General features: G+C 65.7%; 97 protein-coding genes, 1 tRNA gene, 1 pseudogene and 1 riboswitch (1 of these 100 running past the window's edge). Of the genes and pseudogenes, 52 read left to right on the top strand and 47 right to left on the bottom strand.

The features are described 5' to 3' along the window. Window positions 1-360 carry the 3' end of a transporter gene (locus ASF45_RS11475; protein ID WP_056661737.1) on the top strand. The gene continues 732 nt to the left of window position 1, outside the view, so only the last 360 of its 1092 coding nucleotides appear in the window; its start codon lies off the left edge, out of view; it ends in the stop codon at window positions 358-360. Between the two features lie 12 nt (window positions 361-372). Here the strand turns inward: ASF45_RS11475 and ASF45_RS11470 are convergent, their stop codons facing one another. From ASF45_RS11470 to ASF45_RS11450, 5 genes are all read right to left on the bottom strand, one after another. Next, on the bottom strand, window positions 373-1002 hold the full coding sequence (locus ASF45_RS11470; protein ID WP_056661943.1) for a class I SAM-dependent methyltransferase: 630 nt from the start codon (window positions 1000-1002) through the stop codon (window positions 373-375). A gap of 39 nt (window positions 1003-1041) precedes the next feature. Further along, window positions 1042-2085 (bottom strand): ABC transporter ATP-binding protein, encoded by a 1044-nt coding sequence (locus ASF45_RS11465; protein WP_056661734.1) that lies wholly within the window; start codon window positions 2083-2085, stop codon window positions 1042-1044. Continuing rightward, on the bottom strand, window positions 2082-4295 hold the full coding sequence (locus ASF45_RS11460) for an iron ABC transporter permease (protein ID WP_056661731.1): 2214 nt from the start codon (window positions 4293-4295) through the stop codon (window positions 2082-2084). The genes ASF45_RS11465 and ASF45_RS11460 overlap by 4 nt, the downstream gene beginning before the upstream one ends. A 4-nt stretch (window positions 4296-4299) precedes the next feature. Next, window positions 4300-5319 (bottom strand): ABC transporter substrate-binding protein, encoded by a 1020-nt coding sequence (locus tag ASF45_RS11455; RefSeq protein ID WP_056661728.1) that lies wholly within the window; start codon window positions 5317-5319, stop codon window positions 4300-4302. A 112-nt stretch (window positions 5320-5431) separates the two neighbouring features. After that, a complete protein-coding gene (locus ASF45_RS11450) occupies window positions 5432-5659 on the bottom strand; it encodes a hypothetical protein (RefSeq protein ID WP_056661726.1) in 228 nt (75 codons plus the stop codon). A gap of 151 nt (window positions 5660-5810) precedes the next feature. Between ASF45_RS11450 and glgB the strand changes: the two genes are divergently transcribed. The 6 genes from glgB to treY all read left to right on the top strand — a co-directional run bounded on the left by glgB (window position 5811) and on the right by treY (window position 18750). After that, entirely contained in the window at window positions 5811-7715 is a 1905-nt protein-coding gene (gene glgB / locus ASF45_RS11445; protein WP_056661725.1) for a 1,4-alpha-glucan branching protein GlgB, read from the top strand. Then, entirely contained in the window at window positions 7699-9798 is a 2100-nt protein-coding gene (locus ASF45_RS11440; protein WP_369802116.1) for an alpha-1,4-glucan--maltose-1-phosphate maltosyltransferase, read from the top strand. Before glgB ends, ASF45_RS11440 begins: the two co-directional genes overlap by 17 nt. Beyond that, window positions 9795-13154, top strand: a complete 3360-nt coding sequence (gene treS / locus ASF45_RS11435) for a maltose alpha-D-glucosyltransferase (protein ID WP_056661716.1) — start codon at window positions 9795-9797, stop codon at window positions 13152-13154. The genes ASF45_RS11440 and treS overlap by 4 nt, the downstream gene beginning before the upstream one ends. Window positions 13155-13169: 15 nt before the next feature. Beyond that, window positions 13170-13868, top strand: a complete 699-nt coding sequence (locus ASF45_RS11430; protein WP_056661713.1) for a hypothetical protein — start codon at window positions 13170-13172, stop codon at window positions 13866-13868. Between the two features lie 191 nt (window positions 13869-14059). Beyond that, window positions 14060-15823, top strand: a complete 1764-nt coding sequence (gene treZ, locus ASF45_RS11425) for a malto-oligosyltrehalose trehalohydrolase (RefSeq protein ID WP_056661708.1) — start codon at window positions 14060-14062, stop codon at window positions 15821-15823. Beyond that, entirely contained in the window at window positions 15820-18750 is a 2931-nt protein-coding gene (gene treY, locus ASF45_RS11420; RefSeq protein WP_056661706.1) for a malto-oligosyltrehalose synthase, read from the top strand. Before treZ ends, treY begins: the two co-directional genes overlap by 4 nt. Here treY and ASF45_RS11415 read toward each other — a convergent pair. The 5 genes from ASF45_RS11415 to clsB all read right to left on the bottom strand — a co-directional run bounded on the left by ASF45_RS11415 (window position 18740) and on the right by clsB (window position 25280). Continuing rightward, complete coding sequence (locus tag ASF45_RS11415; RefSeq protein ID WP_082550956.1) at window positions 18740-20755, bottom strand: diguanylate cyclase domain-containing protein; 2016 nt, start codon at window positions 20753-20755, stop codon at window positions 18740-18742. The genes treY and ASF45_RS11415 overlap by 11 nt on opposite strands. Window positions 20756-20838: 83 nt before the next feature. Beyond that, window positions 20839-22263: a trehalose-6-phosphate synthase gene (locus ASF45_RS11410; RefSeq protein ID WP_056661694.1), complete on the bottom strand. Its 1425-nt coding sequence runs from the start codon at window positions 22261-22263 to the stop codon at window positions 20839-20841. Between the two features lie 43 nt (window positions 22264-22306). Further along, on the bottom strand, window positions 22307-23050 hold the full coding sequence (gene otsB / locus ASF45_RS11405; protein ID WP_056661692.1) for a trehalose-phosphatase: 744 nt from the start codon (window positions 23048-23050) through the stop codon (window positions 22307-22309). Further along, window positions 23047-24027 (bottom strand): lysylphosphatidylglycerol synthase domain-containing protein, encoded by a 981-nt coding sequence (locus tag ASF45_RS11400; protein WP_056661687.1) that lies wholly within the window; start codon window positions 24025-24027, stop codon window positions 23047-23049. The genes otsB and ASF45_RS11400 overlap by 4 nt, the downstream gene beginning before the upstream one ends. Further along, a complete protein-coding gene (gene clsB / locus ASF45_RS11395; RefSeq protein WP_056661686.1) occupies window positions 24024-25280 on the bottom strand; it encodes a cardiolipin synthase ClsB in 1257 nt (418 codons plus the stop codon). The genes ASF45_RS11400 and clsB overlap by 4 nt, the downstream gene beginning before the upstream one ends. 222 nt (window positions 25281-25502) lie before the next feature. On the opposite strand from clsB, the gene ASF45_RS11390 reads away from it, so the two are divergent. Further along, a complete protein-coding gene (locus ASF45_RS11390; RefSeq protein ID WP_369802115.1) occupies window positions 25503-25820 on the top strand; it encodes a helix-turn-helix transcriptional regulator in 318 nt (105 codons plus the stop codon). After that, window positions 25817-27118, top strand: a complete 1302-nt coding sequence (locus ASF45_RS11385) for a type II toxin-antitoxin system HipA family toxin (protein WP_056661685.1) — start codon at window positions 25817-25819, stop codon at window positions 27116-27118. The genes ASF45_RS11390 and ASF45_RS11385 overlap by 4 nt, the downstream gene beginning before the upstream one ends. Here the strand turns inward: ASF45_RS11385 and ASF45_RS11380 are convergent. Next, entirely contained in the window at window positions 27078-27764 is a 687-nt protein-coding gene (locus ASF45_RS11380; protein ID WP_056661682.1) for a TetR/AcrR family transcriptional regulator, read from the bottom strand. The two genes, ASF45_RS11385 and ASF45_RS11380, sit on opposite strands and share 41 nt — an antisense overlap. Before the next feature lie 89 nt (window positions 27765-27853). Between ASF45_RS11380 and ASF45_RS11375 the strand changes: the two genes are divergently transcribed. Then, window positions 27854-29788, top strand: a complete 1935-nt coding sequence (locus ASF45_RS11375) for an alpha/beta hydrolase domain-containing protein (RefSeq protein WP_056661681.1) — start codon at window positions 27854-27856, stop codon at window positions 29786-29788. On the opposite strand, the gene ASF45_RS11370 is transcribed toward ASF45_RS11375, so the two are convergent. Then, entirely contained in the window at window positions 29789-31090 is a 1302-nt protein-coding gene (locus ASF45_RS11370) for an aminotransferase class V-fold PLP-dependent enzyme (protein WP_056661679.1), read from the bottom strand. A 112-nt stretch (window positions 31091-31202) separates the two neighbouring features. Between ASF45_RS11370 and ASF45_RS11365 the strand changes: the two genes are divergently transcribed. Then, entirely contained in the window at window positions 31203-32102 is a 900-nt protein-coding gene (locus ASF45_RS11365; protein ID WP_056661934.1) for a LysR family transcriptional regulator, read from the top strand. Here ASF45_RS11365 and ASF45_RS11360 read toward each other — a convergent pair whose 3' ends face one another. The 3 genes from ASF45_RS11360 to ASF45_RS36385 form a co-directional block, all read right to left on the bottom strand. Next, entirely contained in the window at window positions 32103-32996 is an 894-nt protein-coding gene (locus ASF45_RS11360) for an amino acid ABC transporter substrate-binding protein (RefSeq protein ID WP_056661678.1), read from the bottom strand. A 117-nt stretch (window positions 32997-33113) separates the two neighbouring features. Continuing rightward, complete coding sequence (locus ASF45_RS11355) at window positions 33114-33713, bottom strand: AraC family transcriptional regulator (protein ID WP_235580880.1); 600 nt, start codon at window positions 33711-33713, stop codon at window positions 33114-33116. Window positions 33714-33725: 12 nt separating this feature from the next. Then, the gene (locus tag ASF45_RS36385) at window positions 33726-33932 is read right to left on the bottom strand and encodes a hypothetical protein (protein ID WP_235580879.1); all 207 of its coding nucleotides are present in this window, start codon (window positions 33930-33932) and stop codon (window positions 33726-33728) included. A 71-nt stretch (window positions 33933-34003) separates the two neighbouring features. Here ASF45_RS36385 and ASF45_RS11350 point away from each other — a divergent pair, with 71 nt between their 5' ends. Together ASF45_RS11350 and ASF45_RS11345 are read left to right on the top strand one after the other, a co-directional pair. After that, the gene (locus tag ASF45_RS11350; RefSeq protein ID WP_056661665.1) at window positions 34004-35242 is read left to right on the top strand and encodes an MFS transporter; all 1239 of its coding nucleotides are present in this window, start codon (window positions 34004-34006) and stop codon (window positions 35240-35242) included. After that, window positions 35243-35992 (top strand): sulfite exporter TauE/SafE family protein, encoded by a 750-nt coding sequence (locus tag ASF45_RS11345; protein WP_156472965.1) that lies wholly within the window; start codon window positions 35243-35245, stop codon window positions 35990-35992. It abuts the gene before it with no gap. On the opposite strand, the gene ASF45_RS11340 is transcribed toward ASF45_RS11345, so the two are convergent. The 12 genes from ASF45_RS11340 to ASF45_RS11285 all read right to left on the bottom strand — a co-directional run bounded on the left by ASF45_RS11340 (window position 35989) and on the right by ASF45_RS11285 (window position 47042). Next, window positions 35989-36492, bottom strand: coding sequence for a 6,7-dimethyl-8-ribityllumazine synthase (locus ASF45_RS11340; protein ID WP_056661663.1), 504 nt, complete (start codon window positions 36490-36492; stop codon window positions 35989-35991). The genes ASF45_RS11345 and ASF45_RS11340 overlap by 4 nt on opposite strands. Before the next feature lie 91 nt (window positions 36493-36583). After that, window positions 36584-36738: riboswitch (FMN riboswitch) on the bottom strand. Window positions 36739-36801: 63 nt separating this feature from the next. Beyond that, window positions 36802-37887, bottom strand: coding sequence for a PHB depolymerase family esterase (locus tag ASF45_RS11335; RefSeq protein WP_056661660.1), 1086 nt, complete (start codon window positions 37885-37887; stop codon window positions 36802-36804). A 12-nt stretch (window positions 37888-37899) separates the two neighbouring features. Next, window positions 37900-38313, bottom strand: a complete 414-nt coding sequence (locus ASF45_RS11330; protein WP_056661657.1) for a hypothetical protein — start codon at window positions 38311-38313, stop codon at window positions 37900-37902. Window positions 38314-38372: 59 nt separating this feature from the next. Next, a complete protein-coding gene (locus ASF45_RS11325) occupies window positions 38373-39290 on the bottom strand; it encodes a DMT family transporter (RefSeq protein WP_056661654.1) in 918 nt (305 codons plus the stop codon). Between the two features lie 8 nt (window positions 39291-39298). Then, window positions 39299-40174 carry a sugar phosphate isomerase/epimerase gene (locus tag ASF45_RS11320; RefSeq protein ID WP_056661649.1) on the bottom strand — a complete coding sequence of 292 codons (876 nt, stop codon included), beginning with the start codon at window positions 40172-40174 and terminating at the stop codon, window positions 39299-39301. A gap of 195 nt (window positions 40175-40369) precedes the next feature. Then, window positions 40370-41251, bottom strand: a complete 882-nt coding sequence (locus ASF45_RS11315; protein ID WP_056661645.1) for an NAD(P)-dependent oxidoreductase — start codon at window positions 41249-41251, stop codon at window positions 40370-40372. Next, the gene (locus tag ASF45_RS11310; protein ID WP_056661642.1) at window positions 41248-41949 is read right to left on the bottom strand and encodes an SDR family NAD(P)-dependent oxidoreductase; all 702 of its coding nucleotides are present in this window, start codon (window positions 41947-41949) and stop codon (window positions 41248-41250) included. Before ASF45_RS11310 ends, ASF45_RS11315 begins: the two co-directional genes overlap by 4 nt. Continuing rightward, complete coding sequence (locus ASF45_RS11305) at window positions 41927-42889, bottom strand: tripartite tricarboxylate transporter substrate binding protein (RefSeq protein WP_056661639.1); 963 nt, start codon at window positions 42887-42889, stop codon at window positions 41927-41929. The genes ASF45_RS11310 and ASF45_RS11305 overlap by 23 nt, the downstream gene beginning before the upstream one ends. 45 nt (window positions 42890-42934) lie before the next feature. Then, the gene (locus tag ASF45_RS11300) at window positions 42935-44116 is read right to left on the bottom strand and encodes a dihydrodipicolinate synthase family protein (RefSeq protein ID WP_056661636.1); all 1182 of its coding nucleotides are present in this window, start codon (window positions 44114-44116) and stop codon (window positions 42935-42937) included. A gap of 4 nt (window positions 44117-44120) precedes the next feature. Then, on the bottom strand, window positions 44121-45284 hold the full coding sequence (locus ASF45_RS11295; protein WP_056661633.1) for a Gfo/Idh/MocA family protein: 1164 nt from the start codon (window positions 45282-45284) through the stop codon (window positions 44121-44123). Window positions 45285-45333: 49 nt separating this feature from the next. Beyond that, window positions 45334-46302, bottom strand: coding sequence for a tripartite tricarboxylate transporter substrate binding protein (locus tag ASF45_RS11290; protein ID WP_056661630.1), 969 nt, complete (start codon window positions 46300-46302; stop codon window positions 45334-45336). Between the two features lie 92 nt (window positions 46303-46394). Further along, the gene (locus tag ASF45_RS11285; RefSeq protein ID WP_056661627.1) at window positions 46395-47042 is read right to left on the bottom strand and encodes a TetR/AcrR family transcriptional regulator; all 648 of its coding nucleotides are present in this window, start codon (window positions 47040-47042) and stop codon (window positions 46395-46397) included. Between the two features lie 100 nt (window positions 47043-47142). On the opposite strand from ASF45_RS11285, the gene ASF45_RS11280 reads away from it, so the two are divergent. Further along, on the top strand, window positions 47143-48843 hold the full coding sequence (locus ASF45_RS11280) for a thiamine pyrophosphate-binding protein (protein ID WP_056661624.1): 1701 nt from the start codon (window positions 47143-47145) through the stop codon (window positions 48841-48843). Window positions 48844-48896: 53 nt separating this feature from the next. Here the strand turns inward: ASF45_RS11280 and ASF45_RS11275 are convergent, their stop codons facing one another. Together ASF45_RS11275 and ASF45_RS35215 are read right to left on the bottom strand one after the other, a co-directional pair. Beyond that, a complete protein-coding gene (locus ASF45_RS11275; RefSeq protein ID WP_056661622.1) occupies window positions 48897-49340 on the bottom strand; it encodes an SWIB/MDM2 domain-containing protein in 444 nt (147 codons plus the stop codon). A gap of 69 nt (window positions 49341-49409) precedes the next feature. Then, a complete protein-coding gene (locus ASF45_RS35215) occupies window positions 49410-49685 on the bottom strand; it encodes a hypothetical protein (RefSeq protein ID WP_156472964.1) in 276 nt (91 codons plus the stop codon). 11 nt (window positions 49686-49696) lie between these two features. On the opposite strand from ASF45_RS35215, the gene ASF45_RS11270 reads away from it, so the two are divergent. Further along, window positions 49697-50191, top strand: coding sequence for an Lrp/AsnC family transcriptional regulator (locus ASF45_RS11270; protein WP_056661619.1), 495 nt, complete (start codon window positions 49697-49699; stop codon window positions 50189-50191). Here the strand turns inward: ASF45_RS11270 and ASF45_RS11265 are convergent. Further along, a complete protein-coding gene (locus ASF45_RS11265) occupies window positions 50178-51107 on the bottom strand; it encodes a DMT family transporter (RefSeq protein WP_082550954.1) in 930 nt (309 codons plus the stop codon). The genes ASF45_RS11270 and ASF45_RS11265 overlap by 14 nt on opposite strands. A gap of 355 nt (window positions 51108-51462) precedes the next feature. On the opposite strand from ASF45_RS11265, the gene aceA reads away from it, so the two are divergent. From aceA to ASF45_RS11215, 10 genes are all read left to right on the top strand, one after another. Further along, on the top strand, window positions 51463-52794 hold the full coding sequence (gene aceA, locus ASF45_RS11260) for an isocitrate lyase (protein ID WP_056661616.1): 1332 nt from the start codon (window positions 51463-51465) through the stop codon (window positions 52792-52794). Between the two features lie 277 nt (window positions 52795-53071). After that, window positions 53072-54979, top strand: coding sequence for a threonine--tRNA ligase (thrS, locus tag ASF45_RS11255; RefSeq protein ID WP_056661613.1), 1908 nt, complete (start codon window positions 53072-53074; stop codon window positions 54977-54979). A 98-nt stretch (window positions 54980-55077) separates the two neighbouring features. Then, the gene (infC, locus tag ASF45_RS11250) at window positions 55078-55674 is read left to right on the top strand and encodes a translation initiation factor IF-3 (protein ID WP_082550953.1); all 597 of its coding nucleotides are present in this window, start codon (window positions 55078-55080) and stop codon (window positions 55672-55674) included. Window positions 55675-55833: 159 nt separating this feature from the next. Beyond that, complete coding sequence (gene rpmI / locus ASF45_RS11245) at window positions 55834-56037, top strand: 50S ribosomal protein L35 (RefSeq protein WP_056661607.1); 204 nt, start codon at window positions 55834-55836, stop codon at window positions 56035-56037. Between the two features lie 26 nt (window positions 56038-56063). Next, window positions 56064-56423 carry a 50S ribosomal protein L20 gene (gene rplT, locus ASF45_RS11240; RefSeq protein ID WP_056661604.1) on the top strand — a complete coding sequence of 120 codons (360 nt, stop codon included), beginning with the start codon at window positions 56064-56066 and terminating at the stop codon, window positions 56421-56423. Window positions 56424-56540: 117 nt separating this feature from the next. Next, window positions 56541-57617: a phenylalanine--tRNA ligase subunit alpha gene (pheS, locus tag ASF45_RS11235; RefSeq protein ID WP_056661599.1), complete on the top strand. Its 1077-nt coding sequence runs from the start codon at window positions 56541-56543 to the stop codon at window positions 57615-57617. A 32-nt stretch (window positions 57618-57649) separates the two neighbouring features. Beyond that, window positions 57650-60076 carry a phenylalanine--tRNA ligase subunit beta gene (pheT, locus tag ASF45_RS11230; RefSeq protein WP_056661594.1) on the top strand — a complete coding sequence of 809 codons (2427 nt, stop codon included), beginning with the start codon at window positions 57650-57652 and terminating at the stop codon, window positions 60074-60076. 10 nt (window positions 60077-60086) lie between these two features. Further along, entirely contained in the window at window positions 60087-60449 is a 363-nt protein-coding gene (locus ASF45_RS11225; protein WP_162243992.1) for an integration host factor subunit alpha, read from the top strand. 108 nt (window positions 60450-60557) lie between these two features. After that, window positions 60558-61016: a MerR family transcriptional regulator gene (locus tag ASF45_RS11220; RefSeq protein WP_056661591.1), complete on the top strand. Its 459-nt coding sequence runs from the start codon at window positions 60558-60560 to the stop codon at window positions 61014-61016. A gap of 24 nt (window positions 61017-61040) precedes the next feature. Beyond that, window positions 61041-61117: transfer RNA gene (locus tag ASF45_RS11215), tRNA-Pro, on the top strand. Window positions 61118-61317: 200 nt separating this feature from the next. Here the strand turns inward: ASF45_RS11215 and ASF45_RS11210 are convergent. The 5 genes from ASF45_RS11210 to ASF45_RS35205 all read right to left on the bottom strand — a co-directional run bounded on the left by ASF45_RS11210 (window position 61318) and on the right by ASF45_RS35205 (window position 67691). Further along, window positions 61318-62769 (bottom strand): TniQ family protein, encoded by a 1452-nt coding sequence (locus ASF45_RS11210; RefSeq protein ID WP_056661588.1) that lies wholly within the window; start codon window positions 62767-62769, stop codon window positions 61318-61320. Window position 62770: 1 nt separating this feature from the next. Beyond that, window positions 62771-63916, bottom strand: coding sequence for a TniB family NTP-binding protein (locus ASF45_RS11205; protein ID WP_082550952.1), 1146 nt, complete (start codon window positions 63914-63916; stop codon window positions 62771-62773). A 17-nt stretch (window positions 63917-63933) separates the two neighbouring features. Beyond that, window positions 63934-66774 carry a DDE-type integrase/transposase/recombinase gene (locus ASF45_RS11200; protein ID WP_162243991.1) on the bottom strand — a complete coding sequence of 947 codons (2841 nt, stop codon included), beginning with the start codon at window positions 66772-66774 and terminating at the stop codon, window positions 63934-63936. Window positions 66775-67005: 231 nt separating this feature from the next. Then, a complete protein-coding gene (locus tag ASF45_RS35210) occupies window positions 67006-67176 on the bottom strand; it encodes a hypothetical protein (RefSeq protein WP_156472963.1) in 171 nt (56 codons plus the stop codon). Between the two features lie 146 nt (window positions 67177-67322). Beyond that, on the bottom strand, window positions 67323-67691 hold the full coding sequence (locus ASF45_RS35205; RefSeq protein ID WP_156472962.1) for a hypothetical protein: 369 nt from the start codon (window positions 67689-67691) through the stop codon (window positions 67323-67325). A 1502-nt stretch (window positions 67692-69193) separates the two neighbouring features. Here ASF45_RS35205 and ASF45_RS11195 point away from each other — a divergent pair. After that, window positions 69194-72445, top strand: coding sequence for a DUF4365 domain-containing protein (locus ASF45_RS11195; protein ID WP_056661578.1), 3252 nt, complete (start codon window positions 69194-69196; stop codon window positions 72443-72445). Next, on the top strand, window positions 72426-73136 hold the full coding sequence (locus tag ASF45_RS11190) for a hypothetical protein (protein WP_156472961.1): 711 nt from the start codon (window positions 72426-72428) through the stop codon (window positions 73134-73136). Before ASF45_RS11195 ends, ASF45_RS11190 begins: the two co-directional genes overlap by 20 nt. Before the next feature lie 66 nt (window positions 73137-73202). Here the strand turns inward: ASF45_RS11190 and ASF45_RS35200 are convergent, their stop codons facing one another. Together ASF45_RS35200 and ASF45_RS11185 are read right to left on the bottom strand one after the other, a co-directional pair. Beyond that, a complete protein-coding gene (locus tag ASF45_RS35200) occupies window positions 73203-73343 on the bottom strand; it encodes a hypothetical protein (RefSeq protein WP_156472960.1) in 141 nt (46 codons plus the stop codon). A gap of 57 nt (window positions 73344-73400) precedes the next feature. Further along, entirely contained in the window at window positions 73401-74441 is a 1041-nt protein-coding gene (locus tag ASF45_RS11185; RefSeq protein WP_235580884.1) for a DUF6216 family protein, read from the bottom strand. Window positions 74442-74651: 210 nt separating this feature from the next. Between ASF45_RS11185 and ASF45_RS34440 the strand changes: the two genes are divergently transcribed. Further along, on the top strand, window positions 74652-75062 hold the full coding sequence (locus ASF45_RS34440; protein ID WP_235580878.1) for an H-NS family nucleoid-associated regulatory protein: 411 nt from the start codon (window positions 74652-74654) through the stop codon (window positions 75060-75062). Between the two features lie 66 nt (window positions 75063-75128). Next, window positions 75129-75413: an H-NS family nucleoid-associated regulatory protein gene (locus ASF45_RS34435; RefSeq protein WP_082550949.1), complete on the top strand. Its 285-nt coding sequence runs from the start codon at window positions 75129-75131 to the stop codon at window positions 75411-75413. A 959-nt stretch (window positions 75414-76372) separates the two neighbouring features. On the opposite strand, the pseudogene ASF45_RS34430 reads toward ASF45_RS34435, so the two are convergent. Continuing rightward, window positions 76373-77113 (bottom strand): annotated as a pseudogene (locus tag ASF45_RS34430) (substrate binding domain-containing protein). Window positions 77114-77329: 216 nt separating this feature from the next. Here ASF45_RS34430 and ASF45_RS11160 point away from each other — a divergent pair. Next, the gene (locus ASF45_RS11160; RefSeq protein WP_162243988.1) at window positions 77330-78535 is read left to right on the top strand and encodes a hypothetical protein; all 1206 of its coding nucleotides are present in this window, start codon (window positions 77330-77332) and stop codon (window positions 78533-78535) included. A gap of 404 nt (window positions 78536-78939) precedes the next feature. On the opposite strand, the gene ASF45_RS34425 is transcribed toward ASF45_RS11160, so the two are convergent. The 3 genes from ASF45_RS34425 to ASF45_RS11145 all read right to left on the bottom strand — a co-directional run bounded on the left by ASF45_RS34425 (window position 78940) and on the right by ASF45_RS11145 (window position 81898). Beyond that, window positions 78940-79677, bottom strand: coding sequence for a metallophosphoesterase (locus ASF45_RS34425; RefSeq protein WP_235580877.1), 738 nt, complete (start codon window positions 79675-79677; stop codon window positions 78940-78942). Between the two features lie 459 nt (window positions 79678-80136). Then, on the bottom strand, window positions 80137-81057 hold the full coding sequence (locus tag ASF45_RS11155; protein WP_056661554.1) for a hypothetical protein: 921 nt from the start codon (window positions 81055-81057) through the stop codon (window positions 80137-80139). A gap of 373 nt (window positions 81058-81430) precedes the next feature. Continuing rightward, on the bottom strand, window positions 81431-81898 hold the full coding sequence (locus ASF45_RS11145; protein WP_056661548.1) for a hypothetical protein: 468 nt from the start codon (window positions 81896-81898) through the stop codon (window positions 81431-81433). Between the two features lie 257 nt (window positions 81899-82155). On the opposite strand from ASF45_RS11145, the gene ASF45_RS11140 reads away from it, so the two are divergent. Continuing rightward, window positions 82156-82401 carry a helix-turn-helix domain-containing protein gene (locus ASF45_RS11140; RefSeq protein ID WP_235580876.1) on the top strand — a complete coding sequence of 82 codons (246 nt, stop codon included), beginning with the start codon at window positions 82156-82158 and terminating at the stop codon, window positions 82399-82401. Window positions 82402-82491: 90 nt separating this feature from the next. Here the strand turns inward: ASF45_RS11140 and ASF45_RS11135 are convergent, their stop codons facing one another. Continuing rightward, the gene (locus ASF45_RS11135; RefSeq protein WP_162243987.1) at window positions 82492-83631 is read right to left on the bottom strand and encodes an SOS response-associated peptidase family protein; all 1140 of its coding nucleotides are present in this window, start codon (window positions 83629-83631) and stop codon (window positions 82492-82494) included. A gap of 615 nt (window positions 83632-84246) precedes the next feature. On the opposite strand from ASF45_RS11135, the gene ASF45_RS35195 reads away from it, so the two are divergent. From ASF45_RS35195 to ASF45_RS35185, 4 genes are all read left to right on the top strand, one after another. Further along, window positions 84247-85353, top strand: coding sequence for a hypothetical protein (locus tag ASF45_RS35195; RefSeq protein ID WP_156472959.1), 1107 nt, complete (start codon window positions 84247-84249; stop codon window positions 85351-85353). 8 nt (window positions 85354-85361) lie between these two features. After that, window positions 85362-86147: a carboxypeptidase-like regulatory domain-containing protein gene (locus ASF45_RS35190; RefSeq protein WP_156472958.1), complete on the top strand. Its 786-nt coding sequence runs from the start codon at window positions 85362-85364 to the stop codon at window positions 86145-86147. Between the two features lie 718 nt (window positions 86148-86865). Further along, entirely contained in the window at window positions 86866-87213 is a 348-nt protein-coding gene (locus ASF45_RS11130; protein WP_156472957.1) for a hypothetical protein, read from the top strand. Then, a complete protein-coding gene (locus tag ASF45_RS35185; protein WP_156472956.1) occupies window positions 87210-87392 on the top strand; it encodes a hypothetical protein in 183 nt (60 codons plus the stop codon). The genes ASF45_RS11130 and ASF45_RS35185 overlap by 4 nt, the downstream gene beginning before the upstream one ends. A gap of 77 nt (window positions 87393-87469) precedes the next feature. Here ASF45_RS35185 and ASF45_RS11125 read toward each other — a convergent pair whose 3' ends face one another. Then, window positions 87470-90226 carry an endonuclease gene (locus ASF45_RS11125; RefSeq protein WP_056661536.1) on the bottom strand — a complete coding sequence of 919 codons (2757 nt, stop codon included), beginning with the start codon at window positions 90224-90226 and terminating at the stop codon, window positions 87470-87472. Window positions 90227-90711: 485 nt separating this feature from the next. Between ASF45_RS11125 and ASF45_RS11120 the strand changes: the two genes are divergently transcribed. Beyond that, the gene (locus tag ASF45_RS11120; protein WP_056661533.1) at window positions 90712-91137 is read left to right on the top strand and encodes a hypothetical protein; all 426 of its coding nucleotides are present in this window, start codon (window positions 90712-90714) and stop codon (window positions 91135-91137) included. Between the two features lie 174 nt (window positions 91138-91311). Here the strand turns inward: ASF45_RS11120 and ASF45_RS11115 are convergent, their stop codons facing one another. The 4 genes from ASF45_RS11115 to ASF45_RS35180 all read right to left on the bottom strand — a co-directional run bounded on the left by ASF45_RS11115 (window position 91312) and on the right by ASF45_RS35180 (window position 96858). Continuing rightward, the gene (locus tag ASF45_RS11115) at window positions 91312-92457 is read right to left on the bottom strand and encodes a hypothetical protein (protein ID WP_156472955.1); all 1146 of its coding nucleotides are present in this window, start codon (window positions 92455-92457) and stop codon (window positions 91312-91314) included. Between the two features lie 167 nt (window positions 92458-92624). Further along, the gene (locus ASF45_RS11110; RefSeq protein ID WP_156472954.1) at window positions 92625-95021 is read right to left on the bottom strand and encodes a hypothetical protein; all 2397 of its coding nucleotides are present in this window, start codon (window positions 95019-95021) and stop codon (window positions 92625-92627) included. Beyond that, on the bottom strand, window positions 95018-95860 hold the full coding sequence (locus tag ASF45_RS11105; RefSeq protein WP_056661525.1) for a hypothetical protein: 843 nt from the start codon (window positions 95858-95860) through the stop codon (window positions 95018-95020). Before ASF45_RS11105 ends, ASF45_RS11110 begins: the two co-directional genes overlap by 4 nt. Beyond that, entirely contained in the window at window positions 95860-96858 is a 999-nt protein-coding gene (locus tag ASF45_RS35180) for a hypothetical protein (RefSeq protein WP_156472953.1), read from the bottom strand. The genes ASF45_RS11105 and ASF45_RS35180 overlap by 1 nt, the downstream gene beginning before the upstream one ends. Before the next feature lie 336 nt (window positions 96859-97194). On the opposite strand from ASF45_RS35180, the gene ASF45_RS11100 reads away from it, so the two are divergent. The 16 genes from ASF45_RS11100 to ASF45_RS36830 all read left to right on the top strand — a co-directional run bounded on the left by ASF45_RS11100 (window position 97195) and on the right by ASF45_RS36830 (window position 114334). Further along, entirely contained in the window at window positions 97195-97788 is a 594-nt protein-coding gene (locus ASF45_RS11100; RefSeq protein ID WP_056661522.1) for a hypothetical protein, read from the top strand. Window positions 97789-98225: 437 nt separating this feature from the next. Continuing rightward, complete coding sequence (gspG, locus tag ASF45_RS11095) at window positions 98226-98666, top strand: type II secretion system major pseudopilin GspG (RefSeq protein ID WP_235580875.1); 441 nt, start codon at window positions 98226-98228, stop codon at window positions 98664-98666. Window positions 98667-98690: 24 nt separating this feature from the next. Then, window positions 98691-99881, top strand: a complete 1191-nt coding sequence (locus tag ASF45_RS11090; protein WP_056661519.1) for a type II secretion system F family protein — start codon at window positions 98691-98693, stop codon at window positions 99879-99881. After that, on the top strand, window positions 99878-101563 hold the full coding sequence (locus tag ASF45_RS11085) for a GspE/PulE family protein (RefSeq protein ID WP_056661516.1): 1686 nt from the start codon (window positions 99878-99880) through the stop codon (window positions 101561-101563). The genes ASF45_RS11090 and ASF45_RS11085 overlap by 4 nt, the downstream gene beginning before the upstream one ends. A 4-nt stretch (window positions 101564-101567) precedes the next feature. Then, complete coding sequence (locus ASF45_RS11080) at window positions 101568-102332, top strand: hypothetical protein (protein WP_056661513.1); 765 nt, start codon at window positions 101568-101570, stop codon at window positions 102330-102332. After that, the gene (locus tag ASF45_RS35175) at window positions 102329-102889 is read left to right on the top strand and encodes a hypothetical protein (protein WP_156472952.1); all 561 of its coding nucleotides are present in this window, start codon (window positions 102329-102331) and stop codon (window positions 102887-102889) included. Before ASF45_RS11080 ends, ASF45_RS35175 begins: the two co-directional genes overlap by 4 nt. A gap of 89 nt (window positions 102890-102978) precedes the next feature. Then, entirely contained in the window at window positions 102979-103452 is a 474-nt protein-coding gene (locus ASF45_RS11070; protein WP_156472951.1) for a hypothetical protein, read from the top strand. Continuing rightward, a complete protein-coding gene (locus tag ASF45_RS35170; RefSeq protein ID WP_156472950.1) occupies window positions 103449-104000 on the top strand; it encodes a hypothetical protein in 552 nt (183 codons plus the stop codon). Before ASF45_RS11070 ends, ASF45_RS35170 begins: the two co-directional genes overlap by 4 nt. Beyond that, window positions 103997-105793, top strand: coding sequence for a secretin N-terminal domain-containing protein (locus ASF45_RS11060; RefSeq protein ID WP_056661501.1), 1797 nt, complete (start codon window positions 103997-103999; stop codon window positions 105791-105793). Before ASF45_RS35170 ends, ASF45_RS11060 begins: the two co-directional genes overlap by 4 nt. Further along, on the top strand, window positions 105790-106284 hold the full coding sequence (locus ASF45_RS11055; protein WP_056661498.1) for a type II secretion system protein: 495 nt from the start codon (window positions 105790-105792) through the stop codon (window positions 106282-106284). The genes ASF45_RS11060 and ASF45_RS11055 overlap by 4 nt, the downstream gene beginning before the upstream one ends. Continuing rightward, a complete protein-coding gene (locus ASF45_RS11050) occupies window positions 106284-106670 on the top strand; it encodes a type II secretion system protein (protein ID WP_063887645.1) in 387 nt (128 codons plus the stop codon). The genes ASF45_RS11055 and ASF45_RS11050 overlap by 1 nt, the downstream gene beginning before the upstream one ends. Continuing rightward, the gene (locus ASF45_RS11045; RefSeq protein ID WP_056661495.1) at window positions 106645-107184 is read left to right on the top strand and encodes a hypothetical protein; all 540 of its coding nucleotides are present in this window, start codon (window positions 106645-106647) and stop codon (window positions 107182-107184) included. The genes ASF45_RS11050 and ASF45_RS11045 overlap by 26 nt, the downstream gene beginning before the upstream one ends. A gap of 146 nt (window positions 107185-107330) precedes the next feature. Continuing rightward, window positions 107331-107558 carry an RHS repeat domain-containing protein gene (locus ASF45_RS11040; RefSeq protein ID WP_056661492.1) on the top strand — a complete coding sequence of 76 codons (228 nt, stop codon included), beginning with the start codon at window positions 107331-107333 and terminating at the stop codon, window positions 107556-107558. 88 nt (window positions 107559-107646) lie between these two features. Continuing rightward, entirely contained in the window at window positions 107647-113631 is a 5985-nt protein-coding gene (locus tag ASF45_RS11035) for an RHS repeat-associated core domain-containing protein (protein ID WP_056661489.1), read from the top strand. Continuing rightward, the gene (locus ASF45_RS34415; protein ID WP_082550946.1) at window positions 113631-113900 is read left to right on the top strand and encodes a DUF5076 domain-containing protein; all 270 of its coding nucleotides are present in this window, start codon (window positions 113631-113633) and stop codon (window positions 113898-113900) included. Before ASF45_RS11035 ends, ASF45_RS34415 begins: the two co-directional genes overlap by 1 nt. A 305-nt stretch (window positions 113901-114205) precedes the next feature. Beyond that, window positions 114206-114334: a hypothetical protein gene (locus ASF45_RS36830; RefSeq protein WP_255357786.1), complete on the top strand. Its 129-nt coding sequence runs from the start codon at window positions 114206-114208 to the stop codon at window positions 114332-114334. Window positions 114335-115343: the final 1009 nt, after the last annotated feature.

Below are 115343 nucleotides of genomic sequence, written 5' to 3'. Positions count from 1 at the left end.
CTGGTCTACCTGCCGCGGCCCGACATCGCGCTGGCGGGCCGCGTCACCGTGGGCCTGAACACGCGCAACCGCGACAACGACCTGCGCAGCGGCAACTGGGCCAGTCTGGAGGGCGCGGCCGGCTATCTGACGCGCCTGGGGCCCGTGGGCGTGCACGTGGTCCATGCGCAGCAGTACCAGGACGACAGCAACAACCGCTGGGGCCCGAGCCGCTACCGCTCCACCAACGCCGGCCTGTTCTGGACCACCCGCGTCCCGGTGCTGGACGTGGTGCTCACGCTGCAGCACATGGCCACCGTGCAGTCGCGCAACGCCAAGAACGGCACCTACTCGCAGGTGCGGGTCAGCAAGAGCTTCTGAGCGGTCGCGCTGCTAGCGCAGCGTGTACTCCAGCGCCCAGAAGAAGCGCCACTGGTGGTAACTGGCCTGGGCCGCAAAGGGTTCGGCGGCGGCCAGCAAAGCCTCGGCGGACGGGAAGTTCTTGAGCACGCGGTGCACCGAGCCGTCGTCCAGCGTGCGCAGCTGGAAGCTGTCGCCATCCGCATCGCGCTCGGCGACCGGGGTGCTGCTGCCCGGCACGAAGCGGTTGTCCATGAACACGACCCTGGCGCCGGGTTGCAGCGCGGCATGCAGACCGTGCAGGAAACCCGCGATGCGCCGCTGCGGGATGTGCGACCACCAGAAGCCGGCGAAGGCCGCGTCGAACGTGGCATCCAGGCGGGGCAGGCGGTAGGCATCGCCCTGCAGCAGCTGGACGCTGGGCGGCAGGCGCGCACGGGCGATGTCCAGCGTCTGCTGCGCGCTGTCGATGCCCAGCACGCCCTGCGCGGCGGCGGCATAGAACTGCGTCCAGTACCCCGTGCCGCATGCCAGCTCCAGCACGCGGCGCCCGGCCAGCACGCCGGGCAGCCAGGACTCGATGCGGCGCAGGTCGTCCTGGCGCTCCGGCTTGGCATAGATGCGGTCGTATTCCCGCGCGCGGGCGGCGTAGTAGTCCTGCATGGCGGTGTCCTCCACTCGGGTGCGCATCGCGACCGCGCCTCAGCCCGGCTGCTGCACCACCGACACTCCGTGCCGGCCCAGGCCCAGCGCGGTTTCGGCTCCAGGCGCGAGCACGTGCTCCAGGTCCGAGGACACCACGAACACCGGCCCCAGCGGCGTCTCGAAGCCGTACTCGTAGAAGCCGCCCAGGTAGGCCGCCTTGCGCAGCGTGGCAGGCAGCCCACCCGCCGTGCCGATCTGCCAGGCCTCGGGCCGCACGGCCACCTTGACGGGGCCTGCCGCGACCGGGTGCCTGGGCGTGAGCCGCAGCGGCCCCAGCGCGACCTGGCCATCGGCCTGGGCCTGGCCCGGGAACACCATGGCCTCGCCCATGAAACCGGCCACGAATTCGCTCTGCGGCCGGCTGTACAGCGCCTCGGGCGTGCCGCGCTGGGCGATCACGCCGTGGTCCATCACGATGATCTGGTCCGACACCGCGAGCGCCTCGCTCTGGTCGTGCGTGACATAGGCCACCGTGAGCTGCAGGCGCTGCTGGATCGCGCGGATCTCCTCGCGCATCTCGCGGCGCAGCCGCGCGTCCAGGTTCGAGAGCGGCTCGTCGAACAGCAGCACGGCAGGCTCCAGCACCAGCGCGCGCGCCAGTGCCACGCGCTGCTGCTGGCCGCCCGACAGTTCGCTGGGCAGGCGCTCGTTGAAGCCGACCAGGCCCACGCCCTTGAGCGCGTCGCTGGCGCGCGCCGCAGCCTCGGCCTTGGCCACGCCGCTCATGCGCAAGCCATAGGCCACGTTCTCCACCACGTTCATGTGCGGGAACAGTGCGTAGCTCTGGAACATCATGGAGACGTTGCGCTCGCCCGGGCCCAGCGTGGTCACGTCGCGCCCACCCATGAGGATCTGGCCGCCGGTGGGCGATTCCAGCCCCGCGATCATGCGCAGCGTGGTGGTCTTGCCGCAGCCCGAGGGGCCCAGGATGGTGGTCAGCGTGCCCTGCGGCACCTCGAAGCTGATGCCCTTGACGGCCAGCGGTGCGCTGGCGTCGGTGCCGTAGCGCTTGGTGACGTTGCGAAACTCGATTCCGTTCATACAGCTTCCATCTTGTGGTGCCCCTGGTGCGCCGGCGTCTTGCGCCGGCCCAGCTTGCGTTCGCCAACCAGCAACTGGATCAGCGCGATGGCCAGCGACATCAGCACGATCAGCACCGTGCAGTAGGCCAGCGCCACGCCGTAGTCGCCGTTGCCCACGCGGCCGATGATGTAGGTGGTGGCCAGCTCGTTCTCGGCCGTGACCAGGAAGATCACCGCGCTCACGGTGGTCATGGCCCGCACGAAGCTGTAGACCAGGGCCGCCACCAGCGCCGGCTTGAGCAAGGGCAGCACCACGCGGAACAGCGTCTGCGCGGTGGAGGCGCGCAGCATCAGCGAGGCCTCGTCGAGCGAGCGGTCCAGCTGCTTGAAGGCGGCCGTGCCGGCCCGCACGCCCACCGGCAGGTTGCGGAACATGAAGCACAGGATGATCACGAGCCCGGTTCCCGTGAGTTCCAGCGGCGGCACGTTGAAGGCCAGGATGTAGCTCACCCCCAGCACCGTGCCCGGAATCGCGAAGGCCAGCAGCGCCGCGAACTCGAAGGCGCCCTGGCCCTTGAACTCGTTGCGCGCCAGCAGCCAGGCGATGAGCAGGCCCAGCGCCGCGGTGATCGGCGCCGAGATGCCCGCCAGCTTCACGGTGGTGATCAGCGAGTTCCAGGCCGTGCCGGCCCAGACCAAGCCGAACTGCCCCCATTCGAGCGCGAAGGCCGTGTGGAAGTGCTTGAGCGTGGGCGTGTAGTCGCGCCCCCAGGTCTGCACGAAGCCGCCCGCGAACGCGAACAGGTAGACCACCACGGTGAACGCGATCCAGGGCAGGGCCACGCCCTGGCAGGCGCGGCGCACGCCGTCCGGCAGGGGCATGGCGATGCCGGCATCGCCCTTGCCGCTGACCGTGGTGTAGTTCTGCTTGCCCAGCACGCCACGCTGCAGCGCGAACACCGCCAGCGCGAAGAGCGTCAGCACCCAGGCCAGCGAGGCCGCGCGGCCCGCGTCGTACTGCGCGCCGACAATGGCGAAGAAGATGTCGGTGGACAGCACGCTGTACTGCCCGCCCACGACGACCGGGTTGCCGAAGTCCGCGATGCTCTCGATGAAGCCGACCAGGAAGGCGTTGGCCAGCCCGGGCTTGAGCAGCGGCAGCGTAACCGTGAAGAAGGCGCGGCGCCGGTCGGCGCGCAGCATCTGCGCGGCCTCCTCCAGGCTGGGCGCGATGCCCTGCACCACGCCGCGCATGATCATGAAGGCGATGGGCGTGAACGCGAACAGCTGCGCCGTCAGGATGCCGGGCAGGCCGTAGAACCAGCGCGTGGGGGCGATGCCGAACCAGCTTTCGAGCAACTGGTTGACCACACCGGCGCGGCCGAACAGCAGGATCAGGCCCAGGCCCACGACGAAGGGCGGCGTGATGATGGGCAGCAGCGCGATCACACGCAGCGGCCCCTGCAGGCGGCTGCTGCCGCGCTCGGCCATCAGCGCGATCATGGTGCCCAGCACGGTCGTGCCCGTGGCCGTCAGCAGCGCCAGCAGCAAGGTGTTCCAGGCCACGCCGCAAGAGGTGGCGCCGGCCAGGCAACCCAGGCCCCAGATGCGCTCGGTGAACACGCGCTCGAAGAAGGCCATCAGCGACCAGCCGCCGTCCTCGGTCAGGAAGGCGCCGGCCAGCGCCTTGCCGACCGGGTAGGCGATGAACAGCGCCAGCAGCACGCCGCAGCCGACCACGGCGCCCGAGACGAACAGGTCGCCGCGGAAGAAGCCCAGCCGCGCCAGGCCGAACGCGGCCAGCAGCACCAGCATGGTCAGCGCCACGAAGCCGCCTGCGCCGATGCCGAACTGGTTGGTTGCGAGTTCGCCGAAGGCGGTGTTCAGTGCCGCGACGCTCCAGCCGCGCGCGCCGATCGTGAAGCCGCTGACGGCCAGACCCAGCGCGCCGAGCAGGCCGCCGGCCAGCAAGCAGCGGCCCTGGCCGCGGCCCGGTGCCTGCAGCGCGCCCACGGCGCACAGTGCGAGGCCGGCCAGGCCGAGCAGCAGCCAGGGCCGGTGTTGCGCCAGCGCCTGCAACAGGCCGTTGGCGGCATCGCCTTCGGAGAAGATGCCCGGCAGGGCCTGGTACCAGCTGGTGTCCTGGATGGCGTACCAGGGCAGTAGCAGGTACGCGAGCAAGCCGGCTGCGGTGCATGCCCACACCGCGCCATTGGGACGCTTGACCACGTGCCTACCGTGGGAGCGAGTTGACTTCCTTCTCCCAGCGCGCGATGAGCCGCCGCCGCTCCGCGCTCGCGCCGTACTTCTTGTAGTCGTAGTCGATCATCTTGATCTTCTTGAAGTCGGGCACGTTCGGGTCGACCACCGTGGCCTTGTTCGAGGGCAGCTGGTACTGCTTGGCGGCTGCGCCGAAGGCCTGGGCACCGGGCGTCAAGGCCCATTCGTAGAACTTCTTGGCCTGCTCGATGTTGCGCGCGCCCTTGATGATGCTCATGGAGCCGATCTCGGCGCCCGTGCCTTCGCTGGGCGTGGCCGTCTCGACCGGGAACCCTTGCATGCGCTCCTGCGGCGCGTCGTGCACGAAGCTGATGGACACGGCCGTCTCGCCGCGCGCCACGGCCTTGATCGGGCCCGTGCCCGAGCGCGTGTACTGGCCCACGTTCCTGTGCAGGGCCTTGAGGTAGTCGAAGGCCTTGTCCTCGCCCATCAGCTGCACCAGCGTGGCGATCATGGTGTAGGCCGTGCCGCTCGATGCCGGGTTGGCGACCTGGATGTCGCCCTTGTACTCGGGCTTGAGCAGGTCGGCCCAGCTCTTCGGCGCGGCCAGCTTCTTCTTGGCCAGCAACTCGGTGTTGTAGCCGAAGCCCAGCGGGCCGGAGTAGATGCCCACGGTCTTGAAGCCCGACTGCTGGGCCTGCTGCTGCGCCCAGGGGTAGAGCTGCGCCAGCGAGGGCGACTTGTACTCCAGCGTCAGGCCTTGCTCGGCGGCCTGCAGGTGCGGGTCGCCGGTGCCGCCGAACCACACGTCGGTCTTGGGGTTGTCCTTCTCGGCGATGAGCTGGGCCAGGGCCTCACCCGAGCCCTTGAGCGCCAGGTTGATCTTCACGCCCGTGGTCTTGGCATAGACCGTGGCGATCATGTTGCACCAGTCGGCCTGCACCGAGCAGATGACGTTGACCTGTTGGGCCGAAGCGCCCGCGGATGCGGCCAGCAAGGCGCCGGCGACGAGGATGTTGTGGATGGTTTTCATGGCGCTGCGCCTGGTACGGAACAAGTGAAACGGCCCTCGGAACCGGGTCCGAGGGCCGCTGCAGAGCCTAGCAATGTGTCAGCGGTGTGACATTGGTGGCAACCCGGGCGGCTCAGCGGCCCGATGGGTCATGGTCTTCGTCGCGACTGAGGGGCTGCACGCCGCTGTTGCGCAGCCAGGCCCGGTACTCGCGCCGGCGCTTGCGGCGCTCCTCGTGCCGGGCGCGCCGCTTCATGCGCAGACGCCGGACGAACAGCGCCAACGTGATCGCCGCCAGCCCGGCCAGGATCAGCAGAAAGGACCAGTCGACAACGAACACCTGGCCGATTTCTTCGTTCATGTTGGCGGCTGAGGCAAAGGGGATCGGAGCCCCGGTTGTACCACTGCCGCGCGACAGATCGGGGTCTCGGCCTACACGTGCTGCGGCCGCTGTCCGCTCGCCGCGGCCTCCCGTGTCCCGGACAGTGCGTCAGATGCAGCACACCCCAGCCATGCCTTCCGTCAACGCCGCGTTGGCGGACCAGGATCTGCACTACTTCCGCGAGGGCACCCACACCGCGCTGGCCGGCCGGCTTGGCGCCGCGCTGCGGCCAGGCGGGCAGGGCGCGCACTTCGCGGTCTGGGCGCCCAATGCCAACGCCGTCAGCGTGATCGGCGAGTGGAACGGCTGGCTGGCCGATGCCGAGCCGCTGGCGCGGCGCGCAGACGGCAGCGGCGTCTGGGAGGGCGAAGCCCCGGCCGCGCGGCACGGCCAGAGCTACAAGTACCGCATCGTGACCGCCGATGGCCAGGCGCTGGACAAGGCCGACCCCTATGCGCTGGCCACCGAGCCGCCGCCGGCCACGGCGTCGCGCCTGTGGTCGCTGGCGTTCGACTGGAGCGACGCGGGCTGGCTGGGTTCCCGCGCCGCGCGCCAGGCCGGCGACGCGCCCATGTCGGTCTACGAGGTGCACCCCGGCTCCTGGCGTCGCCACGACGGCCAGTTCCTGGGCTGGCGCGCGCTGGCCCTGGCGCTCGGCGAGCATGTGCAGGCCATGGGCTTCACGCATGTGGAGCTCATGCCCGTGACCGAGCACCCGTTCTACGGTTCCTGGGGCTACCAGACGACCGGCTACTTCGCGCCCACGGCGCGCTACGGTTCGCCGCAGGATCTCAAGTTCTTCATCGACCACTTGCACGGCCTGGGCATCGCCGTGATCCTGGACTGGGTGCCCTCGCACTTCCCGACCGACGCGCACGGCCTGCAGGCATTCGACGGCACGCATCTGTACGAGCATGCCGACCCGCGCCAGGGCTTCCACCCCGAATGGAATTCCAGCATCTTCAACTATGGCCGCAACGAGGTACGCAGCTTCCTGCTGTCCTCGGCGCTGTTCTGGCTGCGCGAATACCACTTCGATGCGCTGCGCGTGGACGCGGTGGCCTCCATGCTCTACCTGGACTATGCGCGCAAGCCCGGCGAGTGGATCCCGAACCAGTTCGGCGGCCGCGAGAACCTGGAGGCCGTGCACTTCCTGCGCACGCTCAACGCGGCCGTGGCGCGCGAGCAGCCCGGCGCGCTCGTGATCGCCGAGGAGTCCACGGCCTGGCCGGGTGTGTCGCACCCGCAAGAGGAAGGCGGGCTGGGCTTCTCGATGAAGTGGAACATGGGCTGGATGCACGACACGCTCCAGTACTTCGGCCTGGACCCGGTCTACCGCCGGCACCACCAGGGCCAGCTCAGCTTCTCGCTGGTCTATGCCTTCCACGAGCGCTTCGTGCTGCCGCTCTCGCACGACGAGGTGGTCTACGGCAAGGGCTCTCTGCTGGGCCGCATGCCCGGCGATGCCTGGCAGAAATTCGCCAACCTGCGTGCGCTGTTCGGCTTCATGTGGGGCCACCCGGGCAAGAAGCTGCTGTTCATGGGCGGCGAGTTCGGCCAGGGCCGCGAGTGGGCGCACGAGGGTGAACTGGATTGGGCGCAGTCGCGCGAGCCGCTGCATGCAGGCGTCGCGCGGCTGGTCGGCGACCTGAACCGGCTGTACCGCAGCGAGCCGGCGCTGCACCAGCAGGATTTCGCCCCCGAAGGTTTCGCCTGGGTCGCGCACGACGACAGCCAAGCCAGCGTCTTTGCCTTCCTGCGCCAGGGCGCTGAGGGCGTGCCGCCCGTGTTCGTCGTCAGCAACCTCACACCCGTGCCGCGCCACGGTTACCGGCTCGGCGTGCCGCTGCCCGGCCTGTGGCGCGAACTGCTCAACACCGACGCGCGCGACTACGGCGGCGCCGGCCTCGGGAACCATGGCGGCGTGCGGACCTCGGACGAAGGCGCGCACGGCCATGCCCACTCGCTGGTGCTGACCCTGCCGCCCCTGTCCACCCTGATGTTCCGCCTGGAACCGGATGCCCATGCCGACTGAACCCCAAGCCGACAAGAAGCCCAAGCGCACGCGCGCCAAACTCGCCGTGGTGCCCGCACCCGAGCCCGTGCTGCCGGAGCACGGCCAGGCCCGCGCCGTCATCGATGCCGTGCTGCCCCAGGTCGATGCCGGCCGCTTCGCGGTCAAGCGCGTGGTCGGCGAGCCGCTGGCCGTCACGGCCCATGTGTTCACCGACGGCCACGACAAGGTGCGCGCGCGCCTGTGCTGGCGCAAGGAGGGCACGGACAGCTGGCACGAAACGGAGATGCAGGCCGAAGGCAACGATGTCTGGTCCGCCAGCTGCACGCCCGACGCGCAAGGCCGCTGGCGCTACACGGTCTGCGCCTGGGTCGACCACTTCCAGTCCTGGCGTGCCGAACTGCTGCGCCGCGTGGACCTGGCCGACATCCTGATCGCCGCGCGCGTGGGTGCCGAACTCGTGCGCCAGGCCTCCGAGCGTGCCGAGGGCGAGGACCGCACGAAGCTGGCCAGCCTGGCCGAGAACCTGCGCAGCCGCGCCGAGACTGCCGGCCGCGCCACCATCGCCGAGATGGACTCGGTCTCGCTGGAGGTGGCGTCCATCAAAGACGCCGCGCTCAGCGACGACCTCGCCGCCCTGGCCGACCGCTGGCCCGACCGCAGCCACGCCGTCTGGTGGAGCGCAGAGGGCCTGCCGCTGGTGGTGGACCGCGAGCGCGCCGCCTTCAGCAGCTGGTACGAAATGTTCCCGCGCTCGGCCGCGCTCGAGCAGGGCCGCCATGGCACGTTCAAGGACGTGCAGGCACGCCTGCCCTACGTGGCCGAGATGGGCTTCGATGTGCTGTACCTGCCGCCCATCCACCCGATCGGCCGGGCGCGCCGCAAGGGCCGCAACAACACGCTGGTGGCGCTCGAAGGCGATGTCGGCAGCCCCTGGGCCATCGGCGCCGACGAGGGCGGCCACAAGGACGTGCTGCCCGCGCTCGGCACGCCGGAGGACTTCCGTGAACTCGTGCGCGCGGCGAATGCGCTGGGCATCGAACTCGCGCTGGACATCGCCTTCCAGTGCGCGCCCGACCACCCGTATGTGAAGGCCCATCCGGACTGGTTCCGCAAGCGGCCGGACGGCAGCGTGCAGTACGCCGAGAACCCGCCCAAGAAGTACCAGGACATCTACCCGTTCGACTTCGAGACGCCCGATTGGCGCGCGATGTGGCTGGAACTCAAGAGCGTGTTCGACCATTGGATCGCGCAAGGCGTGCGCATCTTCCGCGTCGACAACCCGCACACCAAGGCCTTCGCGTTCTGGGAATGGGTGATCGGTGCGGTGAAGGCAGAGCACCCCGACGTGCTGTTCCTGGCGGAGGCCTTCACGCGGCCCAAGGTCATGCACTGCCTGGCCAAGCTGGGCTTCTCGCAGAGCTACACCTACTTCACCTGGCGCAACAACCGCCACGAACTCATGGAGTACTTCGAGGAGCTGGCGCACGGCCCGGGCGCCGACTACTACCGCCCCAACGCCTGGCCCAACACGCCCGACATCCTCAACGAGCACCTGCACCACGGCCCGCGCTCCGTCTTCATGGCGCGGCTGGTGCTGGCGGCCACGCTGTCGGCCAGCTACGGCATCTACGGTCCGCCGTATGAGCTGCTGCAGGGCGAGCCGGTCAAGCCGGGCAGCGAGGAATACATGAACTCCGAGAAGTACCAGATCCGCCATTGGGGCGAGCTCACGCTGGACCGACCGGACAGTATTGCCGGCTTCATCGCCACCGTGAACCGCATCCGCAAGGAGCATGTGGCGCTGCACTCCAACGCCTCGCTGCGCTTCTTCGACACCAGCAACCCCTACCTCATTGCCTACGCCAAGCGCGATCCGCAGGGGAAGAACGCCGTGCTCACGGTGGTCAACATCGACGCCACCTTCACCCAGAGCGGCTGGGTGCATGTGGACGCGGCCTGGCTGGGTGTGTCGGGCGGCAGTTTCGTCGCACATGACCTGCTCACGGATCGGTCATTCGACTGGCAGGACGGCGGCAACTTCGTGATACTGGTCCCATCCGAGATGCCCGCCCATGTGATCGAGATCAGAGGGAACGCATGAAGAATCCAGAACAGGCGGCAGCAGCCGACAGCATCCCGCACCTGCCCGAGGCCGTGCAGGGCCCGGTCACCCCGGTCACCGACGAAGCCCTGTGGTACCAGGACGCGGTGATCTACCAGCTCAACGTCAAGGCCTTCGTCGATTCGAACGCCGACGGCGTGGGCGACTTCAAGGGCGTGACGAGCAAGCTCGACTACGTCAAGGACCTGGGCGTCAACACCATCTGGCTGATGCCGTTCTACCCTTCGCCGCTGCGCGACGACGGTTACGACATCTCCAGCTACATGGACGTGCACCCGCAGTACGGCACGCTGGACGACTTCAAGGAGATGCTGGCCGAGGCGCACAAGCGCGACCTCAAGGTCATCACCGAGCTCGTCATCAACCACACCTCGGACCAGCACCCCTGGTTCCAGCGCGCGCGCCAGGCGCCGCCTGGCTCGCCCGAGCGCGACTTCTACGTCTGGAGCGACAGCGACCAGAAGTACCAGGGCACGCGCATCATCTTCACCGACACGGAAACGTCCAACTGGACCTGGGATCCCGTTGCCAAGGCCTATTTCTGGCACCGCTTCTTCAGCCACCAGCCCGACCTCAACTTCGACAACCCGGCCGTGCTGGAAGCCGTGTTCGAGGTCATGCGCTTCTGGCTGGACCTGGGCGTGGACGGCTTCCGGCTCGACGCGATTCCCTACCTGATCGAGCGCGAGGGCACGAACAACGAGAACCTGCCCGAGACGCACGCCATCCTCAAGCAGCTGCGCGCGGCCATCGACGCCAAGTACACCAACCGCTTCGTGCTGGCCGAGGCCAACCAGTGGCCCGAGGACGTGCGCGAGTACTTCGGCGATGGCGACGAGTGCCACATGGCCTACCACTTCCCGCTGATGCCGCGCATGTACATGGCCATCGCGCAGGAGGACCGTTTCCCGCTCATCGAGATCATGCAGCAGACGCCGGACATCCCGCAGAGCTGCCAGTGGGCCATCTTCCTGCGCAACCACGACGAGCTCACGCTGGAGATGGTCACCAGCAGGGAGCGCGACTACATGTACAGCACGTACGCGGCCGACCCGCGTGCGCGCATCAACGTGGGCATCCGCCGGCGCCTGGCGCCGCTCATGGACAACGACAGCGACCGCATCAAGCTCATGAACAGCATGCTGTTGTCCATGCGCGGCTCGCCCATCGTCTACTACGGCGACGAGATCGGCATGGGCGACAACGTGTTCGTGGGCGACCGCAACGGCGTGCGCACGCCCATGCAGTGGAGCCCCGACCGCAACGCCGGCTTCTCGCGCGCCGACCCGCAGCGCCTGTACCTGCCGCCCATCATGGACGCCATCTACGGCTACGAGGCGCTCAATGTCGAGCAGCAGCAGCGCGAGCCGGCCTCACTGCTGAACTGGATGCGCCGCATGCTGGCCGTGCGCGGCACCAGCAAGGCGTTCGGCCGCGGCGACATGGTGTTTCTGAAGCCCGGCAACCGCAAGATCCTGGCCTACCTGCGCGCCTACGGCGACGAGGTCATCCTGTGCGTGGTCAACCTGTCGCGTTCGGCCCAGCCGGCCGAGCTCGACCTCTCGCTGTTCAAGGGCCGCGTGCCGGTGGAGATGCTGGGCCGCACGGCCTTCCCGCCGATCGGCGATCTGCCCTACCTCATGACCATTGCCGCGCACGGTTTCTATTGGCTGCGCCTGGCGACCGACGTGGCCGTGCCGAGTTGGCACCAGGAGCTGCTGCCGGCCGAGGACCGGCCCGTGCTGGTGCTGTTCGACGGCTGGAACAGCCTGTTCCGCGACCAGGTCGTGCCCTGGCGCATCGGCATGGCCGTCAAGACGCGCCAACAGTTCGAGAACGAAATCCTGCCGCGCCACATCGAAACCCAGCGCTGGTACGCCAGCAAGGGCACACCCGTGCAGCGCGCGCGCATGGTGCAGCACGCCCTGTGGGAGCAGGGCGACGACGGTTGGTTGCTGCCGCTCGTGGAGCTCGACGGCCCGGCCGATTCCGTCTACTTCGCGCCGCTCGCGCTGGCCTGGGAAGAGCGCGAGGAAGAGCGTTACCGCGCCTTCGGCCCCGCGGCCGTGGCCCGCGTGCGCCAGCAGGCCGAGGTCGGCTACATGGCCGATGCCTTTGCCGATGAACGCTTCTGCCGCGCCGTGATCGCCGCCATCGGCGCAGGCCGGGCACTCGCCACCAACACCGGCAGCATCCGCTTCGTGGCCACCCGCGCCTTCGCCGAGCTGGCCGGTGCCGACGTCGCGCAGCTGCCGGTGGCGCGGCCGCAGGCGCAGAGCAGCAACACCATCGTGATGGTGGACGAGCGCCTGTTCCTCAAGGGCTACCGGCGCATCCGCAAGGGCGTGAACCCGGAGTTCGAGGTCGGCCGCTTCCTGACCGAGGTCGCCAAGTTCGCCCAGTGCGCGCCGGTGGCCGGGGCCGTGGAATTCGTCGCGGCCGACGGCAGCGTCAGCACGCTGGCGCTGCTGCAGGCTCACATCGAGAACCAGGGCGACGGCTGGGCCTACCTGGTGGGCTACCTGGAACGCCACCTGGAAGAGCTGCGCACCCCTGTCGCTGCCGCCATGCCGGACGACGTGCACGGCGCTCACCTCGCGCTCATGCAGACGCTGGGCCGGCGCACGGCCGAACTGCACCTGGCGCTGGGCACGCACAGCGGCGACGCCGCCTTCGACCCCGAACCCTTGGCCACGGCCGATGTGGTCGCCTGGCGCGAACAGACCCAGGCCGACCTGCAGCAAAGCCTCACGCTGCTGCAATCCGCGCTGGGACGCTTGCCCGCAGGCGTGCAGGACGATGGACGCGCCGTGCTGGCCTCCAGCACGGCGCTCGCGCAGCGCATCGCCGCGGGCGGGGTGCTGGAGAACGAGGGCCGCAAGATCCGCATCCATGGCGACTACCACCTGGGCCAGGTGTTGCTCACGCGCAACGACTTCGTGATCGTGGACTTCGAGGGCGAGCCCGGCCGCGAATTCTCCGAGCGCCGCGCCAAGCAGTCGCCGCTGCGCGACGTGGCCGGCATGCTGCGTTCCTTCGACTACGCACGTGCCGTGGCGCTGCGCCAGGCCGCCCACACGCCCGAGGAGGCCGGGCCCATGGCCGAGCCCGCGCGCGCCTGGGAAGCCGCCTCGCGCGCCGCTTTCCTGCAGAGCTACCGCGACACGCTGGCCGGCACCCCGTTGGCCGTCTCCGACCAGGCGCTGAGCCTGCTCGCGCTGTTCGAACTCCAAAAGGCTTTGTACGAACTGCGCTACGAACTCGAGAACCGACCGGACTGGGTCGGCATCCCGCTTGCGGGCATCCTGGCCCTGGCGCAAACGCCCGCGGCCTGACGCGAAAGGAAGCACATGGAACAAATCAACGTGATGCTGGAGCCCGTGCGGGCCTTTCTGATCCAGACCGGCGCTTTCCTGCCTCGCCTGGCGATCGCACTGCTCGTGCTGGTGGCCGGTTTCCTCGTCGCCAAGGCCGTGCGCTTCGCGGTGGAGAAAGGCCTGCGCGCCGTCAACTTCCACATCGTGACCAAGCGCGCGGGCCTGGACGGTTTCCTGCAGCAGGGCGGCACGCACATCGACACCATCGGCGTGCTGGGCGTGCTGGCCTACTGGGTGGTGATCCTCGCGGCGCTGATCGTGGCCTTCAACGGCCTGGGCCTCACGCACGTGACGGAGCTGCTGAGCCGTGTGATGCTGTTCGTGCCGCAGTTGATCGTGGCGCTGCTGGTGCTGGCCTTCGGCGCGTACTTCGCGCGCTTCCTGTCCAACGCCGTCGCCACCTACTGCAAGGGCGTGGGCATGCGCGACGGCCAGGCCCTGGGCCGCATCGCCTACTACGCCATCCTGGCCTTCGTGGTCATGATCGCGCTGGACCAGATGGGCGTGGGCGGCAGCATCGTGCGCGATGCGTTCCTGCTGATCCTGGGCGGCGTGGTGCTCGCGCTCGCACTGGCCTTCGGGCTGGGCGGCAAGGACTGGGCCGCGGCCCAGCTGGAGCGCTGGTGGCCGTCCAAGGACGAGCCGCGCGACCCACCCAGCCGTCTGCGCTGAAATGGAACCGCCCCGTTTGGCTGGCTCACTTCGTGTAGCCATCCCATCCCCCTCGAGGGGCGCCGCCAGCGGCCTGGCAGAGCCAGTTCCGCGCCGGCCGCTGGCATGGCCTGCTCCGCGGCCTTCCGAACCGCTGCATGCGAGCCGGTGTCGTGCCGTGCGGGTGGCGCGCGTGGCTGTGGAGAGCTGAGATGGACTTCGGTGCACAGGTCCTGGCCGCGGGCGGGGTGCGATTCCGGGTCTGGGCGCCCGGTGCGCGCCAGGCCGAGGTGCTGCTGGAGCCCGGTGGCGCGCATGCCATGCAGGCGCTGGCCGATGGCTGGCACGAAGCCGTGGTCGGACAGGCTGGTGTGGGCACGCGCTACCGCTACCGCTTCGATGGCGGCACCCCGGTGCCGGATGCGGCCTCGCGCTGCAACCCCGACGACGTGCATGGCGCGAGCGCCGTGGTCGACCCGGGCACCTACGCCTGGCGCGACGCCGCCTGGCGCGGCCGGCCCTGGCACGAGGCGGTCGTCTACGAGCTGCATGTCGGCGCCTTCACGCCGGCGGGCACGTTCGCCGCCGCCGCCGAGCGCCTGGCCGAACTCGCGGCGCTGGGCATCACGGCCATTGAACTCATGCCGCTGGCGGACACGCCGGGCGGGCGCAACTGGGGCTACGACGGCGTGCTGCTGTTCGCGCCCGAGAGCAGCTACGGCACGCCCGACGAACTGCGCGCACTGGTCGACCGCGCCCACGCACTGGGCCTCATGGTGCTCGTCGACGTGGTCTACAACCACTTCGGCCCCGACGGCAACTACCTGCACGGCTACTGCCCGCAGTTCTTCAACGCCGCGCACCAGACACCCTGGGGCGCGGCCATCAACTACGACGGCGAACACAACGCGGCCGTGCGCGCCTTCTTCGTCGCCAACGCGCTGTACTGGGTCGAGGAATTTCATTGCGACGGTCTGCGGCTGGACGCCGTGCACCAGATCCGCGACGACTCCACGCTGCCCATCGTCGAGGAGATCGCCCAGGCGCTCGCCCGGGGGCCGGGGCGGCAGCGCCAGGTGCACCTGGTGCTGGAGAACGAGCGCAACCAGGCGCAGCGGCTGCGACCTGCGGGCGCCGCCACGGCGCAGTGGAACGACGACCTGCACAACGCCGCCCACGTGCTGCTGACCGGCGAGACCGATGGCTACTATGCCGACTACGCGCAGGCCCCGGCCGCGCTGTTCGGGCGCGCGCTGGCCGAAGGCTATGTCTACCAGGGCCAGGTCTCGCCGCACCTGGGCGTGCCGCGCGGCGAGTCCAGCGGCGCGCTGCCGCCCACGGCCTTCATCTCCTTCCTGCAGAACCACGACCAGGTCGGCAACCGCGCACTGGGCGAGCGGCTGGACCGGCTCGCCGATGCCCGCAAGCTGGAGGCGCTTTACGCCTGCCTGCTGCTCGCGCCGCACATCCCCATGCTGTTCATGGGCGAGGAGTTCGCGGCATCCACGCCCTTCCTGTTCTTCTGCGACTTCCAGGGCGAACTGGCCGAGGCCGTGCGCCAGGGCCGGCGTGCCGAGTTCCAGCGCTTCGCGGCCTTCGCCGACGAGGCCGCGCGGGCGCGCATCCCCGACCCCAATGCCGCGGCCACCTTCGCCGCGTCCAAGCTGCGCTGGGCCGAGCGCGAGACCTCGCCGCACCGCGAGCGCCTGGCGCTGGTGGGCCGCCTGCTCGCGCTGCGCCACGCGCACCTGGTGCCGCGGCTGGCCGGTGCGCCGCACGGCGGCCGTTCTCTGGGCACGGGCGGCTTCGTGCACGTGGTCTGGCCACTGGCCGGCGGCGCCCGTTGGGAACTGCAGGCCAACCTGCAGGACCAGTCCCTCGCAGTGCCGGTGCCCGCAGGCCAGCCCATCTACAGCACCCATGCCGAGGCGGACCTGCCGCCCTGGTCCGTCCGCGTCACCCTCCATCCCGCATGACCGCCTCCATTCCCCGCGCCACCTACCGGCTGCAGCTGCACAAGGACTTCGACTTCGCGGCCGCCCAGGCCGTCCTGCCCTACCTGCAGGCGCTCGGCGTGAGCCATGTCTACTGCTCGCCGATCACGCGCGCGCGGCCGGGCAGCATGCACGGCTACGACGTGGCCGACCCGCGCGAGATCAACCCCGAGCTCGGCGGCCGCGAAGGCTTCGAGCGCTTCGCGCTGGCCGCGCGCGCGCTGGGCCTGCAGCTGCTGTTGGACATCGTGCCCAACCACATGGGCGTGATCGGCAGCGACAACCCCTGGTGGTCCGACGTGCTCACGCACGGCCAGGCCTCGGCCTATGCCGGCTTCTTCGACATCGACTGGCGCCCGATGGATGCGGCCATGGCCGGCAAGGTGCTGTTGCCCGTGCTGGGCGCGCCCTACGGCGAGGTGCTGGACCAGGGCCAGCTGCAGCTGGCCTGGGAAGCGAAGGAGGAGGGCGAGGCCGGGCGCTTCGTGCTGCGCTACTTCGAGCACGGATTCCCCACCGACCCGGCCAGCTGGGGCGCGGTGCTGCGCCTGGCCGCCGACCAGGCCGAGGACGCCGACACGGCCGAGGGCCTCACGGCGCTGGCCGAGCGTGCCGACGCCATGCCGCCGCGCGAGGACCGCGGCGCCGCCGGTGCACGCGAGCGTGCCGCGGCCGCGGGCCGGGTGCGGCAGGGCCTGCAGGAGCTGCTGGCACAGCGCCGTGCCGCCGGCCCGGCCGTCGCCGCCGCGCTGGAGCGCCTGAACCAGGAGCCCGGCCACGACGTGCTGCACGCACTGCTGGAAGCCCAGCCCTGGCGCCTGGGCTTCTGGCGCGTGGCGGCCGACGAGATCAACTACCGGCGCTTCTTCGACATCAACGAATTGGCCGCGCTGCGCGTGGAGGCCGAGGATGTGTTCGAGGCCACGCACGCGCTGGCGCTGGACCTCACGGCCGCCGGCATCGTCGACGGTCTGCGCATCGACCACCCCGACGGCCTGCGCGACCCGGCCCAGTACTTCGCGCGCCTGCAGGACGGCCATGCGCGCAGGATGGCCCAGCTGCGGCCCGACGAATCCGCGCCCGCGGACGCGCTGCCGCTCTACGTGGTGGCCGAGAAGATCACGGCCGCCCATGCCGACCTGCCTGCGGACTGGCGCCTGCACGGCACCACCGGCTACCGTTTCGGTGCACTGCTCAACAGCCTGTTCAGCGACCGCAGCCAGGCCGCGCGCATGGAGCGTGTCTGGCGCGGCTTCACGGGCGCCGAGGGCAGCCTGGAGGACATGGTCTTCGACGCCAAGCTGGCCGTGGCCTACGGTGCGCTCGGCGCCGAGCTCAACCTGCTGGCCACGCAGCTCAAGCGCGTGGCGGGCGCCAACCGGCGCACGCGCGATTACGGCTTTACCACGCTGCGCACGGCGGTGGCCGAGGCCGCTGCGGGCATGCCGGTCTACCGGACCTATGTGGTCGATGCCGCGGGCGAGGAGGACCGGCGCTTCATCGACTGGGCCATCGCCCAGGCGCGCCGGCGCACGGCCATTGCCGACGCCAGCGTGTTCGACTTCCTGCGCGCCTGCCTGCTGGGCGAGCCGACCGAGGGCAGCGGTGCCGACGCGCTGTTACCGGTGCGGCGCTTCGCGTGGCGCTTCCAGCAGTTCTGCGCGCCGCTGGCGGCCAAGGGCGTGGAGGACTGCGTGTTCTACCGCTACCTGCAACTGGTCTCGCTCAACGAGGTCGGCGGCGATCCGACCGCTCAGGGCCTCACGCTGGCGGCCTTCCATGGCGCCAGCAGCGACCGCGCGGCGCGCTGGCCGCACACCATGCTGGCCACCTCCACGCACGACAACAAGCGTTCGGAGGACGTGCGCAACCGCATCGCCGTGCTGTCCGAGCGGCCCGCGCTGTGGCGGCTGGGCCTGATGCGCTGGCACCAGCTCACGCGCTCGCTGCGCCGCGAGCTGCCCAGCGGCACCGCGCCCTCGCGCGACGACGAGCTGCTGCTCTACCAGGTGCTGCTGGGCGTGCTGCCGGACGGGGAGATCGACGCCGAGACCCTTGCCGCGCTGCGCGCGCGCATGGGCCAGTACATGGCCAAGGCCGCGCGCGAGGCCAAGCTGCGCACGAGCTGGGTGCGGCCCGACGCGGACTACGAGCAGGCCCTGCAGGCCTTCATCGACGGTTTGCTGGGCCGGCTGGCGCCCAATCCCGCGCTGTCGGACCTGCGTGCACTGGCGAAACAGCTGGCCTGGTTCGGCGCACTCAACAGCCTGTCGATGGTGGTGCTGAAGTTCACCTCGCCCGGCGTGCCCGACATCTACCAGGGCAACGAGATGCAGGACCTGAGCCTGGTCGACCCCGACAACCGCCGGCCCGTGGACTACGCGCAGCGCCAGGGCACGCTGGCCGCGCACGAGGCGCTGCTGCTGGCCGCCGAGCCCGACCGGCTCGCGGGCCTGGCGCGCATGTCGGCCACGCCTGCCGATGGCCGGCTCAAGCTCTGGGCGACCTGGCGGCTGCTGGCGCTGCGCCGCGACGACCCGGCCCTGTTGCGCGAAGGCAGCTACATCGCGTTGCGCGGCACCGGGCGCGCGCGCGAGCATGTGGTGGCCTACGCGCGGCGCACGCCGACGGGCCTGCTCGTGGTGTTGGCCGCGCGCCTGTTTGCGCGTCTGCTCAAGAGCTTTGATGCTGCGCCCGTGGGCGAGGCCTGCTGGGGCGATGCGAGCGTGGACCTGACGCCGGCCTTCAAGGACTGGAACGGCAGCGCCGGCGACGTGACGGCGTTGGAACTCATGGGCCATGTGCAGCGCCGGCTTCCGCGCGGGCCGCTGCGGCTGGCCGATGCGCTGCAGGCGCTGCCGGTGGCGGTCTACTGGGTCGATGCGCGCAAGCCGGCCGTCACGGCATGAGCGGCTGCATGCCGGTCGGGCGCTTCAGCGCGTCGTCCCCGGTGGCGGTTTCGTAGCGCGCGCGGCCCTGCTGCTTGGCGCGGTACAGCGCCGCATCGGCCGCCATCACGAGCTGCTCGTGCACGTGCTCGGGCTGGGGCACCATGCTGGCCACGCCGATGCTGACGCTGATCCAGGGCGACAGCGGTGAGTCCGGGTGCGGCAAGCGTGCCTGGGCGATCGCATCCAGGCAGCGCTGCGCGACGCGGGAACCGGCGTGCGCATCGGCGTCGATCAGCAGCACCGCGAATTCCTCGCCGCCGTAGCGCATGAGCTTTTCCACCGGCGTGCGCAGGCAGGCCGACAGGATCTGGGCCACGGCGCGCAGCGCGGCATCGCCTTCGGGGTGGCCCAGGTGGTCGTTGTAGCGCTTGAAGTGGTCCACATCGAGCATCAGCAGCGCCAGCGGCTGGTGGTTGCGCAGGCCGCGCGCCCATTCCAGCGCCAGCGTCTGGTCGAACTGGCGGCGGTTGGCCACGCCCGTGAGCCCGTCGGTCAGCGACAGCGCGGCCAGCTGGGCGTTCATGCGCTCGAGCTCCAGCTGCGAGCGCTTGCGCTCGGAGATGTCCAGGTGCGTGCCGACCACGCGCAGCGGCTTGCCGCGGGCGTTGCGCTGCATCACCATGGCATGGGTCAGCACCCAGAGCCAGTGGCCGTCGCGGTGGCGGTAGCGGTGCTCCAGCCGGTAGCTCGGGGTTTCGTTGCGCAGGTGCGCGGCGATGGCCTGTTCGGCTTCGGCCTGGTCGTCGCGGTGCATCAGGCCACGCCAGAATTCCGCGCGCAGCGGCTCGTCGGTGGGGGGGTAGCCCAGCATCTCCATCTCGCGCGCGTTGACGGTGATGGTGTCGTCGGCCAGGTTCCATTCCCACAGCCCCAGGTCGGCACCGCGCAGGCCGAACTCCAGCCGGCGCGCGCTCTCGCGTTCGGCCTGGGCGGCGTTGCGTTCGGTGCGTTCCTGCAGATAGCGCCGGCCCTGGTGCCAGCGCAGCCACACGGCGCTGACGGCCATGGTCAGCGCCAGCAGCAGCAGCTCGGTGCGCAGCGCGGCCCACCAGGGGGCCAGCACGGCGTCGGTGCGCCGGCTCATGTACACCACGAGCGGGCGGTCCAGCAGCAGCGCCGCCGGCTCCACGGCGCGCAAGGCCATCATGCGCAGTTCGGACGTGCCGACGACCTCGCCCTGCAGCAGGTTGTGCATGCGCCCACTTTGCATGTGGACGCGGAACAGCGAGCCCGGCTGGTTCAGGTCGAAGCCGATGCGCGCGCCCTCCAGGGGCGAACTCACGATGATCGGCCCGTCGCCGTGCGCGATGGTGGCGCGTGCATCGGGGGCGTAGAGCAAGGCACGCAGCACGATCTCGAAGTAGTCGACATCGAACGAGGCGCTGATCACGCCGGAGAAACTGCCGTCCGTGCCGTGCAGCGTGCGCGACAGCACGGTGGTGAAGTTGCCGAGCACCGAGCGAAATGGGGGCGACACATACAGGGTGTCGGGATGGCCGCTGTCGCGCACGGTCATGAAGTAGGGCCGTGCGCTGACGTCGCGGTCCGTCAGTTCGGGCTGGCTGGCCGCCACCACGCGGCCTTCGCGGTCGGTGATCTGCAGGCCGCGAACGCCCGGCATCGCGTCGACCAGCAGCTTCAACGGGAACGGCACCGAAGGCGCGGCGGCCAGGTCCTGCGGCAGCAGCTGGCCAGCGCCGGCCAGCGCTGCGCTGATGGCCTTCAGGTGGCGGGTGAGGTGGATCTCGACGGCCTGGGCCTGTCCCTGCAGGCGCTGCATGTCCTGCGCGACGATGTGTTCGCGGGCGCGCCAGCTGACATGCCAGGCCAGGGCCAGCAAGAGCAGCCAGGCCAGGGCCCACAGCGCCCACTCGCGGTGGCTGCGCCGCCGCAACAGCGTCACCGGCCCGCGCCGCCGCTGGGCAGCTTCCAGGGGGGCGGAGCCGGTTTCCGGGGATTGCATTGGCCGGCGATTGTGGAAGGCCTGGCGCGCGCGTCAAGCGGGGGCGCACCATGCCGTCCGCAGCTTGGCGGAAAAACGCGGCCCTACAGGCGCAGCCAGTCGGGCCCGGTCTGCTCTGCGTCGGCCGTGGCCAGCTCCTCGAGGAAGGCCTGGCACCACCAGTGCACGTCGAAGCGGCGGATCGTGGCCATCAGGTTCTGGTGCCGGCGCCGGCGTTCGACCAGCGGCAACTGCAGCGCGAACTGGATGGCATCGGCCGTGGCCGTGCTGTCGTAGGGGTTGACCAGCACCGCGCCTTCGCGCATCTGCTCGACCGCGCCGGCGAAGCGCGAGAGCACCAGCACGCCGGGGTCTTCGGGGTCCTGCGCGGCGACGAACTCCTTGGCCACGAGGTTCATGCCGTCACGCAGCGGGGTGACCAGGGCCACGCGCGCGGCGCGGTAGAGCCCGGGCAGGCGCTTGCGGGCCATGGTGCGGTGCATGTAGCGCACGGGGACCCAGTCGAGTTCGCCGAAGTCGCCGTTCATGGAGCCGGCCAGGCTTTCCAGTTCGCGCAGGATGTCGCCGTAGGCGTCCACGTCCTCGCGGCTGGGTGCGGCGATCTGGATCAGCGTGGCGCGGCGGATGTTGTCCGGGTGCCGGCGCAGCAGCTCGCGGAAGGCGCGCAGCCGCTGCGGCAGGCCCTTGGAGTAGTCGAGCCGGTCCACGCCCACGAGCAGCTGGCGGCGCGAGTATTCCTCGCGCATGCGGCGGTACATCTCGGTGGCGTCGTGCGCATGGGTGAGCATGTCGAACTCTTCCACGTCGATGCCGATCGGGAACGCTGCCGTGCGCAGCGTGCGGCCGAAGGCACGCCAGCGGCGGCCATCGCCGTCGCGGTCTTCGGCGCGCGCTTCGGTGGCGGCGTAGCGGTTGAAGTGCTCCAGGTCGGCCTCGCTCTGGAAGCCCACCAGGTCGTAGGCGAACAGGGCCTGCGCCAGCCAGTCGTGCGCGGGAATGGCCGTGAAGATCTGCGGCGGCGGCAGCGGGATGTGCAGGAAGAAGCCGATCCTGTTGCGGCAGCCCAGCGCGCGCAGCTCGCTGGCCAGCGGGATCAGGTGGTAGTCGTGGACCCAGACGATATCGTCTTCTTTCAACAGCGGCATGAGCTTGGCCGCGAACAGCTGGTTCACGCGGCGGTAGCCGTCGATGTAGCCGGCGTCGAAGTCCGCCAGGTCCAGGCGGTAGTGGAACACCGGCCACAGCACGGCGTTGGAGTAGCCCAGGTAGTAGGCGTCGTGGTCCCATTGCGAGAGGTCCAGCGTGGCCAGCGTGACATTGCCGGCCTGCTGCTGGTGCACGGGCGTGTCGGGCGGCGTGGCACCGTCCTCCGGCAGGATCTTGCCGCTCCAGCCGAACCACATGCCGCCGTTGGCCTGCAAGGCGCCCGACAGGGCCACGGCGAGGCCGCCGGCCTCGGTCTTGCGGGGGTCGGCGACACGGTTGGAGATGCACACGAGACGGGCCACGCGTTGTTCCTTTTCTTGGCTGGCGTTGGAAGGGAGGAGCGGATCAGCGGGCGAGCCAGGCGGCGAGCCCGGCGCGCACGGCGGCGGGGCCGGCGATGCGGTGCTGCGCCAGCGTTTCGCCCGGGCCGACCTTGATGCCCACGCCGCCCAGCTGCTGGGCGACCTGGAAGCCGGGCTCGTCGGTGGTGTCGTCGCCCAGGAACACCGGCTTGCGGCCGGCGAAGGGCGCCTCCTCGAGGAAGGCGCCGAGCGCCTTGCCCTTGTTGGCCAGCGAAGACTTGGCCTCGAACACCATCTTGCCGTGCAGCAGCGTGACGCCCGGCGAGGCCGCGACGGCCGCCTCCATGGTGCGCCGGCACAGGTCCTGGAGCTGGGGCGCCTGGCGGTAGTGCAGCGCCACGGCGCCGCGCTTGGGCTCCACGGCCAGGGCCGGGTGGTCGTGCAGCAGCTGCGCCGCGGCCTGCTCCACGGTGTCCAGCGAGGGCGTGGGCAGCAGCACGAGGTTGCCGTCGGCGGCGCGGCGCTCGCTGCCGTGCACGCCGGCGGCCGGCAGGTCCAGCGGGTGCAGGAAGGTGTCGATGGCGCCGACCGAGCGGCCGGAGACCACCGCCAGTGCGCCGCCCAGCCTCTCGCGGAGCGCGGCCAGCAGCGGCACCAGGTCGGGCGGGATCACGATGGCGTCGGGCTCGGGCGCCAGCTCGACCAGCGTGCCGTCGAAGTCCAGGAACAGGGCGGACGCGTCGGCGTCCAGCAGCGGGGCGAAGGAGAAGTCGGTGGCCTGGGTCATGCGTTGCGGGCGGGGGCCTTGTGGCGAATCTCGAGGAACAGGAAGCAGAGCACGGCCAGCGCCAGCGGCGCCAGGTAGTACAGCGCGCGGTAGGCCAGCAGCGTGCCGATCAGCTGGGCGGGCGCAATTTGCGTGCCGAGCAGGGCGACGAACACCGCCTCCAGCACGCCCAGCCCGGCCGGCACGTGGGTGACGACGCCGGCCACGGCGGCCAGCAGCAGCACGGTGAGCACGGTCACATAGTCCACCTGGCCCTGCAGCAGCACGAAGATGGTGCCGGCGATCAGCGACCAGTTCAGGCAGGACATGGCCAGCTGCAGCAGCGCCGTGCGGCCCGAAGGCAGCGTGAAGGTCTGGCCGCGCAGCGCGAGGCTGCGCTTGCGCGAGAAGGCGCAGGCCGCCACATAGCCCAGGGCCACGGCGGCCAACAGGCCGCCTGCGATCTGCAGCACGGCGTCGCTGATGTCCCATTCGGCCGGCAGGGTGAGCGGGAACAGCGCGAACGCCAGGCCGCCCAGCAGCAGGTAGCCCAGCCAGTTGGTGACCATGCTGACGGCCATGACGCGCGTGACCTGCATCTCGTCCAGGCCCAGCCGCCCGTACAGCCGGTAGCGCGAGGCCACGCCGCCGACCAGGGCACCCATGTTGAGATTGAAGGCGTAGCTGATGAAGGTGACCAGCATGACCTGGGGCGCGGGCAGGCGGTGGCCCACGGCGCGCCGGCCCAGCAGGTCGAAGGTGGAATAGAGCAGGTGGCTCGCGAAGGCGAGGCCGCCGGCCGCCAGCAGGACGGGCAGGGGCAGCGCGCGCAGCGTCTGGGCGACCTCGTCCCAGGCAATGCTGCGCGCCTGGCTGACCAGCAGGTAGCCCAGCAGCGCGAAGAAGGCCAGCCAGAAGGCCTTGCGCAGCCATGGCCACCAGGGGCGCGTCCGCAGGGCAGGGCGCCGCGCCACGGTGCCGGCCGCCACGGCGCTCATCGTGCCGCCTCGCGCGCTGCCGTGGGGCAGGCTTCCACCAGGCCATCGCTCTCCAGCGCGGGCACCAGCTTGGGGACGTGGCGCGGCAGGCCGCCGAGCCAGCCGGGGTAGCGGCGCAGCACATGGAACACCACATAGCTGCGCAACAGCTGCCAGCCGCTGGGTTCGCCGATGGTGTCGCGGTCGATCTGCTGGCAGGCGTTGTCCACGAGGTGGTCCAGCCGTTCGCGCAGGGTCTGGTTGAACGCGCGGTCGTGGATCAGCACATTGGCTTCCAGGTTCAGCGCCAGGCTCAGCGGATCCAGGTTGCTCGAGCCCACGGTGGCCCAGCGGTCGTCCACCAGCGCCACTTTGCCGTGCAGCGGGCGTTCGCAGTATTCATAGACCTCCACGCCAGCGCGCACCAGGTGGTGGTAGAGCATGCGCGCCGCCACCTTGACGATGGGCATGTCGGGCTCGCCCTGCAAAATCAGGCGCACCTGCACGCCGCGCCGGGCGGCGCGGCGCAGTTCGCGGATCAGCCGGTAGCCGGGGAAGAAATAGGCGTTGGCAATCGTCACGTGCTCGCGTGCGCCGCGGATGGCGAGCCGGTAGTAGCGCTCGATGTCGTTGGTGTGGCGCGTGTTGTCGCGCGTGACCAGCATGGCCTGGGCGTCGCCGGCCGGCGGCAGCGCGCGGGCGCGCTGGCGCATCATCGGCCGGTGGCGGAACCAGCGGCGCACACCCTGCTGGTGGCGCAGGCCCTCGGCCAGCATGGCGTGCACGAAGCGGTGGATGTCGCCGACCAGGGGGCCGCGGATGCGCACCGAATAGTCCTGCTTGGCCTGGGGCCCGAAGTCCATCAGGTGGTCAGCCGAGTAGTTGATGCCGCCGATGAAGGCCACTTCCGCATCGACCACCACGATCTTGCGGTGCATGCGGCGCAGCATGTTGGTGCGCCATTTCCAGATGCGCAGGCCCGGATCGAACACATGCACGCGCACCCCGGCCTCGCACAGGCTGCCGACGAAGCGGTCCGACAGGTCGGGCGAACCGAAGCCGTCGATCGTCACGTCGATCTGCACGCCGCGTTTCGCGGCGGTCAGCAGTGCCTCGTGCAAGGCCAGGCCGACCTTGTCCTCGAACAGGATGAAGGTCTCCAGCACCACCTCCTGGCGGGCGTTCGCGATGGCGTCGAACACGCGCGGGAAGAACTGCTCGCCGTTCTCCAGGAGTTCCAACTCGTTGCCGCTGGTCCAGCGCGTCGCGTTCATGGGTGGTGGTGTGACAAGGGACAGGGTTCAGGTGTACCCCGCAGCCGTCCGCGCTCTTGTAGGACAAGGGCGGCTGGGGCTGTGCCGCGACGCCTTGACATGGGTCAATGGCGTGAAAATGCTAGTTAAAATATGCTTTTTAAAGAAAATGCATATTTCACCGAGCAATTTTGGTGTTTGAAGATACAATGGCTACGCTTTTTATTTGAAAAGATCATTTCTATGAGTATCGTTGCCCAGTTGGCCGAAGCCCGCAAACGCATGGGCATGACCCAGGCCGCCCTGGCCGAAGCGGCTGGCCTGTCGCGCATGACTGTCCAGCGCATCGAGAGCGGAGACATCGATCCGCGTCTGTCCTCGCTGCTGGAGATGGGGCGGGTGCTGGGCCTGGAAGCCTTGGCCGTGCCGTCCGTGCTGCGGCCCGAGCTGGAGGCCTTTGTCCGTGCAGGAGGGCGCCTGCTGGGCCAGCCCGCGGGGGCCGGGGCGCCGCCGTCGGTGGTCGACGCCATCGGCCGCCAGCACGACGGGACGCCTGGGTGAGCACCGCGATCCGCTACCTGCGCATGCACCTGCACCTGCCGGACCGCAGCCGCAGGGCGATCGGCTACCTCTCGCAGTACGGCGACATCCTGCGCGCTTCGTTCGACGCCGACTACATCGCCGATCCGGCGCGCCCCACGCTGTCGCTGGCCCTGCGCGGCGCGCGCGAGGAGGACACGCGCGCCATCCTCGCCGCGCCGCACGACGCGCGCCTGGTGCAGTTGGGCGGGCGCTGGCCGCCGTGGTTCGCCAACCTGCTGCCCGAGGGCCACAACCGCGAGCGGCTGGCGCGCGAGCGCCGCTGCAGCCCCGACGATGAGTTCGAGCTGCTGGCCGCCGCCGGCCACGACCTCATGGGCGCCATCGAGGTCGAGCCCGTGCCTGCGCGCGAGGGCATCCCCGACGTGGTGCGCCACTGGCACACGGCGCTGGGCCTGGACGTGCTGGAGCCCGGCTTCGTCGAGGAACCGGTGGAGGACGCGGCGGCCTTGCCCGGCGTGGTGACCAAGTTCTCGGCCGTGCAGGACGGCCGGCGCTACGTCGTGCGCCGGCATGGCCAGGCCGGTTCCTTCATCCTCAAGTTGCCGACCGCGCGGCACCCCGAATTGGTGGCCAACGAGATGGCGGGCTACCGGCTGTGCGAGGCGCTGGGCCTGTCCTGCGCCCAGGCCCGCGTCATCTCGCGTGCCGACGCCGAACTGCCCGAGCAACTGCCGTTCGCGCAGATCCTGGCCGTGCCGCGCTTCGACCGCGGGCCCGACGGGCAGCGCATCCACATGGAGGAGTTCGCCCAGGCGCTGCAGTACCCGCCGCAGCACAAGTACGGCCGGGAGATGGTGCGCGACTACGCCACCATGCTGCAGGTGCTGGACCGCTACTCGGCCCGGCCGGTGGCCGACGTGCGCGAGTTCCTGGGGCGCTTCGTCGCCTTCATCCTGATGGGCAACACCGACGCCCACCTCAAGAACTGGGCGCTGCTGTACCCCGACGCGCGCCAGCCCGTGCTGGCGCCGCTGTACGACCCGGTCTGCGTGAGCGCGCTGTTCGCCGAGGTCGGCCCCAACGACTACGCCGTCAACCGCGCCATCGACACGCGGCTGCGCGCCTTCGGCTGGGACCAGCTGGAGGCCATGCTCAAGGCCGCGCGGCTGCTGCGCGTGCCGAATCTGCTGCGCATCGCGCGCCAGCTGGTGCGCCAGGCCCAGGCCGATTGGCCGGCGCTGCTGCAGGAGGTGCCGCCGGCAGTGCGCGCGGCGGTCAGCGAGCGGCTGGCGGGCGGCGTCGCGCTGGCGGCTTGACGGTGCGGGCCTGGCCGGCCGCGGCGGGCGCCACGCTGGCGCAGTGCTGCACCACCATGCCTGCGATGAAGCGCAGCTGCCGGGCTTCGGCCTGCGCGTCGGCGCCGAAGGTGCGGCCCACGCCCAGGCCACGCAGGCAGGACAGCAGCGTGTCCACCAGGGTCTGGCAGCCTTCGCCCCCGCCGGCTTCCGGAAACATCTCGGCGAAGCGCGTGTGCAGCCGAGCCGTCATCGCGTCGCGCCGCTGGCCCACGTGTTGCAGCACCGCCGGTTCACCGGCGCAGCCGAAGTAGACCGACCAGGCGACCAGGAAGCGCGCCGGCTCGTACGAGCGCAGCCACAGGGCCTGCACGAAGGCCTCGGCGCGTTCGGCCAGCGGCACGGTGGGGGCAGGCCAGATGCCGCCGCTTTCGATGGGCAGCGTGCCCAGGTGGTCGATCAGGCTCAGGATCAGGTCGGCCTTGCTCGGGAAATGGTGCTGCACGGCGCCCGTGGTGACGCCGGCGCGCTTGGCGATCTCGAACACCGTGGCGGCCTGGAAGCTGCGCTCACTGATCAGCGCGACCGCCGTGTCCATCACGCGCTGGCGCGTTTCGGTGGAGCGGCTGGCCTGGGTGCGGCGGGTTCTCGGGAGCTGGTCGGGCATCGGGGCATTGTCGGGTGTGGTCACGGCGTTCCAGCCCGGTGGCCCGACACTTGCATGTTGCATGTGACCTGTAATGTAAGCTTTAAATCATGACACTTTTCCGACTCCCGGTCCTGCTCTGTGCCCTGTCTGCCGCCTGCGGCCTTGCCCATGCGCGCGTCGTCGATTTCAAGACGGTGTCGGTCAAGCCGGCCTTCGAGGGCCGCGTCTTCGGCACCGCCGGCGCCTACGAGCGCATCGACGCGGTGGCCTCCTTCGCCGTCGATCCGAAGTCGCCGCAGCTGGCGCACATCGTGGACATCGGCCGCGCGCCCGTGAACGCGGCCGGCTTGGTGGAGTTCTCGACCCAGGTGACGGTGCTGCGCGCCGCCGATCCGGCCAAGCGCTCGGCCACGCTGCTGTACGAGGTGCCCAACCGCGGGCGCAGCCATGCCATGGTCATGCTCAACCTTGGTGCGGTCAGCAACATTCCGAGCAAGGCGGCCGAGGCCGGCGATGGCTTTCTGATGCAGCGCGGCACCACAGTCGTCTGGAGCGGCTGGCAGAGCGACATCGGCGGGGCCTTGATCCACATGCAGCTGCCGGTGATCGACAGCGTGCGCGGCACCACCCGCGAGCAGTTCATCTTCGACAAGCCGGGCGCCACCGGTGTGGGCGAGCTGACCTATCCCGCCAGCGACCTGGACCCGGCGCGCGCCGTGCTGACCGTGCGCGCTCGCGATGCGGACACCCCGCGCGTGCTGCAGGGTGCCTTGCGCTACACGGCGCCCAACCGCATCGAGATCACGCGGCCGGCCGACATGGATGCCGGCGCCATCTACGAATTCGTCTACCCCGCGCAGGGCGCCGTGCCGGCCGGCCTGGCCTTCGCGGCCACGCGCGACCTGGTGTCTTTCCTGCGCGGCAACCCAGGCCATGCGCTGGCCAGCCCGCTGTCGGCCATCCAGCACACGCTGGGCCTGGGCATCTCGCAGTCGGGCCGCTTCGTGCGCGACTTCATCTATGAAGGCTTCAATGCCGACGAGGGCGGGCGCCGCGTGTTCGACGGCGCCATGCCGCACATCGCGGGCTCGCGCAAGACGTACGTGAACTACCGCTTCGCGCAGCCCAGCCGCTACTCGCGCCAGCACGAGGACCACGACTTCCCGGGCGACCAGTTCCCGTTCACCTACGCGCAGACGCGAGACCCCGTGAGCGGCAACAGCGGCAGCCTGCTGTCGGCCTGCCGCGCCACGGCCACCTGCCCGCGCATCGTGCATGTGGACTCGTCCACCGAGTTCTACCAGGCGCGCGCCTACCTGCTCAGCACCACGCCGGACGGCAAGCCCGTGGCGATGCCGCCCGACGTGCGCCTGTACTTCGTGGCAGGCGCGCCGCACTTCAACCGCTGGGACGCAGCGCCCGAGGCCGTGCCGGTCTGCGCGCGGCCGAGCAACCCCTTGAATCCTTCGCCGGTGCTGCGCGCGCTGTATGTGGCGCTGGAGGACTGGGTCGCCACCGGCAAGGCGCCGCCGGCCAGCCGCTTCCCTTCGCTGGCCGACAAGACCCTGGTGAAGCTGGAGCAGCTGCAGCCGCCGCGCATCGCGGGCAGCGTGACGCAGCCGGCCTACAACCAGCTGCAGGTGATGGACACCACGGTCCAGCCTCCCGTGCGCGGCAAAACCTATCCGGCCTATGTGCCCGCCACCGATGCCGATGGCAACGACCTGGGCGGCGTGCGCCTGCCCTTCGTGCAGGCGCCGCTGGCCACCTTCACGGGCTGGAACCCGCGCGCGCAGGGCTATGGCGCGGGCGACCTGTGCAACGTCTACGGAGGCTACGCCGCGCTGCCGCGCCAGGCCACGCCGGGCGACAGCCGCACGCCGCTGGTTGTGCGTTATCCCGAGGGGGACAAGAGCTACGTGGAGCAGGTGGACGCCGCCGTCAGCCGCCTGGTCCGCCAGGGCTTCATGCTCGAAGGCGACCGCGCGCTGGTGGTCGAACGTGCGCGTGTGGAAGCGGCCGCGGCCTTCGCCGCGCCGTGATCAGCCCGGGCCGCCCACGGCCTGACGGATCTCCTGCGCGATCTCCTGCGTGACGCGCAGAAAGCGGTCCACGTCCGCCGTTCCATGGCAGTGCAGCGGCGACACGCGCACGGCGCCCGCCAGTCCGAACGACTCCAACATGCGCCTGGAGTACAGGCTGGTCGCCACGCGCTCGTAGACCACCACGCCGCGCTGCTCGTATTCGCGCACGGCCTGGGCGTACTCCAGGCCGTCGATGCCGATGGCCAGGATCAGGTCGCGCTTGCTGAGGTCCTCGTAGTCCAGGAACACCTGCACGCCGCGCTGGTGGCGCAGGCCGGGCGCCGCAGCGCTGCCGTCCAACAGCCGCGCCAGCAGCGCGCGCTCGTGCAGTTCGATCTTCTCGATGCCACGCGCGAACAGCGCGCGCCGATCGCCGGCCGCGCCAGACTGCCCGCCCAGCCAGGCGACGTAGTCGACGATCTCGCTCATCACCGCGAACTGCCAGGGCGCGGCGCTGCCCAGGTCCCAGAAGTCGGGCTTCTTGGCCGCGAGCTTGTGGTGCGGCAGCAGGGCCGCGCGGTCCGACAGCCAGGCCAGGCCCGAGCCGCGGCAGCCGAAGAACTTGTAGGGCGCGATGTTGATGCCGTCCACGGGCGTCATCGAAAGGTCGATGAGCCCGTGCGGCGCGTGCTGCACGGCGTCGACCACGATGTACAGGTCCGGCTTGATCGCGCGCGCGCGCCGCACGATCTCGGCAATGTCGAGCTTGGCGCCCGAGATGTTGGAGGCGTAGATCACGCTGAGCAGCGCGGTGTCGGCATCGACCAGGGCGCAGATGGCGTCCACGTCGACACCGCCCGTGACCGGGTTGGACGGTGCCACGCGCAGTTCGCGGCCCGTGCGCTGGGCGTACAGCTGCATGGCGTCGAACGAGGAGGGGTGCTCCAGCACGGTGGTCACCATGTTGCTGCCCGCTACGTTCTCGGCGATGGCGCGCACCATGTCGAACATGGCGCCCGAGGCCGTCAGCGCCGCGTAGACGCTGCCGCCCTCGGCGTTGAGCACGGTGCGCAGATCCTGCGTGCCTTTGGCCTGCACCTGCTGCAGGAACACCGCGGTCTCGTGGATGCGCTCGGGGTTGTCGGGCACGGCGTCGATGCGCGCGAATTGGTCGACCGCGGCCTTCAGGCGGAACGAGCCACCCGCGTTGTCGAAGAACAGCCGTTCGCGGCCCGTGATGTCGTGGTCCACGTGCAGGAAGCGGGCCTTGATTTGCGCCTGCAGCGCGTCGGAGAAGAGTTCGCCTTGGGGTGCTGTCATGGGGAGGTTCCTGGAGCGATCGCCGGATTCTGCGGGTTGAACCGCTTCTCCAAAAGCGATATTTTTGGATAGGATTTCAAGAGGAAAAGTGTTTGATCGAAGCCGCACCATGATGACCTTCAAGCAACTCGAGGCGCTGTACTGGATCGGCGAACTCGGCAGCTTCGCGCTCGCCGCACAGAAGCTGCACACCTCGCAATCGGCGGTGTCCAAGCGCGTGCACGAGCTCGAGCAGGCCTTCGACACCGCGCTGTTCGACCGCAGCCAGCGCTCGGCCCGGCTCACCGACAAGGGCGAGGAGATGTTCCTGCTGGCCAAGGGCCTGCTGGACCAGCGCAACGCGGCCATCGAGCAGTTCGGCCGCGCCGAGGTCGTCGCGCGCCGGGTGCGCATGGGCGTGACCGAACTCACCGCCATGACCTGGCTGCCGCGCTGGGTCGAGCTGATCCAGGTGCACTACCCGCAGGTCACGCTGGAGCCCGACGTGGACAGCAGCGTCAACCTGCGCGAGAAGGTGCTGGCCGACGAGCTCGACCTGGTGGTCGTGCCCGATGCCTTCGCCGACACGCGCATCCCGAGCAAGCGGGTCGGCGCGGTCGAGAGCGCCTGGATGTGCAAGCCCGGCCTGGTCGAGGCCGGCCGTCGCATCCGGCTGCACGAGCTGGCGCAGCACCAGTTGCTGCTGCAGGGCGCGCGCTCGGGCACGGGCCTGCTCTACGACAGCTGGATGAAGAACCTGGGCGTGCAGCCGGCCAAGCCCATCGTCATCCACAACCTGGTGGCGCTGATCGGCCTGACGGTCTCGGGCCTGGGCGTGAGCTACCTGCCGCGCGAGGCCGTGGCGCCCATGGTGCAGAGCGGCCTGCTGGCGGTGCTCGACGTCACGCCGGCCCTGCCGTCCGTGCCCTACGTGGCCATGTACAAGGGCGAGCACCGCAGTTCGCTGCTGGCTTCGGTCGTCATGCTGGCCCAGGAAAGCTGCGACTTCTCGCGCATGTTCCAGGGCGACTGATCAGACGCCGTTGCTGTTGGGGTTCTTGTAGATCTCCTTGACCGCGTCGGTCATCGGGAAGTTCAGGTTGGCATTGGTCGGCGGGATCGGCCGCAGGAACCACTTGGCGTAGATCTCGTTGATCGCGCCCGAGGCCATGATCTCGGTCACGGTCTTGTCGACCAGCGCCTTGAAGGCCGGGTCGTCCTTGCGGACCATGATGCCGTAGGGCTCCTGGCGCAGCGATTCCTGCGTGAGGATCTTGAACTCCTCGGGGTTGGGCGCGGTGGCGATCAGGCCGGCCAGTTGCACGTCGTCCAGGATGTAGGCTGCCGTGCGGCCCGAGGCCATCATCAGGAAGCCATCTGCCGTGTCCTTGGCGGCGAGGTCCTGCACCTCGATGTTGCCCGAGCGCTTGTAGCTGCGCAGCAGTTGCACGCCGGTGCTGCCGGCCACGGTGGAGACGGTCTTGCCGTTCAGGTCGGCGAAGCTGTTGATGCCCGAATTCTTCTTGACGGCCGCGGTGATGCTGGTCACGAAGTGGCTGGGCGCAAAGGCGACCTGCTGCTGGCGCTGCACGGTGTTGGTGGTGGTGGCGCAGTCCAGGTCGACCGAGCCATTGGTCAGGAGCGGGATGCGGTTGGTCGAGGTCAGGATCATGTAGCGCACCTCGAGCTTGGGCAGCGCGAGCTGGGCCTTGACCGCGTCGACGATCTTCAGGCAGATGTCGTTGGTGAAGCCGGTCGGGTCGCCACTGCCGGTGGGCTTGTACGAGAACGGGATCTGGCTGTCGCGTGCGCCGATGGTGATGGTGCCGCTGGACTTGATCTTGGCCAGCGTGTCGGACTGCGCTGCCGCGTGGCCGCAGGCGAGGGCGGCGGCCATGGCGATCGTCAGGGAGAGAAGGTGCTGCATGTCGGGGCCTCGCGAGGGGTTGGGGTGGGCAAGGCCGCGATTCTGGAAGCAAGCCGGCTGATCCAAAAGCGATTTAACTTCATCGATTTCCGGTCGGAAAAGCGATGAATCGACGCTTCAGCGGCCCTGGAAGCTGCTTGGCGGCTGGCCCATGGCCGCCTTGAACATGGCGGAAAACGCGCTGTCGCTGGCATAGCCCGTGGCGGCCGCCACCTGCGCGACCGAAGCGCCCTGGGCCAGCAGCGGCAGCGCATGGGCCAGCGCCGCCTGCTGGCGCCACTGCTGGTAACTGGTGCCGAGTTCCCCCTGGAACAGCCGCGCGATGGTGCGCTCGCTGGCGCCCACGTCGGCGGCCCATTCGGCCAAGGTGGTGCGCGCCGCGGGGGCCCGCACCACAGCCTCGCACAGGGCGCGCAGGCGCTTGTCGCCAAGCTGCGCATGCGGCATGGGCACGGCCAGGGCCTGCGGGTCGGCATGCGTGATCTCGTCGTGCACGAGCTGCATCAGCAGGGCCTCGCGCGCCGGCCGCAGCGGCTGCGCGTCCAGCCCCTGCACGCATTCGCGCAGCAACGGCGAGGCCACGATCATGCGGCTGCCGCTCCAGCCGGCGGGTGTGAGGCCGGCGTGCAGGTACAGCGTGCGGAATTCGGCCGCCTCCAGCACGTCGATGCAGTGCAGCTGACCCGGCGCGATCCAGACCGCGCGCGAGGGCGGCACGATGTAGGTCAGCTAATCGCGGCGCTCACCCTCGGGCAACGCGCGCACGCGCAGCGTGCCGGTGGCGCAGAAGGCCAACTGGGCCCAGGGATGGCGGTGCGGCTCGAAATGGGTGTCGGCCGGCATGCTGCGCGCACGCACGCGCACCGGGCGCGCCGCATCGGGCGTGAAGGGGTGGGTGTCGCCCACCGGTTCGAGGCGGGGGTGTCGCTGGGCCATGGGGCAGATTGTCCGGTATTCGATGAATCCTGTCCTTTCGTCGCGATTCTGCAGGCGTAGCATCCGACGCCATGACGACGACAACAGCGGCCTCCCTGCCGGCGGGCACGGCGAGCCTGAGACAAGACGCCCACGTGATCGGCCTGGTCGGCATCGCCCACCTGGTCAGCCATTTCAGCCAGCTGCTGCTGGCGCCGCTGTTCCCCTGGCTCAAGGACGACTTCGGCGTGGGCTATGCCGAACTCGGCTTCCTGATGACGCTGTTCTTCGTCACCTCCTGCGCGGTGCAGGCGGCCTCGGGCTTCGTGGTCGACCGCTTCGGCCCGCGGCCCGTGCTGTTCGGCGGGCTGGCGCTGCTGGGTCTGGCAGCGTTCGGCTACGCCGCCAGCACGCACTACTGGATGCTGGCGCTGTTCTCGGTCGTGGCCGGCATCGGCAACGGCGTGTTCCACCCGGTCGACTACACGCTCTTGAACCGCAAGGTCAGCGCGGCGCGGTTGGGCCATGGCTACAGCGTGCACGGCATCACGGGCAGCCTGGGCTGGGCCGTGGCGCCGGCCATGCTGGTGCCGATCACGATCGCCACCTCGTGGCGCACGGCCCTGGTCTGCGCCGGCGTGTTCGCGTTCGCGGTGCTGGCGCTGCTGCTGCTGAACCGCGAGAAGCTGGCGCTGCCCGCAGCGGCGCCAGCCAGGCCTGGTGCCGCCACGGCCGACAGCAGCTTCGGCTTCCTGCGCATCCCGGCGGTCTGGATGTGCTTCGGCTTCTTCTTTTTCTACGCGGTGGCGCTGGGCATCGTGCAGGTGTTCGCGCCCGGTGCGGCGCGCGAGTTGCACGCCGTGCCCGTGGCCCAGGCGGCGCTGTGCCTGACGGTCTACATGGTCTGCAGCGCGCTGGCCATGGTGGCAGGGGGCTTCCTGGTGGCAGATCCCACGCGCTGCGAGAAGCTGGTGGCGCTGGGCTTCGGCTTCGCGGCCTGCGTGGCGCTGGCGCTGGGGCTCATGCACCCGCCCGCCTGGATGGTGCCCGTGATGTTCGGCCTGATGGGCCTGGGGGCGGGCATTGCCGGGCCCTCGCGCGACATGATCGTCAAGCGCGCCACGCCGGCCAACGCGAGCGGACGCGTCTACGGTGTCGTCTACTCGGGCCTGGACATCGGCCAGGCGCTGGCACCGCTGGTGTTCGGCCCGCTGATGGACAAGGGCCAGTATGCGGCCGTGTTCTTCGGCCTGGCCATCGTGCAAGCCGTGTTGATCGCCAGCGCGTTCAACGTGGGCCGCGTGCGGCGCACGGCCCTGGCGCCCGCCTGAGTGTCGCTGGCGCTCATCGTCTGGGTTGCTGTCGGCGCGGCCCTGGCCGGTTTCGTGCAGGGCCTGTCGGGCTTTGCGTTCAGCATGGTCTCGCTGTCGGTCTGGGCCTGGACGCTGGACCCGCTGCTGGGCGCTTCGCTGGCGATCTTCGGCGGCTGGACGGGGCAGGTGATCGCCGCCTTCACGCAGCGCCGCATGCCCGACAAGGCCTTGCTCTGGCCGTTCCTGGTCGGTGGACTGTGCGGCGTGCCGCTGGGCCTGTGGCTGCTGCCGCGGTTGGACGTGGTGGTGTTCAAGGCCGCGCTGGGTCTGTTGCTGGTGGTCTGGTGCCCGTCCATGCTGCTGTCGGCACGGCTGCCGCGCATCCGCGGCGGCCGCCTCGGTGACGGCGTGGCCGGCCTCATCGGCGGTGTGATGGGCGGCATCGGCGGGCTGTCGGGCACCGTGCCCACGCTGTGGTGCACGCTGCGCGGCTACCCGCGCGACGCGCAGCGCGCCGTCATCCAGAACTTCAACCTGGCCATGCTCAGCGTGGCGCTGGCCCTGCATGTGCTGGGCGGCCACCTGACGGCCGCCATGCTGCCACTGCTGGCCATCGTGGCCGCAGCCGTGCTGGTGCCCGTGCTGCTGGGCGCGCGGTTGTACCAGGGGCTGTCCGAGGCGGCGTTCCGCCGCCTCGTGCTGGGGCTGCTGACGGCTTCGGGCGTGGCGATCCTGGCGTCGGCGTTGCCCGAGCTGCTGCGCCGTTAGGCGGCCAGCAGCGCGTCCAGGCGTTGAAGCCCGGCGATGGTCTGCACGCAGGCCTGCGCCGCCTCCGTGCCTTTCACGGCGAAGTGCTGGTGGAAGTACTTGCGATGCTCGACGTGCTCATGGAAGTGGTGCGGCGTCAGCACGGCCGAGATCATGGGCACCATGGTCTCCAGCTGCAGGTCCATCAGGCGGCTGACCACGGTGTTGGCGACGAACTCATGGCGGTAGATGCCGCCGTCGACGACGAGCGCGCAGCAGACCACGGCGGCGTAGCGGCCCGACTGGGCCAGGCGCTTGGCATGCAAGGGGATCTCGAATGCGCCGGGCACGTCGAGCACGTCGATGCGCTCGCGCGGTACGCCCTGGCGTTCCATCTCGGCGAGGAAGGCGTTGCGTGCCTGGTGCACGATGTCGGCATGCCACTGCGCCTCGACGAAGGCGAAGCGGCGCTGGTCGCTGCCGCTGTGGGAGGAGAGAGGAAGGTCGTTGAGCTGACTCATGGTGTTTCCTTGGAGCAAGGTTGGCCTGAATCAGGGCGCACGAGCGCATGGCCTGCGCGCATCCATGGCGGACGCGCGCGGGATACCGCGATCGCGCTCTCTTTCATCCGGACTGTGACCGTCGGCTCCGGATTGGCACCGGATCTGCTGACCCTCGCACGGTGACGTGCAAGGCGCTCGCGGGCTTGTGCGGGTTGCCCCGCCATCACCGCCGGTGGGGAATTGCACCCCGCCCTGAGAACGCTTTGCGCCGACCCGTGAAGGCCGGCACGGGTGGATTCTAGGCCGCGTGCGGCGACCCTTTGGCGGCTAAGGACGCCTGTGCGACAGCAGGAAGCGCAGCATCTCGGCGCTGGCATCCACGCCGCCCGGCGCGGTGTAGCTGCCTTGGGCGCTACCGCCCGACCAGGCGTGGCCCATGCCGTGCAGCACCCAGTGTTCCACCATGCTGCGGCCGTCTGGCGCGCGGTGGACGGTGTGGCTGAACGACTGGCCGTTGGGCGCGCGGCCCTTGGTGGTCTCGGGCCGGGCACCGTGGCGCTGCTGGCGCGCCCCCTCGGCGATGGCCGCGCCATTGGCCGGGTGCACGGTGGTGTCGGCATCCCCGTGGAAGACGATGACAGGGCCGCTGCCGGCGTTGGCTGTGGCCGTGCCCGATGGCCCGTTGCGCATGGCCGCCAGCGCAGCGGGCAGGTCGGCTGCAACGCCCTGTGGCAAGCCCGAATGCACCCCAACGGCTGCGAACAGATCCGGGTGGCTGCGCCCCAGGATGTCGGCCATGGCGCCGCCGGCCGACAGGCCGGCCACATAGATGCGGGCTGCGTCCACTGCGTGTTCTGTCGCGATCTGGCGCGTCAGTGCGGCCAGCAGCTCAGGTTCACCCTGGTCGCGCCGCTGGTGCTGGGCCTTGAACCAGTTCCAGCACCGCTGCGCGTTGGCGTTTTGGGTCTGCTCGGGGTAGAGCACCAGCACACCGGCGGTGCGCGCCAACTCGTTCATGCGCGTGCCGGTGGCAAAGTCCTGCGCATCCTGCGTGCAGCCGTGCAGCATGAGCAGCAGCGGGCGCGGTGTGGGCGCCGCACCGGCGGGTGTAGGCGGCACGTAAAGCCTGTAGGCCAGGGTGCGGCCACGGTGCGCGAAGCTGCCGCTCAGCCATTGGTCGTCGGTGGACGAGGGCGCCTTGCGGGCGGCGGCGGGCGGCAGTGTGTCCTCGGAGACGACGCGGCTTTCGGCATCGATGACCGTGCTGTCGTCCTGCCGCGCTTGCTGGGGGAGTGCGCCGGCAAGTCCGGCGTCGCGCAGGGTCCGCTGGATCAATTCGGTGGCCGCTTGCAGCTGGCCCCCCTGGGTCAGCCGCGTGGCGTCGCCGAACAGGTCGGTGAAGGGGTTCTTCATGGTGTGGGGTTCTCAGGTGATGCGTCCGGCCAGGGCGGCGCGAACAGCGGGGCTCGCATGCAGCGCGCCCAGGACGGTGATGGATTCGATGGTCTCCGCCGCAAGTTCTGCTGGCACATCGGGCGCGATGCTGGCCAAACCCAGCACCCTGATCTGCAGTTTCTCGCCGGCTGCGCGGACCCGCGTGAGGTCGGCCACCGAGAACTGCTGTAGTCCAAGCACCAGCATCTTGCGCGCCACCACCTGGCGCAGCGCGTCGCCGTGCGTCGCCAGGTGGTTGCGGATGGCGGTGCGGATGAAATCGCTGCGGTTGGCGTAGAAGCCTTCGGCCACCAGCAGGTCGATCTGGCCCAGATCGACGTAGCCGAGGTTGATGGTCAGCTTCTCTGACTCGCTGATGCGCGCAATGGACTGGGTATTGGTCATGAAAACATCCTCATGCCATCCATATGGATGGTGGATGGATGTTTTCAAGAGGCAGTGCGCTAATCCGTCTGCGCTTCGAGCGCCAAACGCTGCGCCCGTGCCGTGCGGCCGCGCTGGTCGTGCACCACGTACAGGCCCGAGCCCACCAGCAGCGCGATGCCGCACCAGGCCCAGGCATTGGGCACATCGCCCCAGACCAGGTAGCCCAGCACCACGGCGAACAGCAAGGCCGCGTAGCGGAACGGCGCTGTCAGGGACACCTCGCCCTGGCGCATGCACTGGATGATCAGGAAGTAGCCGGCCACGAGGAACAACGATGCGGCCGCCAGCCAGGCCAGCTGCACCGGCGTGAAGGGCTGCCAGCCCTGGGCCAGCGACATGGCGCCCGACAGCAGCGTGACCGCCACCGCCGTGGACAGCGTGACGACGATGGAGGGAATGGCCGGGTCGATGCGGCGTGTGAGCAGGTCGCGCGTGGCGTGGAACAGCGTGCCGGCCAGGCACAGCAGGGTCCAGGCATTGAAGCCATCGCTGCTGGGCTGCACCACGCACAGCACGCCGGCGAAACCCACGGCCACGGCCAGCCAGCGCGCGGCGCCGGGGCGCTCCTTCAGGAACCAGACCGCGAACACCACCAGGAACAGCGGCGCCGCGAGGTTGATGGCGGTCGCATTGCCGAGCGGCAGATGGAACAGCGAGAGCAGGTACATCACCGTGGCGCACGCGTCCACCGCCGCACGCGCCGCCACGCGCGGGTGCAACGCGTGCTGCAGTTGCCTGCGGGCTCCCAGCGCCAAGGCCATGCCCAGCACCAGCAACGAGGCCAGCACGCCGCGCAAAAAGATCAGCTGTGCCGAGGGCATGGCCTCGCCCACATGCTTGACGATGGCGTCGTTGACGACGAAGCCCGCCATGGCCCCCACCATCATCCAGATGCCGCGTCGGTTGGCGGCTGCGTTGGTGGGGGGCGAATGCACGGCCGGGTTTATACCGCGGTCTTGTGGCGTTCGATGCAGGTGTCCAGCACCTCGGCACCGGGGCGCTGCCACCAGTCCAGTTCCGAGAAGATCTCGATCTCGGCGAAGCCGGCGAAGCCGGCCTGCTCGACCCAGCCGCGGATCTTCTTGAGCTCGACCACGCCGTCGCCCATCATGCCGCGGTCGTTGAGCAGGTCGCGCGTGGGCGTGAGCCAGTCGCAGACGTGGTAGGCCAACAGGCGCGTGTGCTTGGCATCGCCGGCGCGTGCGATCTGCTGCTGCAGCTTCGGGTCCCACCAGCAGTGGTAGACGTCCATGGCCACGCCCAGCATGCCGGTCTGGCCGGGGTCGAGCGCATCGCACAGGTCCAGCGCGTGTTCCAGCGTGTTGATGCAGGCGCGCTCGGCCGCCTGCATGGGGTGCAGCGGCTCGATGGCCAGCGGCATGCCGACTTCGCGGGCGTATTCCAGCGAGGCGGCGATGCCGTCGCGCACCTCGTTGCGCGCGCGGCCGATGTCGGTGTAGGCCGGCTTGCCGGTCAGCGCACCTGGCAGCGCACCGACCACGAGCACGAGGCAGGCCGCGTCCAGCGTCTTGGCCTCGTCGATGGCGCGGCGGTTGTCGTCGAGCGCGGCGGCCAGGCCGGCGGCGTCGGCGGCCGGATAGAAGCCGCCCCGGCAGTAGCCCGACAGTTGCATGCCGTGCTCCTTCAACTGCCTGCGCGTGGCCTCCAGGCCGGCCGCGGCCACCTGGTCGCGCCAGGGGCTGATCGCGCGGATGCCGCGGCGTGCGCACTCGTCGATGATCTGCGGCAGCTGCCACTGCTTGCGCACGGTGGCGGTGTTCATGGACAGCCATTCGTGGCTGGAAGAGAAATCGCGCATGGTGTTGACCTCAATCGTTCTAGTACAGCGCGCCGGCAGAATGGGCACGCAACACGGTTGCAAGACGCGGCTCTAGAGGCCGCGGAGCAGGCCATGCCAGCAGACGCCGCGGAACGGGCTTCGCCCGGCCGCTGGCGGCGCCCCTGGAGGGGGATGGGTTGGCTACACGCAGTGAGCCAGCCAAACGGGGTGGGTTCATTTCGTGCGCTCGCGGCGCAGCTGGCGCACGATGGCGGCGTTGTCGAGGTCGCCGTCGCCGGCCGCGATGGCCGCGCGCATGAGCGCCGCGTGGGTCTGGGACAGGGGCAGGGCCTGGCCCTGGTCGGCCGCGGCGGCCAGCATGAGGTTCACGTCCTTGAGATGCTGGCGGATGCGGGATTGGGGTTCGAAGCGCTCCTCGACCATCATGCGGCCCTTGGCTTCGGCGGCACCGGAGCGCGCGGGCGTGGCCAGCACCAGTTCGAGGAAGGCGGCGGGTGCGATGCCCAGGCGCTCAGCGAAGACCATGCCTTCGGCCAGCACGGCGCGGTTCAGGCCCAGCACGAGGTTGGTGGCCAGCTTGGCGCGCGCGCCCATGCCGGCACCGCCCACGTGCACGCGCGTGGCGGCGATGCGGTCCAGCAGCGGCGCGGCGCGGGACAGGGTGGCGGCGTCGGTGCCCACGAGCATCGTGGCCTGCCCTGCGGCGATCTGTTCGCTGGAGCCGGACAGCGGGGCCTCGACGAAGCCCAGGCCGCGTGCGGCGAGCCGGGCCGAAAGGGCTTGCAGCTGGTCGGGGTCGCCCGTGGAGCAGTCGATGAGCAGCTGCGTGCGCGGCGCTGTGGCCGACAGCAGGCCTTGCGCGCCTTCCACGCTGTCGACCACGCCGCCGGTGTCGAACACGGCCAGCACCACGGTGTTGCAGCGCTCGCCGAGCAAGCGCACGCTGTCGGCCGCTTCACCGTCGAAGGCTGCACGCGCCTCGGCGCGGATGTCGTAGCCCAGCGTGGCGATGCCGGCTTCACGCAGGCGCTGCGCGATGGCCTGGCCCACGAGGCCCAGGCCGATCAGTCCGACGGGTGAGACGGGGGCGGTCATAGCGAGGCGCCGCCGCAGACGCGGATGTCCTGGCCCGTGATGGGCGCCGCCGCCGGCGACAGCAGGAAGCCCACCAGTGCGGCAATCTCCTCGGGCTCGATGAGCCGGCCCATGGGCGGCAACCTGGGTTTCTCGGTCTGGCGTGCCGGGTCGGCCAGCATGCCGGTGCGCGTGGCGGCCGGCGAGACCACGTTGACCGTGACGCCCTGTGCCACGACCTCGGCCGCCCAGCTGCGCGCCAGCGCAATCATCGCGGCCTTGGTGGCGGCGTACTGGCTGCGGCCGGCCACGCCGCTGGCGACGCGGCTGCCGACCAGCACCACGCGGCCGCGGCCTGCGCGCGCCATCGCGGGCAGCAGGATGTTGGCGATGCGGCTCAGCGCGTCCACATGCAGTTGCCACATGAGGGCCCCGTCCTCGGGCTGCAGGCGGCCCAGCGGTGCCACGCGCAGCACGCCGGCCGCGTGCACGAAGGCCTCAGCGCCCTCGGCGGCGTGGGCCGCGGTTTCGGTGGCGGCGCCGTCTGCCAGGTCCACCTGCACGTGTTGGTAGCCCGCGTGGGCGATGGACGCTGGTGCGCGGTCCATGCCCGTCACGGCCCAACCCTGCGCGAGCAGGGTGTGGGCGATCGCAGCGCCGATGCCGGCACTGCTGCCGGTCACGACGGCACGGGACTCACTCGGGGCGGATGTTGGCATCGGCGATCGTCTTGAACGCGCGCGCCGTGTCGTCCTTCTGGAAGCGCGCGAACTCGTCGGGGCTGCCGCCGCCGAGCAGGATGCCCTGGCTGGTCAGCCGTTCCTTCATCTCGCCGGCCAGCGCCTTGTTGACCTCGGCATTGAGCTTGGCCGTGACCTCGGCCGGCAGCTTGGCCGGGCCCCACAGGCCGTACCAGCTGTAGAACTCGTAGCCGGGGATGGTCTCGCCGACGGTGGGCACCTCGGGCAGCGTGGGCAGCCGCGTCTTGGACGTCACGGCGATGATCTTGAGCATGCCGCTCTTGTAGAACGAGGTCGCGCCCAGCACCGGGTCGACGAAGCCGGCGATCTGCCCACCCACGAGGTCCTGGTAGGCGGGGGCCGAGCCCTTGTAGGGCACGATCTGCAGGTTCAGGCCGGCGCTGCTCTTGATGAGTTCGGTCGAGAAATGCCCGGCCGAAGCGATGGAGCCGACCGCGAAGCTGAGCTTGCCGGGGTTGGCCTTGGCATGCGCGATCAGCGACTTCACGTCGGTGATGGGCAGGTCCTTGTTGACCGAGACCGACAGCGGCGCCTTGGCCACCAGCGCGATCGGCGTGAAGTCGGTGGCCGGATCGTAGGGCGGTGACTTCAGGAAGTGCGTGGAGGTGGTGAAGGTCGAGGCGTTGAACAGCAACGTGTAGCCGTCGGCCGGCGACTTGGCGACCGCGCCCGCGCCGATGGTGGCGTTGCCGCCCGGCCGGTTGTCGACGATGAAGTTCTGGCCGGTCTGCTCGCTGAGCTTTTGCGCGAGCAGGCGGCCCACGGTGTCCAGCGTGCCGCCCGGCGGGAACGGGATGATCACCCGCACGGGCTTGTTGGGATAGTCATTGGCCAGCGCAGCCGTGAACGGCAGCGCGAGGGCGAGGGCCGCCACGGCCCGGCGAGAAACGACGTGCATGCTTGTCTCCTGATGGTGGCGGGGCCCGCAGAGGCCCCGGGGTGCTCAATCGATGCCGTGGACGGCCAGCAGCGCGCGCATGCGCTGCACAGCCAGTTCGGGCTTCTCGAGCACGTTGGCCGCGTCGGCCAGGCGGAACAGCTCGGCCAGGTGCTGCAGCGAGCGCGTGCTCTGCTGCCCGCCGACCATCGTGAAGTGCTTCTGGTGGCCGTTGAGCCAGGCCATGAACACCACGCCCGTCTTGTAGAAGCGCGTGGGCGCCGCGAAGATGTGGCGCGACAGCGGAACGGTCGGGCCCAGGATGGCGTGGAAGTCTTCGAGCTTGCCTTCGGCCAGCTTGCCCAGCGCGGCGCTGGCGGCCGGCGCGATGGCGTCGAAGATGCCCAGTAGCGCATCGCTCTGGCCGTGCAGGGGATGCTCGCCCCAGCCGTCGCCTGCGATGAGTTCGGCATAGTTGAAGTCATCGCCCGTGTACATGCGCACGCCGGCGGGCAGGCGCCGGCGCATCGCGATTTCCTTGTCCTTGTCGAGCAGCGAGATCTTGATGCCGTCGACCTTGGTCGGGCTGGCGGCGATCACGGCCAGGGCCGTGTCCATGGCGGCATCGGCGTTGTCGTTGCCCCAGTAGCCGGCCAGCGCCGGGTCGAACATCGGGCCCAGCCAGTGCAGCACCACCGGCTGCTTCGCCTGCGACAGGATGCGGCCGTACACGCGCTCGTAGTCGGCCGGGCTCTTGGCCACGCGGGCCAGCGCGCGGCTGGCCATGACGATGAGCTTGCCGCCGAGCTTCTCGATCGCGGCCATCTGCTCCTCGTAGCCGCGGATCACGTCGTCCACGGTCTTGACGCTGTCGATGTCCAGGTGGTCGGTACCGCAGCCCGAGGCCACGAAGGCGCCCGGGTGGTCCTTGGCGGCGTCCAGCGAACGGCGGATCAGCTCCAGCGAGGTGGGCCAGTCCAGGCCCATGCCGCGCTGGGCCGTGTCCATGGCCTCGGCCACGCCCAGGCCCAGCGTCCACAGGTGCTGGCGGTAGGCGATGGTGGCGTCCCAGTCCACGGCGGCCGTGAGCCAGGGGTCGACCGCGGCCAGCGGGTCGGCGACCACGTGGGCGGCCGAGTAGGCGATGCGGTTGAACTTCAGGCCGGCCGGCGGGCGGGCCAGCGGCTGGCCGCGCAGGGTGTAGTCGGCCAGGCCTTGCGGCGTGGGGAGCTTGATGGACAGGGCCATGGCGTCAGACCTTCAGCTCGGGCACGTCGACCCAGCGGCGTTCCTTGTGCGACTGCAGCGCGGCCTCGACCAGCTGCACGCCCTTGGCGCCTTCGGGCAGGGTCCAGGCGTAGGGCGCGTCTTCGACCACGTGGCGGATGAAGTGCTCCCACTGGATCTTGAAGCCGTTGTCGTAGACCATGGAATCGGGCACTTCCTGCCATTGGTCGAAGAAGTTCATGGTCTGCTTGACGTCCGGGTTCCAGACCGGGCGCGGGGTGTTCACGCGGCTCTGGGCGCGGCAGTCCGACAGGCCGGCCACGGCCGATCCGTGCGTGCCGTCGACGTGGAAGGTCACGAGGTCGTCGCGGCGCACGCGCGTGGCCCAGCTCATGTTGAGCTGTGCGATCACGCTCTCGCCACCGTGGCCCTGCAGTTCGCAGGTGGCATAGGCCGCGTCGTCGGCGGTCGCCGTGTATTCCTTGCCGGCTTCGTCCCAGCGCTTTGGGATGTGCGTGGCGGCCAGGCAGGAGACCGACTGCACTTTGCCGAACAGGTTGTCCAGCACATAGCGCCAGTGGCACATCATGTCCAGGATCATGCCGCCGCCGTCCTCGGAGCGGTAGTTCCAGCTCGGGCGCTGGATGGGTTGCAGGTCGCCCTCGAACACCCAATAGCCGAACTCCAGGCGCACCGACAGCATCTTGCCGAAGAAGCCCGCGCGGCGCAGCATGTCCAGCTTGCGGAGGCCGGGCAGGAACAGCTTGTCCTGCACGGCGCCGTGCTTGAGGCCCGACTTGCTGGCGGTCTTGGAGATCTCCATGGCCTCGGCCAGCGTGGTGGCGATGGGCTTTTCGCAGTAGACGTGCTTGCCGGCGCGCAGCGCCTGGGCCAGCAGCGTCGGGCGCATCTGCGTGGTGCCGGCGTCGAAGAACACCGTGTCGTCCTTGTTGGCGAGGGCCGCTTCCAGGTTGGTGCCCCAGCGCGCGATGCCGTGGGCCTTGGCCAGCGCCTCGATCTTCTCGGCGTTGCGGCCGATCAGGATCGGGTCGGGCATCACCTTGTCGCCGTTGGAGAGCGTCACGCCGCCCTGGTGGCGGATGGCGACGATGGAGCGGATCAAGTGCTGGTTCATGCCCATGCGGCCGGTGACACCGTGCATGATCAGACCAAGGCGTTGGGTAGGCATAGCGAACTTCCTGCGAACGTGGAGAGGGGAACGGAAACGGGAGGGGCGGTCAGTTGGACGGCGACAGGCCGGCCGCCTTGACCAGCTTGGCGTTGGCCTGGATCTCGGTCTTGATGTAGGCGTCGAACTCTTCGGGCTTGGTGGTCCAGGCGTCGGCGCCGAGCTTGGCGAAGCGCTCCTTGACCTCGGGGCTGGCCAGCGCCTTGAGCACTTCGTCGTGCAGGCGGTTGATGATCTCGCGTGGCGTCTTGGCCGGGACCATCATGCCGATCCAGAAGTTGAACTCCGAACCGGGCACGCCGCCTTCGGCCGTGGTCGGCACGTCGGGCAGGGCGCTGGCGCGCTTGGGCGAGCCCACCGCCAGGGCCAGCAACTGGCCGTCCTTGATCTGGCCGATCACGGGTGCGATCGGCGAGAAGTAGTAGTCCACGCGGCCGGCCAGCACTTCGGTCACGGCCTCGGCCGAGCCCTTGAACGGGATGTTGGTGGCGTCGATGTGCGCCGCCATCTTGAACTTCTCGGCATTCAGGTGGGTGGCGCTGCCCTGGCCGGCGGAGGCGAAGTTCATCTTGCCGGGTTCGGCCTTGGCCTTGGCCACGAGGTCCTGCACGGTCTTGATGCCCTTGGCCGGCGAAATCACGAGCACGTTGGGCGTGGTGGTGATCGGTGTGACGCCGGCGAAGTCGGCGACGGTGTCGAACGGCAGCTTGGCGAAGGTGGACGGGCTGACCGTGTGCGAGGACGAATGGATCATGATGGTGTAGCCGTCCGGCGCGGCCGTGGCCACGGCCTGCTGGCCGATCGTGCCGCTGGCGCCGCCGCGGTTGTCCACCACCAGCGTCTGTCCCATGCTCTGGCCCATCTTGTCGGTGATGGCGCGCGCGATGATGTCCGTGGTGCTGCCGGCGCCGAAGGGCACGACCACGCGGATCGGCTTGTTCGGGTAGTTGCCCTGGGCGGCGGCGAATGCGGGCAGCAGGGCGGCGGCGAGCAGGGCGGCCAGGCGGGTCGAGGTCATGTTGGGTCTCCGGGTGTTAGCTTGTTTTCACCAATCGGTGAATTGTGCCATTCTAGGAATCCGGAGTTGCCGGCGTCAACGCGCGCCCCTCGTCAGCTTCTAAGTACATACCCTAGGACGACTTCGCACATGTGGGACAGGCGTTCGTGCTGGGCCTTGGGCGTCATGAGGTCGCGGCCGAACACGGCGCGCAGCGTGTGCTGGTTGGACAGGTAGAAGTACGCCATGCCGGCGATGGAGACGTACAGCTGCAGCGGGTCGATGCCGCCGCGGAACAGGCCTTCGGCGCGGCCGCGCTCCAGGATTTCGGCCAATGTGTCGATCAGCGGCGAGTTCATTTCGCGCACCCGGGCCGACTGCGCCAGGTGCGTGCCGCGGTGCAGGTTTTCGCTGTTGAGCAGGGTCAGGAATTCGGGGTGGGCGAGGTAGTAGTCCCAGGTGAATTCGGTGAGCCGGCGGATCGCCTGAGCCGGCGGCAACTCGTCCAGGTGCAACTGCTTCTCGGCCTCGCGGATGTCCAGATAGGTTTGCTCCAGCACGGCCAGAAACAGGCCGTCCTTGCTCTCGAAGTAGTAGTAGATCAGGCGCTTGTTGATGCCGGCGCGCTCGGCGATGCGGTCCACGCGGGCGCCGGCGAGGCCGTGGCGCGCGAACTCCTCCCGGGCGGCGTCCAGGATGATCAGCTGCGAGCGGTCGGCATCGCGGGTGCGCGGCTCGAGGGGTGTGGGGGTGGCGCTCATGTCCGGATAATTAACTGATTGGTGAATTAAAGCAAGCCCGTGCAGGCCCCGGCCCATAATGGCCGCCGTCTTTCGCAACGCAGCTTCCCACAGGAATTCCATGAGCAAACAGATCGCGGGTCATTTGTTGGTGCAGTGTCTGGTCGAGCAGGGCGTGAGCCACGTGTTCGGCGTACCCGGCGAGAGCTATCTCGCGGCGCTGGACGGCTTCCATGCCTACGGCGACCGCATCCAGTTCGTCATCAACCGGCAGGAGGGCGGCGCCGCTTTCATGGCCGAGGCCCATGGCAAGCTGACCGGCCGGCCCGGCGTGTGCTTCGTGACGCGCGGGCCGGGTGCCACCAATGCCTCCATCGGCGTGCACACGGCTTTTCAGGACTCCACGCCCATGGTGCTGTTCGTCGGCGACGTGGCCAGCGACTCGCGCGACCGCGAGGTGTTCCAGGAGGTCGACTACCAGAGCTTCTTCGGCCCCAGCACCAAGGGTTTCGCCAAGCGCGTGGAGCGCATCGACGACGCACGGCGCATTCCCGAGTACGTGGCGCGCGCGTTCGCCACGGCCATGAACGGCCGCCCCGGCCCCGTGGTGCTGGCTCTGCCCGAGGACATGCTGGTGCAGGAGGTCGACGTGGCGCCGTTGCCGCGCGTGGAGGCGGTGCAGGCCTGGAGCGACCCCGGCGCGCTGCGCACGCTGCGCGAGATGCTGCTGGCCGCACGCAAGCCGCTCGTGATCGCGGGCGGCAGCGGCTGGACGCCGCAGGCCGCACAGGCACTGCAGCGCTTTGCCGAGAACTGGAGGCTGCCCGTGGGCAACGCCTTTCGTTTCCAGGACACCTTCGACAACTGGCATCCGCAGTACGCCGGCGACATCGGCATCGGCCTCAACCCCAAGCTCGCGCAGCGCGTGCGGGACAGTGACCTGATCCTGGCCATCGGCCCACGGCTGGGCGAGATGACGACCGGCGGCTACACGCTGATCGAGGCGCCGCGCAGCAAGCAGAAGCTGGTCCACATCCACGCCAGCGCCGAGGAGCTCAACCGCGTCTACCAGGCCGATCTGGCGATCAACGCGACCATGAACGCGGCGGCGCGCTCGCTCGAGGTGCTGACGGCGCCGACCAGCCTGCCGTGGGAGGACTGGACCCAGGGAGCCCATGCCGATTACCTGGAGAACCTGCAGCCCCAGGCGCTGCCGGGCGACATCGACATGCCGGCCATCGTGGGCCTGCTGCAGAAGCACCTGCCGGCCGACGCGGTGGTCACCAACGGCGCGGGCAACTTCGCCAGCTGGATGCACCGTTTCTTCCGCCACCATGGCCTGGCCAAGGGCCACAAGACGCAGCTGGCGCCGACCAATGGCGCGATGGGCTATGGCGTGCCGGCGGCGATCGCGGCGGCCATCACGACCGGCCGGGTGTCTTTCACGATCGCGGGCGACGGCGACTTCCTCATGAACGGGCAGGAACTGGCCACGGCCGCGCAATGCGGCGCCAAGAGCATCGTGCTGCTGCTCAACAACGGCATGTTCGGCACCATCCGCATGCACCAGGAGCGCGAGTACCCGAAGAACGTGAGCGGCACGGCCCTGGCCAACCCTGACTTCGTGAAGCTGGCCGAGGCCTATGGCTATGCCGGTGTGCGCATTACACGGACCGAGGAGTTCGAGGCCCAACTGCTGGCTGCGCTGGAGCGGCCGAACGGCACGCTGATCGAGGTGCTGCTGGACCCAGAGGTCATCACCACGCGCGGCACCCTGAGCGCCATCACGCAGGCTGCGCTGAAGAAGACCGGCAAGGCCTGAGCGCCCATGAAAAAGGCCGGCAGAGCCGGCCTTTGATGAAGACGGGGGCCGTCTTACTTGAGGTGCTTGCCGATCAGGCCAGCCATTTCGAACATGGACACCTGGGCCTTGCCGAAGACTTCCTTCAGCTTGGCGTCGGCGTTGATCATGCGCTTGTTGACGCTGTCCTGCAGCTTGTTCTTCTTGATGTAGACCCACAGCTTGCTGACCACTTCGGTGCGCGGCATCGGTGCTGCACCGACCACACCGGCCAGGGCGGCGCTGGGCGTCAGGGCCTTCATGAAGGCGGCGTTGACGGCGCGCTTCTTGGCGGGTGCTGCAGCCTTCTTGGCCGGGGCTGCCTTCTTGGCAGGAGCGGCGGCCTTCTTTGCCGGAGCCGCAGCCTTCTTGGCGGGCGCAGCGGCCTTCTTCGCCGGTGCTGCAGCCTTCTTCGCCGCGGCCGGAGCTGCCTTCTTTGCCGGAGCCGCTTTCGCGGGCGCTTTCTTTGCAGTTGCCATGATTGAGATTCCTTTTTGGTGTTGCGTTGTCACCAGCGAAAAAAACCTTCCTCACTGGCAGAGCGGATGCTAATGGAGAAGAAACACCTTTCCAAGAGAGAGAAAGCCCTTTTTCGCTCTGCGTGGCGAGGATTTTTCGCGTGCGAACACGCGGCGTGCGCAGGCGCCGACAAGCGCATGGCGCGGCATGCGCGGTGAGGCGCGCGGCGGGCGTGCGTCGGGGTGGCGCGCGACACTGCTGCGCCCGTAGCAGGGATCTCTCTGGGGCGATGTTGGTTGACAAAAGAAGATCATCGAAATTTTGAATTTCTGATAAGTAAAATATTGATCAACTTCAATTTTCAAAAGTTCTTCAGATGATTGCTGAAGCCCATGCGCTCGACACCTATGACGACAAGATCCTCGCGGAGTTGCAGCGCGATGCCCGCATGACCATGGCCGAGCTCGGCCGCAGGGTGCACCTGAGCCAGCCGGCGGTCACCGAGCGCGTGCGCAAGCTCGAGATCGCGGGGGTCATCAAGGCCTACCGCGCGGAGCTCGATCTGTCGCGTCTTGGCTACGGTATCCGTGCGCTCGTGCGGGTGGGGCGCGCCGAGTACGCGCGTGTGGTCAAGTTGATCGAGCAGACGCCCGAGGTCATCAATGCCTTCAACGTGACCGGCGAGGACAGCTGGGTGCTCGAGATCGCGGTGATCGATGTGCCGCACCTGGACGCGGTGGTCAGCAAGTTCTGCGTGCTGGCGGACACGTCGACATCCATCGTGCTGAACGCGCCGCGCGAGCATGCGCCGGTGCTGCCCGCGCGGCAGGAGAACGTGCGCCCGGCGGCGCACCGTCTCAAAGATCGCTGACCGCGCGGGCCGGCAGCGTGGCGAGGGCTACACCGACGAGGGCGATCACCAGCGCCAGCAACTCGAGGGCGCCCATGCGCTCGCCGAGCACGAGCACGCCCGTCAGCGCCGCGCTGACGGGCAGCAGCACGGTGAACACTCCGGCCTGCGCCGCGGGGATGGTGCGCAGGCCGGTCATCCAGAGCCACACGGTCCAGATGCTGGCCGCCAGTGCATAGAACACGAGCAGGATCCACAGCCCCGCACTGACGGCGCCGAAGTCGAACTGCGCGGCAAAGTACAGCCCAAACGGCGTGGCGAGCACCAGGCCCCAAAGATTGATCAGCGCGCTGATGCGCTTTGGCCCCAGGCTGCCCGTGAGCTTCTTGCCGATGACCGCGTACGCGGCCTCGCATAGCACCGCTGCGAACAGCAGCAGGTGGCCCAGCGCCGCGTTGCCTTGGCTGCCGCCGCTTGGCGCACCGTGGCCTGGCTTGGCGACACCCAGCAGGCCGATGCCGACCACGGCGCAGGCGACGGCTGCCCAGGTGCGGCTCGTGACGCGCTCGCGCAGCAGCAGCCAGCTGGCGACCGCCACGGCGGCCGGAATGGCCGCCATGACCACTCCTGCCGACACGGCGCTGGTCATGCTGACGCCGTAGATCATGCAGATCGAAAACAGGAAGTTGCCGAGGAAGGATTCCAGGAAGACGAGGCGGCGTGTGCTGCGCGGCATGGGGGGCTCATTGGCTGGCTTGCGCAGCCAGGGCAGCATGGCGATGGCGGCGATGCCGAAGCGCAGCCATGCCAGCAGCAGCACGGGGAAGGCGGCCGCCAGGGGCTTGGACAGCGCGACATAGCTGCCGACCAGCGTCATGCTGGCGGCAAGGCAGGCGCTGGCGGCGAGGCGATGGGTGGATGGGATCACGGGGCTCATGTTGTCGATGCGGCGAACAGCCGCGCATCATGGCCCATGTGCCGTGGGAGGCGCGCGCACAACGCCGGGTTGCGCTTGGCGATCCGGGGAAGACTCCGCTTGGATGTGTGGAGAAATGGGAAGGATTGCTGCGCTGCATCAGCAAAAACACAGTTTTGCAATGCGGAATGGGACGTGGATTCCTGCAGGATCCGCTTTTTGGGATGAAGTTTTTCTTTTCATATTTCGAAAAATCGAATCTAAGTAGTTGTCGAAAAACAAGAATTTTTTTGTCTTGTATAAGACATATGAGAAAAATGAAGTCTTATATAAGACATAGAATTCACCCATCCCATCAACGTCCTGGAGAACTTCCATGCCCCAATCCGTGACCGAACAACTCAGCCGTGAACAGCAGATCGCCGCCCTCGAGAAGGACTGGGCTACCAACCCGCGCTGGAAGGGTGTCAAGCGCGGCTACAGCGCTGCCGACGTGGTGCGGCTGCGCGGCTCGCTGCCGATCGAATACACCCTGGCCAAGCGCGGTGCCGAGAAGCTGTGGGAGAAGATCAACGGTGGCGCGAAGAAAGGCTACGTGAACGCCTTTGGCGCGATCTCCGCCGGCCAAGCCATGCAGCAGGCCAAGGCTGGTCTGGAGGCAGTGTATTTGTCGGGCTGGCAGGTGGCCGCTGACGGCAACACCTCCGAAACCATGTATCCCGACCAGTCGCTGTACGCCTACGACTCGGTGCCAACCATGGTTCGCCGCATCAACAACACCTTCAAGCGTGCCGACGAAATCCAGTGGGGCCGTGGCATCGAGCCGGGTAACAAGGAGTTCATCGACTACTTCCTGCCCATCGTGGCCGATGCGGAAGCCGGCTTCGGCGGCGTGCTGAACGCGTTTGAGCTTATGAAGAACATGATCGCGGCCGGTGCTGCGGGCGTGCACTTCGAAGACCAGCTGGCCGCCGTCAAGAAGTGCGGTCACATGGGCGGCAAGGTGCTGGTGCCCACGCACGAAGCCTGCGAGAAGCTGATCGCCGCGCGCTTCGCCGCCGACGTGATGGGTGTCTCCACCATCGTGCTGGCGCGTACCGATGCGGAAGCCGCCAATCTGATCACCTCCGACCACGATGCCAACGACAAGTCGTTCTTGACCGGCGAGCGCACGCAGGAGGGCTTCTACCGCGTCAAGAACGGTCTGGAGCAAGCCATCAGCCGCGGCGTCGCCTACGCACCCTACGCTGACCTGGTGTGGTGCGAAACCGGCACGCCGGACCTGGGCTTCGCCCGTGAGTTCGCGCAGGCCGTGCATGCCAAGAGCCCGGGCAAGCTGCTGTCGTACAACTGCTCGCCGTCGTTCAACTGGAGGAAGAACCTGGACGACAAGACGATCGCCAAGTTCCAGGACGAGCTGTCTGCGCTGGGCTACAAGTACCAGTTCATCACGCTGGCGGGCATCCACGTCAACTGGTACAACACCTTCAAGTTCGCGCACGCCTATGCCCGCGGCGAAGGCATGAAGCACTACGTGGAGATGGTGCAGGAGCCGGAATTCGCAGCGCGCGAACAGGGCTACACCTTCGTGTCGCACCAGCAGGAAGTCGGCGCTGGCTACTTCGACGATGTGACCACGGTGATCCAGGGCGGTTCGTCCAGCGTCAAGGCGCTGACGGGTTCGACCGAAGAAGAACAATTCCACTGATCCAGTAGAGCGAGGAGACAGGGCTCCGGCAGGTAGCTGCCGGGGCCGTTTTTCGTTCGGGCCGCTAGAATGCGCGCTTTGCTTCCACGAACAAGGGCGAGAAAGGCATGCTGGTTATGACACCGCGAACTACGACGGAAACCTCTACTGGCCCGTCCACTGGACGTTAGGGCCGATCGTTCGCGCCTGCCTGCCTGCATCCCCACCAGAAAAGCGCGGACCTGTTCCGCGCTTTTTTGTTGGCGCAACTTCGCCATCCCTGAAGAGCATTGAACCCATGATCCACATCACGCTTCCCGACGGCTCGCAGCGCGAGTTCCCCGGCCCGGTCACGGTGGCCGAAGTTGCGGCTTCGATCGGTTCCGGCCTGGCCAAGGCGGCCCTGGCCGGCAAGATCAACGGCAAGGTCGTCGACACGAGCCACCAGATCACGGCCGACAGCCCGCTTTCCATCGTGACGGCCAAGGACGCTGACGGCCTGGAAGTGATCCGCCACTCGACGGCCCACTTGCTGGCGCATGCCGTGAAGGAGTTGTTTCCCGAGGCGCAGGTCACGATTGGCCCGGTGATCGAGAATGGCTTCTACTACGACTTCTCGTACAAGCGCCCGTTCACGCCCGAGGACCTGGTCGCCATCGAGAAGAAGATGGGCGAACTCGCCGCCAAGGACGAGCCTGTGGTGCGCCGTGTGCTGCCGCGCGACCAAGCCGTCGCCTACTTCGAGAGCCTGGGCGAGCACTACAAGGCCGAGATCATCGCGAGCATCCCGTCCAACGAGGATGTGTCGCTGTACCGCGAAGGCAAGTTCGAGGACCTGTGCCGGGGTCCGCACGTGCCCAGCACGGGCAAGCTGCGCTTCTTCAAGCTCATGAAGGTGGCCGGCGCCTACTGGCGTGGCGACCACCGCAACGAGATGCTGCAGCGTGTGTACGGCACGGCCTGGGCGACGAAGGATGAGCTGCAGCAGTACCTGACGATGCTGGAGGAGGCCGAGAAGCGCGACCACCGCAAGCTGGGGCGCGAACTCGACCTGTTCCACATCGACGACCACGCGCCGGGCATGGTGTTCTGGCATCCCAAGGGCTGGACGCTATGGCAGGAGGTCGAGCAGTACATGCGCCGCGTGTACCGCGACAACGGCTACCAGGAAGTCAAGGGCCCGCAGATCCTGGACAAGGGTTTGTGGGAGAAGACGGGCCACTGGGACAAGTACCGCGAGAACATGTTCGTCACGGAGTCCGAAAAGCGCGACTACGCGCTCAAGCCGATGAACTGCCCCGGCCACATCCTGATCTTCAAGCAGGGCATCAAGAGCTACCGCGACCTGCCGCTGCGATATGGCGAGTTCGGCAACTGCCATCGCAACGAGCCCACGGGTGGCCTGCACGGCATCATGCGCGTCCGCGGCTTCACGCAGGACGATGGCCACATCTTCTGCACGGAAGACATGATCCAGGGCGAGGTCACAGCCTTCACGACGCTGCTCCAGAAGGTCTACAAGGACTTCGGCTTCACGGAGATTCTCTACAAGCTGTCCACGCGTCCCGAGAAACGCATCGGCAGCGAAGAGAGTTGGGACAAGGCCGAGGCGGCACTGGCCGACGGCCTGCGTGCCTCCGGTTGCGAATTCGAGTACCTGCCGGGCGAGGGCGCCTTTTACGGCCCTAAGATCGAGTATGTGCTCAAGGATGCGCTGGGGCGCCAGTGGCAATGCGGCACGATCCAGGTCGATCCCAACATGCCCGAGCGGCTGGACGCCGATTTCGTGGGCGAGGATGGCGCGCGCCATAGGCCCATCATGCTGCACCGGGCCATCGTCGGTAGCCTGGAGCGTTTCATCGGCATCCTGATCGAACAGCACGCCGGTGCACTGCCCGCGTGGCTTGCGCCCAAGCAGGTTTCCGTCCTCAACATCACGGACGGACAGGCCGATTACGCGCGGACTGTTGCCAAAACGCTGCTGGATCAAGGGTTTAGGGTAGAGCTGGATCTGCGCAACGAGAAGATTACCCGTAAAATACGGGAGCATTCGATGCAAAAGCTTCCTTACATCCTTGTCGTGGGTGACAAAGAACGGGAAGCAGGTGCCGTCGCAGTGCGTGCCCGAGGCAATCTGGACCTCGGTGTGATGCCGCTACAGGACTTCCAGGCGAAGCTGGCCGGCGACATCGCTTCCAAGGCGTGAATCTAGGGTCAGGCAAGGCCCTTGTTTCTGTCTTGGCCGCATGCATATGACGGCTGTTGCTATTTTAAATATAGCGTTTGATGTTGAAGGATTGAGCCATCGCTACTGAATTTCGTGACCGTCGTCACCGCGAAGAACGCAAGCACCGCCTGAACCGGGAAATCATGGCCCCGGAAGTGCGTCTCACCGGCCCCGAGAACGAGCCCCTGGGCGTCGTCAGCTTGGCGGAGGCTTTGCGCATGGCGGGTGAGCTGGACGTAGACCTCGTCGAGGTCGTCGCCGCGGCGAACCCGCCTGTCTGCCGGTTGATGGACTACGGCAAGTTCAAATACCAAGAGCAGAAGAAGGCGGCCGACGCGAAAGCCAAGCAGACGGTCATCGAGATCAAGGAAGTCAAGTTCCGCCCTGGCACGGACGACGGCGACTACAACATCAAGATGCGCAACATTCGGCGCTTTCTGGCCGATGGTGACAAGTGCAAGATCACGCTGCGCTTTCGTGGCCGCGAGATCACGCACCAGGAGTTGGGCATGGCGCTGCTGCAGCGCATCCGCAACGACTTGCAGGACCTCATCATCGTCGAGCAGTTTCCCAAGTTGGAAGGCCGCCAGATGATCATGATGATTGCACCGGCCCGCAAGAAGCCGGTTGCAGCGAAGCCCGCTACCGAAGCTGCGCCAAGCGCAGCCTCCTGAAAGAAGCAGGGATCGCAAGAATTCAACGCCGGCGGGTTGGTCGCCTGCCGGTGGTGAACGCGAGGGCCGTAAGGCTTTCGCACCAAAAGTGGCTCGGGGCCAACAAGTCCGGAATCGGTTTCCGGCGCCTCACGAGCACAACCAAGAAGGAGCATGCACATGCCCAAAATGAAGACCAAGAGCGCGGCGAAGAAACGCTTCCGCGTTCGTCCCGGTGGCACCGTCAAGCGCGGTCAAGCCTTCAAGCGTCACATCTTGACGAAGAAGACCACCAAGAACAAGCGCCAACTGCGTGGTGCGGTGACTGTGCACGAGACCAATATGGCCTCGATGGCGCAGATGCTGCCCGGCCGCGGCATCTGATCTAACGGACGAACAAGGAGTAATTTATGCCTCGCGTCAAACGTGGTGTTACCGCCCGCGCACGTCACAAGAAAGTTCTGAAGCTCGCCAAGGGTTTCCGCGGTCGCCGCGGTAACGTCTTCCGCATCGCCAAGCAGGCGGTGATGAAGGCGGGCCAGTACGCCTACCGTGACCGTCGTACCAAGAAGCGCGTGTTCCGTCAGTTGTGGATCGCCCGTATCAATGCCGCTGCACGTGAACTGGGCCTGACCTACAGCCAGTTCGCCAACGGCCTGAAAAAGGCTTCCATCGAGATCGACCGCAAGATGCTGGCCGACATCGCCGTGCACGACAAGGCCGCTTTTGCCGGCATCGTCGAGCAGGTCAAGGCCAAGCTGGCGGCCTGAGTGCCACGCGGGTGAACCGGCCTTCGGGCTCGGCGTTCACCTACCACCGCTCAGGACCTCAGGGGCCGGGATTTCCTGCAGGAGTCTCGGCCCCTTTTTCATTTGCCAAGAATTCCCATGAACGATTTGGATGCCATCGTCGCGCAGGCGCGCGAGGACTTCACCGCCGCCACCACGCCGGCCGACCTGGAGAACGCCAAGGCGCGCTACCTGGGCAAGTCCGGTCGCCTGACCGAGCTCATGAAGGGCATGGGCACGCTCAGCGTGGACGAGAAGAAGACGCGCGGCGCGGCGATCAACCAGGCCAAACAGGCGATCGAAGTGGCGTTGAACGCCGCGCGCCAGGGCCTGGCCGATGCCGAACTGGCGCTGCAGCTCAAGGCTGAAGCGCTGGACGTGACGCTGCCGGGGCGCCAGCGCGGCGCCGGTGGCCTGCATCCGGTCTCGCGCACCCTGGAGCGCATCGAGGCCATCTTCGCAAGCATGGGGTTCGACGTGGCCGACGGCCCGGAGATTGAGAGCGACTGGCACAGCTTCACCTCGCTGAACAACCCGCCCAACCATCCGGCACGTTCGATGCAGGACACGTTCTACGTGGACATCCAGGGCGAAGACGGCATTCCCTACAACCTGCGCCCGCACACCAGTCCGATGCAGGTCCGCTATGCCCACCAGCACATCCGCAAGCACGCGGCCGCCTTCGAGGCCGCAGCTGCCGATGCCAGCGGGCAGACCAAGGCGCCCGAGATCCGCGTGATCGCACCGGGCCGCACCTACCGCGTGGACAGCGATGCCACGCACTCGCCGATGTTCCACCAGTGCGAAGGCCTGTGGCTGGGCGAGAACGTGAGCTTCAAGGATCTGAAGGTCGTGTTCACCGATTTCTGCCGCACCTTCTTCGAGAGCGACGACCTGGTGCTGCGCTTCCGTCCGAGCTTCTTCCCGTTCACCGAACCCAGCGCCGAGATCGACATCCAGTTCCAGAGCGGACCGCTGGCCGGCCGCTGGCTCGAGGTTGCGGGCTCCGGCCAGGTGCACCCGAACGTGGTGCGCAACATGGGGCTGGATCCCGAGCGCTACATCGGCTTTGCCTTCGGCATGGGCCCGGATCGGCTGACCATGCTGCGCTATGGCGTGAACGACCTGCGGCTGTTCTTCGACGGCGACCTGCGCTTCCTGTCGCAGTTCCAGTGATCCCGCTGCTTTCCGAATAGACGAGAACAACGATGCAATTCCCAGAGTCCTGGCTGCGCGCCTTCTGCAATCCGCCCGTCGGCAGCGCTGAGCTGGCTGAAACCTTGACCATGGGCGGTCTGGAGGTGGAGGAGCGCCGCCCCGTCGCGCCGCCGTTCAGCAAGATCGTCGTCGGCGAGATCAAGGAAGCCGTCCAGCATCCGAATGCGGACCGCCTGCGCGTGTGCCAGGTGGACGTCGGCCAGCCGCAACTGCTCAACATCGTGTGCGGTGCGCCGAACGCGCGTGTCGGCATCAAGGTGCCTTGCGCGTTGGTCGGCGCCGAGCTGCCGCCCGGAGAGGACGGCCAGCCGTTTCGCATCAAGCTCGGCAAGCTGCGCGGTGTCGAGAGCCAGGGCATGCTGTGCTCGGCGCGCGAACTCCAACTCAGCGAGGACCACGGCGGCCTGCTCGAACTCGCGGCCGATGCGCCGCTGGGCCACGACATCCGCGCGCACCTGGGCCTGGACGACATGCTGCTCACGCTCAAGCTCACGCCCAACCTGGCGCACGGCTTGTCGGTGTATGGCGTGGCACGCGAACTGTCGGCTCTGACCGGCAGCCCGCTCATCGCGACCGAGCCCGTGCCCATCGCACCGCGCATCGACGACCGCCTGCCCGTGCAGGTCGAGGCGCCCGAACTGTGCGGCCGCTTCTCGGGCCGCATCGTGCGCGGGGTGAACACGCGCGCCACCACGCCGGCCTGGATGGTCGAGCGTCTGGCGCGTTGCGGCCAGCGCAGCGTCTCGCCGCTCGTGGACATCTCCAACTACGTGATGTTCGAGGCCGGCCAGCCCTCGCACATCTTCGACCTGGACAAGATCCACGGCGGCCTCGTGGTGCGCTGGGGCCGCGAGGGTGAGCAGCTCAAGCTGCTCAATGGCAACACCGTGACGCTGGACGCCAAGGTCGGGGTGATCGCCGATGCGCAGACCGTCGAGTCGCTGGCCGGCATCATGGGTGGCGATGCCACGGCCGTGTCAGACGACACGCGCAACATTTACATCGAGGCCGCGTTCTGGTGGCCCGAAGCGATCCAGGGCCGTTCGCGCCGCTTCAACTTCTCCACCGATGCGGGCCACCGCTTCGAGCGCGGCGTGGATCCGAGCCGCACTGTGCAGACCATCGAGCGCATCACGCAGCTGGTGCTGGAGATCTGCGGCGGCGAAGCCGGCCCCATCGACGACCAGACGCTGCAACTGCCCGTGCAAGAGCCTGTGCAGTTGCGCGTGGCGCGGGCTGCGCGCGTGATCGGCATGCCGCTCACGCAGGCCGACTGTGCCGATGCGCTGCGCCGCCTGGCTTTCCCGTTGGAGGAGGGCGAGGGCGTGCTGACCGTGACGCCGCCGCCGCACCGCTTCGACCTGCTGATCGAGGAAGACTTGATCGAGGAGGTCGCGCGCCTGATCGGCTACGAACGCCTGCCAACCACGCCGCCGCTGGCGCCCATCACGGCCCGTGTCCTGCCAGAGTCGCGCAGCAGCCGTTTCGCCGTGCGCCGCCGCGTGGCCGCTCTGGGCTACCAGGAAACCATCAACTTCAGCTTCGTGCAGAGTACGTGGGAGCGCGACGTGCATGGCAACGCCCATCCGATCACCTTGCTCAACCCGATCGCCAGCCCCATGAGCGTGATGCGCTCGTCGCTGATCGGCTCGCTGCTGCAGGTGCTCAAGTTCAATCTGGACCGCCGCGCCAGCCGCGTGCGGGTGTTCGAGCTCGGTCGCGTGTTCCTGCGCGATGCGGCGGTGGCCACCACCGATGCCACCGTGCAAGGCATCCACCAGCCCATGCGCGTTGCGGGTCTGGCCTTTGGCGATGCCGAGAGCATGGACTGGTCGCGCAAAGGCCAACGGGTCGACTTCTACGACGTCAAGGGTGATGTGGAGGCCTTGCTCGCGCCGCGGCGTGTGGTGTTCGAGGCGGCCGAACACCCGGCGTTGCATCCTGGCCGTGCCGCGCGCGTGCTGCTCGATGGCCGCGTCATCGGCGTAGTCGGCGAATTGCACCCACGCTGGCGTCAGTCCTGGGAGCTGCCACACGCGCCCGTGCTCTTCGAACTGGAGCTGGATGCGGTGCAAGCGCAGGCCGTGCCTGCCGCGCAGCCCGTGCCGCGTTTCCAGGATGTGGAGCGTGACATTGCCGTGGTCGTCAAGGAGTCGGTGACGCACACTGCGCTGATGGCCGCGATCCAATCGGCGGCCACCGCCGGCGTGCTGCGGCACGCCGAACTGTTCGACGTCTACCGGGCCAAGCCCGGGGTGGCTGTGCCTGCAGGCCTGGCGACCGACGAGAAAAGCTTGGCCGTGCGGCTGGTGTTGAACGGCGGAGATGCGACACTCGCCGAGGAACAGATCGAGTCGTGCGTGCAGCGCGTTCTGGCCAGTTTGGGCGAGCGCGTCGGCGCGCGACTCCGCACTTGAGGAGGTTCGCATGCAGGCGCAGGTTGATTTCGACGACATGGACGACGAGCGGAGAGATGCGGTGAAGATTTCCGTAGAAAGCCTGGAGACGCCTGCGTTGACGAAGGCGCAACTGGCCGAACTGCTGTTCGAGCAGATCGGCCTGAACAAGCGCGAGTCCAAGGACATGATCGATGCCTTCTTCGATCTGGTCACCACCAGTCTCGTGAACGGCACCGACGTGAAGATCTCCAGCTTCGGCAACTTCCAGATCCGTGTGAAGGCGCCGCGGCCAGGTCGCAACCCGCGTACCGGCGAGGCCATTCCGATCAAGGCGCGCCGCGTTGTGACGTTCCACGCCAGCCACAAGCTCAAGGACCAGATCCAGGGTTGAGACCTTGGCGTGCCCGGCCTGGCCCACAGTCCTGGCGCGTTCTGGTTGCTTGGCGCATGCCGGCCGTTGGGGTAACCTTTGCGGCCCTCGCGCAGCCGTCCCCTTCTCATGGGCAACACCCTCCCTTCGATTCCCGCCAAACGCTACTTCACCATCGGTGAGGTTGGCGACCTGTGCGGCGTCAAGCCGCATGTGCTGCGCTATTGGGAGCAGGAGTTCACCCAGCTGCGGCCCATGAAGCGGCGCGGAAACCGCCGTTACTACCAGCACCATGAGGTGCTGATGATCCGGCGCATCCGCGACCTTCTCTATGACCAGGGGTTCACGATCAGCGGTGCGCGCAACAAGCTGCAGGAGCATGGGCGGCCTCCGCACGATGGGCTCGCAGGCGTCGATCTCGATGTTGCTGACGCGCAGGATGTGGACACGTTTGCAGCTGAGGAGGCCGACCTCAAGGCATTCGATCATCTGCTGATCGGCGATGACGATGTCGGTGCGGCAGTGCGCCTGGCGCAGGTGCGGCGCGAACTTTTTGAAATTCGCTCACTGCTCGCCGATATCCCCTGAATACTCCGCTATACTCGTGGGCTTCGGTGTGTGGCGCAGCCTGGTAGCGCACTTGCATGGGGTGCAAGGGGTCGAAGGTTCGAATCCTTTCACACCGACCAAAAATAAGAAGCAGATCAACGGGTTAGGACTGAAAAGTGAACCACAAAGCGGTGTTCCACCGGCTTTTACGTTCATTTCAAGTTGAGCGGTGTTGTCGTTCATCCGAAAGCGGAAGACAGCGCAATCGCCCGTTGGGCAGGGGTCGCAGCTGCGGCGACCCCTGAAATAAAAAAAGAGGCATGAGGCCTCTTTTTTTTGGTCAGGCGCTCTGTGGCGCCGGGGCCTCCTCCTCGTTTCGGCGCGTGTTATGCCGCCATCGAGGCGGTCCGCCCAGAATGTGCCGGATCGTAAGTTCCTGCCCGTCGGTTCGAAGCGCGTCGTGCTGGACCAAATGCCGTATTCTTGCGAAGAGTCTCGCCGGAAAACCCCAGTACGTTGCTACTCCCTTGTGCGCGGGGCTGGCCAGCGCCAGCAGTAGTTTGGAATGCTGATTGCTGGGTTGCCAAGTCTCAGAGTCGAGAACGCTAGCGTTCCTCAGGTTGGGCTTGAGCCCCATTTCACGAAGTCTTCGCAGCATCGCAGCTGCCCGCCTAAGTGCTGAGTTCCAGTCTTCTTCTCGTGTGACATCCAGCCGCTCTAGATTTCGTTGGACGATCAGGGCGTAGGCGTCGGGATTTGCGAGTCTCAGCAGCTTGCGATCCACATCGAGCGACTTGGAAAGCTTTGCGATCGTCAAGGAGTCGTCACTCAGCGCGTGAGAAAGCGCGGCGCGCAGCTCGGCGTGGTCGATTTTTCGCTTGGGACACTTCTCGCGATCGACGTGCAACGAAGGCGCGGTGGATGCCTGTGCGAAGTTGCCGCGCACGAGGTCCACGGCGCCGATGTTCAAAACTTTCGCCACGTTGACAAGAGACGACAGCTGCAGTCGGGCCTGCGGTTCGTTCAAAAACCGGGACAACAGCGACTTGTTGATCGCCGCGCCCGTGGCGATCGCGGCGCACCCGCCTACGAAGTTGCGCGAGAACTCCTTCAGCGAACGTTTCGCGGTGGCAGCGTAATCCGGTGGCAGATCGGCCGCCACGGCGAGGAGGTCCCGACAAAACGCTGACGTGTCGACATCTTCCGCCGAAGCGGATTCCGCCGGGGGGCGGCACTCGTACCCTACGGACGCGCAGCGTTGGCAGACGCCGTAGATCTGGACGGGCTTGCCCGGCGCCGGTTCGGCCACCGGGCACGTCGAGACTTCGACGAGTTGCTCGCGATGCACTGGGCAGCACGACACGCAGTGCAGCCGCCAGAGCAACCGACCGAACGTCTTGCGGTTGGCACAGACATCCTCGCGGATGCAGGATAGACAAACCCGATCAACCCTGGAGAGCAGTTGTTGGCTGGCCGCGATGCTACGGAGCGGGAGAAGGGTCCCGCCATGCAAGTCCTTCACCCCGGTTGCCTCCGAAAGGCTCTGGCACGTTGCCATGGCGAAGTCAGAGCCGCCGAGCAAAGCCGCCCCGTCCCGGCACATGAACAGCTCGCCCCTGAGATTATTTTGGGGGGCAATCAGCCCAGTCCGTGCGAGCGCGAGCGGAATCACACGGTGCTCGAAGGCGAGCCGTAGCACGTAGCTGTAGATGGATTCCGGATCGCCGGCTTCGGTGCGCCGAAGCGCCAGGCCGTACAGCGGCGTGATTTTTCGACTTTCAAGCGACAGCATCTTAGGCCCCCTTCTGGTTCATCATCTGGTGCAGGAACGCGAGCTTCTCTGCATCGAATCCGCAGTCTCCGTAGCAACGCCCAACCAACTCGTTTTCGCCCTCGGCCGCTTCACGCTCCAGCTGTTGCAACGCCTTCGGCGTCTTGAAGATCTTTTTGAGCATCCCGACGTTCAACTGCTCGCCCTTAGCGTGAAGCTGGAGCGCCGCGAGACGCAGCAGCGAAAGCTTGAGCAATCCGACGGAACCCAGGCATTGATGCATCCACTCGTGCCACAACGCTTGGAGATTCGGCACGTTGTGGCTAGGCCAAACGGCTTCGAACGCAGCGAGAACGTCTTGAAACTGCCGCTGGTCGACTGTGCCCTCTTTCCCCTCGTCGGGTTTGGGGGCGACGGCGTACCTGCGGTAGTGCACGACCTCGCCGCGGCGTGTGACTTGGCCGTAGTCCGACACAAGTTCCACGATGTCGTAGCTTCCGATCAGCAAAATTTTGATGTTGCCGATGTCCGAGAGGCTCTTGAGCGTGTCCATGGTGGCTGCGTAGTCCTGGAATCGGGCGAGATGTGCCGCTTCATCCAGGATCAGCACACGGACCTTTCGATTTTCGAACAGAGGCTCGAGCACTTCCCTCAGGTTGGTGAGTGAGGCACGTTTGTTGGTCGTGTAGCGAAGCTGCTTCTCGGTTTCTTTGTCGAGAACGATGCGCTTGTTGCCCAGAATCTCACGTGCCCCCGTGAACATGCGCTGGTAAAGCGCCTTCCATGAAGTGGCCCGATCGCCGTTGGCCGGTACCTTGACGTAGATGACCGGAATCTCGTTGTCCGGCACGTCGCCGTAGCGCTCGATCAGCCGAGGAACGATCTGCTGGGCAAGCGTGGTTTTGCCAATGCCGGTCATGCCAACCAAACTAAGGATGGTGACGTCGTTGGTGGGCTCCAGCAGCTCGCTCAAGTCTCGATAGACCTGAAGCAACTTCGCATGCTTGATCTGCCGCAAGTAGAACCAGCGCAAACGCATCGCCACTGGCAACTGCAGCGCCGCTTCCCGAGTAAGCCCGACGATCTGAGCATCGATGTCGAGCGCCGTTTCCGAAACCGCTTCGTTGAAGACGGTGTGCTGGATGTTGTCCAAATCTGCTTTTTTCATACGAGGAGGTCCTTTGCTTAGTGGAAACCAGGGATGTCAAGCGCGGCGAACTCGTCGTCCTTGCCAAACGTTGGAGACGCCGCGGAATCAAGTACGGGCGTTGCCGGACGCACGGTTGCCGTGGCGGCTGGCAGCGCAAGCGCCACGGGCGGCGCTTGCGGTTGCGGTTCTGCAGGCTCGACCGTTGTCGCTGTGCCACTGGACGTGGGAACCTCAGCAGTCACGACGTCGATCGTGTCGGGTGCCGCTTGAGGCATCGCGACGGTCATGCCCATCGCGCCGAACAGGTGCTGCATCTCGAGTTGCTGAATGCGCAAGCGCGGATCGAAGTTCGAAGGCTCGATTACTTCCACCAACGCCTTCGCACGGCGCAACGTCAGCGAGTCGGCGTTCGCGGTGGTCCCCGCCTTTTTGCGCTCCTCGCGCAACGCGATTTCGACTTCACGCCGGGTCTTGTTGCCAAGCCAGCGGGCGTTGCAAGCCGTGGCTCCAACCCATCGACCGTTGATGTGGACGTAGATCAGACGATGAAGCCAGGGCTCGACGCGAACTTCTGCTTTCGATTTGCGCTTCAGCTTTTTGAACTCCGGGTGCTGGTACCAAAGGCCGTTGCACCAGACACCGCGACGCGGGCACACGACGTGCATCCGACGCGACGCGTGCGGGCTGGTCAACAGCATCACGTTCTCGTCGAACTTCACGAACATGTGCACGCGTTCGCCGGTCCGCTTGAGCATCTCCTCTTCGTACTGAAGAGGGGCCATGCCGAGAGCAGGGGCAACCTGGTTCGGCTTCACGACGAACAGGAAGTGCTCGGTGGCGCGGTGGAACGCAGGCAGGGTCCAGACAGGGTTGTTGAACGGGTTGACTTCCTTCGTCACGAGGCGCGGGTCTCGCATCTGCCGCGTGTTGCCCTCAAGCTGAGCGATCAGCTCGGTTTCGATCGCGCCGAACGCGCGCTCGACGAGCGAACCGCCGCGCGGCTGACCGGGGGAGCGGTATCGGATTTCGATGCCGAAGAGCTTGCAAAAGAAGGTCAGCTCGAAGGAGTGAAACTCTTTGCCGTTGTCCAAGACCAAGACGCGCATGACCCGGCCATAGCGACGGATGATGTCCCGCAGGATCAGCAACACGGTCTTCGCCGACGGTGGGTCGTACGACGAAATCACGCCGCGAACCTGCGTCGTGCACGCGTCGATCGCGATGGTCAACGTGGGCTTGCCGAGCGACACCCCGTTCGGGCTGACCGTCGCAAGGGTGGCGATCGTGTGATCGATGTGGACGACCTCGAACGGTCGGACGCCGTGAACCGGCGCACTGTTGTCGAGCGACCCCACGATCCGGCTGGCCTGGTACCCGGCCTTTTTGCCCTCTCGGGCTACGACGTCCTCGCGCTCGGTGCAGACTTCGCAAAACCTCTTGTACGAGATCGTCGTGAAAGCGGGCTCGCCCGCGTTCATCGCGTCGTCGCACTTGGCGAGGTAAACAAGAAACGCTGCCTTTTTGGTCGGTTTCGTTTTGTCGTTGTAGAAGTCGTCGATCGCTTCGTGCATCAGCTCAACCGAACGCTCGGAGTGCCGCGGCGTGAAATTGCCCCGCTGCGAGCACTTGTCGATCAGTGCGATCAGGGCGTCCAACTGGTTGTCGGCATGGGCGATCAACGTCCGAAAGTGCGCGAGCTGCCTTGGCGAGTAAGCGGAGTTCTCTGGATCGTCGAGCGCTTTCAGGCGGTCCAGTGCGCGGTCGATCTCGTCCTGGGAATAGTCGGCCAGTTGCTTGACGTCGGACTTTGCGGTCAACGCGTCGGTCTGAACCTTCCCGGCTTCGAAAAGCAACTTGAGCGCCTCGAGTGGCATCGTCGTCGTTTCGGCTTGTCCGTTTTGCCGCATCACGACGTCGCGTTCGCCGACGAGCACGACGGTGTAGTCCACGCCGTCGAAGGTGAGTTGCCCTCCAGCTCTGATCCATGCTCGACCAGGAACTGGAAGAGGCTTTTCAAGATCGGCGACCTCGATGCGGCGGTGCGCCTCGTAGGTCGGCCGATCCGAAAAGACCACGAGATCGCGGGTCTGGTCGACGAGCTGGGTCGTCAAATCGACGTAGACGTACTTACCAACGATCGCTTTGAAGACGTCGTCCGAAGAAAAGCCCGCCGCGAGCAGCTTGTCGAACTCGATGGTCCGATGTTGGAGGACCAGCGCGGCGATGTTTTCTCCCACTTCGGGATCCAGCTCCGGGCAGTCCTCGCTGGTGAAGTTCTCGAGAAACTGCAAGTTTCGGACGACCGCCGCCGGGATCTGGTTGCTCGCGACGATGACGTGTTCGATCCCCATAGCGGCGAACGCTTCTTCGGCTGCGCGGTAATGCCACCGCCCGTCTTCGAGGTAAAACTGAAAACTGTTTTTTGCGCTTGCCTCCGCGAGAGCGACCAGGTCACGCGCCTCGTAGACGATCACGCGCTTTTTCTTGATGGCCAGCAGATCAGGCGTGTAGTTCTGCGTGGACTTCACGCGGCCCGAGCTGTCGCGAATCGAAAGCCGCAACGTTTGAGGCTGCGCGAAGTACGCCAACACGTCGGGATCCGCTTCGCTAAGTACCGCCAGCGGAAGTTCGTTGTGACGGCTTTCGAGCATCAGCTGCGTCGACATCTTCTTGCTCGTATAGCGAGTCAAGACGTTCCCGCGATTCGATTGCACCTTTCTGCCGGGTCCAGAGTCGAAAGACGGCTTCACGTACGCGCGACCTTCTCCGGACAAGCGCATTTCTGAAAAGGCGGCTTGGCACTCGTCCACGCATTTGCGTTCGGGGTGCCAAGGTTTGGTAACGAGCGCCCACTCGTGTTTTTCGGATTTCTTCAAAGGTTGCTTCCTTTCTGGCGAGGGATTAAAGGGGGGACGACAACGACTCAATGGCGCCAGTCTCTTCATGAATACGCAAACCGAAGTAAGGGTGCGGAAACCGGGTCCGCACCTTGACGAACCGGCGTGCTCGAATCACGCGTTTCGCTCGTTCCGCCGAGTCCGGGTTTTTCGGTCCAAAAGACTTATTGGATATTGCTTTCAATTTGATAACTCCCTTTAAAAAGATAATCACTGGACAATCAGACTAATTTCTTTGGTGCACTCTTCTCGCGGCCACGCGCCGTTCTCGAAGGCAACGCTGGCCGGATCGGTGAACCTACGAGTCGGCACCGAGGAGAAGAAGCGCAGCTTGCCGTTTTGGTCGCGTGGTGCGGAGCGCGCGCCGCGGTTTTGGTTCAAGGTCGATCGTTTTTGCAAAGCACTACCCCCTGCGCATGACGCAAACAAAAATTTGAAAAATAGAACCCCTGGCAGCGAGCTGCCTTGTTACTCAAAACGAGGGGAAGAACGCTTCCGGACGGAAGCGTTTCGGGCACTAACGCAAGTTAGCGCGAGGCGCGATCACCGCTGCGTGGCGGCACGGCACCACGGTAGTCACTCGCAGGAAACCACTTGGGAATCTGTGGCACCGGTGGCGTCAACTCGGACGCGCGTTCGCTGTCATGCAACGGCGTGTCGTCGTCGCTTTCGGCAGCAGGCGATTGCATGACAAGGAACACGTGTTCGAGTGGACGCTGCCAGCCGATCGGCGCGGATAGGCCGGACGCGGCTGGCGGCTCCTCATGCGCATCGGTTCCAACTCGTCGCGGGTATACCCTAGAACGCGCTTCCGATGCCGTCATGTCCTGGCTGCTTGACTTAATCCCAAAAAAAGCCAGAAGGTCTTCGTCAAAGTTGTATTCAGACGATTTCATGATAATACGTTTCTCCTTGTGAAAATATCGATGAGGAATATCCAGGCAAGCCGAATCTCATTGACTTCTCACAGGCAAACGCATATACTTGCATCACGCCGTGAGTGTCAAGCGCCGTCCAAATCACTTGATTTGTTTTTATTAAAAACACCGTGCAAACGGCATCAAGTGACCTATAGCGAGATTCAGCTGCAGACATTAGAGTGTTGGTAGCTCATTGCGGGTCCTTTCTATCGATTGCTGTTTGGTTGATGGACTATCTTGATGGGTGGGCTTTCCTACGGCCCACCCTTTTTTCTCGACCGCTCAGAATGCATTTCTGCAGTCCGATGATCGAGAGGTGCGAAGTTTTGCATAAATGATGCGGCGATCGCAACACCTTTTTAATGGGTTTTTCACCAGTCTTTTTAACCCTTGACAGATTTGCGCACATGTACTTGTGTGGTTTCGTTGTGATTTATGTCGGTACGACATTAAGCCCCCGATCGAATTGACGCTCGAATGAAACTCGCGAGCAAGGGACTGCTTCGTTTGGTCGGTCCAAAAAAAGTTCCATCCAGTTTTCAGACCCCTCGATTTGGCGCAGGCGGTTATTGTCGTTTCGGAAACAATCGGGTCCGATGGAATTTAATTTCTTGAGTCGGTCGGCTTTGATTCCCAGCGTCGCGATGCACGCCAACCGTTTCTGTTTTCAGAATTCTGGGATGCGACGGCCGTCGACTTGCCGACGATTGGTCGATCGTTGCGTGTTTGGCGTTTGTACGGCGTGGTAGTACCGCTGCGCAAACGAGGGGTAATCGCCCTGCACGTGACTTGTTGTGGCCCGCCATCGACGTCATTTCGTCCCAGGCTGCGCACTCGCAATTTTTTTGAAATCGGTTTCTGGGTGCAGTGCGCATGTGGAATGACGGTGGATTGTTGCCAAAATAAGAACAATAAAAATTCGAGCTTTTGGCTAAACTTTGATAATTGGAGGCGCGGAACTCACGGTGAGGGTTTCGCTTTTTTCGCTTTTGATGAGAAATCGTTTTCCCGCGATCACCGAACGAGCAAGAGGCAGATTCCCGTGGGTACCCATTTCCCAATGAATTACTGGGAGCGGTGATTCAAAAATTGTCCGGTCGACCTTATCGATCGCCTTTCATGTCGTCGCCTGTGTTGTTTTTTTGATTCCCAAATTCCTCGCCTAGACTGCCGCATTGGCGCGGCCGCTTGGGTAGGGTCGCTGATTCGGGCGAGTGGGGGCTGCTGCCGGCTATTGCGGTCCAATTGCCTCGAAATCCGTACGACCCATCCCCACCGCATGGCTGGTCACACGCCGTCGCAGATATTGCGACTTGTTTCCGGACTGCGTCTGATCAGACGTTGGTTTTGCTGTCGTCTGGGTTTCCTTCTCCGGCGCGCCTGCCTCCTGGAGATTGCCCCCGGTGTTGCTGGGCGCTGCCCGAACCGCCCGTGGGGGCACTCTTGGCTCGCCGGAACCGAGAAAATACGCAGCACGTATGCCTCCCAACCTGCCCATCGCCGACCGCAACCGCCTGGTCAGTACCGCCTCTTATCAGTTGTTGCTCGCGAAATCTCCCGCCAACTGGCACCTGACGGCGCTGGCTGAAGCTGATTTCGGTTTCGACTACCACGTGCAAGTCGATGGGGGAGATGGGATCGAGCTTTCGTTTTTCGTTCAATTGAAGGGGACGGAGGCGCCGCGCTACGTGAACAGCGGCTCTGACTTGGCGTTCGCCTTGAAACGCACCACGCTCAACTACTACGTGCAATCGGGTCACGAGGTGATGCTGATCGTGGGCGTGGTGTCGCTTGACGGTCGCGGCAAGCTCATCGAGGCCCAAAGCACGATCCACTGGCAATGGATGTCCGCCGAGATCGAGCGACTGCGTGGCTCACGGCATGCGGTCGATTTGAGCGACGCCCATACAAGCACGGTCCACCTTCCAACCTCCCAAGTCCTGGACACGGAGCTTGATGTTCTGGGCTACTTGCGCCAACTGCGCGATCTTCAACGGGCGACGGCGAGCTTGCAGCAGATGGTCGAGCGCAACGCGCGGCTTGGCTTTGGCGGGGGAGCCATCGGCATCCAGCGGCTGGCGGAGGCCATCGAAGCCCGCGAAGACCAGTTCATCGCCTTCCTCGAAAACAAGGAGCCGCAGGCTCCGAAGTCGCCCCAGGTGCAGGAGATCCTGTCCTTGCTGCGGGTTGGCAGCACCGAAGAAGCCCATGAGCTGATCGAAGCGCTTCACGCGAGCCAGACGATCTCCGACCCGGCGGCCGAGGCCACCGTTCTCAACCTGCGCGCGCGCGTGGCCCTGCAGTTGGGACAGCGGGATCAAGCGCTGGGATTCCTGGCCCAGGCACATGCTCTAGAGGGAACCGAGGAGCGCCTTGTCAGTCTCGCGGAAGTGCGCTTCTTGGCTGCGGTGAACGCAAGCGACAGGGACGACGTTCAGTCGGTGCTGCAGTCGTTGCATGGTGTTGGCTCACCGGACGGGTTCACGCTGCTGGTCAGAGTGCATGTTTGGCTTGGACAGCTCGACCAGGCGCGGTCCTCTTTGGAACGTTTGGGCGCCGAAGATCGGATCGTGCCCGAACTGGTCCTGCTGTCCGGCCAAGGGAACTACGTCGCGGTCTCGGTGAAAGCCGCCGCCGCTTTGGACAAAGTCGGCTTGCCGCTTACCAAGCGCTGCGCCGTCGAGCTGTTGGCCGCGCGCGCCGCGTGGTTTCTGGCGACCGAGGCAGTCTCAAGCGCTTCGAACGACGACGACGAACTGCCCCTGTACGGAGCGGTTGGTACCAACTTGGTATGGGCGAACGAGACGTGGCGGCTGGCCCTTGCGTGCATCGGCTCGCTGAGAGCGCTTGGCTGGCCCAGCAACGTCGAGCTGATCGCGTCCGTCTTGTGCGCCTGTGCCGGCGTTCTTGGCCGGCAGCGCGAGGCCATGTCGCTTCTCAAGCCAGCCGCCGATCGCAGGTCCGGCTTTCTCGAGCTGCAGCACAGCATTGAATTGATCGCCGTCGGCTGTGACGACTACGGCACGGCGTTGGTGGCCAACCAAAGGCAGCAATCCTCCGACGCCTTGCTCACGCGACGCGTCCTCTTGCTGTATTCCCTTGGACGGTTGTCCGATTGCGTGAGCGTGGCTCTGACGGTCTCGGTTGCGCAGCCGCAGCTTAACCGGCATCTGCCCATGGCACTGGCACTTGGTAGTTCGGCCGCGCGACGCCTCGCGAAGGCCGACGCGGCCAACGTGCTGCGCGCGCGCCTCGAAGGCTTGCCGGGGGGCGACGAATATAAGCACTTGGCGGAATTCGCGGAGCTGGGAAGCCTCGGCACTTCGGACGGCCGTCCGCTGCAGGCGCTGCGCGATGGCCTCGCTCGGCATCCCAGGTCTTCTGCACTGGCCGCGAATCTGTTTTCCAACCTTGACGTTCGGCAGGAAGATCAAGCCAGGGAGGCTGTCGCGGTCTCCCGATCCTTACGCCCCGGAGCTTTGCTTTCGCGTCGCGAGGCGATCCACCTCCTGCAGGCGCTGATGACCCTCCAACGATGGGGTGACGCCGCCGAACTTGCCTCGCGAACGCTGGAGCGGATCGGCCCCAGCGACAGGTTGCTCGCCATGGCCGCCGTCGCGCACGAGATGAGCGGCAGCACCGGAAAGGCACTCGGGCTGTTGGAGCAAGCCATGCAGTCGGGGACGGACCGGGTGTCCGTCGTGCACAACTACCTGGCGATCTCTCTGCGACTTGGCCGCACCCAAGCGGTCCGATCGGCCATCGACCGACTCTTGGAACTCAAACAGGATCGGATCGAACGCCTTGAATTGCTGCGGCTGAGTAGCCTTATCCACCTTCAGGAAGAGCGTTGGACCGACGCGCATGCCGCAGCCCAGCAACATGGCTCGCTGGTCGATCCTTCGATCGAGCACGAGGAGGGCGTGTACCTCACCCTCTATTGGGTGCTGTCTCACCGGGGCCCGAAGCCGCCGTCTGCCGAGTGGCAGCAGTTCACGCAAAGGGCTGCTCGGTTCGAAACGGCGTTTCCGCGATCGCGTGTCTTTTGGTCCGTCGAGGTACCGGCGAGCGGCGGCGCGGGGCTCGATGCGTTGGCGAACCAGTTCGATCCAAACCGCGCGCGAAGATTTGCCGAGGCGCGGCAGCTTGAGCGGCAGGCTCAGGATGGCAAGCTCCCGTTTCCGTTTGTCCTGCGACCAACGCATGTTCTCTGGTACGTCGGCGACGCGTTCGAACTGTGGGACTTGGCAAAACGGTCCGCCCATGAACAGTTGCAGTATCACCTCACCGCCGTGCGCCACAAGGCGGAGCCGGCAAGCCCCAACGCCCGCCGCGACGTGCCCATGCTGGATCTGAGCACGCTGCTGGTACTGGATTCGTTGGATCTTTTCGATCAGTTGTTTTCGATTTTTTCGGCGTATCGCCATCCCACGCACGACGGTCGGCTTCGTGAGCCAACACGCCAGCGGATTTCTCGCTTGCGGACCGGGGAGGGCCATCGCTCGGTCCATTCTGAAACGCATCGATCATTGGGTGCAACGCATCGATCAACCAGTCTCCGAGACGACGTCGCGCCATCCCGTGATCTCGCCCCAAGACATGGTGCTCGACTACGTGGAGCTTGCCGGGAAGCGCTCGTGGCTTGTCTACTGCGACGACGCCGTTCTCCGATCCGCCATCGTGCAAACCCACCCCCGGGTCACAACGTGCTTGACCACCGAAGTGCTTGAGATGCTGGATGGCGACGGGCGGATGACGCCCGGAGAGGTGTCGATGGCATTTGCCCAACTGGCGAAATGGAAGGTCACCATCAGCGTTCCGCATCGATACGCCGTCGCATCCTTGACCGATGCTCTGGCAAACCGCGCACGCACGAGCGTGTCCGAGCGCATCGATGCGTTCCGCGACCACCCGCCCTTCGCCACGCTGTCTCAGGCGCTGTGGAGTCCTCACCGCAGCCTGCGAAGTTTGACCCTTCAGATGAGCAAGTTGCTGCAGGCGATGCTCCACCCTCAGAGCGACGACGACAGCATCGCCGCCGTGCTTGGAACATGGTACGGACGGGTCCGCCTGCTTCATCCCTTTCCGGATGCGCCGCTCAAACCCGTTTGCTTCGCGGTTCTGCATGCCCTGTCGCAAGAACCGCCCGCGAAAAGCTCACGCTTGGTCGGCATCCTTCGACGAGCGGTCATCGCCATGGCGGGCGAGGCCAGGGCCATGGACGTGGAGCGCCAACTGGCCACGGAGATTGGCACATTGACGGCCGAGATTGGCCATCACGTGCCTGCGGTCGCGGCCTCCTTGTTCGGCCGCCTTTGCATTGCCATGCCGCAGGGAACGGTGGACGGCGACTTGTTCTTGAACGGTTATGCAGTTCGGGCCGGCCAGCTCCAGAATCCTCAATCGAGCGCCGCCGGCTAGTGTGGCTGCGCTATGCGTCGCATACCTGCGGTGCCCCGACAATCGCTCCGCTCAACGTCGCATCGGTCAGCGAGCCTGCGGCCCCGGGTTGGCCCATTGGGCGAGTTCGGCCACAAAATCCGGACGTTGCCTGCCGCCAATTTTAAAAAAGCCGTCCGCATGCATGATCCCCGCGTCGCGAGGCATCGTGTTCTTGAGGTCGGGCATTCTGGAACTCGCGTCCCCTTCAGACATCGCGCCAGTTGCAGGCGCGGCACCACGGGCTTACCTCGTTTGGTCCGGCCGGCACGAGGTGGCCTTGGTCAAATCTTCGGGCTTGAGGCGTTGGCTCGAGCGCGCATGCAGTGCCAGGCTGGCCGTACGAGCCAAGAACGCTTCTCCGCGGGCAACGAGCGCCTCCGTCATGCGTGTGCGCAGGTCAAGGACCGCTTGGGCGCGCGTGCGCAGCAGATGAAGTTGCCAAGCCAACACCAGAAGAGCGGTAGCCAGCGCTGCGATCAGCCACAGCTGCGCGGTGCGGGCCTCGTCGATCGCGGCGAGGCCCTCGTCATCGCTGAGAAGGCCGCACAGCACTTCGACGTCACTTTTGACGTAACCCGTTCTTGAGGCGACAGCATCTACGTCCGAGCAGTGCCTCTTGCTAAACCCACGATTGCCACCCGTCAAGAAGGCCGATAGCTGCTGCGCGCGGTTTGGTTCGACGACATAGTGGCGATCCGACGCGATCACTCGGACCACCGCCGGCGTCAATGCTCCGAGAAACAGCACGAAGGCGGCGATCGCCGCGATGAGTACGGACGCCGCTTCGATCGCGGCCACGGCTTTTGGTCCCGGCGACTTGGCGGTGAGCCCAGGACCGTTGAAATCGAGGAACCCTTGGGCACGACTGACCAGGTCGATGTCCAAATCGTTTCGCCGCGACCACTGTGCCATTCGTTCTGCCGCCGCAATCGTTGGAGCGCTCTTGAGGCCTGTCAGGAAGCGAAACTCCATCAGCTTGTCGCGCTCGTCCAGAAAATCGTCCAGCCGGCCCGGCTGCGTCGACCGCGACTTGAAAAAGCGCCGCAAGATCGTTCTGCCGAACACGTGCGACGACCCCGTGCGCTGCCGTACCCAAACCGCGGCGCCGAAGAGAGCAAACACGGGCAACAAAAACTTCCAGTCGGCCGCCAGCCATGTCGTCGAGGCAGTGGCAAGAGAGGATAGATCGGTCAAGGGCATGGTGAAGGTTCGAAAGGGAAACCATGCTCGATTCGGCACGGTGTCGAGGTCACATAAAAGCGCGCGCGCCGTACCGCCATTCACGGTCAACTCGCGGCCTCTTAAAGGACGACGAGTCTATGCGCGTCGGATCTTCTGACTCGTGTCTTCGCAGGTCAACCGAGCAACCCGCGAACAGTTTGCGGCCATCGCCGCATGCATCGGAATCACGCGGCGTGCATCCGCCGAGAACCGACCTTGCTAAGATGGTCGATCACTCCACTGCACAAGCTACCAATGCCCAGAAAAGCCCAGGTGAGACAGCGCACGTACGCTGAGCTGCAGCACGAGATCGAAGCGTTGCAAAAGCAGGCCGAGGACGTACGCGAGAAGGAAATAGCTCTTGTGATCGGTCGAATCAAAGAAGCTGTTTCGTTCTATGGGCTCGTGCCCGCCGATCTCTTTTCCGCCCCGTCTGGTGCATCGGCCACGAGCAAGCGGGCGAAGGGTGCGTCGTCGGCCTCAGAGCCCTCGCCGATTTCTCAGAAAGCGAACCGCACGGCCCGCGCGAAGGCAAAGCCAAAAGCGCCGCCGAAGTTCAAGGACCCATCGAGCGAGAAAACTTGGAATGGAGTGGGCAAACGGCCGAATTGGTACGTCTCGGCGATCGAGGCGGGAACCGATGTCGCGGAACTGATCATTTCGCCGGCCGAGTCGATGGCGTAACTCCTGAACTCCTCGTCGACTCCGCGTTTGCCGTGGGCGCAACCATCGACCATTTCATCGTTATCTATGTCTGAATACAAAGAACTTCTTCGCCAGCGCGAAGCGCTGGAGCAACAAATCGCGGAAATGCGACAGAGCGAACGCGCAACGGCGATCGCGCAAGTCCGTGCGATCGTGGAAGATTTCGGGCTCACCATGGCCGATGCGTTCGGCAAAGCCCGGCGTGCGGATGCAGGCAAGACGGTCCCTCCAAAGTACCGGCATCCAGAAACGGGCGCCACGTGGACCGGTCGCGGCCGTGCGCCGGATTGGATCGCCAGCGGCGATCGCGACTCCTTTCTCATCTCCTGATAAGGGTTGAGCACGGAGCCTTGGAGGTCGTCCAAGTGATCTTTTGCATTTGGAAAACGCCTGGCCGCAAGTGAATGCGCTCAGCCTCTTGGCGACGTCGCGAGGGTCGCCATGCTTGGCGAGGGCCGTCACCCGACGAGGCTGAGGCCCGGTGATCGTGAGCTGGAAGAAGCGAGTCTTCGGCTCAGGACCGTGGGACCCGTTGCGCCGACGCTGGTCGTCCGCCATCCTGGATGGCGCGGCGGCACGGCCGTGGTCGACACGCGCGCAGCACTGGCGTGAACTGACTTGCGCGCGGCAAAATGAATTTTGATGGATCTTGGAGCGCTCTCGGATACGGAGTTGGTTGAGCGGGCGGCATTGATGCGCGCCCGAGCGCTTCGGGGCGTGCGCGAGGCGAGGGGCGAAGCACACCTGCTGGAAACCGAGCTGCGCCGACGCGCAGGGAAGGGCGCCGACCGGTCGCTGCCCGACTCGCTTGACCTGCGTCCGCTCTCGGATTGGTCTCCTGATCGCAAGTGGAAGCTTTGGCGATCTCAAGGCTGATTCGGGCCCATCGACAGGTCCTTCCCTTGCCTTGAAGACGGCGCCGACGGCCCGTCTCCTCGTGGTGGTCTGAAAGACCATGAGCACGAAGCGGCCGCGCCGCCCGCGTCGTCAAGCTCAACGTCCAATCACGTCCTGCGGCGCAGCGCCCCCGCCGCGCGTAGCGTCCGGTTCGATCGTCTCGGCGCCTGAATGTCGCTTATGTAGCCTGTGTCTTCGTCCCGTAGGTACTTGTCGGTGAGCGAGGTTCCGGAATGGGAAACGGGCGCGGCTGGAGACAGCACCGCAGTTGCTGATGTGTTCATCGTGTCTCGGTGTCGAATGCTGGGCGTTCTTTGGAAGCACGCTTGGCGCAACAACATGGCCAACGGCGTATGCCCCTTACCTTTGCCGCAACAAAGGCATGGGAGGCCTCAGACGCCGAAGAACTGGGCGTCCTCCCGCAGCTGCGGAGAGATGGTGCGTTCCGACCAGTCCAGCCAGGCGCGCGTGCGTGCATCCATGAAGTGGCGCGAGGGCATCAGCGCAAATACACCGATGTCGGGCGACCTCCATGCCGGCAGCACCCTTCGCAGGCGTCCATCGCGTACTGCGTCGATGACGGAGAACAGCGGCAACAGGGTCACGCCCTTGCCACGCACGGCCATGTCCAGCAGCAGGTCTGGGTTGTCTGCCACCAATGGGCCCGGCGGCACCAGCGTCTGCATGGTCGCGTCCGATGTCGTGAGCCGCCATTCGGGTTGGATGGAGGGGTTGATGAGGCGAAGGCAGTAGTGCCCAGCAAGTTCGGACGGATGCCTCTGCTCCCCGTGCCGCTCCAGATAGGCAGGCGCGGCGCAGACCACCGCGAACGAGGTGCCAAGTCGGCGAGCGGCCAGGCCCGAATCGGCGAGGGCCTCGGACAACTACAGGCTCACGTCAACACCTCGGGCCAGCAGGTCCGGGAAGTATTGCGAGGTGCTGTAGTTGACGGTCATCTCAGGGTGGTGCGCGCAGAAGTCGGCCAGCATCGGCGCGACGTAGTGCTGACCGAAGCTCGCCATGCACTGCACGCGCAGCCGGCCCTGGGGCTTGGAGGCGGTACCAGACGCCCCGTGCCGACGTCTTTGCCGCCGCGCGACGGTCCATTCTTGCGCAGCCGCATGCGTCAGCATCTGCTCGGCGCGGACGCGCACGTCTGACCTTCCGTCGCTGGACCTGGCTGCCGAGGCGGATGCGCGTCGACAGCCCGGTCATAGGCTCGGACTGCTCGGTCGATTTCGGCTGGGGGAGCACCGAACTGCTTAAGCCGCGAGTGGGCGCAGCAAGCGCCTCTCCGTGCCTCCTTCGAGCACAATTCGCGGTCGATCTTCCACTCTTTGGTTTCTGGCATGCCTGATTTTCGGCAACACGCATCGGCGTTCGACAGCCTCGTGCGAAGCGCGGGATGGATGAATCCGCTTCAAGCGGTCGAGGTTCCGTTCGATCCGTATTCGCCATGTTGGTGCGGTTCCCGTAGGAAGTGGAAGTTCTGCCACAAGGAGCGGGGTACTCAGCCCCGAGTTTCGTACGGTGAAGCGCAATCCGTCGCGGACGGGTTCTACGCTCAAGGCGTTTGCCAGCACCCGGACGCCTCCCCAAGCAGCTGTTCGACGATCGAGCCGATCCAGTCCCACACGGTGCAGAAGCGCGGTGGTCTGGCCGCGATCGCGGAGGGCGGTCACGTGTATTCGCTCAAGAGAGGCTTGCGGGACATCGCAAAGAACAACGGCCAAGTGGACATGGCCAAGATGGGTGTTTCTCGGGCCTCGACATTCCCTGGTTACTGCAATCATCACGACACAACGCTCTTTCGACCCGTCGAACGTACGGGTTCCATCCTAGACGTGAGCAACTGCTTCCTTTTGTCGCTCCGGGCCGTGACGTACGAGCTTGCGACGAAAGCTGCCTCGCTCGCGGCTCATCAGGGCAATCGCGACACGGTGGATCGAGGTATGCCGTTTGCGAAGCAAGTCCAGTTGCAGAGCATTCTTCATCTTCACGGCGTCGGCATGCGCAAGGGGCTGGACGACGTGATGGCGAACAAGGCTTTGTACGATCAAACATACAGAAGTCAGGATTTTCAGAAGTTCAACGTCTGCGGGGTCACGTTCGACGTTGAACTGCCGTTTGTAGCTGCTGGCGCCTTCATGCCGCAGTTCGATTTTGGTGGCAAGCAGATCCAGGTCCTTACCGATCCCGAGATCACGAGCCAGATCGCGGTCAACGTCACCCGGCTCGATGGGAAAAGTTGCGTGGTGCTCGGCTGGTTCGGAGATGCCGGATGTCCCGCGGCAAGGCTTGTTGACTCGTTCGAGACGCTGGCGGACGATGAGAAGGGCGACGCCGTGCTCGCTCTTGCGCTCGAGTATCTTGAGAACGTCTACTTCAGGCCCAGCTGGTGGGAGGCGCTTCCGGCGGACATCAGTGAACGTTTGCACAAGAGGATCGCACACGGCATGCCGGGCCGTCCGCACGAGGCGATGGATCTTATGGAGCGCGGTGCTCGAGTGATCCACTGCAGCGTCGCGGGGTCGGTGCGCCAACGCGCCGTCTGACCGAGTATCGAGTGGGGTTGGTGCTCCGAAGGGTCATCGGCAACACATGCCGATCTCGATCGGACTGCCTCGGCTGCGCGGACGGCATGTGCTCGCCCCGATTGGCGACGTTGGCAGCAGGTTGCGATAGTCGCAGGTGTGCGACCCTGAGTGCACAGCTGGAGCGATGTACCAGCAGCACGCCCGGCCGGGTCACAGGGGCAGGGTGGTAGCGTCGTTCAAGGGCCCTTCATCCAGACTACTTGTACTTGCTGGCTTGGATGGCCGGCCGTTGCGGCGCCATGGATGCGAGGGACGGCAATGCGAGGGCAACGCCCATGCCATGGCAGGGTCTCGCAACGATCCGATAGGTTCCTAGAAGCTGCATGGTCGCCGCTAGCTAGCGCCGTCATCGCGACCCCCGCCTATCGTCCAGTGCGCCCTTTCGCACCACCTCGACACGGACGCGCTTGCAGTCCAGAGAGACTGAGACCGCTGTGATGCCACGAAGCCCAACCCCAAATTGAAGCGAAACCTTGCAAACCCCAGAACGCGCTTGAGTCCAGGCGGTCGTGACGGTGTCCGTGCACGAGTGCGCGGACTCCCATCGACTGCGCGAGCGTGTCCAGGAGATCAAAGCCGTATGGGTGGTAGCCAGGAGCCTCGTGCGTGACCAAGACGTTAGCCTGCAGCTCGGACAAGCGATCCACCTCGTCCGAGTAGATCGTGCCCCAATGCATCCGTTCATGGCCCCCTCGCCAGCGCCTATGCGGCGGCGTCGACGCGGCGTGCTCGTCGCGCGATCGGAACGCCGGTTTGCCGCCACGAGCCGCACCTTCCGAGGGATGCCAGACAGATTCTCGAAAGATGCCGCCGAGCCCGGCCAGCTGCGTTCCATCCGGCAGAGTCACGACTCGGCCGTGCACATTCCTGTCGGCAAGGCCGCTGCCCGAAACCCGCATGCAGAGGTCGTCGGAATCGGCGTCGTGGTTGCCGGGAATCCACCACACCCGTTCACGAATTGGATCGAGGTCTTCATGCAAGGCGCGCTTCGGTTCCAGGTCCCCGAGCAGAACGACAGCCGACGCGTTCGTGCGGAGCGCGGCTTCGATGATGTGATCGAACCTGCCATGAGGGTCGCCGCAGTACAGAACGGGGCCCATCGTTCACGAAACCAATGGCCGTTCGGCGCCAATGTGGCCGTGCTGCATGACTTACACGATCCGAACGCCCAATGCTCGAGCGAGTTCGATGCCACGTTCGCGAGCGATCTCTCGGAGCTGCCTCACCTCGTCGCTGGTCAACGAGCCCGTCATCTGCCTTGTCTCCCGACGTTCACCTGGCGGCTGCAGTTCGACTGGAGCGTTTTGCTCTTCCAGCCACCGCACCGGTGCCGATCCACCGTGAGTTCGCCCGTTCTCCGCATGCTTCAACGCGGTGGTCGTGCCATCGCGAACGTAGGGATCGGAACCGTCTGCTCGCAGGCACCCATGGCCACGACCGAATGGCCGAGGAGGGGAACTGGACGTTGGCATATGAGAGGGCGCGGCAGTTCAGCGAATCGTACGACGCTACGCGGGTTCGCGCCACGTGTGAAGGTTTTGGGTGCGACGGCATGCCAGTCAACTTTTAGGAGAACGGATTGCGACGAGCCCGCGCTCTTCCGACCATGCCAACGCCAGCTCAAGCACGCGATCGACCATTCCGCGTCGAAGAGCCTGGCTCAAGTTCTGCCCTCGAACGCCTCCATGCGTGCGGTACCAGAAAATCAACTTCCCAGCGTCGTCGTCGCCACGAAGCTCCAAGTTGATTCGGTGCACCTCGTCCTTCGACAGGCTGGCAAACACCGCAGGGTAGAAGTCGCGTCCTCCTACCCGAAGCAGAAAAAGTTCTTTGCGCTTGCAAGCTTGCGCGAGCGCCTCGACGCTTTCTCCCCAGCTCCGTGCCAGCCGTTCGGGCTCGATGAGCAACCCCTCGCGCACCATCGTTGCGCGCGTGAGTTCCACTTCGGAGTCGGAAGTGAAGCCCGGATTGCGAGAAGACGGGACCTGCTTGTGCTGAGCGGCTGAACCGCCCGCGAGCGACCCTGCAGGGCCGGGGATGGGGATCGGCGCGATCTCCCGCGGATTGGGTTGGCCTTGCGACCACTCGTGTTGCTGGCAGAGAGGAGGCGCTACTTCGGCGCCATGGCGCTGGGGCGTTGCGCCAAGACCGCAGACGATGCAGCGGGAGCTGCATTCCAGCTCGGCGGCCTCGACTCGGTGGCCGATGTGCTCTTTCAGGTGTGCCAGATTCTGACGAGCAACGTCCGTGCCAGGCTCCGTCGGCCGCAGGCCGAGAGAGAAGTAGATGCGGCAGGCGCCGAACTTCTCCTTGATCTGCAGGAAGTGAAAGGTCCAGGCGCCGGCTTCCAGCTGCGCGTGGATCTCTTCGCACAGCGCTTGAATCGGGTCGATCCACCCGGCGTACACAGCAAGTTCCTCCACCTCAAACATGTACGGATAGCGAGCGACCAGATCGTGGACCTTCGAGTGGTCAGACATGCCATGCTCTCCTGAGGGATGCAAGCCGGCGCTGGCGGGGTCTACCTGCCGCTCCGGCCAGGGCGGAATCGGCCGTTCCTGATCACACCTACCGTTTGCGTTCCGGCCTCGTCCTCGCGGATCAGGAGGGCCGGGTCGTCCGGATGCACGGAGTAGGCGTACACGCCCGGGTCGCCCGTGAAGACCGAACTGCGGGGCAAGCCAGGCTTGCGGAGTGCGCGCCCAAGCCGCCGGAGCAAGTCGTTGGAGGGATTGGTAGGCTGGCCGGACGTCATGTTGTGCCTGCGAGCGAGGCCGACGGGGGCGCGTGTGCTGCGTTCCGTGCGCGATTGCACCTGGGCATGGAGGCGGCGCGGGCCATATGTTGAGGCCGTCAGACCGTGATCGCGTTAGGAAGAGATCTGAGGTACGCGCGGCCTTTGCGCACGCGGGAGAGCGCGCGGAACTGCAGCCCGCCCATGAAGATCATGGCGATGCCGATGCCCCAGAGCAAGATAAGGGGAAAGCCGGCCAACGTCATGAAGAACGCGAAGGCGTACTGCACCACCAAATTTCCGCTGATGTCGGTGGCGTAGATCTTTCCCTCGTGCGTCTTCAGCGCGAGCATCAACAGGTACTTCTTCCTCATTCTGAAGACGTGCAGTTCGACAGGTTGACGGTCCTTGAACGCGTTGTCCAGCTTTCCGTCAAGCCCTGCCATCACCGTCACCTGGCGAAGCATCTGACCGTCTTCGAACTCGATGTACGTGTAGGTGACGTCGGCGTACGGGCCGCTGTCGTCGGTGTCCACGACCGCCGGTCCCAGCTCTTTGATAACGCCTTTTAGGACTTGAACTGCCATTGAGATCCCTCTGGTTGCCACTTGGTTGCCGTTGCTCGCGGGATGCGGCACTCATCGGGACGGTGCGCCGGGACCGTGATCATGCAGGCGTCGGGCAGGTAGGGCCACGACCAACCGCGAGCTTGGTTTGCAAGCCCGAATGTAGCGCAAATGCGTCTGATCAAACGTCGTTTTTTCAGACGTCTATCGGCAACCTTGCGGATGTGGCCCATCAGCTCCCTCCTGGACGAAGAACCGGTTCGACGACGTTCGACCCGGTGATCGCAAACGCCTTCGGGGATGCGGTTCTGGTCAAGCGCACGGCGGTCGGCCTCTCGCAGCTCGCCTTGGCCATGGAGTCAGGTGTGGAGCGCGCTCACATCGGCCGGCTCGAGCGCGGCGAGCGGGTCCCGAATTTCGTGGTCGTGGTGAAGATCGCGAAGGGGCTTGGCTGCAGCACGGCCGACCTGGTCAAGGAGTTCGACACGCAGCTGAAGGCCGGGGCCGACGCGAAACGCGACTAGCCGCCTCACACGTTCTACGGCCCGTCCTTGCGGTCGCCGGCCAAGCGCCGCGGGTGTGCTGAGTTCGCGCCGAGCAGCGGTGGGCGGTTGTCAGGTGCCCGACTGGGTATCGGGTCTCGAAGGCCGCCAGAGGTTGATGATCTTCGTCGGTGCCGGTCTTGCAAGGCGTTCTCGCTCCGGCGAGGAGGGGAGATGCTTGAAGCGCAAGGCGGGGCGGTCGTCAAGCAGCGCGTGCAGGGCTGGCAGATCGCTCGTGTCGGGAGTGAGCCACGCCTGGACGTTTTCCTGCCTGATCGTGATGGGGCACCATTGCTGGCCGATGGCGACGAGTTCGCTCGGAGCCCGATCGATGATCATCGCGAACGACCAGAGGTCTGGCTGCTCAGGCCGCTGCCAATGCGCCCACAAGCACGGCACGTACAACGTCTGCGGCGGGGTTGGCAGGAATTCCAGCTCGAGAGCTTCGAGGCTTTCGCCCGGTGCAACTTGACGAGCCCGAAGGCGATGCAGCGACGCCGCATCGAAGAACGACTCCACGGCAACGATCCCGTGAGCGTGCTCAAACTCCCGGCGCCAACGTCCTGACAGCCCGTCCCTGCGCGCGTGATGCGGCGCGTCCAGCAGGTTTTCCATGCGGCGCTCGACGTGCGACGGACGGCATTGGTACCGCATGGGTCGCACGGTCAGCCGGCCCTCGTGCACCAAGAGCACCGGCACGTAGGTGCCTGGAAACACGCGGCCGACCTGGGTTTGCTCGGCCCCTTGGACCAACAACGTCCTTCGACGTTGAGCTGAAGCCACCTTTTGCGCCGACATCCTCAGGCTGTGTCCCGCCCCCTTGCTTGGCGCGGCTGCCAACCGTTGCGTGGCGTCGGCCATGCGCGCGGACTGCGAGGCGATCTCCTCATCCGCCGCGCGTAGCTGAGCTAAGCGGTGCGCGATCACGAGGTCCCGGGCCGCCTCCAACTCCGGCTCTTGAGTTTCAAGGAACGCCTGATCGAGCTCCGGTGGCAAGACCACTTTTCCACCAGCCGCGCGACGCGCGAAGCTCTCCACGAAGGCTTGGTGATGGAGGGTCGCGCCGAAGTGGGAGGCATACAGTTTCGGATCGGTCCAGACGTGGGCTGAGTACATGGAGGCGGTGAAGCATATAGGGGCGCCTGCTGCGGTGTCTCGACCGCTTTCGGCCGCCCGACCCTTGGTTCCGGTGCCGACTGCCTCCTTGAACACGGCGTCCTGGAGAGATGCCGCCCATGGCGAGCAGACCAAGCTGCGGATCCCGCTGGCAATGACGTAAGCCCGGCGACATGGGTGTGCCGTTCGGCCCGCTTGAGCGGTTCTGATCCCGGTGCAAATTTGACTCCTCACGCGGCTGACTACCAGGAACAGTGACTCACCGATCTGGCAGGGAGATGATTCGTACTAGGGCATCGAGCGCCGTCAAAGTATGGCAAAAGGCTTTAAGCATTCCTTGAACGGCGACAGCGGCGCGCCAAACGCGGCGCTCGCCATCGCTCCGGCCACCAGGCCGTTGCGCCGTTGATTCGGTCCCCTGCTCAACCCACGACCTCGAATGGACGACTATGTCCGTTTGATCCTACGAGCACCACGGTGCGGCAAGCCGTACTTTCCCGTACACAGCACTGAGGATGAACAGTGCATTTTGGTGAGGCACCATTGACCTCGACTGACGAGCTACCGGGAACCTCTCACCTCAGCTCCCGAGGGCGACCTGCTGAAACGCTAAGCGCGCACGACGCGGCCCGGCCTACGCACTAGAGGAAACCGAAAGGAGGCATCCCTGATGTTCGCTCCCACCTACCTCGAGAACGATTCCAGTCGCCGATGACCAAAATGGCTGCCGATCCACCAGATCAGGACACGCTGCGCAAGACGCATGATGACATTGCTGTCCAAGCCAGGCCCTTGCCCTATTTGGCGGTCATGTCATCCGCGCATCCCCTTCTCGTACCTGAACGGCCTTTCACCGAGTATCAAGGTCTGCAGGCCGTGCAACGGGTGCGCCATTCAAACTTTGGAGACGCGCTGATCACGTATTGGGCAAGCCAAGACCATTTTGAGATGAACCGCGCGGCGCTGTCGGACAGGATCGGCGCAACGCTAGCCCTCGCCGGTGGACTGGGTCCTTTGGCAACACCGTCTAAACCGTGGTGGAAGCGATTCACGCCGCTGCAGATCCTTCTAACGCTATCTGGCATTGCCGGTGCGATTCAGGTGCTGGTGGGCGTTTACGAAAAGCTCGCTACGCCGCCTGAGTTGTCAGTAGCATTGGAGAAACCGGATGGTCAACACGAGATTGAAGGCGAGTCGTTCAGTGCGAAGGTGAAGCTTGAGAATTTTCTTTCCTCAGTGAACCACGGGCGCATCGAAGTTGAAGCGGTACTGCGGTCAGCACGCGGAGTTGCAATCCCCCTTAAGGTTGCTGACAGCCCCCTCGCGGGGCTTGGTGCGGGAAAAAGCCACACGCTCACTGTCGTGGGCCAAACGCCCAAGCGCGGGACCTACACGCTGGAGGTCACAGCGAGCGCAAAAGCGGGCATGTTAAGTAATAAGGCACCCTTCAAGGCGACCATACCGTTCCGGTCGTGGGCGGAAGAGCCCGAGCCGTTTGCGCTGCGCGTGGACGCTCGGCCGACCTTTCCCATCATGCTGTCACAGATCGAGGTAGGCCGTGATGCCCCGGGCGGCATTGAGTGTTCTACAACCTTGATGCCGCCCAAGGGTGGGAAGTTGGTGATGGACTGGTTTCTAGCCAAGCCGCAAGCTGCTGACTCTTCGGCCTTTGGCACGGAGGTCGTCGTGGTTCGATGGACCTGGCCTAAGCTCTCTGCCCGCACTACACCGGTTGCGGAATGGAGTTTCAAAGGCGTTTCACTCGAAGAGATGAAGAAGCTAGCCAATGCGGCACAGACGCATTGCATTCAGAAGTAGGAGGCGAAATGAAAATTCTTCACATCGTTGTCGCAACCATCGCCTTGTTTAGCCTCCATGTCGAGGCCCAGACTCCAGGCAAGATCGTCTCGATCGAGTGGCGAATCATGGGCAGGGTCCTTGACGCAGGCACTGGCGCACCACTGGCCGGTGTTGTCGTTCGTGGGCCTGGTGCCTTATCCCAACCACCTGAACCAAGCACAACGACCAACGCCGAGGGAAAATACAGTCTGACGGTCAAATCACCGATGTTCGTGCCACCGAAAGTGGTGTTCTCGAAGACGGGTTGGGGTCCGAATCCAAGAGAGTTGATCGTTAGTTTGTCCGGCATTCAACAGGCTGACATCTTGCTTGCAGACCTGAAGGGAAGCAGCGGCTACTACAGTGCATTGGCGCAAGCGATGGTGGATAGCGCTGCCAAATCGGCAGGGAAACCACCGCAGCTTGAAGCCGCATTGTCGCTGCCCCCTGAGCGGAAGGCGGAGACGTTCCGTGTCCTCCAATCAGCGGATCCGCAGCTCTACTCCGGCGTGGTTATTGCGAACCAGAACTACGGTACGGTCAAGCAGCTGCGCGAAAAGTTCGCTAGCTCGTCCGCACCTGTGACGGCAGATTTTGATTGGAGCAATCCGGGCCGGGTGGTGCTGACGGGTTCGGTTCGATCTCAGGCGGACAAGGCAAAAATTCTCGAGGAAGTTCAACTACCGATCGGCAACGCAGTCTTCACCGACAATCTGAAGATCGACAAATCCGCTCCTGCATTTAGTGATTTCATGGCGCATCAGCCGAAATGAAATTCATTCGGAACGTGAGGAGCTAAGAAACTGGTTGAACTGCAGCGATCAACGAGACACACCATTGTGCAGGCGTTGAAATTCGGTTCCCTCGCACACGGGCGGGAGTCAACACGGTGTGGCGTCGAGTCGCCCCTTGGGTTTGAATTGCCGCAGCTAAAATTATTTGCGTCAGTTCGGGGCCGAAGGTAGATGACTACTGGGCAGGTTTACATTGACCGGGACCTTGGGAGTTACGGCGGAGGGCTGCTTCAATGCGGACTGGTCGCTGGCCTTGAGATATTGGAGCCGCACTGAGCGCGGTGCCGCCTGAACGATAATGCACGAAAGGTCGCCTTGCTCTCGATGCTGACAGCGTCCATGACTTCTTAGCTTCTCTTGGAAAATCGCGGATGGGCCTGCGTTGTGCCGGGGACCACATTGGCAACGAGCATCGCTGATAATCGCGTCTTGTTCGAGGTTTGGCATAGCCAGCAAGCCGTGGCCAGCACCGATCTCGATGACTCGTCGACCCGATCAAATCGCGCAAACGCGCGCAAGTCTCTACGTCGGAAAGCTGTAACCCGCCACGGTCGAGGCTTACTACGAAAGCGTGGGGCAACCGAACGGGGGCGGCGATACTGCAAGCGGTCGACATCATTTCCTTGTCGTGCTGGCGGCCAGCCCGCAGCCGATGGCTGTCGCATATGCCCTCTCGTAGAACTTCCTATCGATGCCCTTGGAATCCACGCTCGCCTCTAAGCTGAGATTGCCTGCCGGCGAGCAGCCGCAGTCCGACCCGTTGTCGATCCCGCGCGGACGGGAGTACTGCCTGGCCTTGCGCTTCAACAGCCGGCGGCCAGGGATCGCCGCCTTCGATTGGATCGCCGTGTGGCGAACCAGCAGAGGTCAGGATGCAAGAGCATTTCCTCTGGACGCCCATGGTTTCGACGAAGCGTTGCGAGGGGCCGCCGCCACGATCTTGCTGGAGACTGGTTTGCCGGTGCCGCAGGACGAACTGGAAATCGCCAGCTACAAGGTGCGGCGGGTCAACGAATACTTGCGCTTTCTTGCTTTGCAGGCGTGAAGTCCGGCAACCCCCGTTTGCGGCTGCCGTCGAACGTGCGCCTGGCGGCCGGCAAGCGGTGCGACGGACTGAAAGAATCTTTGGCCAACACGGATGTACTTCGCGTTGCCGTCCTTATCGACGCGGACCACGCGCCGGCTGAGATGGTGAAGGAACTCCTGCAGCAGGTCGCAAAATGATACAGCGACGTCAAGGGGGGGCTATGGAGGCCAGAGCACGGCCCTCTGAGGGCGCCTTGCACGAGGCCGGGGAACGCTTAGCCACGCGCCGAGGCCATCGCCTCGATCTCTTCCAGTGACGGGTCGTTCGCGTAGATCGAGCGCGCGTCCGCTAGGAGGCTTGAGGCATCGGCGTCGGTGGGGACACGTCGCTCGAACGTTTGCAGATCCACCTCCTGCACAACGGACCAACGCGGCCCAAAGCGATAGACGGCGTAGTACATCAGCTTGGCCTTCGCGCGACCGACCCCGCTGCAACGCATGGCTTCGTAGAACATGCGGTGCGTGGCTTGCCACGCTCGGGAACGTAGGTCGCAATAGCGGTCGTGAACGATCGATGCGTCACGGTAACGACCTTCGAATGGGCCGCCAATCAAGCTCCAGAATACTCGTGGAATAGAGGCCCCGTTCACCACAACGTCAACGTCCACTGGCCATCGCTCACCCGATGCCGCGACGTACGTCAACGCAGCCATCAGCTTGACGGTGCGGCCATCGTCCAGCAGCTGGACTTGCGGCGGTGCGCCTACGTACGAACCGAACTGGGCTTCGGCTTGTTCGAGCGCCGCCAAGGTGGGCGCCGCGGCATCTAGCGTCGCGATCGCATGAATGGCCTCGGCCAGTCGTTCAGGCTCGTTCCCCGCAGCCGCGCCGACTCGGTCCGCCTCGCGAGCGCGTCGTCCCAACCCCTTCGCAAAATCGATCAGCGGTGCCCACTCTGGATGGTCAATCAAAGGGTTGCGGTTGCCCTGTTTCTCATGGATCGCAGCGTTGCGGTGCCGCTCGTACTCGTCCACGGGGTAACGGTGGTGCCAGTCAAGCAGCGTGGCGAGATCGATCTCGGTGTATTCCTTGGCGCTGTCGTCGATCTCGCCTGGATAGCGCAGCAAGAAGTAAAGGGTCGCCCGCGCCACCGCGCCTTTGCCGGCGAATGGCTCGAAGCCCTCCGATTCGGACTTGCCGCATTCGCTCCTGACCGCTTCTTCGAAGTCCGGGAAATCAAAGTACGGCGTGTTGCTGCGAAAACTGTTGCACCGGGGCTCGCAGGTGAAAAGGTGGTGCAAGTCACCACGCATCGGCTCGCGCTTGGCGAACCACGACTGCGGCACCACGTGTTCGCAGTTGTAGGGCAGGCTGGCTTCAAGCAGGTCCAACGCGCCGTCCAGGGCGCCGGATCGCACGGCCGTGAACGACTCCCGCAGCCGCTCCCGCTCGACGTCCATCCGGTAGTCTTCCTTGATCAGCTCCCGAGGGTCAAACCCTTTGTCGGAGTAGATGCTGCGAACGGACGGCGCCGTGCCAGGCCGCAGGTCGACCCAGGGGTAGACGTGAAGGGCCGGTTTGTAGCGCAGCTCGGTCGTGTGGCTTCGCTTCACCAGCTGGTGCAGCCGCTGGAACAGCACCTGCGGTTCGGCCTCGGAGTCGAATGCGTCGTAGTACCGGTCACGCGCGCGAGCGTCCGATTTGGCATCGTAGTATGGCCGGGTCTTTGCGCTTTCCAGTTCGGACAGCGCGCGTGCCAGCTCCGGGTTGTGGCTGATGACGCTGGGCGGTTTGATGACCGGATCGGGCTCTGCTAGTGGAACGCTTACGGCAAGGGCGGGCGAATCCAGCGGCGCACCGAGTTCGACGGTCACGCGCAGCGGGATCGTGACCGTGATCGCGCCCGATCGCTGTGGTGAGACGGAGGCGTTCTTGGGGCTGCCCGTCGCGATTGCGTCACGGCCTCCGGAATCGTTACCGCAATCCGGGACGGTCTGGTTGGCTTCGAACGGACTTGGCGGCTCGAAGGTCAGCAACTCATACCGCAGTCGGCCCCGCTCGCGGTCGAGTTGCTGCGCTTCGATGTGCCGGACGATGCGGCTGACGCGAACCCCCTCGTTGGCCACCCAATCTATGTCGTCGGCGTCGCGGCCGTTCCAGGGGTTGCCGTTCTTGTCGATGTACTGACCATCGCGCATTCGCGGAACGCCTGAATGATGCAAGGCCACGACCTCCCACTGATCGTTGTAGAGCGGTGAACCCGACGACCCGGGCTCGGTGTCCGTGACGTAGTGCAGATGGTTCTCCAGCATGTCGACCAGTTCGTTGGACCGAGACACGAACTGCTTGTATTGCCCTTTGGGGTGCTGGACGATGTTGACGTGCTCGCCGATCAGGATCTTGCCTTCTTCCGCGATGAGGCGCGACCATCCGTAGCGCTTCAGTTCGATTGGCGTTGCCTGACGAGACCGTTCGGCGACGGCGACGAGGGTGAAGTCCAACCCCACGTCCGTCATGAAGAACGTGCCAGGCTCAAGCGCGTAGGGCACCAAAGGGAGTGGTCGACCGGTGCGATCGTTCTGATAGTCGAATTCCACCTCGCTGAAGCGAGCCGACTCGGGGGAGGGCAGGACGTGGTTGTTGGTCATCAACAGGCGCGGTGAAACCATGAATCCCGTGCCAAACCCTGCGCCGCGGTTGGGCGCCGAACGAATGTTGATGCGCCCGACGAAGCGAGACACCGCCAACGCCAACTCCAAGAAGGCGATTCCTTGGAAGTCGCTTTTTCCAATGGTGCGCTCCAGACCCATTTCGCGCAGGACGTGCGCTTCGGGCAAGCTCAGGCGGACTTCGTCCGTAGAAGCAGGGATCATCGACGGTCCGTCCGTCAAGCGCTTCAAACGGGCCTCGATTCGCTCAGGCGTTTCCACGCTGGTGACTGGCATGCCTTCGCGCCGCCCCCGCTCTGGCATGCGTTCCTGCCAGCGGCGCGCCGCCGCTGCGGCGATGTCAAGGTTTCCGTCGAAGATCATGGGGCCTCCAATCTGGGAGCCGCATGCTCTTCGAGTGATGCGATCCGCGCATCCTCAGCTTGAAGGACGCGGCCCAAATCGCGTCGGATGGTGCGCTCACGTCGACGCGGCCTCGGCGGATTGGCGGCTCCGACCGCCGGCGATCGATTGCGGCACCGCACAAGGCTGCGGATCGGACGCCTGAGTGGGGCGTCGTGCTGCGCACCTGGCCCATGTCTTTGTCGATCGCCGAAGCGCTCGGCATGCGCGCGACGGTCGTTGCCTGCACTTCGGTGATCGATGGATGCCCATCGAACGCTGCAGGATGCGCTGCAGGTGTGGCGAAGAGGCGCGCGTAAGTGACAGCGCGTCTTGGCGGCACCGTATGCTTGGGCTTGACGGCGGGTCCAGTAGGTGGCGCTCTGGGGCGGTGCCGGTCGGCCTGTCCCCGATCCACCTGCCTGCGCATCTTCGCGGGGCCAGCAGACCATCCTCTCGGAGACGTGATGAAGACAGTTTTGGCGTTGAGCGGCTCGAGCAACCGCGGCAAGAGCACGACGTTGAATCTCGTGATCGATTTGCTTAAGGCCGCGTACCCGCATGCGCAGGTGGAGGAGCGGCGCTACAAGGTCGATCGGACGTTCGTCCTCGTGATTGATGGACGCAAAGTGGGCGTCGAGACACAGGGCGACCCCGCCAGCCGACTGCCAACAAGTTTGAAGCGGTTCGTCGACGCGGGCTGCGAGGTCATCGTTTGCGCCTGCCGCTCGTATGGAGCCACGACGCAGTCGGTGGAGGATCTGGCCACGCGGGACTACGCCATCCAATGGTTTGCAAAGGATCGCAGCGACCACGTCGCGGACCAGGCCCGTGACAACGCAGACGTCGCGAAACGGATTTTCGAGGCCGTCCACCGCGCGCTGGACGAGTGATGCGCGCAAGTGCGGGCGGGGCTGCCGGGTGCGGCGATGCGCCACGCGACCTCGCGTCCGCACGTTGTTGGATGACGGTGCGGAGGACGCCGCCGACTCTCGGATAAAGTAGAAAGTCTTTGCCCCAGCGATCGGGGCGACCCGACTTGCTCCTTCACGTGGTGTTGGAGCTGGTCAGCTCGATAAAAGCGTCAACAAGCCCGTCAGTGCAGGAGCCGTAACCGCCAGCCCCTGCATGATGTGACCGTGTAGCCCGGTGCCATCCAATCCATACTGCTCGTGAAAGGTCTTCATGCTGAAGCGGCCGCCTTGCAGCGCGTGCGCGTTCCGTGCGAGGCGGAGGATTCGATCGTCCAGCGCTGCGTTGCACGCATTGAAGAGCACGAACAGTACGCCGGTGAACGAAAGGCCGCACACCAGCGCCATGTAGGCCGGACTGGACGACCTCTTCGACTTCTCATTGGGCGACGACGCTGCAGTCAAGGTACATGTCTGCCCAGCATCGTCTGGCTGCTTTGGCGCGCACAGTAGCGCGAACGAGGATGCCTGCGGCAATACAGTGCCGCTTGCCGCAGCTTCCTGGATTTGAGCGGCCACCCCAAAGAAAAGGTACAGGGTCAGCGTGCTCGTCACCATGAGCGCCGAAGCCATGATCAGGTAGCGGTGCAGCCTGTGGATCAGGCTTCGCAGATGGAGCGCGGTGCGGCCGACGGGATCGCGGCCACCGCGTACGGTGTGTGTCGCCGCGAGCACGATGGCGTTGCACAGCGTGCCGATGTAGACCAGCGTGCTCAAGGCGAGAGCGTTTCCCAGCGCCGTGACGACCGCGAACGGAAGCGCGAACCGCTGCACCAACGGCGCCGTCAGCCAGTTAACCGTGCGGAACATGTAGTTGCTCAAGCTGCGAACGGCGTTGGCGCCTGGCTCGCCCGCGAGACCAGACAGCGACAGCACCACGGTCGTCAAGGCGAACGTCCAGAGCGCCCATCGGCGTGCCAAGCGAAAATGCTCCGGGAAGATTTGGGAAGGGTCCGCCTCGACACGAGCGGCCATCAGAATCCAGACGCACGTGGTCACGAACACGGAAGCGGCGGCGAGGTAAGGGTAGAGCAACGAAGGCACGTCCCGACCGGGACCGGTGCCTGCGGTCACCCAACCGAAGACAACCACGGACAGAACGCCCATCAGGAGTGCGGTCCAGGCCGCGAACTCGACGCCTCGCCATCGGTTGGACAGCGAGACCATGCGGGACCACCACATCATGCCCGGCCGCTCCGCTGTGAGGGCGTCAGGCTTTGGGTGCGGATCTAGATGCGTCATCTTCGCTCCTCGTTCACAGGTCCGTTCAAACCCTGCGGGCGCTGCAAGAAGCCCGTGGCGTGCACGATCGCCTCGGAGCGGCACGAAGCGCTGAACATCGCTTCCGACCACCCTCTCGCAAGGGAGGCGAGAGAGACCGTTGTTCCGTGAGCGCTGACGCCGAAACGCTAGGCTTTGCTGGACATCGTGTCGTGGTGATCCACCTCGATGCCGACCAAGTTCAAGAACTTCACCCAGCGAAGCTGCTCTAGCTGGGAGAGGTGCGCGATGGATTGGTGCTTCGTGGCGAACGCTTGCAGAGCATCGCGCGCCCCTGAGCTGATCTTCTGATCGCCGAAATGGGTCGCGCAAATCAACCAAACGAAATCGGAGACTTCATCAGGATACCGATGTTTGGCGTGCCTACTGGCCGGATCAGGTGCGAGCCCCAGGTCAGCAAGCTTTGCAAGCAGGTCGCGAATCCGCCCAAGCTCCTGGGGAAACCGCTGTCCGCATAACGCGGCAACCAGGCTTGCTAGCAAGGCGTTGGTGACTGCCTGACGAATGATCCAGTAGCGAATGCAGTTCACCGTCTCGCCCGAAGCTTCGACGGAGGATACGATGTTCTCGGCTCGTGTCAGGTAGCGCCGCACTTCCACCGGTTCTTTGCGGTCGGCTGTGAAGAAGCCGAGTTGCAGTTCGGTCACGTCCTGGGCCAGTTCCTCTGCGGTGAAGCGCTCGTCCACGCCGGCTCCGGGGTCCCTGCGCTCCCGCGCAAGCGTGAGCGCTTCGCGTGCATGATCTAGTTTTGCCACGCGGCCAGCCAAACGGCGCTCGGCAACGGCCATCAAGTAGGCGGCCTCGCGACCTAGGCGTCCGTTCTTTTGGTTCTCGTGAATGCCTTCGACGACGGCCAACGCGATGCGGCACAACACGCGAGCCTGCAGCCATTTCCCCGAGCTTGCAAACACGAAGGCATGAAGGACGTGCGCGTGATAGTTGCTGTCGTCCTCATGCTGCAACTCGGCGTACATGTGCTCGAGATCGAAGGCCTTCCTCTTCTCCCTGTCGAACATCAACTCGCTAAGAGCCTGCGCTTGCGCCTGGGCCCGGGGATACAACGGGTCGAAGCGGAGCGCAGGCAAACCTCTCACGTCGTGATCCCCATCCAGCAACTGCTCCACGCCGATCACACCCATACGCAAGTAAAGGTCGGCGAAGGACGCTTGGACGCTGCGGATCAGGTCTTCCAGAAATAGCTCCACGTTGACCTTGTCGCCAATGTTTCCAGGAAGCGCTGTCTCGCCGTGTTGTTGACGGCGATTCATCACCACTTGGGCGAGCGTCCCGGTCACCACCTGTCTCCAGCGTGCCAGGTCGTCGTCCGGAAAATTGGAGGTCCGCTCCGTAGCTCCGCCGGCAGCCGTCAGCAGGTTGAGTTTCTTATCCATGTCCCAACCGCTCAGAAATCTGCGGATCGCACTCGCGTTCACATCGACGGTTGCGGCCTTAGGGAAGCGGGTGGTCGCGGAATAGATGGAATTGGGGAACAGAACGGACAAAAACTCCTGGATGCGAAACTCAGTTTTTTCGGTGGGTGTCGGCGCAAAACAGTGCTTGGCGCCGAGAAGTGATCGAGCATCTCGGACGTAGGCTTCTCCGAAGTGAGCAAAGCCAGCGTGGTGGGTTTTGAACGATACTGCCGCATTGACGACCAATTGGTTGGTCGTGACGAGCACAACGCGCTGTCTTAGTTCTCGTTCTACGGCATCCCGATTGATCCAGTCAAGGTACGCCAGGGCCCAAGCGTCGTCGTTGAGTTTGTTCGCCTGGTCCGGCGTCATTTCGCGCAAGTTCCGGGTCATGCGTTTGAACCATGCATCCGCGACGTCGGCGAGTTCGACATGACGGCCATTCGCGAGCCGACCGGTCGGGTAACGAAGGCGATCCCGGGCTTCTCCGAACGCGGGATGCAACTTGGGTGGCACCAATCGGCCTTTTGGAAGAAGCCTCAACAGCTCCGTAGGAGACGTGCCGCCGAGCCAGGCAGCCAGTGCCGGAGCGTCCTCGGCCAAGACACTGAGGAAACGCTGGCTCGCCTCGGCTTCCGACGCGCCCGCGATCGCTTCGGTGATTCTGGCAACCAGTGTCGGTAGGCGCCGCTTCACGTCCGCCAGGAACTCTTCCGCGTCCCGTGCGATGGCCAGCACCACCCTTTTGTTCTCCTCGTCATGCGGGGGAAGGGCGATCAGCGGAGCTAATTTCCCTCCCGGGGGAAAGGCATCCGCCGTGGCCGCATTGAGCCGGCGCATGACAAGGTCGCCGACCAAGGCAAGCTCGGACTCGTGTATGTCCGGCGCTTGGGAAAACACCGCAGGATGTCGCTCCGGTTTTCTCGAGGGCTGCGCATACATCACGACGAGACCGGTGTCGACCGCATAGTGAATCAGTTCCCTTGGTTCACCTTCAAGCCGATCTTCGTCCATCCAGTGCAGGGCGCAGAGTTCGGAGAGCGTGGCCGCATCTTTCAGCATCCGAAGCGCGGCTTCCGATTCCGGTTCGTTCGAATCTGGATGTGTTGTCATTCAGCAGCCTCCAGGAATGCACACAAACCGAACTCAGCCTCTTCAATCGTAGGCGACGGTATCAACTCCTGAAGCCTTGGCTCCGCTTGAAGCAACGCCCAAACGAATGCCGCCGTCACGTCCGTGCGACGTTGCAACGGTTTGCGATGCAATGATTCATGGTCGCGCAAACGCAATCGGTCAAATCCGTCTTTGAGCGCGTCGATTGACAAGTTTTTGACGTACCAATCGGCCGCATGCCGCAGACGCTGTTTGACGCGTGCGTGGTCGGCCGCATAGTCGAGTTCAAGTGCCGATCGCCACTGGATAAATCGTTCGTCCCAAAAATCTCCGTCTCCGGCAACCAAGATCTCAAGGCCATCGATGACCAGATCGTTTGGAAATCCCCTCATCCCCATCAAGTCCTTGGTGGCCTCGAAAACCGATTTTTGGGCGCCGAACCCTTTCAAAACCATGATGGCAATGACGAACAAGTCGCGGGGAGCATGGGTTCGAGCCGCACGCGCTTTGATCCTGCTCATCAGTGGAGAGACAAGTCGCAGCTTTCGCAAGTTACCGACCGCCATGGCAAGCTGCTGAACGACGTCTGTCGAAAATGCATGGTTGCGGGCACCGATGACGTTGAGGAGCGCTTCCTCGAAATTCCGCTTTGCCGCTTCGCTCAAACTTGCATGCAACGAGTGAATGGCGCGCGACGGTTGAGAAAATGCGAACGGATCTTGCCCGTCAAAATAAAACATGAACGAAGAATGAACGCCCGCCTTCGGCTTGTACTGGTCCAATTTTTCAATTAGAAGATCGGTGAAAGCAGCGGCGCTTAGCGAGTTGTAGTCGGTCATCAGGTCGCTCTTCGGTTTCTGGTGCGATACAGTGATTCTATTCGCGAACGAATCTGCTTTTTTATTTCGGATGGCGTTCGGCGCTTATGCAGGAGGTCGTCAAACTTCAAGTGAGGATCGCTAAATTCCTTGTCATCTTCGGAAGGAAGAATGCAATCGATGCCTTTGACATTCCTGTCACTCAGTTCAATCGAAGGTAAGACTTGCTCGGGTCGACCGTCGGTGATCGCGCGGTCGTCCCAAACGGCGTGCAGATCGACCGTGGCGCCCCAGCCATGCCTGTTGTAGTGCTTGCCGCGTGAGCCGGACACTTTCGTTCGAAACCATCGGTTCGGCAGATCCGTGGGCGTCGGCCTGCGCCCGTCGACGCGCTTTGCACCGCGTACGGCCGCAGCATCGATCCGGTACCGAATGCGCGCTTCATCCGGCGTGTGATCCAAGCCAAGAGCCCATCCCACCTCGCGGCTGGTGCCGTGCGTGTGCGAGCGAGGCGCATCCACCGCCGTGTCCATTTCGCTGGTGCTGACCCAGCAGGTAGCCCCCTGCGCCGCCGGCCTTCCAAGCCAAGCCCCGGCGGTCTCGCTTGCCGGAACAAACCAGTCTTCCCGTTCGACGAACTGCCTGAAATCGGATAGAGCCGAGGCATCGTGATTCAGAGGGAAGCTTGGCCATGGGCTTGCACTGGGCTTGGACGTATCGACATGATGGGTCAGCCACGCATCCCCCGTGATGAGGTACGACCATTCCCCCGCTGAGTGGCCATCGATGGGGACGGAGGGCCCAACGAGGGTGAACCGTGCACGCGCCGCGCCGGGTCGCTGGCGTTGTCCGGTGCACACGTTCACCATGGCCTCGGGCCATTTTTGGGGCTTCATGTCGCGCCATTCCGCTTCTATTTCAAGGAGCAGGGTTTTGAGCGTTTCGCGTTCGATCAACTTGTGATCTAGGGCGTCGATCGCATTTCGTAACCATCGACGGCCGTCGCGGTCTTCCAACATGACGGACAGCAGATCCTTAGGACAGCTCATAAGCGACGTGGCTTGAATGATTGGGCGTACCCGGGTGCACGGATGTTGCGTCTCAATCGTGATGGGTGTCCGTTCAGGCTATGCGCGCTGCACATATATTTCCACCAATGTGCTGACGTTCATGATCGCACTGGCCACTTGGTACGTGGGGGCGGTGGCCTTCCCACCTGTAGTTTTTGGGCGTTGTCTGCGACGTGCCGAATCGGTTCAATGCCTGCCGGCTCATTTGGACCGGAAAGGGGCGTCGTTCGCGACGTGCCCAACTGGCGCCGTCGCAACCGCTGCTCACTCCACCATCCGATTTCCATGCAGTTCACCCAGAAGAAGCGGTCCAGCATCCACACGTTCGACTTCCAGACCGACACGCTGACGTTCGAATACAAGGATCGCGGCGGTTCCGGAGAGATCGAGGCGTCGTACAGCGACGTTGCCGGCAAGCCTTCCATCCGCATCGACGAGAACACATGGTGGCGCAATCTCGGTGGCTTGTGGATCGTGATAGGTTTGCTTCAAGTCGGCTTCGCGATTGCGAATGCCGAACCGCTCGCGGGCAGAGGCTTTTGGCTGCTTGCAGGCTGCATCTGTTTGGTCGTGTTCCGCTTCACCCGGATCTCTTACAGCGTGTTCCCCACGAGCAGCGGCACGCTGTTCGTGATCCAGGGTGAGAAACACCACGACACCATCGTCAAAGAATTGATGGAACGCCGCAGGTCCCAGTTGAAGCAGTGGTACGGCGCGATCAACGTCAACGGAGAGCCGGACAAGGAGATTGCCCGGTTTCGTTGGCTCGTGGCCCAGAAGGCGTTGACGCAGCAGGAGGCCGACATGCTGATCGCCACCTTTCAGGCCAGCCTCGAGCAGCAGGATCGTGGAGTGCGAGCGCTCTCGCATCTTCACTAGCGATGGGGCGCGCTACGCGTCCGTAGGTCGGCCGCTAATTTTTGGTACGCAAGCTCGGGCGGATCCTTACTGTTCACCCCCATTGGGCCTCCGTCAGTTCGTGCCTGAGGCGAAGGCGCAGTCGGCCGGCCAAGTTAGCCCGGTGCTTGCGCATGGCTGCTTTCAACGATACCCGGGTGCCAATTGCACGTTGGTACCACTATCGGTCGATGCCGAGGGGCGTTTGCGCACCGCAAAGTAAGGTGCTTGCGCCACTGCGGTGCGGCTTTCGCGCCTGCATCCCGCATCCCGGTCACCGTGGACGTACCGACCTGTCTTTTTTGGTAGTTCCGAACGTGGCGCCGCTTCTGTCCAATGCACTGGCGCTGCATTCCATCTGATCCGAAGGCTGATGACGTGGCGATAGAGACCTGTTCAGCTTTTAGATCGTGTGCCACGTGGACCCTCTGCCGACGTTTTCGACCAAGCCTCGCCGCGCAGCCAAAGGCTTCACCCTCCTAGAGCTGCTGGTGGTCATGGTCATCATCGGTCTGCTCGCTGCGTACGTCGGGCCGCAGTACTTCGGCGTCGTCAGCAAGTCGGAGGTCAAGGCCGCGCGCGCTCAGATCGACGCCTTCGACAAAGCCCTCGTGGCGTATCGGCTCGACGTAGGCGCCTTTCCCCCGACGCAGGCCGGCCTGGCGGCACTTATCGAAGCGCCGGCGGGCGCCCGCAACTGGTCCGGCCCGTACCTGTCCAAGGGACTGCCCAAGGACCCTTGGGGTCAGCCCTACCAGTACGCGTTCCCTGGCAAGCACGGCGCCTACGACATCTGGTCCCACGGCCGCGATGGCCGGCCAGGCGGGCAGGGCGACGACGTCGACATCGGCAACTGGTAGCCGCGACCCAGGACGAACGGCTCCATGCGTTTCGAACTGATGGTGTTTCGGCCGGCCACCGGCTTGAGGCCGCTGGTGCTTGACGCGGTCAACGAGGCCGCGGCGAGGGAAGGCGCTCTCCGCGACGGCTATTCGGTGCTGTCGGTCACCCGACTGCGCAACCGGGAGACCGCGTGGCGGCGCGACCGTTTCGACCTGCCGCTTTTCTGCCAGGAGCTGCTGGCCCTTATTGAAGCTGGGATGACCCTCGTGGAGGCGTTTGGTTTGCTGGCCAACCGCGCGCGCACCGCGAGCGGCCGCGCCGTGTTGCAGCAGGTGCTGGCCGGCATCCAGCGCGGCGAATCCGTCTCGCGCGCGCTGGATGCGGCCCCGGACGCGTTCTCGCCGTTGTTCGTGGCCTCGATTCGCGCGAGCGAACGATCGGGCGCGTTGACCAACGGCGTCCGCAGCTTTCTGGCCTACCAGCGCAGCCTGGACGCCGTGCGCAACAAGGTCGTGTCGGCATCGGTCTACCCCTGCATTCTGCTCGTGGCCGGCGTGCTCGTGGTGGTGTTCCTGCTGAGCTACGTCGTGCCACGGTTCAGCGTGGTCTACGCCGGACTGGATCAAACCCAGTTGCCCCTGATGTCGCAGCTGCTCATGCAGTGGGGCCAGGCATTCTCCGCACACTCCGGCGCGATCTTCGCTGCCTTCTTGGGCTGCTTGCTGGTGTTCGCGATGCTGGCCCGTCTCCCGGCCGTGCGCGCCGCCGTGCAGCGGTGGCTCTGGCAGCTTCCTCGGCTGGGCGAGCAGATCAGGACCTACCAGCTCGCCCGATTTACCCGCACGCTCGCGCTGCTGCTCAAAGGCGGCGAAACGCTGCCTTCCGCCCTTGGCTTGAGCGGATCGTTGCTTCGCCAGGCTGCCCTGCAGGAAGGTGTGATTGCAGCCAAGAAGGATGTGGACGAGGGGCAAGGCCTCGCCGACGCGTTCCATCGCCACGGGTTGGCCACCGAAGTCGGCGTTCGGCTGCTGTCCGTCGGTGAGCGCAGCGGAGCCTTGGACCAGACCATGGAGCGCATCGCCGCGTTCTACGACGACGAGAACGCCCGACAGATCGACCTGTTCCTGCGCACCTTCGAGCCGCTGCTGATGGTGTTCATGGGCCTGGTCATTGGCGGCATCGTGATCCTGATGTACCTGCCGATCTTCCAGCTGGCGAACAGCATCCAATGAACGCGCTCTCCACCCCCGTCGCGGTCAACCTGACCGTCCTGGAAAGCGTGCGGCGCCAGGTCGTGCACGGGGCCGACCTGTGGTCGGCGTTGCAGAGTGAACTTGGGCTGGAGTTGGCTGCGTGCCGTGACTGGCTGGCCAGCGCGTTGTCGATGGATGCGCTGGACATGAACGCGCTGCACGCCGTCACAGCGGACTTCTCGAGCTGGACGTACGCCGACGCCGTCTGCGGGAAGGTCGTCGTGGGCGTGCCTGAAGACCCGGATGCGGACACACCCTGCGTCACCGCTCAACCTTTTGACCTGGTCATGCGCAGCGCCGTCGAAGCGCGACTTCTTGGCATGCCGCGATGGGTGCTGGCCTTGCATGACGACATCGCCGCCTACCTGAGCCGCGCCGAGGACCAGTTCAAGGCCATGGATGGCGCGCTGCTTGATCTGCGGCCGGAGGCGCTGGAGCGCGACGCCCACGATCTGTCGCTGTCCTCGATCGCCAAGGACTCCAGCCCCATCGTTCGCCTCGTGCACTCGACGCTGTTCGATGCTCTCAAGGCCGGGGCCAGCGACATCCACCTGGAGTCGGGGCCGGAGGGCGTCAGCGTCAAGTACCGTATCGATGGCGTGCTGAGCCTGGTGGCAAGCCTGCCTGCCGGCGAAGCCGGCCAGCAGGTGATCTCCCGCATCAAGGTGATGGCCGACCTCGACATTTCCGAGCAGCGGGTGCCGCAGGACGGACGCTTCAAGCTGTCGCTGCGCGCGCGGGAGATCGATTTCCGCGTGTCCATCGTGCCCGGCCTGTTCGGCGAAGACGCCGTCATCCGGATCCTGGACCGCAGCGCCGTCTCCGGACAGGCGATGTCGCTGCGCCTCGATCACCTCGGCTTCGACGGCGACCTGCTGCAGCGCATCCGCAACCTTGCGCGCGAGCCGTACGGCATGCTGCTCGTGACCGGCCCAACCGGCAGCGGCAAGACGACGACGCTGTACGCGGCGCTGGCCGAGATCCATACCGGGCAGGACAAGATCATCACGATCGAGGACCCGGTCGAATACCAGCTCCCCGGCATCCTGCAGATACCGGTCAACGAGAAGAAGGGCCTGACGTTTGCGCGCGGGCTGCGGTCGATCCTGCGCCACGACCCGGACAAGATCCTCGTGGGCGAGATCCGTGACGGCGACACCGCCCAGATCGCGATCCAGTCCGCGTTGACGGGCCACCTGGTGTTCACGAGCGTGCACGCCAACAACGTCTTCGACGTGCTGGGGCGGTTCACCCACATGGGCGTGGACACCCACAGCTTCGTGTCCGCGCTCAACGGCGTGCTGGCCCAGCGCCTGGTCCGCATGGTCTGCCATGCGTGCGCGGCGCCGGTGACGCCTTCCGCGGACGTCCTTGCATCCTTCGGGTTCACCGAGGCCCAGTTGGCCGTTGCCCGGTTCGTGGAGGGCCGGGGGTGCGGCCATTGCCGCGGCGCGGGCTACAAGGGGCGCAAGGCCATCGGCGAGCTGTTGCGGATGAACGACGAGCTGCGCGAACTCATCATCGCAAAGGCGCCGATCCGCAGCATCAAGCAGGCGGCGCAGGCGCAGGGCACCCGGCTGATGCGTGAGGCGGCGTTGCAAGCGGCGGCGGCCGGCCAGACGACGCTTGAGGAGGTGGCCCGTGTCACTTTTTCGGAATGAATCCGTGACGTTCGCGCTGTGCGCCGGGGACGTGGGCGTGGCACTGGCGGGCGGGACGCGCGTGCTCGACGCCAAGTCCTTGCCGGTCACCGCAAGGGAGGGCGCTGCGCCTTGGGAGGGGGCGCTGGATGCTGTCGATACATGGCTCGGTGACGGCAAGCGCAAAAGGCGTCGGGCTCGCGCCACGGTGTCGGCGGCTTTCACCCGGCTGTGCTGCGTGCCATGGACCGACCGCCGTCTCAGCCCGGAGCAGGACGGTGCCTGGGTCCGCTTGCAACTCGAGCAAGCGTTCGGCGACATGGACGGCTGGACGGTCCAGGCGGAACTAGGGCGCTACGGCCAGCCGCGGCTCGCGTGCGCGCTACCCGCCGATCTCGTGAGCCGCTGGCACGCCATCTGCCGAGCGCGGCGCCTGTCCTGCGCAAGCCTGGTGCCTTACGCTGTGGTCGCGTGGAACCGCTGGCGTCGTCTCGCTCGACCCGGTCAGCTCTGGGCCATCGCCGAGACCGATCGCGTGGTCTGGTCGTTGCGGGGACCGACTGGCTGGGACAGCGTGGGCATGGCGAGCCAACGCGTCAGCGCCGACGTGCTGCCTCGGCTTGCCGAGCGGGAGCAGCGGCTGCGGGGTGCCGGGGCGGCCGGGCCGATCGTGTTTCATGCGCCGGGGTTGATGGCGTCCTCGTCCACGGAGGGCGTCCAGTGGCTCTGCGCTTCGCTGGACCTGGAGCCGATGAGCGTGGCCATGGCCAGGACGGCGGTGGGCGCGTGAACCGAATTCCGATCGATTTCGGGCCTTCGGCCGGCCGGCCCAGCCGCCGGATCGCGTGGATCGTGGTCGCAGGTGCCGTCGCTGGGATGGCCGGCTTGGCGCCGAGGTGGATGCAGGCATGGTCGCAACTCAACGCCGCGACCGACGAGCATGCGATCGCGCTCTCCAACCGCGACGGACGAGCACTTGGGGCCGAGCCGCAGGAGCTCCCCCTGCACGTCGCAGCAGAGCAGGCGGTCGCGCGCTTGCGGATGCCGTGGGCCAGAATGCTTGTCGCCGTGGAGTCCGCGGGCGGCAAGGACGTCACGCTGCTGAGCCTGGAACCCAACGCCACGACCGGTGAGGTACGGATCCAGGCGCAGGCCAAGGACATGCCCGCATTGATCCGCTACGTGCGCACGGTCGGTGCCGCACCGGACTTCTCGGCCGTCCAGCTGGAATCGCACCAGGTGCAGCTGCAGCATGCCCAGCAGCCGATCGACGGTTCCATCGTCGCACGCTGGACCCCGCAACCTTCGCCGCCCGGCCCGGCTGCGTCCGCAGCCGGTTCGCCATGACGCCATGGGGACGCGTTCTGGCATGGACTCGGTGGCACGCGGGGTGGTTGGTCGCGCGGACGGGGCTGCCTGGCTTTGTGGCGGCGGCGTTGACCATCGCCATCGTTGCGGTGCAGGGTTGGTGCTTGCCGGAGATGCAGCGCCGGGCGGAGGCCCTTCGACAGGCGACCGCTCGCATGGCGCAGCCGCCAGCGCACGACGCGGAGGAGCCCGCGCATGCGTCGCTGGCCGAGCAGGCACGCCAAAGCTTCGACGCGCTTGCGTTGTCGTCGACCACGGCGCACATGGACGCTCTGGCCAAGCTTCACGAGACCGCGCAGGCGCTGCAGCTGCGCCTGGAAGTCGGAAGCTACCGGATCGAGCGGCGCGAGGACGAGCCGATCGTGCGCATGGAGATCGTCGTGCAGGGGCGGGGAACCTACGGCCAGTTGCGCAGCTTCGCGATGCGGTCGCTGCAGGACCGCGCGCTGGCGTTGAACGCCGTTCGTTGGGATCGTTCGAGCACCGCGGAGGCGTCGGTCGGCGGCGAGTTCCAGTTCACCTTGTTCATGCGCTCGCCATGACGTCGCGCACGCGTCCGCGCCATGTCGTTTTGGGAGCGCTGCTCGTGGCCACCCTGGGGCTGACCGCCTGGACCCACCACCGCAAGAACTCGCCCGACGTCGGCGACGTGAGCGAGCCCGTGGCTCGGCGTGGTCAGGCAGGCTTGGCAGGCGAGGGCATTGCGAACGCCGAGCCCCCTGAACCGATGCCGCAGGCGGATGATCCCACTGGGCTTGAGCCGGCGAACGACCCTTTCTTCGTGACCCAGTGGAAGCCGCCGCCTCCACCGCCTCCGCCACCACCGCCGCCGGCTCCTCCCCCACCGCCCGTCGTTCCGGTCGCCCCGCCGTTGCCGTTCCAGTACGTCGGCCGCCACGAGCTGGCCGATGGGCCGGTCGAGGAGACGCAGTTCTTCTTGTCGCAAGGCGACGCCGCCGTCACGGTGCGCAAGGGGGAAGCCATCGGCAGCGAATACCGCTTCGACGGCTTCGATGGTCAGGGCAACCTGCAGTTCGTCTACCTGCCGCTTGGCACCAAGCAGCTACTTTCCATCGGAGCCCAGCCGTGAAGCTGTCGAAACTACTGATCGTGGCCACCGCGGTCGCCGGCCTGTCTGGCTGTGCCGTGGACAAGCTGCACCGTGAAGGGTTGGAGCTGGCCCAACAAGGGCAGCCGGAAGCGGGCATCGGCAAGTTTCGGGAGGCCCTGCAACTCGACCCCAGCCGCATCGACATCCTCAAGGATCTGCGCCTGCAACGCGCGCTTGTGATCGACCGCCGGATCGTGCAGGCGCGCCAGCTTCAGGAGGGCGGGCAGCCGGGCGCCGCGGCCCAGATCTACCGCGAGCTGCTGGGGGAAGACCCCAACCAGCAAGCCGCGTTGGAAGGCCTGCGCGACATCGAGCGTGCACAGCGTCATCAATCGCTGCTTGCCCAGGCAGAGGAGTCGATCCTCGCCGGTGACAAGTCCAAGGCACGCGCGTTGCTGCTGCAGGTGCTCCTGGAGGCGCCGGAGTCCGTGCCGGCGCGCGAGTTGTCTGACCGCATCGAGCACGCAGCCCTTAAGAAGACGTTCCAAGACCCGGTGCTTCGACCGCCCGGTGCGAAGCGGGTGCACCTGGACTTTCGGGACGCGAGCGTGCGCATGGTCTTCGAGGTGTTGTCGCGCAGCTCGGGTCTGAACTTCATCGTCGACAAAGACATCGCGCCCGACCTGAAAACGACCGTCTTCCTGCGCAACGCCTACGTGGACGAGGCGATCGATCTGATCCTGCGCACAAGCCAGCTGCGCCGCAAGCTCCTCGGCAACGGCGCCGTGCTGATCTACCCCGACACGCCGGAGAAGCAGCGCATGTACGAGGACCTCGTCGTGCGGGCCTTCTACCTGCGCGACGCGACCGCCGCCCAGATGCAGACGACGCTCAAGACGCTGCTCAAGGCCGAGGATCTCGTCGTCGACGAGAAGCTCAACCTGTTGGTGATGCGTGGCACGCCGGATGCGATCCGCGTCGCGGAGAAGCTCGTCGCGTTGCACGACCTGGCCGAACCCGAGGTCATGCTGGAGATGGAGGTGCTGGAGGTCCAAAAGGACGCGCTCATGAACCTGGGCATCTCCTGGCCGCAGCAGCTCGGGCTCACGCCGTTGACGACGGGCAACGCGGCATTGACGCTGCAGAACCTGCGCAACTTGAACTCCTCGCGCATCGGCGCCTCGATCGGCCCGACGACGATCAACTTGCGCGAGGACAGCGGGCTGTCGAACCTGCTGGCCAACCCGCGCGTTCGCGTGCGCAACCGCGAGCAGGCCACGATCATGATCGGCGACAAGGTGCCCGTGTTCACGACCACCTCCACGGCGACGGGATTCGTGTCCGAAAGCGTGCAGTACCTGGACGTGGGTTTGAAGCTCAGCGTGGAGCCGACCGTCCACCCGCCGCGCGACGTCGGCATCAAGGTCAACCTCGAGGTCAGCTCGATCGCCAAGCAAATCTCCACCGCCGGCGGTAGCGTGGCGTACCAGATCGGCACGCGCAACGCGACGACGGTGCTGCGGCTGCAGGACGGTCAGACGCAGATCCTGGCCGGCCTCATCAACGACCAGGACCGCACCTCGTCGAGCGGCGTCCCCGGCCTGAGCCGGCTGCCGATGGTCGGGCGCTTGTTCACGTCGCCGTTGGAAAGCCGCACCAAGAACGAGATCGTCTTGTCGATCACGCCACGCCTCGTGCGCGGTGCCGCCCGGCCGGACGCGCACCGAATCGAGTTCTGGTCGGGCACCGCCAGCGTGCTGCGCACGCAGCCGTTGCGGTTCGCAGGCGAGGAGCCGGCTGCGTCACCCGAACCACCGAAGACCGTTCCATGAGAGTTCGCTGGCACCGGAGAGTGAGGGCAGGGGGCTTCACGCTCATCGAGTTGCTGGTGACGCTGGCGTTGGTGGGCATCCTGGCTTCGATCGCGATCCCCATGGCCGACGTCGCCAGTCGGCGCGGCAAAGAGCAGGAATTGCGGGAATCTCTGCGGACGATCCGCAAGGCCATCGACGCCTACAAATTGGCCGTCGACGAGGGGCGCATCCAAAGGACCGTCGACGCGTCCGGCTACCCGCCGACGTTGCGTGTCCTCGTCGACGGCGCCGTGGATCAGCGCGACCCGGCCGGCCGGCGGATCAAGTTCCTGCGCAGCATTCCGCGCGATCCGTTCAATGCGGACGCGGAGCTGTCGGCCGATGCGACCTGGGCCAAGCGCGCGTACGTGTCACCGCACCATGCGCCGAAAGAGGGGCGCGACGTCTTCGACGTGCATTCGCGCGACACGCGGGCCGGCCTGAACGGCGTGCCGTACCGGCAGTGGTGATGGCGAGCATGCGATCGCGACCGCGCGGGTTCACGCTCATCGAGCTGCTGGTGGTCCTGGCCGTCGTGGCGACGCTGCTCGCGCTTGTGGCGCCGCAGTACTTCGGCAGCGTCGATCGCGCCAAGGAAGTGGTCCTGAAGGAGAACCTGGCCACCTTGCGCACGACCATCGACAAGTTCTACGCGGACAGCGGTCGGTATCCGGAGACGCTGCAGGAGCTTGTCGATCGTCGCTACCTCCGGCACGTGCCTGAGGATCCTGTGTCCCAGACTTCGGACGCCTGGGTGATCGTTCCTCCACCCCAAGGTGAGAAGGGCTCGGTGTTCGACATCCGCAGTGCGTCCGCAGGCGTGGGCCGCAATGGCAAAGCGTTCGCGGAGTGGTAGCGGCAGCCGGGCCGGGCAGGGCGGTCTCGGCTACCTGGTGCTTCTGTTCTGGCTGGCCCTGGGTAGCGTCGCGCTGACGGGCGAAGCCATCCTGTGGTCGATGGAGCGGCGGCGCGAGCGCGAAGAGGAACTGCTCTTCGCTGGGGATCAGGTCCGCCGCGCCATCGGCAGCTACTACGAAGCAGCATCGGAGCCAAAGCAGTATCCCCCGTCGCTGGAGAGCCTCCTAGAGGACTCCCGCTCGTACCCGCCGAGACGGCACCTTCGGCAGCCCTACCCGGACCCTATAGGGCAGGGTACTCCGTTCAAGCTCATCCGCGGATCGCACGGCGGGATCATCGGTGTCCACTCAGCATCCGTGCGCGCACCCATCAAGCGCACGGGTTTCTCCGTGCTCGACGCGGAGTTCGAAGGCAAAGACGACTACTCGCAGTGGACGTTCATCCACCATGCTGCGATCACTCGGATCGAGCCAGCGAGGATCGGAACCATGTCGCCTACAAAGCCGTTCTGAGAGTACGTGGGGGGTTCTACCTGCAGGTTTTGGTAGTTCTGCAATGCAGCGTTGTTCGATGTAATTCGATGTGAGAAGCCGGGGTGCGTTGCTGCGTGCTCGGGCACCACGTTCGATCGCAGATTGAACCCAACAGGGGGGATTCCATGAAGACTCATCGCATCGGGTGGGCCTCGCGCGCAGCGGCCGGCTGTGCGTTGGCATTGCTCGCATTGACCACGGTGTTACCTGCGCACGCAGGCTCCGCGACACACACCTACGACAGCCTCGGTCGGCTGACCAAAGTCACCTACAGCAACGGCACCGTGATCACCTACACGTACGACGCGGCGGGCAACCGCAGCACCGTCGTGACGACGGGCGCGCCGAGCTGACGGGCTCTCGGCCCCGGTAGGCCGAACCCACCACCATTCTTTCAACGCTTCACGGCAGCCCAGCGGCGCCGTGCGGAGGGGTGTTCTCATGTTCAAACTCAAACGCTCATCGGTCGTCGCGGCCGTTGCGGTCCTGTTGGGGGCGATCGCCGCCCAGCAGGCATCGGCACAGGTCCTCTTCGATCCGAAGACCATGGAGACCGCGCGGGCCGCTTCGGCCGAAAGCATCCCCGGCATCAACCGGGTCGAACTTCCGGTGATCACCCCCGAGGAATCGGCCGCGGCGATGCGCGACATGCGCTTGCCCGCCGACCTGAACGCGGGCATCGTGCCTCCTTCTCGTGCGCAGGCGATGCGTGTGACGGGCGACAACGCCGCGTTGAGTCCTGCATCGATCTCGGTGCTGGCGCGTTCGCTGCGCAACAACGTGGACCTGATCTACGAGCACGTGCGCAACAACGTCGGATACGTGCCGATGTGGGGCATCAAGAAGGGCGCCTTCGGGACCATCCTGGACAACCAGGGCACGGCCTTCGATCAAGCGGACCTGATGGTCAAGCTGCTTCGCGCGTCCGGGTACACGGCGAGCTACGTGAAGGGCCAGATCAACCTGACCGCTGCGCAGTACAGCGACTGGACCGGCATCGATACCGCCAACGCGTGCGGCGTCTCGAACTTCCTTGGCGCTGGCCGGATCCCGACCAGCGCGATCTACGTTTCTGCAAGCGGAACTTGCCCGGCCCTGCACAGCGTCGTGATCGAGCACGTGTGGGTGAAGGTCAACATCGGTGGCACGAACTACTTCTTCGATCCAAGCTACAAGCCGCACACCCGCAAGGCCGGCATCAACCTCGCTACGGCCACCGGTTACAACGCGTCGTCGTACTTGACTTCTGCACTGAGCGGCGCCACCAGCACCGCCGACTACGTTCAGAACCTGAACCGGACCAACATCCGGAACAACTTGACGACCTACGCCAACAACTTGGCGACGCACCTGCGGACCAACCAGCCTGCAGGCACTCTGGACGACGTGCTCGGTGGGACCACCATCGTTCCGCATTCGGCCGGAAATCTGCGCCAGACTGCTCTGCCGTATCAAGTCACGACGGTTCCGCTGACCGAGTGGGCGGGCGAACTACCTGACTCGTTCCGCACCACGCTGAACATCAAGTACGCAGGTATCGACAGGACCTACACGTCCGATGCGATCTACGGCCGACGCTTGACGGTGACGTACAACGCGTCGAATTTCGCGGAGCTGCGCCTGGACGGGACGCTGGTCGCGACCGGTACCGTCGCTGTGGCGCCGGGCGCCGGCAGCACGATCAACTTCCAGGTCAACCACGGAGCCTACGCGACCACCAGCCCGCTCAGCGCGCCGATCGAGCAGCGCCTGACGGGGGGCGGTACCTACCTCATCGGAAACGCTTGGGGGCCTGTGGGCCGCGGCGCGATCGAGCACCATCGCAAGCGATTGGAAGCCGCTCGCGCCAACGGCGTCGCGGAGGGCGCCGAAGAGACGCTGGGCTCCACGCTCGCCATCCTCTCGTCCAACTGGATTGCCCAAACCGACCAAATCCACCACATCGGTGATCGATTGGCCCGCACGACGACGTTCATGCATCACCGCGTGGGCATCGCCGGACACCGCAACGCACAGTTCGTTGACCTGCCCGGGAACGCGGTGAGCGTGGTCAGCCAGGACAACGACACCAACAAGGAGCGTGCCAGCTTTTTCACCTCAGGCATGCGCTTGAGCGTTCTGGAATCGGTCGCAGTTCAGCAGTCCACAGGCGTCAGCGCCGTCTCGACCGTCAAGTTGGTCGACATTGCAGCGCAAGGCGGCCAGCGCATCTACTCCGCAACCTCTGGCAACTACAACGCAGCCGTCAAGCCGAACCTCCTCAGCTGCGCGTCCTGGATTCCCACTTTCGACGCTGCCATCGCAGCCGGTCGGCGATTGATCTTGCCGACTCGCTGCGACGTGGGCGAGGGCACGTGGACCGGGGCCGGCTACTACGGCATCGTGAACAGCGGTGGCTCGATGGGTTTGCTGTCGGGAATCGGCGGCGGCATGGCCGGCGGCGACGCCGTGTTCCCCAACCCGGCAGGCAACGCCGCTGCCGCCGCAGTGAAGAACGCAGTCAGCAACGACGCGATGAAGACTGGCGTGCGCGGCCTGATCGCCGACCCCATCGACCTCGTGACCGGCAACTTCCTCTATCCGAACGAGGACATCAAGTCCGGCGTGGGCGAGTTCCCGATGAGCCTGAGCTTCAACAAGCTCTACAACTCAGGCACCCGGCATCAATCCGGCCCTCTCGGCAAGGGATGGACTCACAACTGGGACAGCACGGCCAGCGTCAACAGCGACGGCCTGCAGGCGATGGGCGAAGACTCCGCGCTCGATGCCGTCGGCGTGATCGCCGAAAGCTTGGTGGCGCTGGACCTGATGTCCGACGCAACCATGCCGGTGAACAAGTTCGTGGTGGCGACGCTTGGCGCACGTTGGGCTGGTGATCAGCTCTTGGACAACACCGTGGTTGTGCGCAACGGGCTGAGTGGCGAAGTGTTCGTCAAGCTTCCCGACGGCACCTACAACGCGCCTCCCGGTAGCTCGGCCAAGCTGATCCGCAACGCCGATCTGACGTTCACGCACGAGTCGGCCAACAAGGCTCGCCTGAACTTCAATGCTGCAGGTAAGGCAAGCACGTACCAGCACTCGAGCGGCTTGCAGGTCAAGTTCACCTACACCGGCAACGACCTCACGCAGGTGAGCAACAGCCTCGGCCGGCTTTTGAACTTCAGCTACACCAGCGGTCGCATCTCCGGCGTGTCCGACGGAAGCCGCAGCGTCAGCTACACGCACGACACGGGCGGCAACCTGGTGAAGTTCACCGATGCCACCACCAAGGACACGACCTACCAGTACGACCTGCCCGGTCGCATGACGAGGTTCTTCCTGCCTGCCAACCCGACGGTGGCGCAGGTCATCAACGTCTACGACGAGCTGGAGCGCGTGCAGACGCAGACCAACGCGTTGGGCAAGGTGTCGAACTTCTACTTCGCTGGTTCGCGCACGGAAGAGGTGGCGCCGCTCGCGCGCAGCACCGTCTCCTACCTCGACGCCGCCGGGAAGACCTGGAAGTCGATCAACCCGACGGGCAAGGTCACGACCAACACTTACGACGGCCACAGCCGTCTGGTGAAGACGGTGCTTCCGGAAGGCAACAGCGTCGAGTACGACTACGACGACGCGCCTTGCGCCGCTCAGCTGCGCTGCACCCACAACGTGAAGACGATCAGGCAGATCGCCAAACCGGCCTCCGGTCTGGCGACGCTGACCCAGTCGTTCACCTACGAAAGCGGCTTCAACAAGGTGCTGTCCGCCACGGATGCCCGTGCGAAGGTGACCAACTACGCGTACACCGCTCAGGGCTTGCCGCTGACGGTGACCAGCCCCGCTGATGCGGCTGGCGTCCAACCGGTCACCACGTTCGGCTACACCTCCTACACCGCCTCCGGTTTCCCCGCGTTCTACCTTCAGACCTCGGTCACGCAAAAGACGAACGCCAGCAACACCGTTCAGAGCACGACGAGCTACAACGCGGCCAACAAGTACGTGCCGCAAACGATCGTCGCGGACGCCGGCACGGGCAAGCTGAACATCACCACCACGCTCACGTTCGACGGCGTGGGCAACCAGACGGTGGTCAACGGCCCGCGCACGGACGTCACCGACACCGTCACCACCGTTTACGACGCCGAGCGTCGCCCGACGCAGATCACCGACGCGCTGGGCAAAGTCACCCACCTGGCCTACGACAACGAGGGCAAGCTGATCCGCAGTTCCTCGCAGATCGGTACGCAGTGGATGGTGAGTTGCCGGACCTACACGGCCAGCGGCAAGTTGCTGAAGTCCTGGGGCCCTGCGCAGACCGCGGCCAGCACGACGTGCCCGGCTCAGGCCGCACCGGTCCCCGTCACCGACTACGTGTACGACGACCTCGATCGCGTGATGCGCGTCACGGAGAACCTGACGGCGGCTGAGGGCGGCAACCGTATAAGCGAGACCGTCTACAACCTGGACGACACCGTGCAGATCGCCAAGCGCGGCGTCGGCACCGCGGTCGTGCAAAACTACGCCACCTACACCTACACGAACAACGGCTTGCTGGCTAGCGAGAAGGACTCCAAGAACAACCTGACCGCTCACACCTACGACGGCCACGACCGCAAGGTCAAGACGCAGTTCCCGAACCCCACCACGGTGAACACGGCTTCGACGACCGATTACGAGGAGTACGGCTACGACGCCAACGCGAACGTGACGAGCCTGCGCAAGCGTAGCGCACAGAGCATCGCCATCGCCTACGACGACCTGAACCGCGTCACCAGCCGGACCTATCCGACGGCCACCGACAACGTCAGCTACACGTACGACCTGCTGGGCCGCCGTCTCACGGCGACCATGTCGACCACGGCGTCCAACGTCAGCTACGCCTGGGACAACGCCGGCCGCCTGACCAGCACCACCGCTGGCGGTCGCGTGCTGGCGCACCAGTACGACCTAGCGAGCAACCGAACCCGCACCACGTGGCCCGACACGGCGTTCTACGTCACCACGACCTACGACGCGTTGAACCGCCCGGTCGCGATGACCGAGAAGGGCACCGTGGCCTTGGCGTCGTACGCGTACGACGACCTGAGCCGTCGGACCACGGTCACGCTGGGCAACGGGACGACCACCGCTTACGGCTACAACACGCTCGGCGATATGAACAGCCTGGCGCACGACTTCGCCGGTACCACGCACGACCAGACGTACACGTACACCCGCAACCAAGCGCGCGAGATCGTTTCGCACAGCTGGAGCAACGACCTGTACCAGTGGCCGGTCGCCGGCAACGTGGCCAACGGCACGAAGAGCTACACCGCCAACGGTCGCAACCAGTACACGGCTGCCGCTGGCGGCGCGATCACGTACGACGCGAATGGCAATCTCACGGGCGACGGCACCTGGACGTACACCTACGACCTGAACAACCGCCTGAAGAGTGCCAACCGTGCCTCGCCGGCCACGGCCATCACCATGGCCTACGACGCCGAAGGTCGGATGCGCAGCACCAGCACGAGCGCAACCTCTGTTACCCAGCGCATGTACGACGGCCACGACCTGGTCGCCGAGTACAACATCTCCGGCGTCCTGCAGGCCCGCTACGTGCACGGCCCCGGCGTGGACGAGCCGCTGGTCACCTACACCAGCACCAACGCTGCAACGCGCAGCTGGCTCTACGCCGACCACGTCGGCTCCATCGTGGCGCAGGCTAACGCTGCTGGTGCGAACAACGACATCAACAAGTACGGCCCGTTCGGCGAGCCGCACACCGCCAGCGGCGGCACCAAGTTCCGCTACACGGGCCAGCAGATGCTGGGCCACACGGCGCTGTCGTACTACAAGGAACGCTTCTACTCGCCCGCGCTGGGCCGCTTCCTGCAGACCGATCCCATCGGCACTGCCGATGATATGAATCTGTATGCGTATGTAGCAAACAACCCAATCAACCGAGTCGATCCAACGGGGCGCAACCTCGAGCAAGCTCGGATCATGCATGGGCAGATGCTTCGACAGCAGCAAGAGGTGGGGCGTTTCGAGTACGCGTGGATACAACCTATGGACATGATTGGGAACAAGCAAGCTTCTCTTGAGGGAGGGGCCGGTGTCCGCGGCGTGGGCGGTGGCGCAGTGACAGGAGGCGCACCGCCGAGCACGCCAGTGCGGGCGGGACGGTATGAGTTCCCAGACAAGGCGGCAGGCAACACTCCCTACGTTGGCCAGTCAAGCAATGTCCCGCGTAGATTGCAACAGCATCAGGAGGCTGGGCGGCTTGAGCCCGGTACTGCTGTAATAACGCCAGTGCCCGGTGGAAAAACTGCTCGAGAAATCTCCGAGCATCGAAGAATTCAGGAATTGACAGGTGGGGTGCCTGCTCGACTGAGTGATGCAGTGAGTAACAAGGTTGATCCGATCGGACCAAATCGACGATACTTGCTTAGAGAGGATCAGTGATGAGTGAAATTGAACAACTCGCGGTTCCGACAGCCGCTCTGAATGCGACTGAGGCAGCGGAGTTAGCGCGGATATGGATTTCGGACGGAAACCAAGTTGTTACGTTGTCTCCCAGAATGTGGAATGATCCCAGTGCTTGGGGCTTGATGCTTGTTGATTTGGCTAAGCATGTGGCTGCCGCCTATGAAAGTAACTCAGGGTTGAATCCGGAAGAAACATTGGCCAAGATCAAAACAGCATTCGATGCTGAGTGGAGTCATCCAACATAGAGTGGGGTTCGAACAGAAGTGTTAACTCATTTAAAGGGGCCGCATTGCGGCCCTTTTCCGTTGCTGGACTGTTATGGAATGAATGAGTGCACCGCGCCGACTGGATGATGGCTCCACCTGCCGTCGGTCTGCGGCTTGTGTGGCTCCGTGAAGCGGCGCTTGAGGCCTGCACTCACGCTACGAACATAGTCCGGGCGTGGGCGAGCCGCTGGCCAGTTACACCGGCACAAACGTCGCCACGCGAAGTTGGCCCTGCGGTCACCCCAGCAATCTTCGCTCGACCATCCTGAGAATCTGGCGGTTCAATGACCGCTGCTGACCAGGACGAACTGGCGCTGTGCGCCCATTGGAGCCAGTCCGACTACGGGCTCCGGTGGCCGCTTCGCAACTCCTTCCCGTCGTTCACGCCTGTCAAGTTCGGCGCAGCCATGTAGACAATGGCAGGGTCTGATTCGTTCTTCTCGCGCAGCTCAAGCCCCTCAGGCGACTGAGATGGCGGCGCCAGCGCCAAAGGGCCTGCTTCCGATGCGCCCTCAAGCGCTCGCGCAGCTTGTACGCCAATGGCTTTTCACGTCAACGCTCGTTCGCTGCAATGACCACGACCAAGGCCGTGACGAGTGAGGGCACGTCTCCGACCCAAAGCGCCAACCATCGGGCCGGCCCATTCGGGTGGGTGGCCAGAGTCCTCAATGGCGTGGTGAGGCCACGCATACGGGGCAGATGTAAGCGCCGATGCAAAAGTGGTCAAGATCTTTATCGGCGCCGACACCGCTGCCTTCCCGCTGGACAGAGTATCTCGAACTCGCATTGGCTGCAGTGCGTCCGTTGTCTGAGGGCCTTGGCCGGTCACGGCGCTGAAGCGGCTGCGTCTGACCCGTCCTGGTCAGCGGCCGAATGGGAACTCAACGAGGGCGGCGAATGGCTGGGGCAACTCAGCGCAAAAGAAGGCACACGCGTCCTCGGCCTGGGGGTATGCGCACGCCGCCCCAAGAGGTGGATTGAAACTCATGTCACTATCTGAAACAAAGGGGAAAGTTACGGCGACGCTTGCCGGCTTAAAACAGGGCAATCGGGCTAAGTCCCTCCGCGCTGCTCAGAGGAGCGACCGACAGTTATGCAGACTCGGCTGGCTGCGGGCCTAGGTGGCGTAGTTCCCATGTTCGCCATCCTCGTCACCATCTCGAAAGGTGTAAACGTGTCGTCGACAAGGGTGTCGTAGGACACTTGTGCGATGCGGAATGTTTTGGACCGACCTATGCCTGCGGGGACGAACTCTTTACGGGTGCTCGCTGGCTGACACGCAGTGCCAGTCGGCTCCGTCGGCAATGATATGGAACGGCAGGTTGAATCGACCCGGATTTCCTAGACACCTTCAAGCCGTTGGGAATGGCGTCGTTCGAACTCCACCGGCGAAGTGTCGCCGGCCGTGCCGTGGCGACGCTT

Source organism: Pseudorhodoferax sp. Leaf265, assembly GCF_001422365.1.
Classification (GTDB): Bacteria; Pseudomonadota; Gammaproteobacteria; order Burkholderiales; family Burkholderiaceae_C; genus Pseudorhodoferax.
This window is presented reverse-complemented; position numbering and strand designations above follow the sequence as displayed.

Excerpts from the sequence above, each read along its gene's own strand:
- ASF45_RS11470 (WP_056661943.1), bottom strand. The coding sequence starts at position 1,002 with ATGCAGGACTACTACGCCGCCCGCGCGCGGGAATACGACCGCATCTAT.
- ASF45_RS11465 (WP_056661734.1), bottom strand. The coding sequence starts at position 2,085 with ATGAACGGAATCGAGTTTCGCAACGTCACCAAGCGCTACGGCACCGAC.
- ASF45_RS11455 (WP_056661728.1), bottom strand. The coding sequence starts at position 5,319 with ATGAAAACCATCCACAACATCCTCGTCGCCGGCGCCTTGCTGGCCGCA.
- ASF45_RS11450 (WP_056661726.1), bottom strand. The coding sequence starts at position 5,659 with ATGAACGAAGAAATCGGCCAGGTGTTCGTTGTCGACTGGTCCTTTCTG.
- glgB (WP_056661725.1), top strand. The coding sequence starts at position 5,811 with ATGCCTTCCGTCAACGCCGCGTTGGCGGACCAGGATCTGCACTACTTC.
- ASF45_RS11440 (WP_369802116.1), top strand. The coding sequence starts at position 7,699 with ATGCCCATGCCGACTGAACCCCAAGCCGACAAGAAGCCCAAGCGCACG.
- treS (WP_056661716.1), top strand. The coding sequence starts at position 9,795 with ATGAAGAATCCAGAACAGGCGGCAGCAGCCGACAGCATCCCGCACCTG.
- ASF45_RS11430 (WP_056661713.1), top strand. The coding sequence starts at position 13,170 with ATGGAACAAATCAACGTGATGCTGGAGCCCGTGCGGGCCTTTCTGATC.
- treZ (WP_056661708.1), top strand. The coding sequence starts at position 14,060 with ATGGACTTCGGTGCACAGGTCCTGGCCGCGGGCGGGGTGCGATTCCGG.
- treY (WP_056661706.1), top strand. The coding sequence starts at position 15,820 with ATGACCGCCTCCATTCCCCGCGCCACCTACCGGCTGCAGCTGCACAAG.
- ASF45_RS11415 (WP_082550956.1), bottom strand. The coding sequence starts at position 20,755 with ATGCAATCCCCGGAAACCGGCTCCGCCCCCCTGGAAGCTGCCCAGCGG.
- otsB (WP_056661692.1), bottom strand. The coding sequence starts at position 23,050 with ATGACCCAGGCCACCGACTTCTCCTTCGCCCCGCTGCTGGACGCCGAC.
- ASF45_RS11400 (WP_056661687.1), bottom strand. The coding sequence starts at position 24,027 with ATGAGCGCCGTGGCGGCCGGCACCGTGGCGCGGCGCCCTGCCCTGCGG.
- clsB (WP_056661686.1), bottom strand. The coding sequence starts at position 25,280 with ATGAACGCGACGCGCTGGACCAGCGGCAACGAGTTGGAACTCCTGGAG.
- ASF45_RS11390 (WP_369802115.1), top strand. The coding sequence starts at position 25,503 with ATGAGTATCGTTGCCCAGTTGGCCGAAGCCCGCAAACGCATGGGCATG.
- ASF45_RS11380 (WP_056661682.1), bottom strand. The coding sequence starts at position 27,764 with ATGCCCGACCAGCTCCCGAGAACCCGCCGCACCCAGGCCAGCCGCTCC.
- ASF45_RS11375 (WP_056661681.1), top strand. The coding sequence starts at position 27,854 with ATGACACTTTTCCGACTCCCGGTCCTGCTCTGTGCCCTGTCTGCCGCC.
- ASF45_RS11370 (WP_056661679.1), bottom strand. The coding sequence starts at position 31,090 with ATGACAGCACCCCAAGGCGAACTCTTCTCCGACGCGCTGCAGGCGCAA.
- ASF45_RS11365 (WP_056661934.1), top strand. The coding sequence starts at position 31,203 with ATGACCTTCAAGCAACTCGAGGCGCTGTACTGGATCGGCGAACTCGGC.
- ASF45_RS11360 (WP_056661678.1), bottom strand. The coding sequence starts at position 32,996 with ATGCAGCACCTTCTCTCCCTGACGATCGCCATGGCCGCCGCCCTCGCC.
- ASF45_RS36385 (WP_235580879.1), bottom strand. The coding sequence starts at position 33,932 with ATGGCCCAGCGACACCCCCGCCTCGAACCGGTGGGCGACACCCACCCC.
- ASF45_RS11350 (WP_056661665.1), top strand. The coding sequence starts at position 34,004 with ATGACGACGACAACAGCGGCCTCCCTGCCGGCGGGCACGGCGAGCCTG.
- ASF45_RS11340 (WP_056661663.1), bottom strand. The coding sequence starts at position 36,492 with ATGAGTCAGCTCAACGACCTTCCTCTCTCCTCCCACAGCGGCAGCGAC.
- ASF45_RS11335 (WP_056661660.1), bottom strand. The coding sequence starts at position 37,887 with ATGAAGAACCCCTTCACCGACCTGTTCGGCGACGCCACGCGGCTGACC.
- ASF45_RS11330 (WP_056661657.1), bottom strand. The coding sequence starts at position 38,313 with ATGACCAATACCCAGTCCATTGCGCGCATCAGCGAGTCAGAGAAGCTG.
- ASF45_RS11320 (WP_056661649.1), bottom strand. The coding sequence starts at position 40,174 with ATGCGCGATTTCTCTTCCAGCCACGAATGGCTGTCCATGAACACCGCC.
- ASF45_RS11315 (WP_056661645.1), bottom strand. The coding sequence starts at position 41,251 with ATGACCGCCCCCGTCTCACCCGTCGGACTGATCGGCCTGGGCCTCGTG.
- ASF45_RS11310 (WP_056661642.1), bottom strand. The coding sequence starts at position 41,949 with ATGCCAACATCCGCCCCGAGTGAGTCCCGTGCCGTCGTGACCGGCAGC.
- ASF45_RS11305 (WP_056661639.1), bottom strand. The coding sequence starts at position 42,889 with ATGCACGTCGTTTCTCGCCGGGCCGTGGCGGCCCTCGCCCTCGCGCTG.
- ASF45_RS11300 (WP_056661636.1), bottom strand. The coding sequence starts at position 44,116 with ATGGCCCTGTCCATCAAGCTCCCCACGCCGCAAGGCCTGGCCGACTAC.
- ASF45_RS11295 (WP_056661633.1), bottom strand. The coding sequence starts at position 45,284 with ATGCCTACCCAACGCCTTGGTCTGATCATGCACGGTGTCACCGGCCGC.
- ASF45_RS11290 (WP_056661630.1), bottom strand. The coding sequence starts at position 46,302 with ATGACCTCGACCCGCCTGGCCGCCCTGCTCGCCGCCGCCCTGCTGCCC.
- ASF45_RS11285 (WP_056661627.1), bottom strand. The coding sequence starts at position 47,042 with ATGAGCGCCACCCCCACACCCCTCGAGCCGCGCACCCGCGATGCCGAC.
- ASF45_RS11280 (WP_056661624.1), top strand. The coding sequence starts at position 47,143 with ATGAGCAAACAGATCGCGGGTCATTTGTTGGTGCAGTGTCTGGTCGAG.
- ASF45_RS11275 (WP_056661622.1), bottom strand. The coding sequence starts at position 49,340 with ATGGCAACTGCAAAGAAAGCGCCCGCGAAAGCGGCTCCGGCAAAGAAG.
- ASF45_RS11270 (WP_056661619.1), top strand. The coding sequence starts at position 49,697 with ATGATTGCTGAAGCCCATGCGCTCGACACCTATGACGACAAGATCCTC.
- ASF45_RS11265 (WP_082550954.1), bottom strand. The coding sequence starts at position 51,107 with ATGAGCCCCGTGATCCCATCCACCCATCGCCTCGCCGCCAGCGCCTGC.
- aceA (WP_056661616.1), top strand. The coding sequence starts at position 51,463 with ATGCCCCAATCCGTGACCGAACAACTCAGCCGTGAACAGCAGATCGCC.
- thrS (WP_056661613.1), top strand. The coding sequence starts at position 53,072 with ATGATCCACATCACGCTTCCCGACGGCTCGCAGCGCGAGTTCCCCGGC.
- rpmI (WP_056661607.1), top strand. The coding sequence starts at position 55,834 with ATGCCCAAAATGAAGACCAAGAGCGCGGCGAAGAAACGCTTCCGCGTT.
- rplT (WP_056661604.1), top strand. The coding sequence starts at position 56,064 with ATGCCTCGCGTCAAACGTGGTGTTACCGCCCGCGCACGTCACAAGAAA.
- pheS (WP_056661599.1), top strand. The coding sequence starts at position 56,541 with ATGAACGATTTGGATGCCATCGTCGCGCAGGCGCGCGAGGACTTCACC.
- pheT (WP_056661594.1), top strand. The coding sequence starts at position 57,650 with ATGCAATTCCCAGAGTCCTGGCTGCGCGCCTTCTGCAATCCGCCCGTC.
- ASF45_RS11225 (WP_162243992.1), top strand. The coding sequence starts at position 60,087 with ATGCAGGCGCAGGTTGATTTCGACGACATGGACGACGAGCGGAGAGAT.
- ASF45_RS11220 (WP_056661591.1), top strand. The coding sequence starts at position 60,558 with ATGGGCAACACCCTCCCTTCGATTCCCGCCAAACGCTACTTCACCATC.
- ASF45_RS11210 (WP_056661588.1), bottom strand. The coding sequence starts at position 62,769 with ATGCTGTCGCTTGAAAGTCGAAAAATCACGCCGCTGTACGGCCTGGCG.
- ASF45_RS11205 (WP_082550952.1), bottom strand. The coding sequence starts at position 63,916 with ATGAAAAAAGCAGATTTGGACAACATCCAGCACACCGTCTTCAACGAA.
- ASF45_RS35205 (WP_156472962.1), bottom strand. The coding sequence starts at position 67,691 with ATGAAATCGTCTGAATACAACTTTGACGAAGACCTTCTGGCTTTTTTT.
- ASF45_RS11195 (WP_056661578.1), top strand. The coding sequence starts at position 69,194 with ATGCCTCCCAACCTGCCCATCGCCGACCGCAACCGCCTGGTCAGTACC.
- ASF45_RS35200 (WP_156472960.1), bottom strand. The coding sequence starts at position 73,343 with ATGCCCGACCTCAAGAACACGATGCCTCGCGACGCGGGGATCATGCAT.
- ASF45_RS34435 (WP_082550949.1), top strand. The coding sequence starts at position 75,129 with ATGTCTGAATACAAAGAACTTCTTCGCCAGCGCGAAGCGCTGGAGCAA.
- ASF45_RS11160 (WP_162243988.1), top strand. The coding sequence starts at position 77,330 with ATGCCTGATTTTCGGCAACACGCATCGGCGTTCGACAGCCTCGTGCGA.
- ASF45_RS34425 (WP_235580877.1), bottom strand. The coding sequence starts at position 79,677 with ATGGGCCCCGTTCTGTACTGCGGCGACCCTCATGGCAGGTTCGATCAC.
- ASF45_RS11155 (WP_056661554.1), bottom strand. The coding sequence starts at position 81,057 with ATGTCTGACCACTCGAAGGTCCACGATCTGGTCGCTCGCTATCCGTAC.
- ASF45_RS11145 (WP_056661548.1), bottom strand. The coding sequence starts at position 81,898 with ATGGCAGTTCAAGTCCTAAAAGGCGTTATCAAAGAGCTGGGACCGGCG.
- ASF45_RS35195 (WP_156472959.1), top strand. The coding sequence starts at position 84,247 with ATGACCAAAATGGCTGCCGATCCACCAGATCAGGACACGCTGCGCAAG.
- ASF45_RS35190 (WP_156472958.1), top strand. The coding sequence starts at position 85,362 with ATGAAAATTCTTCACATCGTTGTCGCAACCATCGCCTTGTTTAGCCTC.
- ASF45_RS11125 (WP_056661536.1), bottom strand. The coding sequence starts at position 90,226 with ATGATCTTCGACGGAAACCTTGACATCGCCGCAGCGGCGGCGCGCCGC.
- ASF45_RS11120 (WP_056661533.1), top strand. The coding sequence starts at position 90,712 with ATGAAGACAGTTTTGGCGTTGAGCGGCTCGAGCAACCGCGGCAAGAGC.
- ASF45_RS11115 (WP_156472955.1), bottom strand. The coding sequence starts at position 92,457 with ATGACGCATCTAGATCCGCACCCAAAGCCTGACGCCCTCACAGCGGAG.
- ASF45_RS11110 (WP_156472954.1), bottom strand. The coding sequence starts at position 95,021 with ATGACAACACATCCAGATTCGAACGAACCGGAATCGGAAGCCGCGCTT.
- ASF45_RS11105 (WP_056661525.1), bottom strand. The coding sequence starts at position 95,860 with ATGACCGACTACAACTCGCTAAGCGCCGCTGCTTTCACCGATCTTCTA.
- ASF45_RS35180 (WP_156472953.1), bottom strand. The coding sequence starts at position 96,858 with ATGTTGGAAGACCGCGACGGCCGTCGATGGTTACGAAATGCGATCGAC.
- ASF45_RS11100 (WP_056661522.1), top strand. The coding sequence starts at position 97,195 with ATGCAGTTCACCCAGAAGAAGCGGTCCAGCATCCACACGTTCGACTTC.
- ASF45_RS11090 (WP_056661519.1), top strand. The coding sequence starts at position 98,691 with ATGCGTTTCGAACTGATGGTGTTTCGGCCGGCCACCGGCTTGAGGCCG.
- ASF45_RS11085 (WP_056661516.1), top strand. The coding sequence starts at position 99,878 with ATGAACGCGCTCTCCACCCCCGTCGCGGTCAACCTGACCGTCCTGGAA.
- ASF45_RS35170 (WP_156472950.1), top strand. The coding sequence starts at position 103,449 with ATGACGTCGCGCACGCGTCCGCGCCATGTCGTTTTGGGAGCGCTGCTC.
- ASF45_RS11055 (WP_056661498.1), top strand. The coding sequence starts at position 105,790 with ATGAGAGTTCGCTGGCACCGGAGAGTGAGGGCAGGGGGCTTCACGCTC.
- ASF45_RS11050 (WP_063887645.1), top strand. The coding sequence starts at position 106,284 with ATGGCGAGCATGCGATCGCGACCGCGCGGGTTCACGCTCATCGAGCTG.
- ASF45_RS11045 (WP_056661495.1), top strand. The coding sequence starts at position 106,645 with ATGGCAAAGCGTTCGCGGAGTGGTAGCGGCAGCCGGGCCGGGCAGGGC.
- ASF45_RS11040 (WP_056661492.1), top strand. The coding sequence starts at position 107,331 with ATGAAGACTCATCGCATCGGGTGGGCCTCGCGCGCAGCGGCCGGCTGT.
- ASF45_RS11035 (WP_056661489.1), top strand. The coding sequence starts at position 107,647 with ATGTTCAAACTCAAACGCTCATCGGTCGTCGCGGCCGTTGCGGTCCTG.
- ASF45_RS34415 (WP_082550946.1), top strand. The coding sequence starts at position 113,631 with ATGAGTGAAATTGAACAACTCGCGGTTCCGACAGCCGCTCTGAATGCG.
- ASF45_RS36830 (WP_255357786.1), top strand. The coding sequence starts at position 114,206 with ATGACCGCTGCTGACCAGGACGAACTGGCGCTGTGCGCCCATTGGAGC.